Source organism: Marinobacter lipolyticus SM19, from assembly GCF_000397065.2.
In the GTDB taxonomy this organism is placed as follows: Bacteria; Pseudomonadota; Gammaproteobacteria; order Pseudomonadales; family Oleiphilaceae; genus Marinobacter; species Marinobacter lipolyticus.
This window is the reverse complement of record NZ_KE007306.1, coordinates 133319-229313: the sequence shown is the minus strand read 5'-3', so window position 1 is coordinate 229313 and position 95995 is coordinate 133319. Positions and strand designations below refer to the sequence as shown.

The window sequence follows — 95995 nt, the reverse complement described above, 5'->3', positions numbered from 1 at the left end:
GGGGGGGGGGGTTTTTTCGTTAAAAATCTTCGCCTTTATTCATTTGTATCATGACCCGTCATATTCCCTTTGCTAGACTCGGCAACCGGTCCATCGTTAACGTGTCGCTGAATGACTGAATCCACATCCAAATCTTTTATTCGCCTCGGCAAAGTCCTGTTGCTTTTGCTGATCGGTCTGCTTGTCTACGTGGTGGCATTGGTTATTTGGGTTCCCGCCGGGTGGATCTGGCATCAGGCATCGCCCCACATCAGCCTGCCTCCCCAGGTGCAGGTGCAACGCGTTTCCGGGACGGTCTGGCAGGGTGCTGCAGCTGTGGTGGTTGCGGGCTATCCGGTTCGCGCCGGTTGGGAGCTCGGCTGGCCGTCGGTGTCCTCGCTGCAATGGCCCGTATCGATCTCGATTGCCTCATCTCAATCTGAGCTGAACGGGGAAGTTACCATTGGCTGGCCGGGGTCCATGCTGCTGGATGCGCGGGGCCTTATTGCTGTGTCGGAATTCGAGGACCTGATCCGCCAGAGTGGCGGTGCGATGATCGAAGGGGACGTCATCATTGACCGCTTGCAGGTATCCTGGGAAGACAATCGTCTGGCTGATGCCCGCGGGTATGGCCGATGGGGCGGCGGGCCGGTAACCTGGCCGATGGGGAACCAGACTGGCCAAGCCAATTTTCCACCGATGGAAGCGGATCTCGATACCACTGGCAACGGCATAGCCCTGACCGTGCAGGAGCAGGGGGGGCAGGGGCCTGCCGCTGACGCCAATATACAGTGGAACGGAACCATGGAGTTGCGCGTGTACAAGCGCATGGTGGATCTGGCGGATCAGCCATGGTCGGGTTCAGCCCAGCCTGATGATGTGATATTCCGTGTCCGGCAGCCTTTGCTGCCCGGAGGGTTCTGATGGCGGCAATTTCATTTGAGCGGCAGGCACGTGTCGCCAGGTTGCTGGCCAACCTGGTTCTATTGGCTCTGGTGGTGTATCTCGGTATGACGCTGGCTCGGGTCACCTGGCTGGTCCTGTGGAACGAACAGCCGGTGGTCGCAACGGCCGGAGTTGACGGCGTGGGTCGCAATGGTCGTTCATCGTCCCTGAATGCGCCGGTGTCCAGTTATGAATTGTTCGGGAGGCCCCAGGGCGATAGTCGTGTGGCTGAAGTGATTCGTCGTTCAGCGCCGGAAACCGGCCTGAAATTACGTCTGGAAGGCGTGATGCTGGCGGAGCGCCCGGAAGATTCAGGTGCTATAGTTGCTGGAAGTAACGGAGAAACAGAACACTATCGTGTGGGGGATGCGCTTCCGGGTAACGCTGAATTGGCAGAAGTGGAAGCCGGGCGAATCCTGATCCGCCGAAATGGCCGGTATGAGTCGTTGGCCTTCGAAGAACAGAGCGGTGGTGATTCGCTGGTTGCGGAGGAACCACTGGAACCGGCAGAATCGTCCCCCGACGAGTTTATTGCCAACGCACGAGATCAGCTGGACAGCCAGGGCGCGGCGGCGTTGGCTGCCTATGGGCTGTCGCCAGCAGACGATTCCGGCGCTGGAGGCTATGTGTATGACGGTTCCAGTGCCATGCTCAATGCCGTCAACCTGCGAGCCGGCGACGTGATAACTGCCATCAACGGACAGCGCCTGGGTGATATCGAGCAGGACAAAGCGTTGTTGGAAAGCTGGCGCACGGAGTCCCAGCTGGAAATTGAAATTGAACGGGACGGTTCCACCCTGACCGTAAGCTATGCCATACCCGAGCAGTGGCGCTGATCGGGTTCATCGATAACAGGACGAAATCGCCAGATGTATAATCATAAGACGAATCTGTTTCGGGCCATCCTACTGGTCCTCCTGATGCCTCTGATGTCTCTTGCCTATGGACAGGAAGAGACTTGGCGACTGAACCTCAAAGACGCGGATATCCGGGCGTTTGTCACCCAGGTGGCAGACATCACAGGCTACAGTTTTGTGGTGGATCCCAGGGTCAAGGGCAAGGTGACGGTGTTGTCCAGTGCGCCCATGAACAAGGACGAAATCTACGACCTGTTCCTGGCGGTACTTCAGGTTCATGGCTTTACCGCCATCCCGGGGGAAGAGGTGATCAAGGTGGTCCAGCAGGTGGACGCCAAGCAGTCGGCCGAGTCCCTTGACCGCTTTACGGAAACGCCCTCCGAACAGCTGATTACCCGAGTCATTCAGATTGATAACGCCAACGCCCTGGAACTGGTGCCCATCCTGCGCCCCCTGGTCGCAAAATACGGTCACCTGGCGGGCGTGGCGGCTGCCAATGCCCTGATTGTCAGTGACCACTCCGCAAACATCCGCCGTATCGAACAGATTGTCCGGGAGCTCGATAGCCCGTCCAAGTACGAAGTGGAAGTGATCCAGTTGGAAGAAGCCTGGGTGGGTGACCTGGTCGAGCTGCTCCAGGAACTGGCGCCCGATGAATTGGGCCAGGCCGGCGGTGAGCGCGCCGCCCGTAAGTACAGTGTGACCGCTGACGAACGTAGCAACCGTCTCATCCTCCGCGGAGACGAAACCTTCCGCGACAAGATGCGGGGCCTGATTCGCAAGCTTGACCAGCCGTCCGCCAGTGGCGGCACCACGAAAGTTATACGTTTGAGGCATGCTGATGCGAAAAGCCTGAGCGAGCTGCTCAAGGGCGTTATGGGCGAGCTTGCTCAGGAGGCGTCCGGCAACGGTTCCGGGTCCTCCAAATCGGGCAGTGGTCGCAATACCAGTTTTTCCGTATTTGCCGATGAGGGGCTGAACGCCCTGGTCGTCAGGGGTGAACCTTCCATGATGCAGGAAGCGGAGCAGATTGTGGCGCAGCTGGATGTCCGCCGTGCCCAGGTCTTGATTGAGGCGGCCATTGTTGAAATCAGTGACGAGCTGGGGCAGGACCTTGGCGTTCAGGTTGCCGTGGGGGATGAGTCTGGCGAGTCGACACCGATTGCCGGCACCAATTTTGGCAACGTGGGCCGCAGCCTGGGCGATGTGCTGGGCGCAATCATTAACGAATCTATCATCGCGCCGGCCACTGGCGGTATCACCGTGGGAGCGGGCCAGCGCGACGAGGATGGTTTAAGCTGGGGGGTGCTGCTGCAGGCACTGTCTACTTCCGCGGCGGCGAACCTGTTGTCTACGCCCAGTATCATCACTCTGGACAATCAGGAATCCGAGATTATTGTCGGCCAGAATGTGCCATTCCGTACGGGCCAATCCACCGTCACCGGTGATGGCACCACGAATCCCTTCACTACCATTGAACGCCGGGATATCGGTTTGACCCTGAAAGTCACGCCGACCATCAGTGCCGACGGTCTGGTGCGTCTGGTGGTAGAGCAGACCACCGAGAATATTGCGGAAAGTGTCGAGGACGCCTCGGATATTGTGACCAGCAAGCGTGAGATCAAAACCACGGTGCTGGCGGATGATGGCGAAACCATCGTGCTCGGTGGCCTGATGAAAGATGATCTGTTGATCAACCGTAGCAAAGTGCCCCTGCTGGGTGATATCCCGCTGCTTGGCCGATTGTTTTCCTCGGAGTCTGAGCGCCGTATCAAGCGCAACCTGCTGGTGTTCCTGCGCCCGAAGATTCTGTTGGACAAGGCTGATTCGGTTGCTATGACGTCCGAGAAGTATAACGGCTTGTGGGAAGTGAACCTGGGTGTGCGAGAGAAGCTGGGTTTACCTGAAGCTGGGCAGCAGCCTGAGATTGACACCCTGTTCAACCCCGGCCCGGATCGTATCCGGTAACCGGCTCAGGCTGGCAGTGGCGGCATTGGGCAATCCAGCTGATCCGCCACCAGCCTCATCATTTCATATTCCGTCACATCCACCCTGCCATCGTGGGTCAAACAGTGGCCAGCGGCATCGATGATAGCCGGCTTAAGCAGGGGTGAGAGCTGGTTCAGGGTTGTCAGCGCCTGCTGGAGTTCTTTCAGCGATACCCTTGCTTGCAAGGTTCCCGTCTCATTTTGGCTGGCAAAGCCGGCCATGGCTTCCTGATACAGGTTTTCCGCTTCGTCCCCGATCCTGGCGCCAGCTCTGGCATGCAGGCTTATAAGGCACTTCAGGGCCGGCAGCACGGCTTTATAACTGCGGTACCGTACTGGTACCACCTGTGCAGACTCAGGCATCAGATGGCGCTTGAGGAAGCTGCTCATGGCAAGTTCAAACAGGGTGACTTTCCGGTCGGCGCCAATCAGCTGCCGCACGGCAGCATGAAGCCCGTCCCGTTCTTCCGGATCGAGCTTACGTAATGCCGGCATGGCCAGTTCCAACGCAGGGAAATGGATAGCTGCCCCCAGACTGTCGAGGGCGGGAAGGAGTTTGTCCAGTATGTCCCGTTGGGGGCTGAGAAGCGGGTGCCGGGTAATCTGCGCCAGTACGTCGTCCTGCTCGTGACGGGGCAGGGCGTGAATCAGCAGGGCGTAGCAAAGCTGCACAGCTCCAGCGCGAGTGTAGAGCAGATTGCGGAAAGTTTGGGGAATCTGAGCCAGCAGGGCGATGGCATAGTCCTCGCCGCCGCGGGTCAAGGTGCCCACGCTGCCGGAGAATCCGGCTGACTGTTTCCCGGAGCTCAGTTGCATGCCAGCGAAGCCGGAGGTGTTGGCTGTGTGGGGTGTTTTCTGGCCGTGGGACAGGTCTGTTGATGGTTCGGTATCCCTGAATCGGCTGCGCAGGCGCGCCAGCATGCCGGGCTGGATGGCCTGTATTCGGTCTTCCACCGGTGGGTGCGATGCCAGCAGAGACGACAGTTTCATGCGGGCGCTCTCACCGAAACACATGTGGTTCATATCGCTGGCGTGACTGGTGGTGTCCAGGTACCCACCTTTCAGACCGATCTTGAACAGCGCGCCGGCAATGCCTTCCGGATTACGGGTAAACTGGACCGCGGAGGCGTCCGCGAGGGTTTCCCGCTGCCGGGAAACCGCAGCCTGGATCAACCGCCCGAAGAATACCCCGATGTAACCGATCACCAGCAGGGCAAGGCCGATCAGACCAATAGCGGCCTGGCCGCGACCATCCCGGGACCTTGAGGAGTAGGTTGAGCGGTGGAACGAAGCGCGGACCAGAAAGCCACCGATTTGTCCTAACATCAGGATGCCCGCCAGTATGGCTATCAGTCTAACGTTCAGTCGCATGTCGCCGTTGAGAATGTGGCTGAACTCGTGTCCCACCACACCCTGGAGTTCATCCCGTGTGAGCTGGGTCAACGCTCCGTGGGTTACGACCATTACCGCCTCGCCCGGTGTGTAGCCGGCGACGAAGGCATTAATGCCCGTCTCATGATCCATGACGTATAACCGGGGTACGTTAACCCCGCTGGCGATGGACATCTCCTCGACAATGTTACGCAATTTGCGCTCACCGGCATCCCTGGTGTCCGGATCAATTTCGCGAGCGCCGACCATTTTGGCCACGCGTTCGCCACCACCGGCCAGATCCACCCATCGTACCAGTGAACCCAGGATGATCAGGATGACCACGGTGCCGGCCGTCATGGCGCCATGACGGCTGAGTAACCAATGCTGGAAAGCCAGTCCGGATGACTCGCTGCGGGTGACAACGTAACCCACAAGGCAGACCGCCAGGGTAATCAGAACCACGGCGACGAGGAACAGGACAACAAGCAGGGTCGTATTGCGCCGGGCACTGGCCTGGCGCTGGAAAAAACCGGGGTGAGCCATGGGCAGCGGCCTCAGAAGGCCACTTTAGGTGCCTGGCGGGCTTCGGGCGACTCGAGTTCAAGCTGGGCAGTTGGCTTGAAGGCGAACAGTCCAGCAATCACATTATTGGGGAACTGTTCCCGGAAGATGTTGTAACCCATCACACCGTCATTGTAGGCCTGGCGGGCAAACGCCACGCGATTTTCCGTACTGGACAGTTCTTCCATCAATTGCTGGACGGTTTCGTTGGCTTTTAGCTCTGGGTAGTTCTCGGAGACAGCGTAAAAGTTGGCCAGGGCTTTGGTCAGCAGGTTCTCCGCCGACCCCAAGCGCTGCATTCTGGTACTTTCGCCGGGGTCGCTGGCGGCGTCTTTCTGGGCGCTGACCGCATTGTTTCGGGCTTCCATTACGGCCGTCAGTGTATTGCTCTCGTGTGCCATGTAGGCCTTGGTGGACTCCACCAGGTTGGGGATCAGGTCATGTCGACGCTGAAGCTGGACATCAATCTGGGCGAACCCGTTTTTGAACTGGTTGCGAAGGGATACCAGCTGGTTATAGATGTACACCAGATAGAATACAGCAATCGCAATAACGATTAATCCAATGATGGTGGTTCCCATGGTAACTCCTTGAAACGGGTGGGGGCAGTTCGGACCTCAGGGTCTGGTGGTCAGACGTTATTTTCAACTATTTTCTGGTGAAAGCCAGCCACGAAGGTCTCAAAATCGTCAGGTAGCAGCGGTTTGCTGAAGAAATATCCCTGTGCGAGCTTGCAGCCGCGCTGGGTCAGGTAGTATTCCTGTTCGGCCGTTTCGACCCCTTCTGCCACAACCGACAGGTTCAGGCTCCGGCCCAGGTCAATGATGGTGTTGGCGATGCGGGTGTCGTCTTCGTTTACCAACAGATCCCGGATGAATTGTTTGTCGATTTTCAGATGCTGCACGGGCATGCGTTTGAGGTAGGTCAGTGAGGAGTAGCCGGTGCCGAAGTCGTCCACCGCGATGCTGATGCCTGCCTGGTGGAGTCGGTGCAATTTCTCAACCGCGTCTTCAAGGTTGGTCATGAAGCTGGTTTCCGTGACCTCAAGTTCCAGGCGGTTCGCTGGAACGCTGTGTCGTTCCAGCGTATCGAGGATATCGTCAACAATGGTATCCCGGCGTAATTGCACGGCTGAAAGGTTGATGGCAATGCGTAGTGGCATACCATCAGCCGCCCACTGAGCGGCTTGCCAGCATGCCTGGTCCAGAACCCACTGGCCTATCTCGACGATGCTGCCGTTAACCTCGGCAACAGGAATAAAATCATCCGGTGGTACCAATCCCCTGACCGGGTGCTCCCAGCGAATCAGGGCTTCAGCACCAATGACCCGTCGGTTTTCCAGATTAATCTGTGGTTGGTACACCAGATGAAATTCGCGGTTAGCCTGGGCTTTTGAAAGATCTTTCTCCAGCTGTTTTCGCTCACGGATCTCCTGGTCAATGCTGGCGACGTAGAACTGGAACCGACTGTTGCCACCCTGTTTCGCCAGTGCCATGGTCTGTTCGGCGCATTGCAGCAGGCGATCGGCCATGGCGGCATCATGGGGGAACATGGCAATGCCCAGGGTTGCGGACATGGTGACGGTCTGATTATCAAAGTTCATCGGTTGATTGATGCAGTCCAGAACCTGTTCGGCCGTGTCCGCAGCCTGGTATCCATCCCGCAGGCCTTTCTCGACGATCACAAACTGGTCACTGCCCAGGCGTGCGATTGTAAACCGATGGCTACCGAGCTGCTGCATCAAGCGATCCGCGATGGTCTGAAGGATAAGATCCCCGGTGCTGAATCCGCATTGTTCATTGATGGACTTGAAGTCATCAATACCGCAGACCATCAGGGACAGTGAGTTTTTCCTGGTCTTTGATTCTTCGATGTCAGCCTTCAGCAAATCCATGAATGTTTCGCGGCTCGGCAGACCAGTCAGCTGGTCGTAATGCGATAACCGGTTAACACGATCTTCCGCTTCACGATGTCGCTTCTGGGTGTCGCCAATGGAAACCAGCAGGTTATTGGTGGCGTTGACCCAAAGGCCAAGCTCATCGGTTTGATGGCCCAGGGGAAGTTCCACCAAGCGGTCATCCGGGTGTTCGGGGTTGACCTGTTTCACAGAGTGGACGATTCGTAGCAGTGGTCGTGTCAGTAACAGGTGAAAAACCACAAACAGCGCCATGCCCAGAATAACGGCCGTGGCGATACCGGAGATGAATGTGACGGCGGCGCGTTCAAGCCATGTCCGTGCTGCATGGGCGGTGTCGTATTGAATCTCCAGGTATCCGTAAACGGTATCCGGATTACTGGGGCGTGACAGTCTTTGCCGGTATGCCCTTTCCGGGTTAAATATGACATCGGTCATTGGCCGGAACAGATTCTGTTGCAGTGGCCGGTTGCCGGACCCCAGTGGCTCTCCGTCGGGGTGTGTAATGCTGGCGTAGTGAACGGCTTCCTGCTCGAAGAGGCCATCCACGACTTGTTGGGCCAGCTCTGAGTCGATACTGAAAACGGCCTGTGTAGCTGCATCGTGAACCAGGGCGATGGTTTGAATCGCGTGATCGTCGAGGGAGCGGGACACGCGGTTGACATCCAGGGCGACCTGAATGGCGCTGATAATGATGCCGCTGACCAATGCGACACCCAGAACCCATCGCAGTACGCGGTGACTCAGGTGGTGTTCTACCTCAAAGTTTTTTTGCATGAAAGCTCGTTATCATCCGTTATGCCAGGATCAACTCCAGTTTCCTGCCGGGAGGCCGGAATGACTGCGGTTTATTGTTGTTCAGTATGGTTCATTATTGTGCAGCTGCCTCCAGTATCGGCGATTCTTTCAAAGTTTTCAGGGTGCCGGTGTATCAATTTGTAAGGTTTTTGTAGAACTTAAACGAAAAACGCCCGCTGATGAGCGGGCGCTTTTCTGTGCAGAGCAGTGCCTGCATGATTTCGGAGCTGTATTACGCGAGGTTTTCGTTAACGAAATCCCAGTTTACCAGCTTCCAGAATGCTTCCAGATAGTTCGGACGGGAGTTGCGGTAATCGATGTAGTACGCGTGCTCCCAGACGTCAACTGTCAGAACCGGCTTGTCGGCACCGGTCAGCGGTGTTTCCGCATTGCTGGTGTTGACGATGGCAACGCTGCCGTCGGCTTTCTTCACCAGCCAGGTCCAGCCAGAACCGAAGTTGTTGGCCGCCTTGTCATTGAACTCTTTCTTGAAGTCTTCGAAGGAGCCAAACGCCTTATTGATGGCATCAGCAGCAGGACCTGTCGGCTCGCCACCACCATTCGGGCTCAGGCAGTGCCAGTAGAAAGTGTGGTTCCACACTTGAGCGGCGTTGTTGAACAGCGGTCCGCTGGCACTCTTGATGATGTCTTCAAGCGACTTGTTGGCGTTGTCCGTACCTTCAACCAGGCCGTTCAGCTTGGTTACGTAGGTGTTGTGGTGCTTGCCATAATGGTATTCGAGTGTTTCCTGAGAGATGTGTGGTTCGAGTGCGTTCTTTTCGTACGGTAGTGCGGGAAGTTCAAATGCCATGAGGTCGTTCTCCCTGATTCTCTCTGTTTATGTGAATGACGCTTATGTGAATATAGGGCTGCTTTGAGTTATATCAACCCTTTGGTGTTAAAGAACTTTTAAACTCGGGGCTGCCGGGCAGGAACTGTGCGCAGTTCTTGACCCGCCATACCAGTTCTTCGTAACTGTCCGCCAGAATGTTGACGTGTCCAAGCTTCCGGCCCGGACGTTCACCTTTATTATAGAGGTGAACATGAGCGTAAGGCAGTTCCAGGATACGTTCAATGTCGCCATGCTCACCGATGATGTTGATCATGCAGCTCACGCCCCGGGGCGCAACGTTGCCCAGCGGATGCCCACTGACCGCCCGGATATGGTTTTCGAACTGGCTGGTCATGGCGCCTTCGATGGTCCAGTGGCCGGAATTATGCACTCTCGGAGCCATTTCGTTGGCAACCAGGCCGTTGGCAGTTTCAAACAGTTCCAGGGTCAGTACGCCGACGTAGTCCAGTTCGTTCAGTAGTGCTTTGATATAGCGTTCGGCGTCATCCTGAATGTGTTTGTCCAGGCCCGGTGCCGGGGCGATGGAGTAGCGCAGGATGCCTTCGTGATGGGTGTTCTCGGCAATGGGGTAGAAGGCAAGCTCTCCGTCTTCACCACGCACGGCGATGATGGAGACTTCCCGCTGAAAGTCGACAAATTTTTCCACGATCAGGCGGGGATGACCGATGGCCTCCCAGGCAGCTGCGGCTTCTTCCGGGCTTGTGAGTACCGCCTGGCCTTTGCCGTCATACCCTTCGGTATTGGATTTGGCGACGACGGGGCAGCCGAGTTCTTCAGCGGCGGCTTGCAGGGATTCGGCGCTGTCTGCGATTTTCCATTCCGGCGTGGGTATGCCCAGTTGACCGAAGAGTGTTTTCTCGGCTTCGCGATTCTGGCAAACCTGGAGTGCGCGGGGGCAGGGGTGTACCGGCTTGTGGGCGGCGATTTTTTCGGCCACTTCAACGGGTAGGTGTTCAAATTCGTAGGTGACCCGGTCGACGCGGGAGAGGAAGTCATCCAGGTACTCGCCTTCGCGGTCGATGATGACTTCGCCCAGTCCGGCGCTGGGGCTGCCGGACATGTCGTAGAATACAAACGTCTTGGCCAGTGGGTAACCGGCCAGGGCCAGCATGCGTCCCAGTTGACCGGCGCCTAATACACCAATTCTCATCTGTGTTCTCCTGGCATCATTTGGCCATTTGTCTTGGTGGCGGAGCGGGGTGGGGAGGTCTTTATAAAAAAACTCCGCTTTAACTCGCTTTGCTCAGACAGGCGGTGTTTTTTTATAAAGACCTCCCCACCCCGCTCAACTAACTTTTGAGTCCGTTGGTCGGGGGTGTTGGATTAGCCGCAGGCGTAATCCGACACGATACTTCGATTCACTGCTCCTGGGGATCGGGATTATCCAGGACCGACTGTGTCTGATTCTTGCGGAATTCATCGACGGCTTTGCGTACGTCATCATTAAACGTGCCGACAATCTGCGCCGCCAGCAGGCCTGCATTGGTGGCGCCTGCCTTGCCTATTGCCAGTGTACCAACGGCAATGCCGCCCGGCATCTGGACAATCGACAACAGAGAATCCAGGCCGTTGAGGGCTTTGGACTGAACTGGAACCCCAAGTACCGGCAGTGAGGTCTGGGAAGCAACCATGCCGGGCAGGTGAGCCGCGCCGCCGGCGCCGGCGATGATGACCTTCAGGCCGCGCTCGGACGCTGTCTTGGCGTAGTCGAACAACAGATCCGGTGTGCGATGGGCCGAGACCACGCGGGTTTCATAGGCCACGCCGAGCTTGTCGAGCATGTTGGCAGCGTGTTCCATGGTGGGCCAGTCCGATTTGGAGCCCATGATGAGACCTACAAGCGGCTGCATATGCAACAGTCCTGTGTATGTTGGAAAGCCGGCCATTGTATGTTTTGACCAATTACCATGCAAACCAAGCTTTGTTTATGGGCATTCATTTTAATGAATCCGTCAGTGCGGGTATTATCAGGCCTTATTATTCGAACCGTCCATTTTCCGGGAGTTGTAATGGAACCAATCCGTCCAGATGACGATGAACTGAGAGCTGAATCCCCCTTTGGCAGTGCATCGGGAAAGTCAGAGCCTGCCAGGAAACCGAAAGCGTCCGGCAGCAGCGGGCCAAGTGGCGGCAAGGGGGGCGCGCGCGTCCCCAAGACTCGGAAGTCGAACGGGGGCGGGAACAGCGGTGGCAGTCGGGCCGGATTGTGGCTGGCGCTGGTCTTGTTGGCGGTGGTTGCCGGGGGTGGCTGGTTCAGTCAGGCGCAGCAGATTGACGCCCTGGAGAGCCAGCTGGAGGAGGCGGATTACTGGGTCCGGCAGAGCAAGCTGGCGTTGGCGCGGTTTGAGGGGGACCTTTCCGAAACCGGTGAGAACCTTGAGGAGAAGGGGCAGTCCTTTGAGCAGACCCTGGCGGATCAGGAAGAGCGTCTCGATGCTGCCGACAGTGAAATCCGCAAGCTTTGGGCCATTGCCAATGAGCGCAACAAGCAACGCCTGGATGAACACGATGAACGCCTGGACGCTGTGGCTGCTGAGGTGGAAGACGAGGTAGCTGCCCGCGAGCAGCTGGCGGCGTCTTTGGGCAGTTTGGAGTCGTCACTTTCCAGTGAGCTTGCCGCCCTGCGCAAGGAGCTTGGTCAGCAGATTGTCAGTCTCAAAGAGTCTACAGAGCAGGCTGATAAGCGGCTGACGGAGCTGAATTCTGCCCTGGAGGGTGTGGATCAGTTGGTGGATCGTCGTATACAGCGGTTTGAGCGTGAGCAAAAGCTGGGTATCGATGGCCTGGAAGGGCGCATTGGAGCCCTGGAAAACGAGATGGAAGCCAGCGCCAATGGCCGCGATGTGAGAGCTATCCGCTCGGAGCTGGGTTCCCTGAAGCGAACGGTCGATTCCATCGATTCCTCCCGCGCTCAACTGACGTCGAGGCTGGTGCGTCTGTCTGAGCAGGTGGATGAGCTGCGGAGCCAGACCTTGCGGTAGCTCTCAGTTCTGCCGTTTTGCTGTTGCTATGATCGGGGCACTCGCAAAGGACGAAGAGTGAATAACAATGAAAACCCGATTACCTATAATGCTTTTGTCAGTGCTGGTACTGGTTTCCGGCTGTACCGTGTATCAGTCCATTGGCAAAAGCGTCGGATCTTTTCTCCACCCGGTGGCCGGGCACGATTTTGTCCATATCGGGAACGATCAGTGGAATCAGGGCAATGCGCTGATCTATTTCTATCGTACCCATTCCCAGTGGGCGGCGGATGAAATCGAGGCCCCCAGCGTCTATATCGATGACACCCACTACTTCAATATCCGCAATGACAGCTTTACCTGGCTGGAAGTCAGCCCTGGCGAGCGACATATTGCGATGCGTCGACCCTTGCTGGGGCTGGAGGGGCTGAATTCCTTCAGCCTCAGCCTGATTGCCGATGCCACCCTGGAGGTGGAATCAGGGCGCATTTACTACCTTCGTTACAACGAACTGTCGGAGCCAGAGCAAGCACACCCGGACCTGGATCCGGAGCATCCATTGGCGCAGGGTGATTTGCAGCTGGTTTCCCGGGCATATGCCATGCGGGCGACGGAGCTGGTGTCCACCCGTTTCCTCAACAGTGACTTGCTGGCCCCGAATCACGCTGCAACGTCTATTGTGGAGACTACCGAGGACGTTAATTACGAACGCCGGATGGTGCTGCTGGAAGAGGAACGGGAGCTTGAAATCGAGCGCCTGAAGGAAGCGGGAAAGTATCACGCTCCGTCCTGGTTCTGGCCCTTTGGGGGTGGTCCCACGGTGCCGCTGGAAAGCGATCGCAAAATTCGCGAGCTCGAACGGGAGTATGCCGCACTGGAAGACGAGCGGCGGCAAAAAGAACGTGAGGAGTCATCCGGGGGCTGGTGGATCTTCTGATGGCTCTGGATTGACCAAGGCGACATAAAATGTGAGCAGTTTCACAATTGTAGAACCCCGGGGGCATTACTACACTTAGGTGAGTTAAATGCATGGGGTGAAGGGATATGTCATTGAAGGATTCGCTGCGGCGCGGTGTGAGCCGGGTTTCCAATGAGCTGGTACCTGCGGCTGTTCGTGCCGCAGGGGAGAAAGTCGAAGAATTCAGGCAGCGCCTGGATCATCTTAATCGCACGTTGGCAGAGCGGGCGCTACCCGGCGATCGCAAGGCGCGGGTCAGCGAGTTGTCACTGCGGAGAAAAGCCAGGGACGCGGGGCAGAAGGATCCGGCTCTCAAGGTTGTCGATGGTAAGAGCAGCCACAAGCGGGCACGGTAACTTCTGATCAAAAAACACCCGTTTTTTAATGGCTTGCCACTTTTTTTGGAAAATTCCCGGAAAATATTTGACACCGCTGAGCAAATGCTTAAAATGCGCGTCTCACTTGGTTGAGACAGCAACGCTGACTTAACAAATCGCGAGAGCGGCAAGTGAACGGTTGATGAAAGTTGGGTGGTTAGCTCAGCTGGGAGAGCATCGCCCTTACAAGGCGAGGGTCACTGGTTCGATCCCAGTACCACCCACCATCTTTCATTCAGCATCACCGGACCACCCCGTCCGGTTTCAGGTTTCACCTTTACGGACCTTAGGGCCGAAAGGCTGAAATTGATGCGGAGCGGTAGTTCAGCTGGTTAGAATACCGGCCTGTCACGCCGGGGGTCGCGGGTTCGAGTCCCGTCCGCTCCGCCATTTTTATTCCCGGGTGGTTAGCTCAGCTGGGAGAGCATCGCCCTTACAAGGCGAGGGTCACTGGTTCGATCCCAGTACCACCCACCATTTTCTCCCCCTTGAATACGCATATGAACCGGGCCTGTTGGCTAGCGGTGTTTTTGCGTGTCTATACGGTTGACTTGTTGGATTACGGCTTCGCCTAATCCAACCTACATCAAGGCCAGCGCTCCGTAGGTCGGATTAGGCCCAAAGGGCCGTAATCCGACACCAGGCATGTTGGCGTTACTTGCCAATCAACGACTGTCCACACACCCGCACAACGTTTCCGTTCACGCCGCTTGAGCCGGGGTTGCAATACCATGCGATCGCCTCAGCCACGTCCACTGGCTGGCCGCCCTGGGACAGGCTGTTCATGCGCCGGCCTGCTTCGCGGATGGTCAGGGGCATGGCCGCTGTCATTTGCGTCTCGATGAAGCCAGGCGCGATAGCGTTGATGGTGATGCCATTCTTCAGCTGTTTCGCCATGGCTTCGACATAGCCGATAACGCCGGACTTGGCGGTGGAGTAGTTGGTCTGGCCGAAGTTGCCAGCGATACCGCTGATGGAGGAGATGCATACGATGCGGCCGTTTTCACGGAGCAGTTCCCGGTGCATCAGTTCCTCGTCGATCAGCTCTTCCGCACTCAGGTTAACGGCGATAGTCATATCCCAGAAGTGTTCCGGCATATTGCCCAGGGTCTTGTCGCGGGTGATACCGGCATTGTGGATCACCAGGTCGATGCCGCCAAAGTGTTCTTCCGCAAAGTCCGCAATCAGTTTTGGTGCGCCGGCATCGGTGATGTCGCAGGCCAGGGCCTTGCCCTTGATGGCGTCAGTGACTTTCTGGAGTTCTTCCATGGCTGGCGGAATATCCAGGCCAATCACCGTTGCGCCGTCACGCGCCAGGGTTTCAGCAATGGAGGCACCGATACCGCGGGAAGCACCAGTCACCAGGGCAACTTTGCCGGACAGAGGGGCCACGGGGTTGGTAGGCGCTGTTTCAGTGCGCTTGCCGATGCGGGCTACCTGGCCAGACACATAGGCCGAGCGGGGTGACAGGAAGAAGCGGATGCTGGAATCCAGCTGCTTGTCTCCACTCGGGGCCATCCATAACAGGTTGGCGGTAGCACCTTTCTTGCCGATTTCCTTGCCAACAGCACGAACAAAGCCTTCCAGTGCCTGCTGTGCGGCTGCCTGGGCTGGTTTGCGGCAGGTGGCTGGGTCCTGGCCAATGACCAGTACGCGGGCATTGCCGCCGAGTTTCTTGATGGTCGGGTGGTAGAAATCATACAGCGCGCGCAGGTCTTCAGGAGACTTCATGCCGGTCGCATCGAATACCAGGGCTGAAAACTTCTCGCTAATTTCACCGTTGATGTCCAGGGGCTGGGCTTTGTTGCCAGCTTTGGCGGAATCCTTCAGAGTATCCTTTCCATCTGCATGTTGTACCTTGGCGGCGCTGGCTCCCAGTACGCTGCCAATGGCGCCGATGGCCTTGGCGCCGGCGGCCGCACCGACCAGGACATTGCCCTCGATGAATGGCTGGTCACTGCGCTTCCAGCGATTGAGGGGCACCGGGGACGGCAGGCCGAGGGATTGGGCGGCCGTTTTACCCACCGGCGTATTGACGATTTTGAGGTAGAGGTCAGACATACGAGCTTCCTTAGTATGTGTTCAGCGGTGGCGACGTAATCGTACGCACCGTGTTCAATGGTTTTCAGTCGTTGTACAGGTTAAGGATTCAGGCGACATTTGGATTGACTCAATGCCCTGACCGGATTGTCAGGCATGCCAATGAGCCAGACCCCGTTAGCGCTAGACTGCTTCGCAATGGATACACTCGTTGTTAATACAGGATCACATCATGGCACAGGCACAAAAAACCGCACAGAAGAAAACCACCTCGACCACCCGCAAGCCAAAGGCCAAGGCGCCGGCCGGTATTCGCCGGGTGGCGATCATCGGTGGTAACCGGGTTCCGTTTGCCCGTTCCAATACCGCCTACAGCAAAATCAGCAACCAGGAACTGCTGACTTCGGCGCTGCGGGGACTGGTGGATCGTTATGGCCTGCAGGGCCAGCGTATGGGTGAAGTGGTTGCCGGTGCGGTGATCAAGCATTCCCGTGATTTCAACCTGACTCGCGAATCCGTGCTCAGCTCCGGCCTGGCACCGGAAACCTCCGCCTACGACATTCAGCAGGCGTGTGGCACGGGGCTGGAGGCTGCCATCCTGGTGGCGAACAAGATTGCTCTTGGGCAGATCGAGTGTGGTATTGCCGGTGGCACTGATACCACCTCCGATGCTCCGATCGGCGTGGGTGAAGGTCTGCGAGAGATTCTTCTCGACCTCAACCGCGCCAAAACCAACAAGGATCGTCTGAAGATTCTGGGTCGCTTCCGCCCGGGCCATCTGGTGCCGGAAATTCCGGAGAACGGCGAGCCTCGCACTGGCATGTCCATGGGCGATCACTGCCAGGTGACGGCCCACGAGTGGAACATTCCCCGCGATGAGCAGGATCAGCTGGCCTTCGAAAGCCACCAGAAGTTGGCCAAGGCCTACGAAGAGGGGTTCTTCGATGACCTGATCACCCCGCTGGCGGGACTCGACAAGGACAACATCCTGCGCCCGGACACCTCGCTGGAGAAGCTGGCGAGCCTCAAACCATGCTTTGACCGGGAAAACGGCACCATGACCGCCGCCAACAGCACCGCGCTGACCGATGGCGCCTCCTGTGTGCTGCTGGCCAGTGAAGAGTGGGCCAAGGCCAATAACCTGGAAGTGCAGGCTTACCTGACCTTCTCTGAAGTGGCGGCCGTGGATTTCGTCGACAAGAAAGAAGGCCTACTGATGGCACCGGCTTACGCCGTGCCGCGGATGCTGGAGAAGGCCGGGCTGACGCTGCAGGATTTCGATTTCTACGAGATCCACGAGGCGTTCGCTGCACAGGTGCTGTCCACCCTGAAAGCATGGGAAGACCCCGCTTTCTGCAAGGACCGTCTGGGCCTGGACAAGCCGCTGGGTAGCATTGATCGCAGCAAGATGAACATCAAGGGCAGTAGCCTGGCAACAGGCCACCCGTTCGCGGCCACCGGTGGTCGTATTGTTGCGACCCTGGCGAAACTGCTGGAGCAAAAGGGCAGTGGCCGTGGTCTGATTTCCATCTGTGCTGCAGGTGGTCAGGGCGTTACTGCGATTCTCGAGCGATAAGCTTCGGGGCTCTTTAGAAAAAAACTGAACTTTCCCTTTGACAGGCGAGGGTGCGGCCCTTATCATGCGCACCTCGTTGATCGGGGGTTCCCCGGTAAACAACCAGTTTGATGCGGGGTGGAGCAGTCTGGTAGCTCGTCGGGCTCATAACCCGAAGGTCGTTGGTTCGAATCCAGCCCCCGCTACCATTATTGAAATAAGGCCAGCTTACGCTGGCCTTATTGCTTTCAAGCGGGGGCTTTTGAGTCGGCACTCTTTTTTGCACTTCGCGCAGAGATGCTGCCGCCGCAGGCGCTCTTTCGCGCCTGCTCCCCGCTACCATTATTGAAAAAAGGCCAGCGTAATGCTGGCCTTTTTCCGTTCAGGCGGTCGGAGGGTGGGGCGGGAGCCAGATACTGACGCACAGGCCGGGCTGACCGTCCTGGCGATCCAGCAGGTCGAGTGCGCCTCCGTGTAACTCGGCAATTCTTCGGGCAATCGCCAGCCCCAGGCCGGCTCCGGAGCCCAGCCGCTGATCCAGTCTGGAAAAGCGCCCAAGGGCCTTGTCACGACTGGCTTCGGGTATCCCTGGTCCCTGGTCACAGACCAGGATCCGGTAACCGTTTTCGAGACGCTGAAGTCGGGTATCTACGCAGGTGCCCGCCGGACTGTACTGGATGGCATTAGCCAGTACGGATCGCATCAGCGTATTGATCAACGCTGCCTGACAACGGATGGTGGCATGTCCGGTTTGATCGTCCAGCGATGGCTCGATCTGCTTTTGCAGGGCCAGCGGGGATACATCGGCGATACTCTGGGTGACGATGTCAGACAGGTTATGGTCTCCTGGATTGAAGCCTGCACCAGAGTCGACCCGGCTCAGCAACAGCATCTGTTCAACCAGGTGTACCATCCGGTCTACTGACGCAGTCAGTTCACTGAACTCGCCGGGGTATTTGTCGTCGATTATCTCCAGATTCAGACGCAGTGCGGTCAGCGGGGTGCGCAGCTCGTGGGCGGCATCGGCAGAGAACCTGCGCTCTCTTTCCAGTGCATCGTCCAGCCGTTTCAGCAAACCATTGACGGCACCGACCAGGCCGGTAACTTCCTTTGGCGCATGTTGAGTATCCAGCGGGTGTATGCTTTCCGGGTCCATATGGCGAATCGGTTGCTCGAGTTTGCGCAGGGGGCGGAAGCCCACCTGGATGGCAAAGGCTACCGCGATGACCAGCAGCGGCAGCGCGACCAGCAACGGCAGGATGTTGCTCAGAGCGAGCTCCTGACTGAGCTCCTGGCGAATTTCTTCACGTTGTGCCGTGCGTATCCAGTAACCCGTTTTGGGATCCTGAAGGGTAAAGGTACGCCATTGGAAACCGGTGGCTTCTGACCAGGCGTATCCGGGAGTCAATGCCTGGTCGTCGTTCGCGGAAAGGGTGTCCAGAACCGGTGTACCCTTGGCGGTCCAGACCTCAAAGGCCAGCTTCTTCTCGTATTTGTGACCAGTGCCGTCCGGCAGGATTTCGTCGTAGTCTCCCTCTTCCAGCGCCCCGTCCGGCAACTGCAGGGTTTCTCTGAGTATGCCGGCCAGTGCCTCGGATGACTGGGTAGTGGCCAGGTGTTGCACCAGTCCCTGAACCACGCGGGTGCTCTGAGCCAGTTCAGCATCAAACAGCTCTTCGAGTTCGTGATTACTTTCGATGTAGCTCCAGGTAGCGGCCGCAGAGGCGATAAGCATGACAATGGACGCCACCAGCAGTATCAGCGTGCGGGTCAGGGACATGATGGGGCTCCGCAGGTAGCGGCTTGCTGGCTGTCCAGCAGGTAGCCCACTCCCCGTATGGTGCGGATCATGGTTTTGCCCAGGCGTCGCCGCAGATGGTGGATATGAACCTCCAGGGCATTGCTTTCCGCGCCATGGTCCCAGCCATACAGCTGTTCTTCCAGCCGGCGTCTCGTTGCAACCTGATCCGGATGACGCATCAGGTAGTGAAGTATCTGTAACTCACTCCTGGGCAGATTGATGGTCTGCTCACCCAGGGTCAGCTGGCCTGAGTCCGGGTTCAGGGTAATACCGCCGACAGACAAACCGCCAGCGTCCAACGCTGTGCCACGGCGGGTAACCGCCCGGATTCGCGCCTTGAGTTCCGCCATCGCAAAGGGCTTGGTGAGGTAATCGTCTGCCCCGGCATCGAGCCCCCTGAGCTTGTCGTCCAGATCTGAACGGGCGGTCAGTATGATGATGGGGGTTCGCATGCCTTGCTTTCTGACACGTTCCAGGACTTCGAGGCCATCGAGGTGGGGTAGGGTGAGGTCGAGTATGGCCAGATCAAAGTGTTCTCCCGACAGCGCGTTGAGCGCCTGTTGGCCGTCATCCAGCCAGTCCACGGTGTGCTGCTCATCCCGCAACATGGCAAGCATGGTGTTTGCCAGCATGTGATCGTCTTCCACAAGCAGAATACGCATTCGGTCATTCTCGTCCGTCATCCTGATACTGCGTCATTCTGGCACAGAAACCTTAACGCCGGCTTAAGAAAAGTCCCCCTCCAGGTTAAGCCAGTCTTAAGTATTGCCCCTTAGTCTGGTTAGCAGTCAGGGAGGTAACTTATGACCGAATTATTAACCATGCCCGCGGGTCTGGATCTCGCTTCCGCCGATGTCAATCCGGTGGTTCACTGTGGCCGCCACTATCTGTGTGAGCTAGCCCCGGGAACCGATTCCGATCAATTGGCCGCTGATTTTATTCGACGGCGTTTTAACCAGGCCTATGGTGCCAGGCCGACCCTGCAGATGCCGCCTCTGCTGGCGTTGGTCTCTGAGCACGGAACGATGCTGGCTGCTGTTGGCGTGCGTTGTGCCGCCGCCGAGCGGCTGTTCTTGGAAAACTATCTGGATCAACCGGTTCAGAACTGTTTGCCGGAACGTAATAAAGGGCGGAATTCCGTAGTGGAAATCGCCCACCTTGCCGGTGTTGAGAGCGGTATCAGTCGCCCGCTATTTGCTGCGCTGGCGGTCTGGCTGCAGCGGGCGGGCTTGCAGTGGGTGGCTTGCACGGGAACCGCGCAGTTGCGAAACGGTTTCAGTCATATCGGAATCAAGGTGTCTGACCTCGGCGTTGCCGATCCCGATCGTCTGGCCGGGGCGGGGCGGGATTGGGGCACCTACTATGACAATCAACCAAGGGTTCTGGTCATCAATGTCAGCCAGGGCGTTGAGAGCCTGAAGGCTTGCGGCTTGCTCGGTCAGGTCCGTTTCATTGAGTCCGGTGGGGCGGGAATGCCGCTATCCTGCCGGGCAGCGGGGCGTAGCTATGGCAAACTTGCCTGATCTGTTTCGCGACGTGGTCGCGAATCGCCCGGAAGCAACTGCGCTGGTGTCCGGCTCCCATAGGTATACCTATCATTCTCTGTTCGCGGCAGTGGAGACCGTCGCTGACAGGTTGCGTCAGCACGGTGTCACTCGAGCCGGATTGAGTGACGATAACACGGCGGCGTGGGTTATAGCGGATCTGGCGTGCCTGGAGGCCGGTGTGGTCTGTGTGCCCGTGCCGACTTTTTTCTCCTCGCAGCAGCGGGAACACCTGATTCGTCAGGCGGGTCTGCAGGCATTGTTGTGGTCGGAAGAGACGGCAGGGCTGGAATCGCTTGGCCATGGGGTCGGTATAACCAGGCTGAGTGATACTACAGATCCTGTTGATTTTCCTGAAAACACGGCAAAAATCACCTTCACATCAGGCAGTACCGGCACCCCGAAAGGCGTGTGCCTGTCCCAGGCTCACCTGTCAGCAACGGTGCTTGCACTCAAACAGAGGCTGGAAGCAAGCTGCGGCCAATATCACCTGTGTATCCTGCCGCTGGCGACCTTGCTGGAAAACGTAGCGGGGCTTTACCTGCCGCTGCTGATGGGGTCCGTGGTACGTGTTGAGCCGCTGTCCTCACTGGGCATGGCAGGTAGCAGCGGGGTAGACGCCCAGCGCCTGGCAGCAGCGTTGAATCGCTGGCAGCCCGAGTCACTGATTTTGGTGCCGGAGTTGGCCAGACTGTTTGCCGGACTGGCTGAACATGGTGTGATTGCCACGGGCGGTTTTCGCTTCCTGGCGGTTGGCGGCGGGAAAGTCGCGCCCGATCTGCTCGACCGGGCGCGGGCACTTCGTTTGCCTCTGTTTGAGGGGTACGGTCTGTCCGAATGCGGCTCCGTGGTTGCCTTGAATACTCCCGGCGATGATCGGCCGGGGTCTGCGGGCCGTCCTCTGGACCATATTGACGTTTGTGTGGATTCACGGCGTCGCATCCTGATTCGGGGCAACACCCATCTTGGCTATCTTGGCGAAACGGCCTCGCAGGACGAGTGGCTGGACACCGGGGACCTGGGAAGCCTGTCGGTGGACGGATTCCTGACGGTAGACGGTCGTTCGAAGAATCTGTTGATTACCAGTTTTGGTCGCAATATCAGCCCCGAGTGGCTTGAAAGTGAATTGGTTGAGGCCCTGGGCTTATATCAGGCCGTGGCGGTTGGTGACGGTGACCCCCAGCCCAGCGCGCTGATTGTTGCGTCCCCCGGACAATCATCGGAACAGATAGCAGCCGCGTGTCGCGAGCTGAACCAGCGACTGCCGGATTACGCCCGGTTGTCGTCTCTGTACCGGCTGCATTCTCCATTGTCTGCCAGTCGCGGCCATTTGACGACCAATGGCAGGCTCATCAGGCATCACATCCAATCAGACTTACCCCATCTGATCGCCAACAGCGACTTGATCGAACTAACCCAGCCAGGAGGAAGTACCATGGCATTTTTTGACCGGCTTCAGGCCGAAACCGCACAAGCGCGGACCCACGTGACCAGCGCCCCTGTCATTCAGGCGGTGCAACAAGGGCGGATGTCCCTCGAAGGTTACACCTGGTTCCTGACTCAGGCATTCCACCATGTAAAACACACGGTTCCGCTGATGATGGCCTGCGGTGGCCGGCTGCCAGAGCGACTGGAAGACGTTCGCAAGGCCCTGGTGGAATACATTGAAGAGGAATACGGCCACCACGAATGGATTCTCAATGATCTGCAGGCCTGTGGAGAGGACCGTGAGGAGCGCCGTGCCAGTCAGCCGGATTTGTCCATTGAACTTATGGTGGCTTATCTCTATCACCAGATTGACCGGGGCAATCCTGCGGCCTTTTTCGGTATGGTCCAGGTACTTGAAGGTACGTCCATCGAGCTGGCAACACCGTTGGCGCGCCAGATCCAGGAACAGCTGCAGCTGCCGGATCAGGCGTTCAGTTACCTATACTCCCACGGCGAGCTGGATCAGGATCATTTCGAATTCTTCAGCGATCTGATGAACAACATCACCGACCCGGCCGATCAGCAGGCAATCATCGACTCTGCACGAGTGGTGTATCGATTGTACGGGGATATGTTGCACCGTATTCCGCTGACATCGGCGACCGCACCAAGGCAGGAGGTTTCCAATCATGCAATTGCGTAATCGTCGCTTCCTGTTGTTGGGCGGAACCGGAGGCATCGGCCAGTCGCTGCTTCAGGCCTTGCTGGCGGAGGGTGTTGTGTTGTTGGTGGCTTCACGACAGCCTGAGAGCTTGCAGCTGCCGGAAGGTGCATCCGGGGTGAAGCTGGATCTGGCGGCAGAGGATCTGGATCAGCAGCTTCAGGCTATTACCGACACCTGGTCAGATATCTACGGCGTTATCCATTGCGCCGGGCAGAACCAGTTTGCCGGACTCTCTCGTACGCCGGTGTCTGCCATTGACGGCCAACTGGCGGTCAACCTGCGCAGCCCGATGCTGGTGGCGCGCCATTTTGCCCCCCGTTTTGCGGCAGCGGGTGAGGGGGCTCTGGTGTTTGTTGGCTCGACCTTCGGCAGCATTGGCTTCCCCGGTTATACCGCCTACTGCGCGACCAAATTCGGTCTGCGGGGCTTTACCGAAGCGCTACGAAGGGAGCTGGCGGATTCATCCGTGCAGGTGGTTTACGTCGCCCCCCGCGCCACGGCCACAGCGATGAACCCTCAGGTGGTCAATCAGCTCAATCAGGCACTCGGTAACGCGGTGGATTCACCGGAGATGGTCGCCCAACGCATTGTTAAGGCCATGACCCGTGACCAGCGCCGTTGCTTCATGGGCTGGCCGGAACGTCTGTTTGTGGTGATCAACGGTGTGCTGCCGCGACTGGTGGACCGGGCGCTGTTCAAACAACTGCCGGTGATCCGGCGATTTCTTGAGTCAGGAGTATCCCAATGAGAACCTTCAGTCTGTTACTGATTTTACTGCTGGCGACGCCGGTTTGGGCGGGTAGCCTGGAGTCTGATCTTGCACGTATTCAGCAACGCTGGGCCGAGATTCAATATCAGGTGCCCGGGGATGATAAAGCCGACGCTTTCGAAGCGCTGGCGAAAGAGGCGGAAGGGTTCATGGCCGACTACCCCGATCGCGCAGAACCCCGCATCTGGCGAGCCATTGTGCTGAGCACCTGGGCCGGAGAGAAGGGCGGCCTCGGTGCGCTCAGGTTGGTCAAGGATGCCCGAAGCCAGCTTGAGGAAGCACTTGAAATTGATGATTCGGCGCTGGAGGGGTCGGCCTACACCTCGCTGGGTTCACTGTATTATCAGGTACCGGGATGGCCGCTGGCCTTTGGGGATGATGACAAGGCACGTCGTTATCTGCAGAAAGCACTATCGCTCAATCCCGATGGGATCGATCCGAACTTTTTCTTTGGTGACTACTTGCTTGAGCAGGGGGAAAAGGCCCGCGCCCGGCAATACCTGGAGCGGGCCCTGGCTGCCCCGGCCCGTGTTGGGCGGGAGCTTGCAGACCAGGGCCGCAGGGAAGAAATCCGGGAGCGGTTGGCGCGCCTGTCAAAATCCTGATGGAGGCCGCGAATCTGAGTTGATCAGAATCCCGATGGCGGGCTAAAACCCGCCAGTCCCTCTTTTTCCAGCAGTTCTGCAAATCGGATAGTGGTCAGATCCTTCCCGGGGGCGCCAATCACCTGCACATTGAACGGCAGTCCGTCCTTGCTGCGCCCTACCGGCACCGATGTGGCGGGCAGGCCGAGCAGTGTGGCAAAGGCAATCCAGCAAAACTGGTCCATATAGGCCCTGGGCTGACCTGCGACAGAGATTCGGCGCTTGAAGACCGGATGACTGTGGTCGTGGCGTATGGCAGTGGTGGGTGTGACCGGCGTGAGCAGCACATCGAATTCTTCGAACAGGCCGTCGATTTCGGCGCGCATTTTTTCCCGCGTTTCACTCACGGCAATCCACTGGTGAATCGGTTGGTTCACACCGCGTCCGTATTCACCAATAAAGGGCGTGAGTGGGCCCAGTAATTTCAGCCACCTTTCCAGTCGTGCCACCCAGAGCATTTGCCGGCGTTGGGCCGGCTTGAGAGAGGTGCTCAGCAGGCTTCCCAGAAGGTTGAAATAGGGCGGCAGGATATGTTCCAGGTTGAGTAACGGGTGCCTGGCTTCGGCGACCAGGGTGCCCCGTTTCTCCAGTTCCTGCCCCAGACTGCGGTAGCCATTGGTAAGCTCCTCCTCCACCGGGCATAACGGATCTTCCAACCAGAGACCCACGCGGGCCTGGTCCAGGGATGTGAGCGTCGAAGGCTCCATGTCTACGGACCAGCTGCGGGCTTCCAGGGGCGTGGGGCCGGCAATCACGTTCAACAGCAGAGTCAGGTCCCGGGCGGTGCGGGCCAGAGGGCCACCTTCGGCCAGATCCGGTCGGGACTGTGTACCGGGCGGTCCCGGAATATGGCCCCGGAAGGACACCAACGCTCGGGTCGGCTTGTGGCCGAACACGCCACAAAAGTGGGCCGGAGTACGGATGGAGCCCGCCAGGTCGCTGCCCACTTCCAGCGGCGTCATGCCCGCGGCCAGTGCGGCTGCAGCACCGCCGGACGAACCGCCGGGGGTGTGATCGTGGTTGTAGGGGTTGTTGGTCACACCAAACAGTTTGTTGTAGCTCTGCAGGTCCGTGGCGTAGAGGGGTACGTTCGTCTTGCCGAGGATGATGGCGCCGGCATCTTCCAGGCGCTGGACCACATCGGCGTGGTGTTGCGGGCGATGCTCCCTCAGTGCAGGGGCTCCTGCGGTGCAGGTCATACCCGCGACTTCCCAGGTGTCCTTCACGGTTAAGGGCAGGCCGTGCAGAGGGCCAAGCGGGGAACCGGAGGCGCGTTTTTCATCCGCCGCCCGGGCTTTCTTCAGAGCCTGCTGTTCGTCCAGGGTCACCACGGCATTGATGGTGTCATTGTGTTTCCGGATCTGGTCCAGAAAATGTTGTGTCACGGCTTCGCTGGAAAGCGTGCCATCACTGAGTTCCTTTATAAGCTCGTGGGCGGGCCGGTAATGCAGGGCCTGTTGTGATGATGGCATGGCATCGACTCTTGATGTTGTTAGGTAAGGGTTATGGCAACTCTTCGCGCCAGTGTTTGACTCGTACCTGGGCCTTGACCGCATCCAGAATTTCCAGGATCAGATTGATCAATGCTTCGTTTGCGGCGGACTCTGCCCGTGCGTCGGCAGGATCAGGCATGAATACGTTAATAATGTCTTCAATGAAGGCGTGGTTGGATGCCGATGCGAGGTCCTCAAGGATCTGGTGGATGACGTTGGCGACGATGTCGCCAACCGCTTCCTCCAGGGTTTCCTGGATCGTGGGCCCGACCACCGGCAGATATTTCAGTCGAGACAGCTCAAGGTTCTGCTTGAGCGCGCTGTCCACCCGGTCCTCAAGATAACTCCGCAGGGCTCCCCGGTTAGGCACATAACCTTCCTGGGCGGCCTGAGCCACACGCTGGGAAATCCAGTCCGTCAGCATGTCCTTGCGTGGATAGACGATGTCATGCTGGATGCGTTCAAACAGGGGGGAGCCTCGCTTAACCTCCTGCTGTACGCCAGACAGCACTTTGAGCACGATACGGTCCGACAGTTCTTCCATGAAGGCTTCATAGTAGAAATTGACGAACTGATAGGCGCGCATGCTGGTGACGTCAATGATCTTGTACTGGTGTAACCGGTAAATAATGGAGATCACCCGCAGAACCCGGAGGAAGCGGAAGCTTCCCACCGGGATACAGCCCACCAGGTCATACCAGTGGATAAATGGGTAGAAGTACCAGCGGTCGTAGACACTGGCCTTCACCGCGTATCCCCAGCGAACGAAGAATTCGGTGAGGAAGATGCTGACGAAGACCAGGTCGTAGAACAGGAAGTTTTCATGGATGGGGTCGTAAAGGCCATGAAACCCCGGCGTATGTTCCGCGAAGAAGCCTTCGATGGCACTGAAGGCATACACGGAATCAAATATGATCAGGGCCAGGTTGGCGATGAGCAGGCCCAGCATCAGGAAGTCGATGATGAGCCAGATCGTCTGATGACTGGACTTGAGATTTTCGCGGTTGATTTTCAGCATTCAGGTGCCTGAATTCCTGTGAATTTTCCCACAGGTTAGCCTATTTCAACTCAGCGGACGACTTCCCGAGCAGCCGGCGGGCGATGATCAGCAACTGAATTTGTTGGGTGCCCTCGAAAATATCGAGAATTTTCGAGTCGCGGGCCCATTTCTCCAGCAGCTCCGTCTCTCCATAGCCGAGGCTGCCGCACAGTTCCACGCAGCGCAGGGTGATGGCGTTGCCGACTCGTCCGGCCTTGGCCTTGGCCATCGAAGCCTCCTTTGAATTGGGCAGGCCGTTATCGGCCATCCAGGCGGCACGAAGAGTGAGCAACCGGGCGGCTTCCAGCTCTGCTTCGAGCAGGTGAAGTTCGCGGGTTACCGCTGACTGGGTCCAGGTCTGGGGCTGGTAACTGAGATCAATCCCGGCTCGTTCCACGATTTCGCGGGTGCGCTCAAGCGCGGCACGGGCCACGCCGATGGCCATGCCCGCCACCACCGGGCGGGTGTTGTCAAAGGTTTGCATAGCGCCGGCAAACCCCTTGTCGACGCTGATTTCCGGATCCCCCAGCAGGTTTTCTTTCGGTACACGACAGTTTTCGAAACGGATGGCAGCCGTATCCGAAGCCCGAATGCCCAGCTTCTTTTCCAGGCGCTCCACCGTCATACCGGGTGTGCCTTTTTCCACCACAAAGGATTTGATGGCGGCACGCCCCTTGTTGCGGTCAAGGCTGGCCCAGACCACCACGGCGTTCGCCCGTTCACCAGCCGTCACGTAGATTTTTTCGCCATTAATAATGTAGTGGTCGCCGCTTTCTGTTGCCGTGGTGCGAATGGCGGCAGAATCCGAGCCTGCCCCGGGTTCAGTGATAGCCATGGCGGCCCAGGTATCGCCCAGTCGGTTCAGTTGCTCTTCGTTTGCAACGGCGGCAATGGCAGAGTTTCCGAGGCCCTGACGGGGAATGGACAGCGCCAGGCCGACATCGCCCCAACACAGCTCGGTCAGCCCCAGCACGGTTTTCATATTGGTGCCGTTGCGGTTACCGTCGTTGCCGTTACCACCTGAACGGGCCAGTTTGCCGGCGCCGGCACCCCCATCCGGGGCGCCTTCGTTCATGCCGTCCATAATCGAGGCAAACATGTCCAGTTCCTTGGGGTAAGCGTGTTCCGCCCGGTCGTATTTACGGGAAATGGGGCGGAAGACTTCCTGGGCGACCTGCCGGGCCTGGTGAACAATCGGGGAGAATTTCTTCGGTATTTCCAGGTTCATGATGTTACTCCAGTACTGTTCGGACTCAGGCGTGGACGCCGCCGGTGTGGGTGGCGACAGAGCGCAGGTCGCGATACCAACGCTCAACCGGGTGTTCTTTCACGAAGCCATGACCGCCAAGCAGCTGGACACCGTTGGTGCCAATTTCCATGGCCTTCTCGCTGCACAAGAGCCTGGCCAGGCTGGCCTCCCGATGGAACGACTGCTCGGTCTCTGCGCGGCTGGCAGCGCGCCAGGCGAGCATGCGCATGCTGTCGGCTTCGATGGCCAGGTTGCTGATCATGAACGCCACGGACTGGCGGTTGCTGATCGGTTCACCGAATGCGACCCGTTCGTTGCAGTAGGGAATGACGTAATCCAGCACGGCTTGGGAGGTACCAATAGCGAGGCCGCAGCGTAGCAAGGCGCCGAGGTTCAGGAACGCCTGGTAATCGAAGTCGTCGTCGCCCAGCAGGGCATCAGCGGATACCTCAACATTACTCAGGGTCAGGGTGACCGGCTGCGCGGCCCGCAAGCCCATGGTGGGATCGGCGGTGTGGTCCATGCCATCGGTGCCGGACTCGACAATAAACAGTCGTGGTCGCCCGTTCAGTGTTGCGGCAACGAGGAGTAGATCACTCTGAGCTCCGAGGACGACGCCGTTCTTCCTGCCATTCAGTCGGTATCCGTTGGCGGTGGATTCGGCGATGGTGCTCAGGTTGAGGGGATCGAACAATGCCCTTGGTTCATCAATCGCAATGGTCGCGACTGGCGGGTGTTCTTCGCAAAAGGCCGGAAGATACCTGGATTGTTGTTCACCCGTTCCCCATTGGGTGATTGCCTGAGCAACGCTGAAGGGCGCCAGCAGGGCGATCGCCAGCCCCATGTCGCCCCACGCCAGTTGCTCGGCAATCAGCACGCTGGTAACCGGGGATCGGGTCTCAGCGACACCGCCAAATTCCGCGGGCACGGCGTAGAGAGTCAATCCCAGTTCTGCAGTGGCGTCGAAAACATCGGCGGGCAGGGCGCCAGCTTCATCTGCTTCCGCCGCGGCTGGTCTCAGGGTGTCCCGCGCCAGCCGGTGCAAGCTATCGACAATCATCTGTTGGTCGTCGTCCAGCGTAAGATCGAACAGTGCTGGTGCGGATTTTCCCGGCAGGCGTTTTTGCGGCAACCAGTTGGCGACCCGTTTGAATTCGCGGCCTGCCAGGGCAATGGTCCGAAAACCAACCCGGGTTCCGTGGTAGGCGGTTCTTTCGGTCGCTGTGCGCAGACCAAAACGGTCCAGCAAGGGGTTCGCCGCAAGGCGGTTCATCATGGACAGGGCGAGTCCGATGGGATCCCTGGTCATCGTCAGTCTCCTTTGGAGGCGCGCGGGAACCCGGCGCTCCTGTTACTATCAGACAGTTGTTATTGGATAGAGTCTGGTCTGATCATGGGCGTGTCGGCTTCGGTAGCCATTGGCAAAAGGCGCGTCGCTGGTGGTCGGTCTGGTCAATCCGCTAGACTCGGCATCTTCTTTACTTCATCAAAAGACGATTCATAAACGGATGTTCTCCCTTACCAGACAAGTTCGATTTCCAGGCGCCCTGTTGTGGTGTTTGTTGTGGGTTTTGCCTGGGCACGCCAGTCAGGTGGTGGTGAATGTCGAGGGCGACTATCCTGCCCTGGAGGACAATGCGGAAGTCTTTATCGGGGAGGTCGAGGGACGAAGCGCCGACAACCTGCGCCGTTATGTTGGTACTGCAAAAAAACAGGTTCAGGAGGCCCTGAAGGCCCTTGGATACTACAGTCCTCTTATTGAGTGGGAAGTTGCGGAAGGTGAGGGAGAAGACGGACTTGCTCAACTGACGATAACAGTGATCCCCGGCGAGCCGGTTCGCATTGCCTCACGGGAGGTCGTGATTGAGGGCCCGGCGGCAGAAGACGACAGTTTTCAGGGGGGCATACCAAAGTCTCCGTCGAAGGGGGACGTGCTCAATCATGGTGAATACACCACCCTGAGACAATCCATCCAGAATCGAGCTCGTGTACTGGGCTATTTTGATGGGGAGTTTGTCAGTCGCAAGCTGGAAGTGGATCCTGAGAAAAGGACCGCAGCTATCACCATTCGCTTTCGCAGCGGCGAACGTTATCGCTTGGGAGACGTCACTTTCACGGAAGGCCATGGGTTCGAGGACAGTCTGTTGGAGCAGTTTGTGACCTTTGACCCGGGGCAGCCCTATCACGCGGATGAAATCGCCAGGCTCAGTGGGCACCTGTCCAACAGTGGTTACTTTTCTGGGGTGGATGTGGATGCATCGCCTGGCAGCGCACGGGATCGGGTGATTCCTGTGACGGTTAACCTGACGACGCGTCCGCCCAGATCCGTCGCCGCCGGTGTGGGTTTTTCCACGGACGTTGGTCCGCGGTTCCGGGGCAACTGGCGCGAACACTGGATCAACCCCATGGGCCACCGGCGCGGAGTGGAAACGGAATTGTCCGGCCCGCGTCAAAACATCAGCACCTGGTATGAGCTGCCACTGGATCCACCAATGACGGACTCCATCCGTCTCGGTGCCGGGTATCAGCGTGAGGATATTGAGGATGTGGAATCCGAACGCCTCACTCTGGGCCAGCAGTGGCAGCACCAATTGGACTCGGGGTGGATGCAGGTGGCGTCCCTGAGCTGGGAAGGTGAGCGCTTCCGCATTGGTGATGACGAAAGGGGGCAGAGCAGCCTTTTGCTGCCGGGGGTAAGCTATTCGAAGTTGCATGCCAACTCACCACTGGATCCATCCAGGGGGTATCGGGTTCAATTCGATGTAAAGGGCGGTCACCGTGAAGTCTTGTCCGATGTGGATGTTCTCCATGTGAATTTTCTGGTTCGTGGTTTGTATACGCTGGCCGATAACCACCGCTTTCTCGCACGTTTCCAGGCGGGTGGCGTAGCCACCAACCGGTTCGATGACGTGCCACCATCACTGCGTTTCTTCGCCGGTGGTGACCAGAGCGTTCGTGGTTACGGCTACGAAACCCTGTCGCCGGAAGATGAGGACGGCGTGGCCGTTGGCGGGCGTTACCTGATGGTGGGCAGTGTTGAATATCAGTACGAATTCATCCAGAACTGGCGGGTGGCGGCCTTTGTGGATGAGGGTAACGCTATCGATGATGTATTTGATCCATTGGCCACGGGGGCGGGCGTGGGCATTCGCTGGGTGAGCCCGGTGGGGCCCTTGCGCCTGGATATTGCCAAGGGGTTGGATGACGAATTCGGCGGTGAATGGCGCGTACACTTTTCCATGGGGCCCGAACTGTGACGGACGAGAAGCGGAAGCGGCGCAGCTGGCGGTTCTGGCTGTTGCTGGCGCTGGGAATTCTGGTATTGCTGCCCATTGTACTGGTTGCCGTCCTGCTACTGATCTTGCGTTCCGAGACCGGCACTGCCTGGGTTATCGACCAGATTCCGGGCTTGCAGACGGAAGGGGATAAGGGCTCCCTGTTCGGCTATTGGCGGGCCGATTCCCTACGGTGGCAGGGCTATGGTGTTGGGCTCAATATCGAGGCCGTGGTGGTGGACTGGTCCCCTGGCTGCCTTCTGAGCAAGGAATTGTGCCTGGATACGCTCCACGCGGACGCCATTGACCTTCATCTGCAACCTTCCGATGAGCCAGAGGAGCCCCGAGGCGATATCAGCCTGCCCCTGGTCAATCTGCCGGTCGGTCTGAAAATCGGCGATGTGCGCCTGGGCCCGTTTACCGTCAACGACGGCAAGGTTTGGGATTCGTTGGAAATAGAGGCGGGTGGCTCCGGAACCGACTGGTTGATCGAGCGGGTGAACTATCGGCTGGATGAGATTGTCGTAAACGCCTCGGGGCGGCTGGGAACCCGTGGTGACTGGCCTCTTGACCTGGATGTAGATGTTGCGCTGCCACCTCCACATGGCGAGGATTGGCTGTTGGCCCTCAACCTGACGGGTAGCGCGAAGGATCTCAGGTTGTCCGGTCGCAGCAGTGGTTACCTGAATGCAGTCATCGAAGGGAAGGGGGCGCCACTGGACAAGCGATTGCCCGTTCGCCTGTCTCTTCAGTCGGAGTCTTTCCTGCCGCTGGATACTCTGCCATCCACCCTGACCCTGACAAACTGGCAGTTCTCTCTCAACGGCAGTCTGGAGCAGGGGTTTGTTACCCGCTCCACGATGACGTTACCGGGCACAAAAGGGGCCATAGCGACGTCGCTTAAGGGGTTGCTGACCACTGCGGGTGTTTCGGACCTGGCGTTGGACATGGCTGGCCCCGGGGGCGACTCGGAGCAGGGCACGCTCAGGGTTGAAGGGAATGTGAGCTGGGATGAGGTCCTGACGGCAAATGCCGAGATCGGGATGGAATCATTCCCCTGGTACAGCCTGATCCCGGATTTTAAGGCACCGCCAGTTACCCTGCGGAGTGTGAATGGTGAGGTGTCTTTCCGTGATAACAGTTACAACGCGCGACTGGAAGCGGCGGTATCCGGTCCTCTGGGGGATGCCGATCTGCAAACGGCCCTGGAAGGCAATCTGGAATCGGTGTCGCTGAGCGACCTGGTGGTCAGCACCGGCGCGGGATCCCTTCGTGGCGATGCCGATATTGATTTTGCCGGGCAGCTGGCGTGGGACGCCGGCCTGACACTGGATCAATTCAACCCCGGTTATTGGGTACCCATCCTTGAAGCGCGACTGAGTGGTGATATCAACAGCCAGGGCAGGCTGACCGATGAGGGGCTGCCCGACATGACCGCTGGTTGGGATATTTCCGGCACCTGGCAGCAGGAGCCGGCCCGGAGTAATGGTGAATTGCAAGTCTCTGCCGGCACCTGGGATGTCTCCACCCTGAACCTTGAGGTGGGTGAGAACCGTATTAATGGCAGCGGCCGCTGGGGGGCCGAGATTGCCGGTAACCTCGACATCCAGATACCCCAGCCAGAGATCCTGCTGCCCGGGCTGTCGGGTGAGTTGGTCGCGTCATTGGTGATGCGCGGTAACCCGAAGGATCCCCAGGGAGACTTGAGCGTGACCGCAAATGATCTGGTCTGGCAGGACGGTGTGGCGATAGCGCAGGCTGAGCTTGAAGCCAGGCTCGGCAGTGGTCTGGCGCTGGACGCCAAGGCAGAGGCAAAGGACATCCGCGCAGGAGATGAGCGCCTGGAACGTCTGGAATTGGGTTTGTCAGGTACACAGCAGGTACACCGGCTGACTATCCGCGCGATCCACGAGGAAGCCAATCTCACCCTTGCCCTGGCGGGAGGCGCGGGTAATGCGTGGGACAGCTGGCGTGGTGCTCTGGACAGCGGGGAGCTTGACCTTCCGGGTCAGTCCCAGGCCTGGACCCTGGATCAGCCCGCGGACCTCGATTACAGCAAGGACGGTACGCTGACCTTTGGAGCACATTGCTGGCGCTGGCAGGAAAGTTCCATCTGTGCCGGGGACCAGACCCTGTTGCCAAATCCACAGCTCGCCTATCGGGTGGATAACTTCCCCTCCGAAGCCCTGGCGTCGCTGATGCCGGAAACACTGCGATGGCATGCGCGGATTAACGCCGACATTAACGTGGCGATGATTGATGAAGGCCCGGATGGCAAAATTTCCCTGGATGCGGGGGCCGGGGAATTTGAGGTGCTGGTTCAGGAAGACTGGGAATCTCTGCGTCACGATAGTCTGACCGTGAGCGTTGATATGAAGCCACAAATGGCAGACGTTGCTGTTCAGCTGACGGGGCCGGAATTGGGACAATTTTCCCTGGACCTGTCAGTTGATCCGACTGCAGAGCAGCGCACGGTAAGTGGAGACTTCTCGCTCGAAGGTCTGGATATTGCCCTGGCTGGCGTCGTGGCTGGCCTGGAGGAGGTGCAGGGCGAACTGAATGGACAAGGGCAGTTGTCCGGTCCCCTGATGAAACCGGCAGTGCACGGCGACATTGCCCTGACGGGGGGCCGATTCGTCGATCCTTCCCTGCCTATACCTCTGGAAGACGTCGTGGTGGCGTTGAAACTGAATGGCTATTCCGCCGATCTGACCGGGCATTGGAAGAGTAATGATCGTAGCGAGGGGAAACTGGCTGGTGAGCTTGATTGGGAGGGCTCGCCTGCGGTGGAAGTCACTGTCACCGGCAAGCGGCTGCCGGTGACCTACGATCCCTATGCCAGGGTAGAGGTCGCACCGGATATCACTCTGGCATTCCGTAACGGGGAATTGTCGGTGACCGGGCAAGTGGATGTGCCTCGTGGTGAGATTGAGGTGCGTACTCTGCCGGAGCAGGCGGTGTCGGTTTCCGAGGACGAAGTGATCGTAGGGGTAGAGCGGGAAGAGTCGGCGTTCCGGTCATTGAACATGGATGTCACCGTTGTGGTGGGGGAGGACGAGGTCACTTTTGATGCTTTCGGGGTAACCGGGGAGCTCAAGGGGACGCTTCGGATTGGCAACGACATGGACACTCGTGGCGCCCTCCAATTGGAGAATGGTCAGTATGAAGCCTATGGGCAGGAACTGGAGCTGCGCCGGGCCCGGATTGTCTTTGTGGGGCCACTCACAGAACCGTATCTGGACATCGAGGCAATTCGCCGGGTGGACACTGTGGTTGCAGGCATTCGACTCAGCGGCCCGGTCAGTGAGCCGCAAACGGAAGTTTTCTCTGAGCCATCGATGCCCCAGAGTGATGCTTTGTCCTACGTGATACTCGGGCGTGCTCCCCAAAGCCGGGGGGATGAAGGACAGATGAGTCGCGCGGCGTTGTCACTGGGACTTACCCAGGCCAGCAAGGTCACTCAGGGATTGGGAGACGAGCTTGGTATTCGCAACCTCATCCTGGAAGCTGAAGGGACGGGAGACCAGGCGTCTGTTGTCGCCAGTGGTTATATCACCGATGAGCTGAGCCTGCGCTATGGCGTGGGGATCTTCGAGCCGATTACCACCGTAGCGTTGCGCTACGATCTGGGGCGTTACTTCTATCTGGAAGCAGCCAGTGGCCTGGCTGCTTCCCTCGACATCTTCTATACCCGGGATTTCTAGTCAAGCTCGAACGTTGCGCTGACGCTCGCCTGTAGCTCCCGGTCGCCGACGCTGGACACCACATCCACTCCGGATTTGGCTTCCGCCATCATCATCGGCATGGGGCGGTGGCCGCCATTGACGTTGATGTTAATGACGTCACCGCAGGATTGGTCCAGCTGGAGGGCAACAAACTCGCACCGGGATCTGGCATCGGCAATCGCCCTGGCCAGGGCCTCTTTTTCCAGTCCCGACTCATTGGAATGGTAAAAACTGCCGGAACCGAGGTGGTAGTCCAACCCAAGTTTCTGGGCCTGTTCCAGCAGGGGATTAAGCAGTGCCAGGTCATTAATGGTAAAACTCACGGTTTGCGAGGCCACCGCCATTTTCTGTGGTTCCTGGCCCCGTTCCTGAACCGGCAGCGTACGGGTATAAAGATTGACGTTGGCGTCACTGTAGTCGTTGAGTTGGTCCCGGTATGTGCTGATGTTGTCGCGCCACTGGGCCATCATGTCATTGACCTTGTCCGATGCGCGGGCAGGCAAATTGTGTTCGGCGCTGGCCGTGAACTGCAGGCGGGCGCTGTCAGGTGTGTACTTGACGCTGCCTTCGCCGCTCAGGCTGACTTCGCCAGCATGGGCGGCCAACGGAATCAATGTTGCGGCAAGGCCTGGTAGAAAGTGTTTTTTCATCGTGTTCAGCATGGTCAGATCTCCGTTCTGTTTACATGACTATTTTCAGTGCTATGGGTTGGTTGTCGGATCGTTGGCTTCCGTCTCTTCCAGCCGCTCAAGTTTTCGCGCTCTGGCGGCATGGACAAAGTGGCTGAAGATACGACGGTGTCCGCCGTGGTAAAGCAGGTATTCAGGATGCCATTGGACTCCCATCAACCACTGTTCTCCAGTGTTTTCGATAGCCTGTACAAACTGATCGTTGTCCAGTGCGACTACTCTCAGGTTGCGCCCAAGGCGCTTGATGGCCTGGCTGTGAATACGGTTAGCGCCAATTAGGGTGCTGTGCATGAGGCGCCCGAGTCGTGTGTTCCTCACCAGCCGCACCGTTTGCATGGGGAGCAGTAGTGGACGGTGCCGGGTATGAACCCGGAGGGGCGTGACGTTCTGACACAGTGAGCCTCCGTGGAACACGTTGATAAACTGGGCGCCCCTGCAAATGCCCAGAACCGGAATGTTCAGCTGTTCGGCCCGTGTCAGCAATTGCTGGTCAGTCTGATCGCGCCGATGGTCGTAGTGTGCGGTGACGGTTGGTTGTTGGCCGTAAAGTTCCGGGTGAACGTGGGTGCCCCCCGACAGTACCAGGCCGTCAAGAAGCGCTACGTCCACCCTGGCGCCGGGGCGGATGTAGTGGGTTCTTGCGCCATGGATACGTAGGGCAAGGCTGATCAAACGTTGTGCGGTGCCTCGTCGTGCGGGACCACTGATGCCGATGGTCAGCCCTGGCTGTTCGGGCACTTGTGGGGAAATGTCAGACATAACGCCTGTTACGTAGCCACTGCTCACAGGTATCAAACCAACTCTGGGTGAGGTTGCGAAGGCTCAGTTTGCGACTCATGCGGAACTGTTGCCTCAGCTCCGCCAGATCCTCAGCGTTGTTGGCAAGCTGTTCAAGTACTACCCAGTCGTTCCAGACCGAGGAAAAATGCCACTCGGGGTTGTCGATGTCGCAATCCGGCAGGCGGTAGTGCAGGGTGGGCCTGCTTTTGATGCGTTCATCCACCACGTATTCTGCCAACACGGATTTATTGAGGTGGGCAAACAGCGGCAAAAGGTCCAGTGCCTTGTTACGGGTGGGATTGTACTTCAGATAGTCCCGCATCAGTTGTTCGTTATCCGGCGAATAGTCATCGGCCACCAACAGGTCGATGTAAGTGCTGTGCCACGGCTCGATGTAACTGGTGAATTTGCGGCTGATGTCGATCTGGTGCCGAGACTTCAGCCAGTCATACAGCACTGCGAAAGCCTGAAGGTAGCGCACCAGGGTGTCAGCCCGCAGGTCGGGCAGTTCCGGATTGAGTTGCAGCCCGAACGCATAGTAGAGTGCTTCGCGGCTGCCGAGGGCGCCGGCCTTGCGGAGTTCATCGCAGAGGATTTCAATACGCTCGAGAGTTGAGAAAGGCAAGGGTGGGCTGATGATCTCCAGAGGGACAATCTTCTCTGCGGCGGCATCGATTACGTCCATTGCCTGGCCTCCAAGCTCCCGCATGGATTCCGGCACGGTTTCTCCCTTCAGGTCCAGGTCCTTGATAGGAGCGGAATCCAGTTCAATGATGAAAACGCCAAGTTCGGTTTCCAGCTCCGACACATAGCGGGAGGCTTCACGGGACTGCCCCGACAGCAGTTGCTCCGTCAGCTTAACCAGGGCGCTGTAACTGAGGCCCGACAGCTCTATTTCTACACCGACACGACGCTCCTTGCCGCCGCGGGTCCTGAGGATGTCTGGCAGCCTGCATGCCTTGGATTCGCTCATTCCTGTGCCTCCTCAATGGGTTGGACTTACCATATCACAGACCATCTCCGGTACATCCTGTAGCAATCTGACAAAAAATACAGGAAGTGACCTTTACACTGGATAAAACACTGTATATAGTCAAATCACTGTATATAAAAACAGGACTAACGGGGCAACCGCATGAAGCTGACAGCAAGGCAAAGCCAGGTACTGGATATCATTCGACGGTACGTGGATGAAACGGGGTACCCACCGACCCGGGCGGAAATTGCAGCGGAGCTTGGCTTCCGTTCCGCCAATGCCGCAGAGGAACACCTCAGGGCTTTGGCGCGCAAGGGTGCCATTGAAATGGTGCGGGGCGCGAGCCGGGGTATTCGTTTGCCGGAGGTTGAGGAAGATCTCGGTTTGCCGGTGATTGGTCAGGTGGCGGCGGGCAGTCCAATTCTGGCCCAGGAACATATCGAAGATCATTGCACCCTGAAGCCGGACTTTTTCTCACCATCCGCGGACTATCTGTTGCGGGTTCGCGGAATGAGTATGAAGGACATCGGTATTCTCGACGGTGACCTGCTGGCGGTCCATCGCACCCAGGATGTTCACAACGGACAGGTTGTGGTGGCCCGGGTAGGTGAGGAAGTGACGGTCAAGCGCTTCCGCAAGGATGGTAACAGGGTATACCTGATTGCGGAGAATGAGGAGTTTGCCCCGATTGAAGTGGATCTCCGGGAAGAGGAACTGTTCATTGAAGGGCTTGGCGTTGGTGTCATCCGACGTTCGGATATGCACTGATCCGGAACGGTCAACTTGAAGGCGAGGCGTATCATGGAACAACTCAGCTTTAATCAGAATCTGGCCTACTCACAGGCAGCCATGGGCTATCAGGCCCCCGCAAGGTATGCATCAGGGGGAACGCCCGTTGTTCGTACCGGTCCGGCGAGATCCAGGCAAACTGAGTCTGTACCGGCGCCGGTGATAGGTAATGTGACCGAAATTATCCTGCCGGAAGGTCAGGTTGAGAACTTTCAGCTCTTGCTACCGATGTTGACCCAGCTGAACCAGGAAAAGCGCTGGCTTGCGTGGATTGATCCGCCCCAGGCACTGGTAAGCAAGTGGCAAAAAATGCACGGCATTGTCGCTGGAGAGTTGCTGGTATTGAGATCGACCCCGGATTATCCAGCGCGGCAGTTGGCTGAGCGTGCGCTCAGTGCTGGCACCTGTCATGCGGTGGTGATGTGGACAAGGAAGCTGGGTCGCGAAGCCCTGGAGACGCTGCAGAAGGCGTCCGCTCAGGGGAACAGTCACGGGGTGGTGCTGCGCCAGCGCTGACGGTGCGCTGGCCAGGCCAGGGTGGTTTCAGTGAAGCGTATAGGAAGGTTGAACGTCTTGGGTTTCCAGTTCATCCTCTTCCCAGTCGATGTCATGGGCGACATTCCCGACCGCTTCGATACCTGCAGCAATCATCGCCTTGGCAACGGCCATGTCCCGGTCTTCCATCATGTCGCGAGCTTCCGAAGAAAACGAAATGCGTACCAATGGTGCCGCATCATCATCGACGCGACGCAGAGCGTAATCGCCATCACTCAACTGTACGATTTCAAAAAAAGATGGTGACATTCAAATAACCTTTCTGTTGATTCCTACCCTGTCGTGCCTCGCGGTTTACCACTCGCTGTGGCGGTCTTCCAGGGTATCAGCGAATTGTTTGAGCGCATCGAGCAATGTGTTGAGCGCCGGTGTCGATCGATCCGGGCCCGATTCCGCAGAGATTGCAATGATGTTCTCAGCGCTAACCGTCTTCCTGGCTGCCGGTGGCTTGCTCTGGGACGTCTCCAGTTGATCCAGAAGGTTCCACCAGCTACCTGGCAGATGCGCCAGGGCAAGCAGCTCATTCACTTCCGGCAGCTCGGTGCCCAGCAGGGCTGACAGAGCGGTTAGTGACTCGGGTTCTTCGTTTTTCTGCTGGTATAACCGCGCTATCATCACCAGCAACAACTTCCGGGCACGCAGCGCAAGCTCGATGGCGCCCTGAACGGCTGCTTCCCGCTGTAATGTCCGGTACGAGTCAGCCTCAGTATCGCTATCCGCCTGTTGCAGCAGTGTTCTGGCCATAAACAGCTTTTGTGATACCAGTGAATGCCACTGTGATGCCATGGTTACCTGCCACCGGGTGTCGGTCGAACTGAGCGATATAGATAAAAGTGCGCTTCGGATTAATTTGACAGTCTACCATTTTCAGGAATGGATTTCCTCCCCGTGTTGCTACCTATGGGTTTAACAAGAAAACACAAACATTAGGTTGAAACGGTCGTTTGAATTTGGCAAAAAGGGCCGCCCGTTGAGCGACATTTGCCCGATCTTGCCGTGTGACGGGCTGATAAACGGTGAAGAGGTTTTCTGTGATTTTCCTCAAGGTGGTAACCGATATGAAGGGAGTAAGTTAGGGATGCGTATGCAATTGGTCACAGGCGTTGCCATGATGGTGTTGTCTGTATCCGGCAATGTCGCTGCGGCGGTCAATGCGCCAGAGGCTCAGAAGCTGAACAGTGAACTTACCCCGGTTGGAGCTGAAAAACAGGCAAATGCCTCGGGAAGCATCCCCGAGTGGACCGGAGGGCTGACACAACCACCCTCGGGTTGGGAGCCAGGTCAGATCGAGGTAAACCCGTTTCCGGATGATGAGCCGCTGTTCTTCATTACCGGGGACAACCTGGATCTCTATCGGGACAAGCTGACCGACGGTCATATCCAGATGTTGGAGCGCTACGGCCCGGATTTTTTTATGCCGGTTTTCCAGACCCGTCGGACCGCGGCGTTCCCCGAGCACGTTTACGATAAATATAAGCAGAACGCTGTCTCCGCTGAGCTGCTGGATAATGGCAACGGCGTCAGAAACACTATCATGACCAGTCCGTTCCCGATTCCGAAATCGGGCCTGGAGGTAATCTGGAACCACATCCTGAGATATCGCGGCGAGGAAATTTCGTTTCGTAGCGCCTCCGCGACACCACTGGTGAGTGGGTCGTTCAATCAGGTGGTCAACGAATATGACTACTTTTTCGCCTACAGCCGTCTTGGGGCCGATCTGGACGACATTGATAACAAAATCTTCTACCTGAAGACTAATACTGTTGCGCCGTCCAGGCTGGCGGGCACCATCACACTGGTCCACGAAACCCTTGACCAGATCCGCTCACCCCGCCTGGCCTGGCGTTATGACGCTGGTTCCCGCCGGTTGCGTCGTTCCCCGAACCTGGCCTATGAAACCAATTTGCCCAACGCCTCCTCACTGCGTTCCGTTGACCAGAAGGATATGTATAACGGTGCGCCGAACCAGTACAACTGGAAGCTGAAAGGCAAGCGGGAGATATTTGTACCCTACAATGCATACAAGCTGCATGACGCTGAGGTCCGCCCCGATGACGTGATTCGACCGAGGCATATCAATCAGGACCTGACTCGTTACGAGCTGCACCGGGTATGGGTGGTCGAGGCTACCCTGCGAACGGGCATCAGTCACATATATGCGCGCCGCGTTTTCTACGTGGATGAAGACAGCTGGCAGATCCTGACGTCCGAGGAGTATGACGCGGAAGGTAATCTTTGGCGGGTTTCCGAAGCCCACAATATCAGCTATTACAGCGAGCCGGTGTTCTGGACTACTATGGAGATGACGTACGATCTCAAATCCGAACGCTATTACATCGACGGCCTCAACGACGGATTTCCGGCGTACGATTTCAATCCGGGTTTTCGTGGCAACCAGTTTACTGCCTCTGCCGCTCGTCGCGCCGCGCGCCGGTAAACCTGGACGGGGCCGTTGTGACTACAGGAGAAGGATTGATGACAGAGGCCCCGAACGGACTCCAGTCCCTTGACCAGTTGATTGAAAGTCTCGATCAGGCATTGACCGACAAGGACTGGGACAGATTGTCCGAACTTAACCTGCAGGTAAAAACAACAGTTGCTCCCGTCATGGCGCAACTGGAAGCCGGCGAGCTCTCCGTTGAGCCGGTCAGGGAGCGTCTCGAGCGTCTTCAGGCCTTTTGTGATGAGGCCAGTGCGGGGGCGACAGAAGCCCGTAAAGAAGCAGAACAGGCCCTCAAGGGTGTGAACCGTAACCGAAATGCCGCCCGTGCGTATCAAAACGTCTCAGGAAACCGCCCCAAATAGCGTCATAAAATTGACTCCTGCGCTATTACGGTCTTAAATACCGCACAAATCCTTCCAAGAGATTTACGTGGATGCCCAAAAATAACAAGGTGCTGGTGCTGAGCGAGGACGAGTCCCGCCGCCGTGACATAGTGACCATCCTGGAGTTCATTGGCGAAGAGCAGATCCTGGCGGGCGAAGAGGCGAAGACTATGCTGGCGTCAGGCGACGAAGAAACGTTGTCTTCAATCGCCATTGCCTTGGTGAATGGTGAAGGCAATGGCATCGTTGACGTTGTTTCCGAGCTATGCCAAAAAACCAGCGGTGTTCCCATACTGATGGTTGGCGACCCGGCTCTGAAGGGGGTGTCTGAGGACTGCCGGTCACGGATCATCGCGCGAATGTCCTGGCCGCTGAACTACACAAAGTTCGTGGATTCCCTGTACCGTGCCCAGATCTATCGTGATCAGTTTATCCATTCACAGGAGCGTGGCCAGCAGCGCGGCCTGCAGCTTTTCCGCAGCCTCGTCGGTACCAGCCGGAAAGTCCAGTCGGTGCGTCAGCTGATGCAACAAGTGGCCGACAAGGACGTCAGCGTGCTGATTACCGGCGAGTCCGGTACCGGGAAAGAAGTCGTCGCACGAAACCTGCACTACCATTCCGAGCGTCGGGAGAAGCCATTTGTACCGGTGAACTGCGGCGCAATCCCGGCAGAGTTGCTGGAAAGCGAACTCTTCGGCCATGAGAAAGGGGCTTTCACCGGCGCCATTACCTCACGGGTCGGACGCTTTGAAATGGCCGAAGGGGGCACCCTGTTCCTGGACGAAATTGGCGACATGCCCCTGAACATGCAGGTGAAAATCCTGCGCGTCCTGCAGGAGCGCACGTTCGAACGGGTCGGTAGCAACCGCACCCTGTCAGCCGACGTGAGGGTCATCGCCGCCACCCATAAGAATCTCGAGGACATGATCGAAACCGGAGACTTCCGGGAAGATCTGTATTACCGCCTGAACGTTTTCCCGATTGAGATGCCGTCGCTGCGAGAGCGTGTCGAAGACATCCCCCTGCTGATCAACGAACTGATCTCCCGCATGGAAAAAGAAAAGCGCGGCTCCCTACGGTTGAACTCGGCAGCGATCATGAGCCTGTGCCGACACGACTGGCCCGGTAACGTTCGCGAGTTGGCCAACCTGGTGGAGCGCCTGGCGATCATGCACCCCTATGGCGTCATTGGCGTCCAGGAGCTGCCCAAGAAGTTCCGCTACGTGGACGACTATGACGAAAACCGCCCCGTCGAGGATTCAGGCATGCCGTCCGGCGTACCGGGCCTGGTAGGTCTTGATGCTCCGGCCTTGTTGCCGGTCAACGGCATCGACCTGAAGGACTACCTGTCGAACCTCGAAAAGCAGCTGATCCAGCAGGCGTTGGACGAAGCCAGTGGCGTGGTTGCCCGTGCGGCGGAGAAGCTGCGGATTCGGCGGACGACCCTCGTCGAGAAGGTTCGCAAATATGGTCTTCGGGAGGAGGAGTCCGAGGACACCTGATTTTGTTTGGTTTGTCTTTGGGGGCCTGCTGCGGAGTGGGCCGGGGTGGTGGGGTATGTTTTTAAAAACCGCCTTACAACTCGCTGCGCTCAGACAGGCGGCGCTTTTTAAAAACATACCCCACCACCCCGGCTTGTACCCTGTGCGGGCCCGCCGCGAATAAAATCGGTTGTATGGCAGGCCCGTTTGAAGTCCGGTGAGGGGCAGGGGGGAGGTCTTTTTTGAAACCGCCGCTTGTCTGAGCGCAGCGAGTTGTAAGGCGATTTCAAAAAAGACCTCCCCCCTGGCCCTCTACTCCCAGCCAAACCACCAAAAAAGCATAAAAACACCGGCGTCAAAGCTTTGTAACCCGAAGCGATATAGTCATTTCAGGCCGACGTAAAACCGTCGTTTCCCATCTGGTGAGTTTTCTTTCCTGCTGAATTATAAACAAAAATTTAAGTTGGCATGATGCTGGCTTAGTTCCCTGAAAACAAACCATCCGTAGAGTTTGACCCGGTGGTCGGGTGAGTCAGGGGACGAGTTTATGAGTCAGCTACAGTTTGTTGTGAAGTCTTCCGCAGAACAGGCACAAGCCAATGCGGCGGCGGATGCTAACGACAAGGTTACCGCCCTGTTTCCGGAGCAGGACGACGAAGCTGTGGGATCGGCGCTGGAACTGTTTAACCAGATGTCGCGGCAAATTACCGATTCCTATCGCACACTCGAGTCCCGGGTAAATCAGTTATCCGGGGAGCTGACGGCGGAATCTCTCCAGCGCCAGCAAGAGCTGGAAGAAAAAGAAAAGCTGGCGGATCGTTTGTCCACATTATTGACCGCATTACCGGCTGGTGTGGTCGTGCTCGACAGCCAGGGGGTGGTGACCCAGACCAACCCCGCGGCGATCAGTCTGTTGGGTGAACCCCTGGATGGCGAGCGCTGGGTGGATGTAATTCGTCGCTGCTTTGCACCGCGCCGGGATGACGGCCACGAAGTGTCCCTGAAAGACGGTCGGCGGGTCAGTATTGAGATCCGGACCATGGAAAACCAGCCGGGCCAATTGATTCTGCTGACGGATCTGACGGAAACCCGTCACCTGCAGTCGCAGCTTGCCCATGCCCAGCGTTTGTCGGCCATGGGTAAAATGGTCGCCTCTCTTGCACACCAGATTCGCACGCCGCTGTCCGCCGCCATTCTCTATGGTGGCCACCTCAGCCAGGAAGACCTGGACGAGGAGATGCGACAACGTTGTGCCTCACGTCTGATGTCGCGTCTGACACACCTGGAGCAGCAGGTGCGTGACATGTTGATCTTTGCCCGAGGGGAAACCCGGCTGGCTGAGGAGTTGTCCGCGGAATCATTGATCACCGCTCTGGGTTCCGCACTGGACGGACTGAAGTTGGCTGCGGGTGTGGAAGTGCATCTGGACAGCCAGGTCGAGGATTGTCGTGTTATGTGTAATCGGGATGCCCTGGTGGGTGCCTGTACCAATCTGGTGAACAACAGTGTGGAAGCAGGGGCAACGCGTGTGACGGTTCAGCTCGCTCCTGTTGCTGGTGAACTTGTGATTCGAGTGGTGGATAACGGCCCGGGATTTGAAGCCGGGCAGGCGGGTCAGCTCATGGAGGCATTTTATACCACCAAGTCCCACGGTACCGGGCTTGGGTTGGCGGTTGTTCAGGCGGTAGTGAAAGCCCATCAGGGGCGGTTTGCCATGCAATCGCCGGAACAGGGGGGTGCAGTGGCGACACTGACCCTTCCGCTTGTTGGTCAATAAAGAAGAGTTTTCGGAGGCAACCATGGCCAAGGCCCAGATTCTGATCGTTGAAGATGACCACGACCTGCGGGAAGCGCTGGTCACCACCCTCGAGTTGGCAAAGTTTCGTGTGCGTGAAGCGGCGAACGCCGAGGAAGCTTTGACGCGTTTGGCGGAGGCTCCCGTGGATATGGTGGTCAGTGACGTCAATATGCCCGGCATGTCCGGCCATGACCTTCTGGGGGAGGTGCAGCGGCTGTACCCCGGGCTGCCAATGATGCTGATCACCGCCTACGGGCAGATCAGTCACGCGGTGTCCGCGATGCAGTCCGGTGCTATCGACTATCTGGTAAAGCCCTTCGAGCCAAAGGTGTTGGTTGATGCAGTCACCAGGGTGGTGGGCGGGGCTCGCGCGAAAACCGGTGGCGATGAGCCGGTGGCTGAGGACCCGATCAGCAAACGTATGTTCCAGCTGGCGGCAAAAGTCGCGGCCAGTGAATCCACGGTGATGATTTCCGGGGAGAGCGGTACTGGTAAAGAGGTGCTGGCCCGATATATTCACCAGCAATCGCCCCGCGCTGACCAGCCCTTTGTGGCCATCAACTGCGCAGCAATTCCTGAGAATATGCTTGAAGCCATCCTGTTCGGCCATGAAAAAGGGGCGTTTACCGGTGCGGTTGCTTCTTCGCCTGGCAAGTTCGAGCAGGCCAATGGCGGCACCATCCTCCTTGATGAGATTTCAGAAATGGACCTGGGGCTGCAATCAAAGCTTCTGCGAGTGCTGCAGGAGCGTGAGGTAGAGCGGGTTGGCGGTCGCAAGCCGATTACCCTGGATGTGCGGGTAGTGGCTACCACCAATCGCGATCTGGGTGAGTATGTTCGTGAGGGTAAGTTCCGCGAGGATCTCTACTACCGGCTGACGGTCTTTCCGATGCACTGGCAACCTCTGAGGGACCGAGCGCTTGATATCATGCCGCTGGCGACTGCCTTGCTGAAGAAGCATTGCCGCAAGATGAAGCTGACGGGCATCAGTTTCGCCAGTGACGCACAGCAGGCGCTGGTGAGCCACCCGTGGCCCGGTAATGTCCGTGAGCTGGATAATGCGATACAGCGGGCGTTGGTACTTCATCAGGGAAACGTTATCCATGCTGCGGACCTGTGCCTGGAACTGGGCATTACCGGCCGTGTCGACGGCAGCGCACCGGTTGCGGAACGGGCCCCGGCGAGAGAGCCGGAATTGCCCTCAGCATCGTTTGGAAGTGAATCTGTCGCTGATCCCGATACCCATTATTTGACGGAGGCGTCGGAAATAAGTGGTCCTGTTGCCCTGGGGGATGATCTGCGTCAGCGCGAGTTCCGTATCATTATCGACACGCTGAAAAAAGAGCGAGGTCGCCGCAATCGGGCGGCCGAGCAATTGGGTATCAGCCCTCGGACCCTTCGATACAAGCTGGCCCAGATGCGTGATGCAGGCATCGACCTGGATTCGGAACTGGCCATGGCCTGATCCGTGTTGTCTCCACTCCTTCTTCAGTGCACCTTCGGGTGCCCTTTTTTTCTGTCAAATCCCCGTCGTTCATCCTGTTTCTACTGCGAATGTTTTCCTTAATTTAATGAAAAATAAGAAATAAATGTTGTTGGCCTGTGGTTTGCTTGAAACGGAATAACAGATTCAGAGTTCAATGGGTTGTTGCCGAAGCAGCCAATCCCGGGGAGTGAGTTATGGTCGAACGTGCAGATATCAATAATGTGCTGTCGGAAATCCGTAACATGCGTTCGCAGATGATGCAGAACCAGCGTGTTGAGCAGGACAATGATGTTCGTGGCCGTATTGATAGCCCACAACGGGTTGAGCAGGGTCGTGAAACACCAAGCTTCGGGGATATGCTCAGTCGTGCGGTGGGCAGTGTGAACGAGCTGCAGCAAACGTCGGGTGAACTCAAGACAGCTTATGAAATGGGCGATCCCAACGTGGACATTACCCGCGTGATGATTGCTTCCGAGAAAGCCTCGGTTTCCTTCGAAGCATTAACCCAGGTTCGTAACCGGGTGGTGAAGGCTTACGAAGATATCATGAACATGCCGGTATAATAGCGGAGCACAGACATGGCCAGCGTACCTGCAGAAACCTCCAGCGCCAACGTACCGGCAGCCTCGGATGCGGATAAACCGGAAAATCGCAGCGACCTGCTGTTCGGATTCAATCGGCTAAACCTATTGCGGCAGATCGGCCTGATGGTGGGGCTGGCCGCCAGCGTCGCCCTGGGCGTTGCCGTGGTGCTCTGGGCTCAGGAGCCGAACTATCAGCCGGTGGTCGGTGATATGTCCGGCTACAACCCTCAGGATATAACCTCCATTCTCGATCAGAGCGGCATCAACTACCGCATGGATCCGCGTACCGGCGCCCTGCTGGTGCCCTCCGATGAGGTCTACAACGCCCGCCTGAAACTGGCTGCCGAGGGCGTGACCGATGAGCAGACCATGGGTTATGAGCTACTGGATCAGGACCGTGGTTTGGGGACCTCGCAGTTTATGGAAACCATCAGTTTCCGTCGGGGCCTGGAAGGCGAGCTCGCTCGCACGATCGCTGCTATGCGCGGTGTGCGTTCTGCCCGCGTGCACCTGGCGATTCCGGAGCGGTCCGTTTTTGTCAGAGATGCCCGCACCCCGACAGCGTCCGTTTTTCTGGATGTATTCGCCGGTCGCAAGCCGGAACAGGAGCACATCGCGGCTATTGTAAACCTGGTGGCTGGCAGCATCCCCGAGATGAGTAAGGAGAATGTCACGGTCGTCGACCAGAACGGCAACCTCCTGACCGGGCGTGAGACAGACAATAACAGTCAGCAAATCAAGGATCAGTACGACTACACAGCTCGCGTGGAAGATCGCCTGACCCGCCGCGTGGCATCCCTGGTGGGTCCCATTGTTGGAGACGGCCGTTTTCGTGCAGAAGTGACAGCAGACCTGGATTTTTCCTCGGTGGAGCAGGCAGAAGAGCTGTTCAACCCTGAGCAGCAGGCCGTGCGCAGCGAGCGGGAAATGAGTGAGCAGCGCATCAACGGCAGCACCGGTGGAGTACCTGGTGCGTTGTCAAACCAGCCTCCGGGCGAGAGTCAGGTGCCGGAGCAGGCGGGTCAGGGTGAAGCAGGGGAAGACGGCGAGCCCGCACCACAGCCGGTGAATGTGCGCCGGGAATCTACCCGAAACTATGAAATGGATCGTACCGTCAGTTATATCCGTCAGGAGCAGGGTAGGGTCAAACGGCTGACTGTGGCCCTGGCAGTGGATGACATGAAGGTAGTCGATCCACAGACCGGTGAGGTCAGTTACGAACCGTGGCCAGAGCAGGAATTGCAGCGCCTGAATATGCTGGTTCGCGATGCAGTGGGTTACTCCGCGGTACGGGGAGACAGTGTCACCGTTATGAATACCGCCTTTGCGGCGGAGGAGCAGGTGCAGTTTGAGACGCCGGGATTCTGGGAGCAGCCCTGGTTCTGGGATCTGATGAAGCAGGTTCTGGCGGGTCTGGTTATCCTGGTACTGGTTCTTGGTCTGCTGCGCCCGACACTCAAGAGTCTTTCCGGCGCAGGCAAGAGTGAGCGTGGGGGGGATGCCGATGGCGGTTATGGTGACCTTGACGGTATCGAAGGTGGGGATGAGTTACGTCGCGCCATGTCGTCTCAGGATGAACTGCTTTTGCCGGGCGCTACGGACAGTTATGATAGGCAATTGAATGCACTGAAAGGCCTGATCGCAGAAGACCCGGCGAGGGTTGCCCAGGTTATGCGCCAGTGGGTGAATGTCGATGACTGAAGAAACCAATCGTCAGGTAGAGGGTGCACAACAGGCGCCCCAGAAACCGCAGCGTAAAATTCCCCGTGTCGAGCAGGCTGCTATTCTGCTGATGTCCCTGGGTGAGGCCGATGCCGCGGAAGTGTTGAAACACATGGGGCCCAAGGAGGTTCAGCGGGTTGGTGTGGCGATGGCGCAGATGAAGGACGTCAGTAAAGATGATGTGACCTTCGTACTGAATCAGTTTGTTGATGCGGTCGGTGGCCAGACAGGCCTCGGCGTTGGCAACGACGATTACATCCGCACCATGCTGACCCAGGCATTGGGGGACGATAAGGCATCCAGTCTGATCGACCGTATCCTGATCGGTGGCAATACCACGGGTCTGGACACCCTGAAATGGATGGAGCCCCGAGCGGTTGGCGATATCATCCGATACGAACACCCTCAGATTCAGGCCATCGTAATTTCCTATCTGGACCCGGATCAGGCGGCCGAGATTCTTGGCACACTGGATGACAAGGTTCGGCTGGATGTGATGATGCGGGTGGCTTCCCTCGAAAGTATCCAGCCGCAGGCACTCCAGGAACTGAACAATATTCTCGAGAAACAGTTCTCCGGTGGTTCCGCTGCCCAGACGTCCCGCATTGGTGGTGTTAAGCGAGCAGCGGATATCATGAACTTCATGGACCGAAGCGTAGAGGGTAACCTGATGGATTCCATCAAGGACATGGATCCGGACCTTGCTTCTACCATCGAAGACCTGATGTTTGTCTTCGATAACCTCAAGGACATCGACGACCGGGGTATTCAGGCGCTACTGCGTGAAGTGTCTTCCGAGGTATTGGTAGTGGCCCTGAAAGGTGCCGATGACGCGGTGCAGGACAAAATATTCAAGAACATGTCGAAGCGGGCTGCGGAACTGCTTCAGGACGATCTGGAAGCCAAGGGCCCGGTTCGTGTCAGCGAAGTGGAAACCGCCCAGAAAGACATCATTACCATTGCCCGTCGTATGGCTGAAGCCGGTGAAATCACCCTCGGTGGTGCCGGTGAAGAAATGATGTGATGAAAGATTCCGAGAAAAGTCTCAACCGCATACCCAAAGAGCAACTCACGGCCTACGAGCGCTGGGAGTTGCCCCTGCTTGATTCGAAGGGTAATGAGGTGGCTCGGGAAGAAGAGCGGGACGTCAAACCATTGACGGCGGCCGATATCGAGGAGATCCGTCAGGCTGCGCGTGAAGATGGGCACGCAGAGGGGCGTGACTCAGGCTACCAGGCTGGTTTTAATGAAGGCCGGGAGCAGGGCCACAAGGACGGTTATGAAGCCGGCTTTGCTGAAGGCCGGAAGCAGGGCGAAGAGCGAGGCCTGGAAGAAACCCGTAAGGAAATGGAATCCCGCATGGACCGGCTTGAACACATGCTCGGAGAGCTGCTGATTCCAATTCGTCGTCACGAAGACGAACTGGAGACTGCCCTGGTCAACCTGACCACTATTCTCGCCCGTACCGTGGTTTACCGCGAATTGTCCATTGATTCCTCCCAGATCCAACAGGTGGTCCGTCAGGCTATGGCCTGTCTGCCATCCACCACCGAGAATGTGCGTATCCTGGTTCACCCGGACGATGCGGACTGGGTCAGGGAGGTGGCGGAACGCTTCGAAGCGACCAACTCGGTGGTGGAGGATGACAGCATCCTGCGCGGTGGGTGTAAGGTGGAACCCCGCCACAGCCTCGTGGACTTCACGGTAGAAAAACGTTTCCAGAAAGCGGTTCAGGACATGCTTGATAAGCAGCTTGGTAATGAAGAGGCTGGAGAGAGCGAGGAACTGGACGCCATGATGGGGGATCTGACCGATTTCCACCGGGACGTGCTGGATTCTGGCAGTGACGACGTCAACGGGAGCGAGGACGATGACCGGGAACCTGGCTGACCGTTTGAAGCGACTACAGAGAGGCATTGAGCGTGAGTCGGTCCCGGAGCTGTCTGGACGCCTGACCCGCATGGTGGGCCTGACCCTTGAGTGCGTGGGTTGTCCCATGGTGGTGGGTGATCGTTGCGTGATTCAGGGGCAGGGATCCGGCAGTGTTGAAGCCGAAGTGGTTGGTTTTGAGGATGACCGGGTCTACCTTATGCCGTTGACGGCCATCGAAGGTCTGCGTCCCGGTGCCAGGGTGGTGCCCCTGGCGGCGGCAAGCCGTGTGCCGGTTGGCCCGGAAATGCTGGGCAGAGTGGTGGGCGGCAGCGGTGAGCCCCTGGATGGCAAGGGGCCCTTGCAGGTTGAATCCAGAGTTTCTCTGACTGGTGACATCATCAATCCGCTGGACCGGGCGCCAGTACGTGAAGCGATGGATGTCGGCATCCGTGCGATCAATTCGCTGCTGACGGTGGGGCAAGGGCAACGCCTTGGTCTGTTTGCTGGCAGCGGTGTGGGTAAAAGCATGTTGCTGGGCATGATGACCCGCTTTACTGATGCAGACATCACCGTGGTTGGGCTGATTGGCGAGCGGGGACGTGAGGTCAAGGAATTCATCGAGGACATTCTGGGTGAAGAAGGTCTGGCCCGTTCCGTGGTTGTGGCCTCCCCAGCGGATGACTCACCGCTGATGCGGTTGCGGGCAGCCATGTTGACCACGCGAATTGCGGAATACTACCGTGACAAGGGCAAGCGGGTGCTGTTGCTGATGGATTCCCTGACCCGTTATGCCCAGGCGCAGCGTGAAATTGCTTTGGCGGTGGGCGAACCACCGGCCACCAAGGGTTATCCGCCATCGGTCTTTGCCAAATTGCCACAACTGGTGGAACGGACCGGCAACGGACGCCAGGGTGGCGGTTCTATTACCGCATTCTATACCGTGCTTACCGAAGGGGACGATCAACAGGATCCCATTGCCGATGCAGCCAGGGCTATTCTGGATGGTCACATTGTGCTTTCCCGCCGGCTTGCGGAGGAGGGGCATTATCCCGCTATCGACGTGGAAGCATCCATCAGCCGGGTGATGCCACAGGTAACCGATGAAGAGCACTTTTCCAGAGCACAACGTTTCAAGCAGGTTTATTCCCGCTACCAGCAGGCCAGGGATCTGATCAGTGTGGGTGCGTATGTTAAAGGGTCTGATTCCGAAACCGATTTTGCCATTACACATATTGGCAACATGACCCAGTTTCTCAAGCAGGGGCTGAATGAGAGTGCGCCGCTGCAGGAGAGCATTGAACAGTTGTTGGCGGTGGTTCCGGAACGGCGGTCCCCGGAGCGAAGAAAATCCGGCGCACCGGTACCGGCGAGAGGTGCTGAGTGATGCTCAGGTCCCAACGTCTTGCTGTGGTCCTGACTCTGGAAGAGCGTAAAGAGCAGGAAGCCCTGGAGAAGATGGGCGAGGCTCGCAAGCAGTTTGACGCCCAGCAGGCGCAGATTGATAATCTTAACCGGTACCAGCAGGAGTACCGGGACCAGATTCGTCAGAACCAGCAGGGAGTGGTGCCAGTAGCACGTCTTCAGGCATGGCAGGCCTTTATTGCTCAGCTGGATCAGGTGCTGCGACAGCAGCAAACTCAGCTGGATATCCTCGAAGGGCGCCTGGAAGAATGCCGGCGGCAGTGGCAACTGGCCTGGGAGCGCCGCCGTGGCATGGAGAAGTATATTGAGACATGCCGTCGCCAGGAGCAGCGGGAGCAAGACGTGAAAGAACAAAAACTCGCGGATGAAGCTGCCGGACGAGCCTTTGCCCGGCGCCGGGGGTAGTTCGACCGGGGGTACAGATGTTGTGGATGCAAAACTGCCTGACTGCGCTATCCTTACCTGTGTAATACCTTTTCGGAGAACTCCCTCGGAGGACCAGGAATGCCTATTCATACGCGTCGCAGCGAGGATGGTCAGACCCTGATCATAAAGATTGACGGCCGGTTTGATTTCAGTACACATCAGGCCTTCCGTGACGCCTATGAGCATGGTGACCAGGAAATAAAGGGCTACGTGGTGGATTTGTCCGATACAACGTATCTGGACAGCTCTGCTCTCGGTATGTTGTTGTTACTGCGTGATTACGCCGGAGGCGACAGGGCCACCATCAGTATTGAGAACTGTAACAGTGACGTTCGCCGAATCCTGGCCATATCCAATTTCGAGCAGCTGTTTGCGATCCGCTGACGGAGGGGCATAAACCCTTCGGGAGGTCCAGTGTGGATGATTCTCAAACTGGCAATCGCTCGCTCCTGATACTGATCGCTGACGATAGTGACAGCGATCGACTCATCCTGAAAACCCTGTTACGCCGCCTTGGTCATGATGTGCTGGATGCCGCCAATGGTGTCGAAGCGGTAGAGCTGTTCCGTCAGGCCTCCCCCCAGCTTGTTTTTCTGGATGCCATGATGCCGCAGATGGATGGCATGGAAGCGGCCAGGAAGATCAAGGCCCTGGCGGGTGAACGGCTGGTACCGCTGATTTTCCTGACCTCCCTGACCAATGCCGATGCACTGGCCCGTTGCCTGGAAGCTGGTGGCGATGACTTCCTGACCAAACCCTACAACCGGGTCATCATTGAGGCGAAAATCAACGCATTTAACCGTATGCGACTGATGCACCAGACCATCAGCGAACATCGGGATTTGATTCACGAACGCAATCGCAAGCTGACTGAAGAGCAGCATATTGCCAAGCGGGTCTTTGACAACATCGCCCATACCGGTTGTCTGGATACCGACAGCATTCGTTACCACGCCTCACCCCTGTCGATTTTCAACGGCGACATCCTGTTTGCCTCGCCGAGCCCTGCCGGTGGTATCCAGATATTGATTGGAGACTTCACCGGGCATGGGTTGCCGGCGGCTGTAGGGGCTATGCCGGTGGCGGAGATTTTTTATGGCATGACTGCCAAGGGATTCAGTGGCAGCGATGTGCTGAGGGAAATCAATCAGAAGCTCAAACGCATTCTACCTGCGGGCATGTTCTGCTGTGCGGCCATGATTCAGGCGGATTTCGCGCTCAGTCAGGTGCAGATCTGGAACGGCGGGTTGCCTGATGGCTGGCTAATCCGTCAGGATGGTAGTCGGCGGTCTCTGCCCTCGTCTCATCTGCCGCTGGGGGTTCTGGATGCTACCCGCTTTGATGCCTCGATGACGGTCATCCAGGCTCATCCGGGGGATACCCTGATGTTTATGACCGATGGCGTGCTGGAAACGACAAGTGATCAGGGTGATATGTTTGGCGACCGAGGCGTGGTCAGTACCCTGAACGCTTTGACTGACGGGGTTCATATCTTTGACGCCATTATTGATCGGGTACGGGCTTTTTCCGGTGGCCGGCTTGACCAGGATGATCTGACCCTGGTCACTCTGGATATGGCGGCAAGTGAAGCCCTTGGTGGCTTATCGGATGAGGTTCCATTATCTGCCCTTGAGGGTCCCGCTGAGTGGCACTGCGTTTATGAAGTCAGGGACAGAACCCTGGGACAATTCAGTCCATTGCCTCTGTTGCTTCATATTTGCATGGAAGTACCGGCACTGAGGCGCCGAAGTGGCGAGATCTACACCCTGTTATCGGAGCTGTATACCAATGCTCTGGAGCATGGGGTTCTCGGCTTGCCATCAGAATGGAAGAGAACCGCAGACGGCTTCGGCCGTTATTACGCTGAAAGGGAGCGACGCTTGAGTAAAGTGAGCGATCATTTTATCACGTTTCGCCTGACCCACTCGATGACCGATTCCGGAGGGCAGTTGGTCATTGTTTGCGAAGACAGTGGTCGCGGGTTCGACTACCAAAACCATCCGGGGCCAGCCGACATAGGGCGAGGCTATGCCGGCCGAGGTCTGATGCTGTTGCAGAGACTGGCTGGGTCGTTGACTTTCAGGGAGCGGGGCAATCACGTTGAAATCGTATATGATTGGCACTTTTCTGAGGCCGGAGCCCCTGAGGGGGAGGCCATCACTCAACACGGGGGGCCGTCATGAACGACAAGCCGCACCTTGATGAAGAAGCTCTGGCGGAGCTAAAGGATGTGATGGAGGATGAGTTCGACGTTTTGATTCATACCTACATCAGCGATTCCGTCGACCGATTGGCATCCATACGTAATGCGCTTGAAACGGGTGATGCCGATGCGTTAGTTAAAGCGGCGCACAGTTTCAAAGGAAGCAGTATAAATATAGGTGCACCTCGGCTCGGCGCCTTGTGCCTGGAAGTAGAGAGTGCCGGGCGGGAAATGCGCTTGGACGATGCGGGCCCGTTTTTGCAAGAGATTGATTCGGAGTTTCATCAGGTACGAAGCATGTTGGAGCGGATTCTCAAGGACTAATTCGCAGCTCTGCAAAGGATGGCATCGCTTTTGCTGTAATTCGGGTAACGAGGAAATACTGAACTCAAACCCTGATTGAGCGGCAAGAGGTTGCCATGTCCCAGATGGTTTTACCACAAACCCCAGCCCCGGGAGGGCAGCCCGATACCGGTGGCAAGAAAACGCCGGTGGGTCACGAAAAATCCGGCGATAGCCAGTTTGATTCCATTTCCCGCGCCGAGCAAAAGCGATTGGATCGCAAACAGGCGGATCAGCGCGACCAGACGCAACGCCGTCAGGAAGCTCGCAACAACCCTGAAGACCGAAAGGACGCCCGGGTGGATAACACGGGCAGGGCAGACGGTGCTCGTGGCACGCGGACGGACGACAGCGCAGCCGTGCGGACGTCTGAATCCGACAGTGAGGTATCGGTAGATACCCAGGTGCCGGAAGGGCAGCCGCTTGAAGCCGGTATGCCTGAGGAACTTGTCATCCCGACCTTTGCTGATTTGCAGGCATTACTGACTCCTGCCGCGGGTGCATCGGGCGGTGCAGCGCAGTCTGGAGCCGTTATTGGACAGGCACCTGTGATACCGGGATTGGCAGGTATCGTGGGCAAAATGCCGGGCATGCCCGGTGAAATGACGACTCCCGGGCAGCCGGGGAACACCGGCTTTCAGCTAACCGAAGCGTTGACGGCATTGACCCCGGAGTCCGGGCGCGTCCAGGACAGCACCACGTTGCTTGCCGCCGGCAGGCTGCAAACGCTGGCTGATTCCTCCGCTCAACAGCTGGTCAATGCCAGGCCGCCTGCAGAGGCTGCTGGACTCAAGGGGTATGCTACCTCTGTGGATGTGCCGGTCGGGCATGCCGAGTGGGGCGACAAGCTGGTGGGGAAACTGACCTGGCTGACTGCCAATAAATTGTCCGTTGCCGAAATCCATTTGACGCCACCAGATATGGGCCCCATGGAAGTCCGGGTCAAGGTTCAGCAGGAGCAGGCAAACATTACGATACACTCCGCCAATCCGGTGGTCCGGGATCAGTTGGAACTGCATAGCCACCGCTTGCGGGACATGCTCAACGAGCAGGGATTGTCCCTGGAACAGTTCGATGTGGCCGATTCGTCCCGGCAACAAACCGAGGAACAGGGGGGCGATGGCGAGAGTGATAATCCTGAAAGCCGCTCCGGTCACGATGTGGCTGAGGCCTCTTCCGATGAGCCTGGCGCACAGTCCGGCGACCTTGATCTGACCTGGAAAGGCGAAGTAGATATTTTTGCCTGAAGTGTTCTGCGGGGCCTTCGGGCCCCATCCTCGATTCTCCTTTGCCCATCCTTCCCCACAACGCTAAACTGCTGTTCTGAATCAGCTGGATCGGGCTTTTGGCCCGACCTTTGCTTGAATACCCCGTAAGTACCGATAAACCATCCGGATGACGGATTTTTGGCGATTGGAAGGATATGGCTGAAAACAACACCCCTGCAGCGCCGCCGGCCAAAAAGGGCAAGCTGAAGCTAATAATTTTGCTAGTGCTGGTGATCATTCTGGCGGTAGGGCTTTCTGTGGTCGGCACCCTCTGGTTCCTCGGTGGGGGGCTGCCGGGGATGAGCGACGACGGTGCGTCTGGAGATGAAGAGGCGGTCAGCGTATTCGAACCCAGTGTCTATCTGGATATCGAGAAGGCATTGGTAACAACCATCCAGGCGGATGGCGGCCGTCAGCGTTACGCTCAGGTCCATCTTTCGCTGGAAGCCAATAGCGAACAGACACTGGCGGCTGCTGAGCTGCATCGGCCATTGATTCGCAGTCAGCTGGTTTCGCTGCTTGGAAACAGCGACTTTATGGAGTTGCAGACCCCGGAAGGCAGGACCGCGTTGGCCGACCGCATGCTGCAGACTGTCAATCAGGTGCTCGAGGAAGAAGGGGAAGCGCCTCTGACACGAGTGCTGTTCAGGAATTTTGTGGTGCAATAGGGCCCCGGTAACGGGCGGCTTGTCAGGGCAGGAAAACGTATGCAGGACCTACTGTCACAGGATGAAATCGATGCCCTTCTCCACGGTGTGGATGATGGGGATATCGATACCTATGAGGAAACCGATGAAGCCGGTATAAAGTCCTATGACCTTGCCAGCCAGGACCGGATCGTCCGTGGGCGGATGCCCACCCTCGAAATGATCAACGAGCGTTTCGCCCGTTACACCCGAATCAGTCTGTTCAACCTGCTGCGCAGGAATGCCGACGTCTCGACCGGGGGCGTACAGATCATGAAGTTCGGGGAGTACATACACACTCTGTATGTGCCTACCAGTCTCAACCTGTGCAAGATCCGCCCACTGCGGGGGACTTCCCTGTTTGTTCTGGACGCCAAGCTGGTATTCAAACTGGTGGATAACTTCTTTGGCGGCGAGGGACGGCACGCCAAGATCGAAGGTCGCGAATTTACGCCAACCGAAACCCGCATAGTGCAGATGGTATTGGATCAGGTTTTCCATGACATGAAGGAAGCCTGGCATGCCGTACTGAAGGTGGATTTTGAGTACCTCAGTTCTGAGGTGAATCCCGCCATGGCAAACATCGTCAGCCCCAGCGAAGTGGTGGTTGTGAGCACATTCCACATCGAGCTGGATGGTGGTGGCGGTGAACTGCATATGGCGCTGCCATACTCCATGATAGAGCCCATTCGGGATGTACTGGATGCCGGGGTTCAGAGTGACATTGACGATGTTGATGAACGCTGGGTCAACGCCTTGCAGGAAGACATCAAGGAAGTCAACGTGCCGGTCAACTCCACGGTCTGTCGCCGACGGATATCATTGCGTGACATCGCCAAGATGAAGGCCGGTGACATCATACCGGTGGAAGTTCCCGATTTTCTGACGGTCACCGCCAATGGCATTCCGATCTACAAGGCCACCATGGGAACCCGTGACGGAAAACTGGCACTGAGAATTCACGAACGGGCAACGCTGCCCAGGGTCAAGAAACAACTGAAGGTGGGACGCAATGGCTGACGACGACAAAAAAGACGATCAGGAACTGAGCGAAGACGAAAAGCTCGCAGCTGAGTGGGAATCCGCCATGGAAGAGTCCGGTGACGACGGCGGTTCCCGCGAGGATGAATGGGCCGCGGCCATGGCTGAAGCGGAGCCGTCCGAGGAAGGCGAGGGTAGCGATGACAACGTCCGCGCCGCGCCGATGGAGGAGTTCGATGAAACCACCGGTGTGACCCACGGCAGTGGACCTGCGCCGGATATGGACGTCATTCTGGACATTCCAGTCACAATTTCGATGGAAGTGGGCAACACCCAGATTCCGATTCGTAACCTGTTGCAGTTGAATCAGGGCTCCGTTATTGAGCTGGATCGCCTGGCGGGTGAACCTCTGGATGTACTGGTTAATGGCACCCTTATCGCCCATGGTGAGGTTGTCATGGTTAACGAAAAGTTCGGCATTCGACTCACCGACGTCATCAGTCCGGGCGAGCGGATCAAGCGGTTGCAGAAGTAGTATGGCGCAGATGAGCGGACTCTTCAGCCGGCGCTGGCGCGGCTTCGGCATGGTTGTCCTGGCTGGATTGCTGCCAGTATTGGCACTGGCAGAAGAACCCCCCGTGCGGGAAGAGAGTAATCGGGCTCCGGACACTCTGATCACCATGCTGAGCCTGGGCGGAGGCCTGCTTGCGGTCATTGCGATCATATACGGCTGCGCCTGGATCATTCGTCGCATGAATGGTATGACCGGCATGAACAACCAGGCCATCAAGGTGGTTTCCGTCATGGCTTTGGGCGCCCGGGAACGTATCGCCCTGATCGACGTGGGTGGTACGCAGATACTGGTGGGCATCACCCCTTCCGCCATCCGCACCCTGCACGTGTTTGACGAGCCGGTCGTTACCCCTGGCCAGGGCTCTTCCAGTGACTTTGCCCGCCGCCTGCAGGGCATGATTGGCAAGTCCTGGAACGCTCCATCATCGAAGGAAGGCTGACCCGATGATTCCGGTTTACCTGAAGCGATGCCTTTACCTGACACCCCTGATTCTGTTGGCGGGCTGGAGTCCGGCGGTATTCGCGGACCTTCCCGGCATTCCCGCGTTTACCATGACTCCGGGCGAGGAGCAGGGTGTGCAGGAGTATTCCGTTACCCTGCAGATCCTGGCGCTGATGACCGCGCTGACGTTTCTGCCAGCCATGTTGATGATGATGACGTCGTTCACCCGCATCATCGTCGTGTTTGCCATCCTGCGTCAGGCCCTGGGGTTGCAAGCGACTCCGTCCAACCAGATTCTCTTGGGGCTGGCCCTGTTCCTCAGTATCTTCATCATGAAACCAGTACTGGAAGAGGCAAACCGGGTTGGCCTGCAACCCTATATGACCGAAGAGATTACCTCGCTGGAAGCGGTCGAACGCGCCAGCATGCCGTTCCGCCAATTCATGTTGGGCCAGACCCGGGAAAGCGACCTCGGGCTGTTTATGCGTATTGCGGACGAACAGTATGATTCGCCGGAGGATGTGTCCTTCTGGGTGCTGTTGCCCGCGTTTGTCACCAGCGAGCTGAAAACCGCCTTCCAGATTGGCTTCATACTGTTTATTCCCTTCCTGATCATCGACATGGTCGTGGCCAGCGTGCTGATGGCCATGGGCATGATGATGCTGTCACCGATCATTATCTCGCTGCCGTTCAAGATCATGCTCTTCGTCCTGGTGGACGGCTGGGCGTTGATCATGGGTACATTGGCCGCCAGTTACGGGATATAGGAGCCGCGTATGACCCCGGAAACCGTCATAGACATCGTCCGTGAAGCGTTGTGGATGATCGTGTTGTTGTCTGGCGTCATCATCGGCCCTGGCCTGGTGATCGGTCTGGTGGTCAGCACCTTCCAGGCCGCTACACAGATCAACGAACAGACCCTCAGTTTCCTGCCGCGACTGATGGTTACCCTGATCGTCATCATCGCCGCCGGCCCGTGGATGTTGACCAAACTGCTCGATCACGCGGAAGGCTTGATAACCAGCATTCCCTACCTGATTGGCTGATTGATGATACCGACCGAAATCAGCGCTGACCTGATCGGCCAGTGGGTTGGACAGCACCTTTGGCCCCTGTTTCGCATCGCGAGTTTCCTGATGGTCGTCCCCATCTTCGGCACTCAGTTGGTACCGGCCAGAGCACGCCTGGGGCTGGCCCTGCTCATCACCATCCTCATCGTGCCGTTGCTCCCGCCGGCACCCCAGGTGGAAGCATTCAGTGCCGACGCAGTGGTGATCACCCTGCAACAAATTCTCATCGGCGTGGGCATGGGATTCGCCATGACCGCTCTGTGGCAACTCTTCGTCGTCGCCGGCCAGATGATCGCCATGCAAATGGGCCTGGGCTTCGCCTCCATGGTCGACCCCGCCAACGGCGTCAACGTCCCGGTGCTATCCCAGATCTACACCATCACCATCACCCTGCTGTTCCTCGCCATGAACGGCCATCTGGTGATGTTCGAAATTTTCATCGAAAGCTTCCGGACGCTGCCTGTCGGCTTTGAAGGCCTGGGTCAGGTCGGGGTCTGGGAACTGGCACACCGCGTCAGCTGGATGTTCGTGTCCGCCATGCTGCTCGCATTACCCGCGGTCTCCGCCGTTCTGATCGTCAGTATTGCGTTCGGCGTGATGACCCGAGCGGCCCCTCAGATGAATATTTTCGCCCTGGGCTTTCCAATTGGCCTGATTTTTGGACTGTTCTCCATATGGGTGCTGCACGCCAATTTTCTGCCGCACTTCGAACAGTACACTCGAGAAACCTTTGAGTTCATGCGGAACCTGCAAGGGCAGCCCTGATGGCTGAAGAAAACGACAACAGTCAGGAAAAAACGGAAGAGGCCACCCCCCGAAGGCTGGAAAAAGCCAAGGAGGACGGCCAGACCGCCCGTTCGAAAGAGCTGGCCACCATGGCCGTGCTGATGGCCGGTGCTGGCGGCCTGCTGATGTTTGGCGCCAGCCTGGGCGCCTCCCTCGAAAACATCATGCGCGACAGCTTCGTCCTGGAACGCTCCGCCATCTTCGATACCCGCCACATGAGCATACAGCTCCTGGCCTCCGCCAAAGAAGCGGCACTTGCCCTGTCACCGATCCTGATCCTGCTCCTGGTTGCCGCCATCGCCGGCTCCATCGGTATCGGCGGCCTGTTGTTCAGCGGCAAAGCCATAGCGCCCAAGCTCAACCGCATGGACCCGATCAAGGGCCTGAAACGCATGTTCTCCCTGCGGTCGGTGATCGAACTGGTCAAGGCCATCCTGAAAGTGGGGCTGGTGCTGGCACTCGCTATCCTGATCCTCAATCTGCGGACAGACGATCTGCTGAGCATTGCCGAGGAACCTGCGATCCCGGCCATGGAGCATGTACTCTGGACCCTGGGATGGACCTTCTTCTTCCTGTCTGCCGCGACTATCATCATCGCCGCCATCGATGTGCCGTTCCAGATCTTCGATCACCAGAAGAAACTGCGCATGACAAAGCAGGAGGTGAAAGACGAGTTCAAGGACACCGAAGGTAAGCCGGAAGTGAAGGGCCGTATCCGCCAACTGCAACGTGAAATGGCCCAGCGCCGGATGATGCAGGACGTGCCGGGCGCCGATGTGGTCATCACCAACCCGACCCATTATGCCGTGGCCCTGAAGTATGACCAAAAATCCATGGCGGCGCCGATTGTGGTGGCCAAGGGCGCTGATGAGATGGCGTTCAAGATCATGGAGATTGCCCGCGAGAACAAAGTCGAGATTCTGAGAACGCCGCCGCTGACCCGGGCGGTGTATCACAACACCGAGGTCGGGGGAGAGATTCCCGATGGCCTCTACATGGCCATTGCCCAGGTGCTGGCCTACGTCTTCCAGCTGCGGCAGTTCCGCAAGGGGCGCGGTGACCGGCCCGGTATACCGGACTTTCCGATTCCGCCGGATATGCGGCGGGATGTTTGAGCTTGTTTTCGTAGCCTGATGGTTGTGGGGTAGGGTGGTTGTGGTTGCCCCCTCCCAAAAACCGCTACGAGCACATCCATGTGCGCTTCTCTCCGGCCATCCATGGCCTCCGAAATTTTTGGGAGGGGGCAACCACAACCACCCTTCACCGAAACCGTCAGGCTACAAGATCAAAAAGCCCAAACTCAGACCCGAGCACCAATAACCCGAACCATAGGATCATGCCGGCTTTCAGGGATTGGCAGCAGGCCGTAGAACTCGCTGGGGTTGTAGACGCGAACGGAAGGGAACCCGCTGGCCTGGAAGTGGTTTCGCGCCTGCTGGTCATCGTCGAAGTGGAAGCTGACCTGGCTGCGTGTCATGGTGCCCAGGAGGCCTCCGAGGGTTTTGAGGGAAGAACGTAGCAGCGGTTGCTTTGGCATCAGGTAACTTTCTGAGAGGTACACCGAACCGGGGCGGTCAGCCAGGATTTTGGCCAGGCGTTTCCAGAATTCGGTGATGACTTCCAGGGAGAAGTAGCTGGTCAGCCCCTCGGTGACGACCACTATAGGTTTGGTGTTGTTGAAGGTGCGGGCGACTACGGCTTCCAGGGTGTTCTCGCCGCTGTCGGCCAGGATATCAATGGGGGTGACCTGGTGTTGCTCGCCGAGGTGACCTGCCGCCAGGAGGCGGGCCGCTTTGCGGGCGGCCATGTCGGGCAAATCGGCTTCGACCATTTTGATGCCTGGGTGTTTCTCCCGCAATCGGATGCCTCTGGGGGACATGCCGCAGGCGATTTCCAGTACCTGGTCGACGTCGTCTTCCTGAATCGCCTGGTCGATCAAATGGTCGATGATCAGGTGCCGTTGCAGCAGGAAGGTGCGGATGTTGCCGCCGATGGCCGCCTTGCTGGCGGTTTCGAAGGGGCTCATCAGGTGATAGAGCCAACGACCCTGTTCGGTGGTCAGGACGTCATCGGACAGCCCGTTCCGGTGCCAGACGGCACCGGTGTAGAGGGCGGTAAAGCTGATGCCGGAACTGTCAGTCGGCTTTTTGCTCATAGATGGCCTTTCCCCAGGCTTCACGTGTGCCTGGCAGTATCAGGTTAAGGGCAACCGCCACCACGGCGCTCAGGGCAATGCCTTCGAACTGGCCGATGGCCATGCCGCCGATGCCGAACACCAGGGTGATGGCAACGATCACCAGGTTGCGCGACTGGGACAGGTCGACCTGGTGGCGGATCAGGGTATTCAGGCCGACCACCGCAATGGAGCCGAACAGCAGGCAGAGGATGCCGCCCATTACCGGTACCGGGATGGTTTGCAGGGCCGCGCCGAATTTGCCGACGAAGGCCAGGGTAATCGCAATGATCGCGGCCCACCACATCACTTTCGGGTTGAAATTGCGGGTCAGTACCACGGCGCCTGTGACTTCCGAGTAGGTGGTGTTGGGTGGTCCGCCCAGCAGGGATGCAGCGCTGGTGGCCAGGCCGTCACCCAGCAGGGTGCGGTGCAGGCCAGGCTTTTCCAGGTAGTTCTTGCGGGTCACGTTGCCGATGGCAAGGATGTCGCCAATGTGTTCAATGGCCGGTGCAATAGCCACCGGGATCATGAACAGGATGGCGCTCCAGCTGAAGGCCGGTGCGACAAAATTCGGAACGGCGAACCAGGGTGCCTCGCGCACGGGCGTCAGATCCACGACGCCGGCAAAAGCGGAGAGGGTATAGCCGACGATCACGCCAAACATGATAGGAATCAGGCGGAAAATGCCTTTTGCCCACACCGACATGATGACGGTCACCACCAAGGAAATCATCGCAATCCAGATGGCTGTGTCATAGGGCACCAGTTCAGCGGCGCCGTCGCCACTACGACCCGAGGCCATATGCACAGCCACCGGCGCAAGCCCCAGGCCGATCACCATGATGACTGGGCCGATCACCACGGGTGGCAGCAGCCGGGTAACGAATCCGGTACCGCGAAGCCGGACAGCACCGCTCAGAATGATATAGAGAATACCTGCAGCCATCAGGCCGCCCATGGTTTCTTCCAGGCCGAAACGGCCCTTGGCAGCTATCACCGGGGCGATAAAAGCAAACGAGGAGGCAAGAAAGATGGGAATTTGACCGCCGGTAACGATGTGGAAGATCAGCGTGCCGAGGCCGGCAGTAAACAGGGCGACGTTGGGATCGAGGCCGGTGATCAGTGGCATCAGCACCAGCGCGCCAAAGGCCACCAGCAGCATTTGCGAGCCCGCTATAGCCTGCTTCCAGATCGGGTCGTTGGTGTGATCCTGCATGTTCAGACGTCCTTCTGCTTGGTGCCGAAAATTTTATCGCCGGCATCGCCAAGTCCGGGCAGAATATAGCCTTTCTCGTTGAGGCGCTCGTCAATTGAGGCCGTATAGATAGAAACGTCCGGGTGCTTTTCCAGGACTTTCTGAACGCCTTCTGGGGCCGCTACCAGAATCAGCGCGCGAATCTCGGTGCTACCAGCCTTCTTCAGCAGATCGATGGTCGAGATTAGTGAGCCGCCAGTGGCCAGCATCGGGTCGATAATCATGGCCATACGCTGGTCCAGCTCGCCCACCAGTTTTTCCAGGTAGGTACTGGCTTCCAGAGTTTCTTCGTCACGAATCTGGCCCACCACACTGACGCGGGCACCTGGAATGAGGCTGAGGACGCCGTCCAGCATGCCCATGCCAGCGCGGAGAATTGGCACGATGGTGACTTTTTTACCCTGGATCTGTTCGATTTTGACCGGGCCGGCCCAGCCCTCGATGGTTTTCTCCTGCAGGGAGAAGTCCTGGGTGGCTTCGTAGGTCAGCAGGGCACCAACTTCCTGTGCCAGTTCACGAAAATTCTTGGTGCTGATATCCGCGCGGCGCATCAGGCCGAGCTTGTGGCGGATCAGGGGGTGTTTAACCTCGTGGATTGGCATGGTGGTCACCTATGTCTGTCATCTGTCGGCTGTGTCGGAATGGCGCAAGGATACCGTATCTGGAAGGTCGCGTCAGGCACTGGGATGTGAAATCCCGTAAGGGGTGGTACGGATCTTGCGATACCCCTGCAAACGACGCATTGGCGTCATATTTTCGACCCATTGAGCGCCTTCAGGCACAGCCACGTGGAGAGTTTCCGGGCATGGACAGAGCTTTAGTCCTGAACAACGTCAAATCCCTGACGCGGGGAAACCTTGGTATACCCATCATGCTGATGGGCTTGCTGGGCATGATGATACTGCCGATGCCGGCGTTCATGCTGGACGTTTTCTTCACATTCAACATCACCTTGTCGATTGTGATCCTGCTGGTGTGTGTCTACGCCTTGCGGCCAATGGAGTTTGCGTCCTTTCCGACGGTGCTGCTGGTGGCGACCCTGTTGCGCCTGGCGCTGAACGTTGCCTCCACGCGGATTGTGTTGCTCAACGGCCACGAGGGCGGTGATGCCGCCGGTAAGGTGATTGAGTCCTTTGGTGCGGTGTTGATCGGCGGCAATTACGCCGTCGGCCTGGTGGTGTTCGCCATTCTGATGATCATCAACTTCCTGGTGGTGACCAAAGGCGCTGGCCGGGTGTCGGAGGTCAGCGCGCGCTTTACCCTGGATGCCATGCCCGGCAAGCAGATGGCCATTGATGCCGATCTGAACGCCGGCCTGATCAATCAGGAGGAGGCCAAGCACCGTCGTTCCGAGGTTGCCCAGGAGGCGGATTTCTACGGTTCCATGGACGGTGCCAGCAAGTTCGTCAAAGGCGATGCGGTCGCCGGTCTGCTGATTCTGGCCATCAACCTGATTGGTGGTATCGCCATCGGCATGTTGCAGCATGGTCTGGATTTCGGGACCGCCACACAGAACTATGCCTTGCTGACCATTGGTGATGGTCTGGTGGCACAGATCCCGTCGCTGCTGCTGTCGACGTCTGCCGCGATTATGGTGACTCGGGTTACGTCCAGTCAGGACATGGGGGGGCAGATCCTGCAGCAGATGTTCAGTGCGCCCAAGGCGCTGTCCATCGCAGCCGCGATCCTGATTATTCTGGGGCTTATTCCCGGGATGCCGCATGTGGCATTTCTTGGTCTGGGGATCATTGCCGCAGTAGCCGCTTATCTTATCTGGAAGCGTGAACGCCAGACTATCGAAGAGGAAGGTGTGTTCCCCGTTCGTGGTGGTATGCAGCCGGCGGGGCGTGATCTGCCGCCTGGTGGAGATGGTGGCGATCATGGTCAGGCCTTGCCAGCGCCCGGCGAAACCCGGGAGTTGGGCTGGGATGACGTTGCCACCGTCGACATTGTGGGGCTGGAAGTAGGTTATCGCCTGATTCCGTTGGTAGACAAGTCCCAGGGCGGCCAGTTGCTGAGTCGTATCAAGGGGGTACGCAAGAAGCTGTCTCAGGATCTCGGATTCCTGATGCCGTCGGTACACATCCGTGACAACCTGGATCTGATGCCCAACGTCTATCGCATTACTCTGATGGGGGTGACGCTCGCCGAGGCGGAAATTCATCCCGATCGTGAACTGGCCATCGACCCGGGCCAGGTGTTCGGCAAGATCGAGGGGATTGCCGGCAAGGACCCGGCGTTTGGCCTGGACGCCAGCTGGATTGAGCCGGAAAAGAAGGACCAGGCACAGACCCTCGGCTATACAGTTGTAGATGCCAGTACGGTGGTGGCCACCCATCTCAATCAGGTGTTGCAGAAACACGCCCATGAACTGCTCGGCCACGAAGAAACCCAGAAGTGGCTGGACCAGTTGGAAAAGGTTTCTCCCAAGCTGGCTGAAGAGCTGGTACCGACCACCATTTCCATCAGCTTGCTGCTGAAGGTGCTGCAGAATCTGCTCAAGGAAGAAGTGCCTATTCGTGATATGCGCTCGATTGCGGAGTCTATCGTTAACGTCCATCCCAGGAGTCAGGACCCGAAACTGTTGACGACGGTAGCCCGTCAGGCGCTGCGCCGTATGATCGTTCAGAGTATCTGTGGCAATGAGCAGGAAATTCCGGTTATTACCCTGGATCCAGACCTGGAACAGTTATTGCTGAAGTCAGTTCAACAGAGTCAACAATCCGGCGGTCAGGAAGACATAGGGCTGGTGCTGGAACCGAACATGGTGGAGAAACTGCAGCGATCCCTGCAGGAGAGTGTCCAGCGCCAGGAAATGCTGGGCAAGCCAGCGATTCTACTGGTGTCAGGCCCATTGCGACCGGTGCTGGCGAAGTTTGCCAGCTATGGAGTTGAACGGTTGCACGTACTGTCATACCAGGAAGTTCCGGATAACAAACAGATCACCATTGTGGCGTCGGTCGGCCAGTAACGGCGGCGGATGACAAAGCGGACAGCGCAGGCACGGCGTTGCCGGTGGAGGATGAGGCATCATGAAAGTAAAACGTTTTTTTGCTCAGAGCATGGCAGAGGCATTGAAGCAGGTGCGGGAACAGATGGGCCCGGACGCCGTGATTCTCTCCAATCGCCGGGTGGATGGTGGCGTCGAAATTGTGACGGCACTGGACTACGACGAAAATATGGCGCGTCAGCGCTTGGGTGACAAAGCCCGGGAAGCCACCAATGGGTCCCGTTTGGCGGAAATGCAGGCGGAACAACATCGCCACCTGGAAGATGAGCTTGGGCGTTCCCGGGATCGTATCCGTGAAGTCCGTGAAAAGCGGGCAGGCATTGGCAACGGTTATGCCAACAATACGGCTCTCATTGAGGATTCGGCGCTGGGGCTTGAGTCCCCCGAGGTGGAATCCGGTTATGTGCCGGCACCAGCCGGTGGAACCTCGAGGGGGTATTCCGACGAGCTGGCGCAGATGCGTGCAGAGATCAGCTCGTTGCGGGATCTGATGGGAACCCGCGCTCAGGAGCCGAAGAAGCCTGCGTCCAACGCTGTCCAGCAACGGCTTTCCGAGCGCCTGCAGGAATTTGGATTAGGGTTTGAACTGGCCAGCTCCCTGTCCCGCCGACACAATGGCGGGCGCCTGGAAGATGGCTGGAAACAGTCACTGAAAATGCTGGCTACCGGTGTGAAAACGTCCCGCACCGAATGGCTGGATCAGGGCGGTGTTTTTGCTTTGGTGGGACCCACCGGGTCTGGTAAAACCACGACCATCGGCAAGCTGGCCGCGCGCCATGTGCTCCGCCATGGCGCCGACTCCCTGGCCCTGGTCACCACCGATCGCTACCGGGTAGCCGCTCATGAGCAGTTGTTCGTGTTTGGCCGCATCCTCAACGTGCCGGTCAGGGTGGTTGATGAGAGCCACTCCCTGGACGATATTCTGGACGAATTGTCCGATCGTCACCTTGTGTTGATTGATACCGCTGGTCTCACCAGCTCTGACAAGGGCTACGAGCAGCAATTGTCAGAGCTGGCCCGAAGCCATCACAAGATTCGGCCCCATCTGGTTGTATCGGCTACCAGCCAGCCACGCATCATGAAATCCGTTTGGCATTGCTATAAGATGGCTAATCTAGCGGGCTGTGTGATGACTAAAATAGATGAGGCCCTTACCCTGGGCGAGTCTTTGGGATTTGTTATGGAGTCAGGCCTGCCCGTGGCCTATTACACGGACGGCCAGAAGATTCCTGAAGATTTGCATCACGCTGAAGCCGTGCCGCTGGTTCGACTGGCGGTGGAGCGGCTGAAAGCGCTCCAGCAACAACAGGCGGTGGCAGAGGGGGCCTGAACATCATCCCCGACCGTACCGGATGACGGAGTATCCGGCGTGCAACAGGCGCCGTTGAATGACAACTGAGCCTTCGGTTAAACGTGGCGAGAGACAAAACCAAGTATGAGTAAACCACATCCGGTACAGGTGATTGCAGTTTCCGGCGGAAAGGGCGGCGTTGGCAAGAGCAACGTTTCGGTCAATCTGGGAATTGCCCTTGCCCAGAAGGGACGTCGTGTCGTGTTGCTGGATGCCGATCTTGGCCTGGCCAATATCGATGTTCTGCTGGGAATTACCGCCAACCGTAACCTGTCGGATGTGCTGGCAGGAGATTGCGACCTGAAGGACGTTCTGGTTGACGGCCCGGGGGGGATCAAGATCGTCCCGGCCTCTTCGGGCACCCAGCGTATGACCCAGCTCAGCGCCATGGAGCACGCTGGTTTGATCAATGCCTTTAGCGAACTCGGCGACCAGATCGATGTGCTCATTGTGGATACAGCGGCGGGTATTTCCGAATCGGTGGTCAGTTTCCTGAGAGCATCACAGGAGCTGCTTCTGGTGGTTTGTGATGAACCGACTTCCATTACCGACTGTTACGCCCTGATCAAGTTGATGAACCGCGATTATGGGACGAACCGTTTCCGTATTCTTGCCAACCAGGTGCGTAATGATCAGGAAGGAAAGCATCTTTTCGAAAAACTGACCCGAGTCACTGAGCGGTTTCTTGATGTAGCACTACAATATGTGGGTATCGTGCCTTACGACGAAGCCGTCAAGAAAGCGGTGCAGCGGCAGAAGGCGGTTCTGGAAGCTTACCCCAGGGCAAAAGCATCACTGGCGATCAGGGCACTGGCCGATAAAGTCGATAACTGGCCGTTACCGTCATCACCCCGCGGACACCTGGAGTTTTTTGTAGAGCGGCTCGTCGAAGTCTGAAATTGATCCTGTCACTATAAAAACCGGATGCATGACATTGGCGAAACACCTGGGAATCTATCAGAAAACTGGCGTCAAGGGCGCTTCCCGACTTGTTGAAGAGCATGCCCCGCTGGTCAAGAAGATCGCGCTGCACCTGATGGCCAGATTGCCGGCTTCGGTCCAGCTTGAGGATCTTATGCAGGCCGGCATGATCGGGCTGCTGGAGGCTGCGCAGAGGTATAGCTCTACCAAGGGCGCCACCTTCGAAACCTATGCCGGTATCCGGATCCGTGGCGCCATGGTGGATGAAATCCGCAAGGGTGACTGGGTACCCCGTTCTGTTCATCGCAATGCCCGCCGTATTTCCCAGGCCATCAAAGCTGTTGAAGATCGTTTCGGTCGTGAAGCTCAGGATCAGGAAGTCGCTGACGAGTTGGGAGTGGAGCTTGCCGAGTACCATTCCAGTCTGAGTGATGCCAACAGTGGCAGACTTTTTAGTCTTGATGAGCTCAATGAATCCGGGGATCTGCCGTTAGAAGAAGCAGAGGCCAGTGATAATCCCCTGGATGACATTACCTCCGATGCGTTCAAGCGAAGTCTGGCGCAAGCCATCGAAGAGTTACCCGAGCGGGAAAAACTGGTGCTCAGCCTGTATTACCAGGAGGAGCTTAATCTCAAGGAAATCGGCGCTGTTCTTGGAGTGAGTGAAAGCCGTGTCAGTCAGATACACAGTCAGGCCGCACTGAGACTTCGTGGGCGTCTGACTGGCTGGCACCGCGAAGCGACTGACTAGCAGGCCGGGAATCTGCCGGTTCAACGTGTACTGAGGTTGGCCATCTGTAGCTTTTGGTAACCGACGCTTTACAACTGGGGCAATCCCCACACAATAAGCGGTAAATCCGCCGGCCTGCCTGATTATTGGCAGAAAGATAAAACGTATTCCGGGTGTTACAAACTGGAGGTCCCTTTGGACAAGAACATGAAAATCCTCATTGTGGACGATTTTTCCACAATGCGACGGATCATCAAGAACCTTCTGCGTGATCTGGGATTCACCAATACCGACGAAGCCGACGACGGCAACACAGCGTTGCCCATGTTGCAGAGTGGCAAGTATGACTTCCTGGTGACTGACTGGAATATGCCAGGCATGTCCGGGTTTGATCTGCTGAAAGCCGTTCGTGCTGATGAAAACCTGAAAACCCTTCCGGTTCTCATGGTCACTGCGGAAGCAAAGCGGGATCAAATTGTGGCTGCCGCACAGGCAGGCGTGAATGGCTATGTGGTGAAGCCGTTTACCGCAGCCGTACTCAAGGAGAAGATTGAAAAAATCTTCGAGCGAATCCAGTAACCCAAGGTCGGATGGGCTCTCATGAGTGATAGCAACAACAAGAACCCGCAAGGCCTTGATCCTGAGGTGACGGAAAAACTCCGCGCACAGGCTAACGAGCTGGTTGAGCACGTCAATGCCGGTGACTATGCCCAGGCGATGACCCTGATCAATGATCTCAGCGAGGTTCGGGATCAAAGTCTGTACCGGGAAGTTGGCCGACTCACCCGCAGCCTCCACGAGGCGATCCGTAATTTCCAGATCGACCCGCGTAATGCGGAGCAGCAGGAAGCCCTGTCGAAAATGACCGATGCTTCCGACCGGCTGGAATACGTTGTACAGATGACCGGTCAGGCGGCCAACCGCACCATGGACCTGGTCGAGGAAACCATGCCCAGGGCGCATGTGATTCGGGATGAGGCTGCGGCCCTGCGAGACGAATGGCAGCGTCTTCGTCGTCGGGAAATGCAACCAGCGGAATTTCGTGATCTCTATGGTCGGATAGACCGGTTCTTTGTCACGCTGACCGAGGATGCCGACACGATTTATAACAACCTGTCTGAAATCCTGTTGGCGCAGGACTTCCAGGATCTGACCGGTCAGGTGATTCAGAAGGTCACTAATCTGGTGAAGGAAGTTGAAGAGCATCTGTTGAGCCTGGTGGTCATGGCCAGCCATGTCGATCAGCTGACAGGCACCGTGCATGAAATTGAGTCAGCGGAAGTGTCCGCCGAACAGGGTGTCGGCCCCCAGATGAACGCTGAAGAGCGTGAAGATGTCGTATCGGGTCAGGACGATGTTGATGATCTTTTGTCCAGTCTCGGTTTCTGAATGAAGAGGGTAACCCATGGCGTTTGATGCCGATGAAGAGATCCTGCAGGACTTCCTGGTTGAAGCAGGCGAGATACTCGAAAAACTGTCCGAGCAGTTGGTGGATCTTGAGCAGAATCCGGACGACAGTGATCTCCTCAACGCCATTTTCCGTGGTTTCCATACGGTAAAAGGGGGCGCGGGCTTCCTTCAGCTCGACGCTCTGGTCAACTGTTGTCACTCTGCTGAGAACGTCTTCGACACCCTTCGCAATCACAAGCGCAAGGTGGATTCGGAGTTGATGGACGTGGTGCTGGAAGCGCTGGACAACGTCAATGCGATGTTCGAGCAGGTGCGTAATCATGAAGAACTGACGCCGGCTCCTGGTCAGCTGATCAAAGCCCTTGATGCCCTGGCGGAGCCAGCTGGCAGTGTCCCGGCGGCGGTGCCAGAGCCTCAACAGCCGGAACAGATCGGCGTAGGGCATGGTGAGGATCATGGTGACATCACCGACGACGAGTTCGAGCAACTTCTGGATGCGTTGGGTAACGGCAGTGAGCAATCCGGTTCGGTTCCCGATCAGGAAGCAGACTCCGGATCGCAGGGAGAAAACAGTGTCTCCGGGGACGAGATTACCGATGACGAATTTGAAGCCCTGCTGGATCAACTTCATGGCAAGGGGCAGTTTGCGGGCGCGCCTGCGGAAGAGGACGGTGCTGAGCCAGATGCGGATACCGGCGATCAGACAGAAAAAAGTAGTGGCGACCTGATCACGGATGATGAATTTGAAAAGCTGTTGGATGACCTCCATGGCAAGGGTGGCAGCCCAACAACTGGCAGTGGCCAGGAGGCGGTGGCCAGAGAGCCGAAACCCGGGCCTGAGGCCCCGAAGCCTTCGGACAAGCCTGAACAGCCCGAGAAGGCCGAGACGAAACAGCCTGCGACAGCAGCAAAAGAGCAGGGGCCTGCTGCCGAGACTACTGTCCGGGTCGACACCAAACGCCTGGATGACATCATGAATATGGTGGGGGAACTGGTGCTGGTTCGTAACCGCCTTCAGCGACTTGGTGCGCAAAGCGACGACGAGCACATGCAAAAGGCGGTTTCCAATCTGGATGTGGTCACCACTGACTTGCAGTCGGCTGTTATGCAGACGCGGATGCAACCGATCAAGAAAGTCTTTGGCCGTTTCCCCAGGGTAGTGCGGGATCTTGCCCGCAGTCTCAAAAAAGAAGTCAGTCTGGTCATGCACGGGGAAGACACCGACCTGGATAAGAATCTGGTGGAAGCTCTTTCAGACCCGCTGGTGCATCTGGTTCGTAACTCTGTGGATCACGGTATCGAGGCGCCGGATGTCCGTGAAAAAGCCGGTAAGCCCCGCACCGGCACAGTCACCCTCAATGCGGAACAGGAGGGCGATCATATCCTGTTGTCCATTGAGGACGATGGTGCCGGTATGGATCCCGAAGTGTTGCGTCGCAAGGCGGTCGAGAAAGGGCTCTACGACCAGGACGCGGCAGACAGGCTGACAGAAAATGAGTGCTACAACCTCATCTTTGCCGCCGGATTTTCGACCAAGGATCAGATCTCGGATGTGTCTGGTCGTGGTGTGGGTATGGACGTAGTGAAGACCAAGATTGGTCAGCTGAATGGTCAGCTCAATGTGGAGTCAGAGCTGGGCAAGGGCTCGCGAATCGTGATCAAGGTACCGCTGACCCTGGCCATCATGCCGACATTGATGATCATGTTGGGGGATCAGTCATTTGCACTGCCTCTGGTCAACGTTGTGGAAATCTTCCATTTGGACCTCTCCAAAACCAATGTTGTGGACGGACGTGAATGCATCGTGGTGAGGGACAAGGTTTTCCCGTTGTTCCATATAAAACGCTGGTTGGTGAGAGGCGCCAGTGAACCCGAATCGGACAATGCCCATGTTGTGATTGTGGCAATGGGAACAAGGCAGGTGGGGTTTGTGGTGGACCAGCTCATCGGTCAGGAAGAAGTCGTTATCAAGCCTTTGGGACGTGCGCTTCAGGGGACGCCAGGTATGGCGGGCGCCACCATTACCGGCGACGGGCGAATTGCCCTGATTATTGACGTTCCCAGCCTGCTTCAACAATACGGTTGAGGCCTACGGGCAGCCTCGGTTTAGGAGAATTGGATGACAGTTTCTGTCCTGGTTGTTGATGATTCAGGGTTTTTCCGAAAGCGCCTGACGGAAATCCTGACTGCATCCGGTCAGATCAACGTTGTTGGCGTGGCCACCAACGGACGGGAAGGAGTGGAACTGGCTGAGAAGCTGCGCCCCGACGTTATCACCATGGACTACGAAATGCCGGTAATGGACGGTATTTCCGCGGTGCGGGAAATCATGAAGCGTCACCCGGTGCCTGTATTGATGTTCTCGTCACTGACTTACGAAGGCGCCCGGGTCACCCTCGATGCGCTGGAAGCCGGTGCCGTCGATTTCCTGCCCAAGAACTTTGAAGAAATTGCCCGGGATTCCAGTCAGCTGCAGAAAATTCTGGTTGGCCGGGTCCTGGATGTTGCTGGTAGCCGCCCGGGTGCCAAACCCTTGGGCGCGACACGTCCTCAGCCTGCGGCAACAGCAAAACCCGCTCCGCGCCAGGAGCGGCAATCACCGCCAGTTCGTCCCCGCCCGGATGTACAGTCGGCGTCATCGCGCCGCTCTCCGGTGGAGCCGGCTCCCGATACGGCGGCGCCCAGGCCGCCATCCCGTCGGTCACCAGCCAGGCATTACAGTGTGGTGGCAATCGGCACTTCCACAGGTGGGCCGGTTGCGCTGCAGCGGGTACTCACAGCATTACCGGCTGACTTCCCAGCGCCGATCGTATTGGTTCAGCACATGCCGGCCAGTTTTACACCTGCGTTCGCCGAGCGTCTTAACCGGTTGTGCAGCATAGACGTGCGGCAGGCGGAAGAAGGGGACGTACTCCGGCCCGGTCTGGCACTGTTGGCACCGGGGGGGCAGCAGATGATGATCGAGAACCGTAGCGGCCAGGCCCGTGTGCGAATTCTGCCGGGGGATGACCGTCTCAATTACAAGCCATGTGTGGACGTGACGTTTGGCTCACTGGCCCGCAGTTTTCCCGGCAAGACTCTGGGCATTATCCTTACGGGCATGGGGTCGGATGGCAAGGAAGGTTGCCGTCTGATGAAGCAGAGCGGGTCTGTTATCTGGTCTCAGGACGAAAAATCGTCGGTGATATATGGCATGCCGATGGCCGTGGCCAAGGCGGGCCTGCCCGATGAGGTATTGCCGCTCAACGACATTGGCCCCAGGTTGGTCGAGGGTGTGAGCTGATGGATATTCTCAGCCTGCTGGGTATCATCCTCGCGTTTGCCGCCATTCTGGGAGGGAATCTGCTGGAAGGTGGGGCCCTCAGTTCATTGTTTAATGGCCCGGCGGCCCTGATTGTTATTGGCGGCACGCTGGCGGCGACCATCCTGCAAACGTCCTGGCCGCTGCTTAAAAGAGCTTTTATTCAGGCTCGCTGGGTATTTGTGCCGCCTTATGTCAGCCTGGAAGATGGCATTGGCAAGGTCATCGACTGGAGCGTCAAGGCCCGGAAACAGGGTCTTCTCGGGCTCGAAGGGCTGGCTGAAAAGGAGCCGGAACGATTCGCCCGCAAGGGGCTCCAGTTGTTGGTTGATGGTGCCGAAACGGAAACAATCCGCAGCATCATGGAAGTGGACCTGGATTCCCGTGAACAGCGAGACCTGGAATCGGCACGGGTTTACGAAGCCATGGGCGGCTATTCACCGACCATTGGTATCATTGGGGCTGTGATGGGGCTGATTCAGGTGATGACCAATCTGGAAGACCCCCAGTCTCTCGGTAGCGGTATCGCGACAGCGTTCGTAGCCACCATCTACGGTGTGGCACTGGCAAACCTGCTGTTTTTCCCTGTTGCCAACAAGTTGCGTGGCATTGTCCGGGAGCGCACCCGTTATGAAGACATGATGATCGACGGCATCATTGCCGTCGCCGAAGGGGAGAACCCGAAATCCATTGAATTACGGCTGCGGGGCTTCCTGCAGTGATATTCAGGCGGTTATATGCGGCGTCGTAGGCAGCCTCAGGACGACCTTCATAATAAGGAACGCTGGCTGGTGTCCTATGCCGATTTCATTACCCTGCTGTTCGCTTTTTTTGTGGTGATGTATTCGGTTTCGTCAGTCAATGAAGGCAAGTACAAAGTACTGTCGGAAACCCTGACAGGCGTTTTCAATGCACCGCAACGTTCCTTCCAGCCCATCGAGGTAGGCGACCAGCCCCTGCGGTCTGGCGCCGCGCAGTCCGATGATATTATTGCGCCAGCCGTTACCGAAGCACCTCGCAATCCGGACATCAGCGAAGAAGGCAGAACCGAAGCCCTGCGGGCTATGGCTGATCAGCTGGCCCTCGAGTTCGATGAGTTGATCAACCAGGGCGTCGTTACGCTGGAGAGTAGTGAGCGCTGGCTGGAACTGAATCTTCCGGACAGTCTGTTGTTCAGCAGTGGTTCCGCAGAACCCCACTATGATGGTTTTGCTGTGGTGGAGAAGATTGCGGGCGTTCTGCGTGACCGGGATAACGCCGTCAAGGTTGAAGGTTTCACCGATAACCGTCCTATCCGGACCAACGCCTATCCTTCCAACTGGGAATTATCGGCTGCCAGGGCGGCGGCGGTGGTGCGTATGCTCACCATGGAAGGTGTGGAGCCCGAGCGCCTGGCCGCGGTAGGTTACGGGTCGCACCAGCCTGTCGCCCGCAACGATACCGAGGAAGGCCGGCGCCGCAACCGGCGAGTGGTGCTCCTGATTTCCCGTGATGCGAGTGTTCGCGGTGCGATGAGGTGACCGATGACGTTCAAGTTAAGGAGGGCGCTGCCGATATTATCTGGTGTGGTGTCGGTAATCTGGGGATAGACAAGTGGAGAGCATAACGTGCGAATCTGGGCCGTAGCCAATCAAAAAGGCGGTGTCGGAAAAACCACCTCGGTGGTGACACTGGCCGGGCTGTTGGCCGAGCGTGGCAAGCGGGTTCTCGTGGTGGATCTGGACCCTCATGGGTCGCTGACCAGTTGGTTCGGTTACGATCCCGATACTATCGCCGTGAGTGTCTTTAACCTGTTTCAGCATCAGGGCAAGGTACCAGACGGCCTGGCGGCCCAGCTGATTACAGAAACCAGCTGTAAGGGCGTTTCGTTGCTGCCCGCCAGTACGGCCCTGGCGACGTTGGAGCGCCGCATGGTTGGCGTGGAAGGCATGGGATTGATTATTTCCCGGGCGCTGGCGCAGCTCTGGGATGATTTCGATTACGTCATTCTCGACAACACCCCGTCTCTGGGCGTATTGATGGTGAATGCACTGGCGGCTGCCCAGCACCTGATTATTCCGGTGCAAACCGAGTTCCTGGCGATCAAGGGGCTTGAACGGATGCTGCATACCCTGCAAATGATCATGAAGTCCCAGAAAAACGAACTCGCCTACACCATCGTTCCGACGATGTTCGATCGGCGTACCCAGGCATCCACCAAGAGTCTTAATCTTCTGCGTAAAACCTATCCGGACACGCTGTGGCGGTTTGCCATACCGGTGGACACCAAGTTCCGGGATGCCAGTCAGGGTGGGGTGGTGCCGTCCTCGCTGGATTCCGGTACCCACGGCGTCAGGGCTTACACTCACCTGTTGAATGACTTGTTGGCACGCACCGGTGCGGATCGGGAGCGTAAGCATGGCTGACGATAAATTGACAAAGCTGGCGGATCCCGCCAGCGCGATTGCCAGTTATCTTGACGATCTTTTGCATACTGCGACTGATACCGCGCAGAAGGAAGAGGTGGCTGCTGTCGACGTGAGTTCCGAACCGCAACCGGTAACGGAGCCGATCGTTGAGCGGCAACCGACTCGCGCCCCGGACCCGGCACCGAGACCTGTTGTCAGGAAACCGACGCCGAAGGTTGAAGTAAGTCAACCCGAACCGGAACCCGAGTCAGCATCGCCGCCATCTCGCCCGGAGTGGTCCGAGCAACCGTTCGAGTGTCTGATTTTTACCGTGGCGGGCCTGCAACTGGCGGTCCCGTTGATATTGCTGGGTGCGATACACCGGATTGAGGAGGGCATCAAGCCCATTCCCGGCAGTCCGCGGTGGTACATGGGCATTCGCGTGGATCGCGATCACAACCTGCGGGTGGTGGATACCGCGGAATGGATCATGGCCGGGCGTGCGCCTGCCAATGCCCGTGACAACTACCGCTTTGTCATTCGGCTGGATAACAGTGACTGGGGGCTGGCTTGTGATGACGTTGCCCAATCCTTCACCCTGAAGCCGGATGAGGTGCGTTGGCGCACGGCTCGCAGCAAACGTCCCTGGTTGGCGGGGACCGTGGTTAACCATATGTGCGCCCTGATTGACGTGCGCACCATGGCCAATCTGTTGGTTCGGGCAGAGCGCGAGCATCACCTGGATCTGAGTTAATAAGCGGTTACTGAATGAAACCGTGCTGTGCTGGCACGGTTTGTGCCCTTAACTATAGTATTGGGCACTGATGATGATTTTTTGACGATCAGGTTGCCCGCCGGGCAGCCCAATAGGAGATTCAACGCTATGGCAGCCCCAAGCGGACAACAAAATCAGGCCCAGGACGATCAGGTACTGCAGTACGTGACCTTCCGACTGGATGATGAGACCTACGGTCTGAATGTCATGCAGATCCAGGAAGTGTTGAGATACACCGAAATTGCGCCGGTCCCGGGTGCGCCGGACTATGTTCTCGGCATCATTAACCTGCGGGGCAATGTGGTTACGGTGATCGATACCCGGCGCCGCTTCGGTCTGGCAGAGTCAGAAGTGACCGATGCAACGCGGATCGTGGTGATGGAGTCGGCGAACCAGGTGATGGGTATTCTGGTGGACTCGGTTGCCGAGGTGGTGTACCTGAAAGCCAGCGAAATTGAAACCGCACCGAACGTGGGTAACGAAGAAAGTGCCAAGTTTATCCAGGGCGTGTGCAATAAGGATGGCGAACTGATCATTCTGGTCGAGTTCGACAAGATGTTGTCTGACCACGAGTGGGCAGAAATCGCGTCACTGTAATCCCGGACACAGTTGCCGGTGCAAGTTGACATGATGGACGCCCCGGTGGTTCAACCGAGCTGAGGACGTTCATCATGTTTGCAGAATACTCTTCCCTGATCCCGTGGTTGCTGACGACGGTCGCCTTCGTTCTGGTGGCTGTGCATGCGATATTGCAAGGTCGCGAGATTCGCCAACTCAACGCTCGTCTTAAAGAACGGTGTGACATCCTCGGGCGTGAACTACATGCCACGGCCAGCGGCAGCATGGGGGTTGGTCAGCGTCTCGTGACGTGCGAGCGCCAGCTGCACGAGCTTCGTGGCACCCTGGACGAGATGCGTCAGAACGATCCCCTGCGAATTTCATACGATGAAGCCTCAAGACTGGTTGATCTCGGTGCGGATATCGACGATCTTATGAACACTTGTGGCATTTCCCGTCCTGAAGCCGAATTGGTTTCCGCATTGAGAAAACGGCAGGCCGCATAACCCTGTGATGTTATGGATGCTGTTGCATGAAGTATGTCTACCAGAGGGCCCGTGAGGCCCTCGCTGCAGTTCCCCGCCATGATTTTGTTGCCGGAGCGGATCTGGTTCATTCCATTACCGGTCATTCCATTCCCAGAGAAGAGACGGTTCGCCACATCCTGGCGGTCATGCCAGAAGTGGAGCCCGACCAGCGGGTCATGCATGTTGGGGGTGGTTCCGGGTATCTGACAGCCGTGTTTGCGAAGTTGGCCCATCAGGTCATCTACGTGGACAAGGATGTGCCAGTCGCGGACGCTGCAAGAGACCGTTTTCAGCACCTCGGTCTGCATAACATTGAGGTGATCGCATCGTCACTGGAGGGCGGATTTGAGCTGGACACCCCCTGCGACACCATCGTTTGCACCACGTTCACGGTAAACCGCGACAGTGTGGGGCAGTACCTGGTGGAGGGCGGTCACCTGATCTGTCTGGAGGGCCGTGCCGGTCCAGTGCCAAGCCTGGCCATGTTCGTGCGCGAGGCGGGTAAGCTCGAACGTGTGCGAACACTGGGTTGGGTTGACTTTAATCGTAACTCTGAGCAGGTGCTTATCGATCTCGGGATGGTGGATGAGAAGACCCTCGCATCGGCGAAGATTGAAGCTGCCGCTGAGAATCGGCGTTTGCTGGACGTGCTGAGACAAAAGCTGAACCTGGAGGAGACCGAACTGTACCGGTCTCTGGCGAAGCAGCGGGGGATGACACTGATCGATGCGGATCAGTTGCTGCCGAAACTCGAACCGGAACTGTTCCGACGCTTTTCCCGCACCTTCCTGGACCTTTCCCGACTGATCCCTGTTGCGTCTCACGACGGGGTGTTGACTCTTGTGACTGACGATCCGGATGCCCGTACTGACCAGCTCGAGCGCATGAGTCCTGACCAGGAGATCGAATGCCTGCTGGCGACGCCGACGGATTTTCGTCGTATCTGGTCGTCTCTGGATCTGACCGTCAAGGGGAGCCGGTTTGTCGCAGACCACGCCTCTACGGAAGCTGGATCGCACTTGAATGATGGCAGTGCGCGGAACGATGTTCTGGGTAAAGGGGACGACTCTATCAGCCCCTACCTGGTCTCCGTCTATGAAGCTATTTTGCTGGACGCAGTCAGCGAGAGAGCCAGTGACATCCATATCGAGCAATACGGTGATCGGGTCCGCATTCGGTTGAGGGTCGACGGCGATCTTCACGAACTGCCTCAATACCAGCTATCCCCGCGGGAGATAAAGGGCGTTATAAACGTCATCAAACTGCGCGCTGAGCTCAATATCGCCGAGCATCGTTTGCCTCAAGGGGGGCGCTCCCGTTTACAGCTCGGAAAGGTGAAGTACGATCTGCGAATCCAGACCCAGCCGTCTCTCCATGGTGAGCATGCGATCATTCGTCTGCTGCCCCAGACCGGGAGGGCGATGTCTATCGCGGACCTGGGAATATCACAGGTCATCGGCGCCCGTTATCAGCGCTTGCTGAACAATCCGGCCGGTCTGCTGCTAGTGGTCGGGCCAACGGGGTCGGGTAAGTCCACCACGCTGTATGCTGGTTTGCAGAACCTGGCCGACGATGGCCGGCGCAAAGTGATTACCGTTGAAGATCCCATTGAGTACGCCATAGATAATGTCCAGCAAACCCGGGTGCGATCAGAGATTGGTTTTGGTTTTGCGGACGCCATGCGGGCGTTTGTGAGGGAGGATCCGGACGTAATCCTGGTCGGTGAGATCCGCGACCATGAGACTGCGCTGGAGGCCATTCGGGCCTCCCAAACCGGGCATGTGGTGCTGTCGACCCTGCACTGTAACGACGCAGTGGACTCACTTCAGCGGCTCTACGATCTGGGTGTGCATCCGAATTCTATCGCGGGTGAACTGATGGCGGTGATTGCCCAGCGCCTGGCCAAGCGCATCTGTACCCATTGCCGCCAGCCCGCGGAACCGGACCCAACCATTCTGGCGGAGCTGTTTCCGGAGGGGGCGCCGGCGAACTTCCGCTGTTATGCGGGGCAGGGTTGTGACAATTGCAATGGCAGCGGTACCCATGGCCGGGTGGCCGTTGTTGAGTACATGGAGGTGGATGCGGATATCCGCAATGCTATTTCCAGCCAGCCCCCCATCGGCGAGTTACGCTGGCGGGCGCTGGATGCCGGGTTGATTACCATGCGTGACAGTGCTCTGGATCATGTTATCGAGGGTATTATCCCCTTGTCCGAAGTGCCCCGTATTTTGCCCCGTGAACGCATGGCTCCGGAAATCCGGGGCGGCAGGAGGAGCGTCTGATGGCTGAACGTCCGCAATCGACCCGCAGAGCCCAGCGGGATCCGGCCGAGGTCAGTTATGCCGATGAACTGAACCGGTTGATCGGGCAGGATCGTGGCCCCGTGCCGCCAGGCTGGCGCATGTCCCCCCGGGCTGTGGAGGCGTTTGTGCTTGGGGACGAGTCGCTGGGTATTGAGCGTAAGTTTGTGGCCGACCGGGCCATTGTCCGACGAATCGTGGTTTCATTGTGCACTGATCGTGGTTGCCTCCTGGTGGGAGAGCCGGGTACGGCCAAATCCTGGTTGTCCGAGCTGATTGCGGCGGCGGCTTCCGGTAGCTCGACCCTGACATTGCAGGGTGGCGCCGTGAACCAGGTGGGGCAGCTGTTGTACAGCTGGAATGAGGCCATCCTGCGTAGTGAAGGTCCGTGTATTAAAGCCCTGGTGCCCAGTCCATTGTTGCGGGGCATGATGGAGGGGCGGCTGGTTCGATTTGAGGAAATCGCCCGGTGTCCACAGGGGTTGCAGGATGCATTGCTGTCCGTGCTGTCGGACCGAGTGGTGGTTATTCCGGAACTGAACGGCGAAGAGGGTGTAGTGTTTGCCCGTGAGGGCTTTAACGTTCTGGCCACCTCAAACAGCGTAGACGAGGGTGTCCACGTGATGAGTGCCGCTCTGAAAAGGCGTATGGACTTTGAAGAGATCCGACCCATCCGTCGTGTTGAGGATGAAATGGAGGTGGTGCTGCGGGAAGTTCAGAAACACAATCTCAAGGCCGGCATCACGGTGGAAGTGGACAGGCGGGTCATCGAGGTTCTGGTGGCCATGTTCCATGAGCTGCGCAATGGGCAATCGGTGGACGGGCGCAGCACTGATCGCCTTGCCGGCTCAGCCCTGTCTACGGCGGAGGCGGTCTCGGTCGCCCATGCGGCCAGTCTGAATGCCTGGTACTTCGGTGGTGGCACCATAACGATGGAACACCTGATGCACCATATTGTCGGTTCTGCGCTCAAGGATCAGCCGGACGACCGACGGCGCCTGCGCCATTACTTTGAAACCGCTGTGTCTCCGCGAGAAGGGGAAAACTGGCGGGAGGCCTGGTCACTTCGATCCCTGATTCAGGAGTAAGGGGTGTCCTGACCTCTCGTGTCTGGTTTTCCGGCATCTTCGGGGGTTTTGCCTTGCAGGTTGAACGCGAAGGCGAGGATTTCCGCAATGATCTGATAGAGCGTTTCCGGAATTTCCTCGTTCAGCTCCAGTCGTGCCAGTATGCTGGCCAGTTCCGGGTTCTCGTAGAGCGGAACATTATGCTCCCGGGCAATGCGAATGATCTCTTCGGCCAGCTCATGGGTGCCGGTCGCCGCAATGGTGGGCGCTTTTTTGCCATCGTACTTCAGCGCCACCGCGGCTGGAGATGAATGTTGATCGCCCTGTTTCATGCCTTGGTATCCACCAGTCGATGTTCCAGTCGTGTGGTTGAGCCCTGGGGGCTGCCACGACGGCAGTCCAGATCGGTCACCTCAAGCCCCAGCTCGGACAGGCTCTGACGCAGCGTAGGTAGTTCCTGTTGGACCTGCCTGAGTGTGCTTTGCTTTTCCGCCCAGACTCGCGCGGATATCTGTTCTTGTCGCAGGGCCACGTCAAAGTGCACCGGGCCGGCGTCATCCAGATCCATCGCCAGAGAAAGCCGCCACTCGGCGATACTCGCGGCCCTTTTTTTGCCGGCAGGGTCGCCTTCGGGATTCTCGTGTTCGATGCGTAGCTGGGCAATCCTGGGTTCGTTCTGGGGTGTCACCCAGGGCAACTCCAGGAGTAGGGTGGAGACCGGCGCCGGGGTGTCTGCCGTGGTGCGAGTCGACAGCACCTGACTGTGAAGCTGGTTGACGGTAATCCGGTTCAGCATTCCCGCCAGCAGTCGTAGCATCTGGCCCACGGTGGGAGGTTCCGCAGAGCTCTGTGGTGCCGGGGGTGTTAATATGTTGGGAAATTGCAGGGGGGCCTGGACCAGCTCCGGGGTGGCAAGAGGGGTCAGTCGGTTGAACTGTTCCGGGCCGCTTCCCTGCTGGCTGAGCAGGGCGGTTATGATTCGCCCGAGGGCCAGTTTCAGGTCTGGTAGCGTGGGCTCCCGACTCTGGGCGAGTCGTGCTTCGGCAAACAGGCCGCTTTCAGCGATCCACTGGCGCACCTGTAGTCCCGCCTCGGTCGCACTGCCGGATGTGGCAAGGCTGGTCGTGCCCGGTAGGCGATTAACCAGCTGCTCAATCGCCTGGCGCACCGACGGTGCCAACGGTTGCGGTGTCTGGGCGGACGGTAAGGTCGTCCCTGCTGGCTCCTGCCGAGTGCCTTGGGCGAGCGCCGAGAGCATCCGTGCCAGCCCACCCTCAATGCTTTGTTGCCATGGCAGCCGCTGTGCCAACGCACGGGCAATGCCGGCTTCTTGCGTCTGCGCCAGTTTTCCCATCAGTTGCAGCTCATTACCGGCGCGCATGACCTTGACCCAGTCCCCGGTCTCCAGAGTGGTGTCCCCGATGGCGGCTTGAACGGTCAGGCTGCGCCCCCGCACGTCCAGCATTAATTGCTGTGCGGCGCCCTGTTGCCGGTTGAGTACTTCTGCGACGCGGGCTAGGGCAACTTCCCGGTTGGCAAGCTGTAACTGGTCCAGCTGCTGCCTGGCCGAAACCGCAGTGGAAGCCGGCAGTTGCGGGTCTCTGGCGGCTCCGCTTGCGGGCAATCTGGTTTGTTCGCCAGAAGGCGGCGGTGTTGGGTTACCGTTTGGTAATTTCATCGGCGCTGATTTGATTCTCGGCAAGAGTAATCATGACACGGTTTCGTTATAATACGCCGCGCTGGTAACTATTGCCTGTCTGAAATCTCTGAACTCCCGTTAATACTTTGTATCTGGCGGGGGCAGAATTGAATGTCCACAACGCCGGTCTACCCCCCGCGTTGTTCCAGATCTGGGGCCCTGATGTCTGAGCCGTTACTACAGGCTGTCAATCTGCAGTGTGAGCGCGACGACCGGATGCTGTTCCGGGATCTCTCTTTCTCCATACTGCCCGGTACTCTGACCCGTGTCGAGGGGCCCAATGGCTCCGGTAAGACAACGCTGCTCAGGATCCTGGCTGGCCTGAACGATGCCTGGTCCGGCGACCTGTTGTGGTTAGGGGAATCCCGCTCATACCAGCGTGACGAATTCGTGCGCAATATGCTGTATATCGGACATCGACCCGGGATCAAACCGCTGCTGACGCCGATGGAGAATCTGCGCGCCCTGATGGCGGGCAGGAAGGCGGTGAGCGACGACCTGCTGAGGCAGGCATTGACCGGCACAGGGCTGGCCGGATTCGAAGATGTACCCTGTCGCCGTCTGTCTGCGGGCCAACAACGTCGGGTAGCGTTGGCGCGGTTGCTGATCGCCGATGAGCCTCTGTGGATTCTTGATGAAGTGTTCACCGCGATTGACATCGATGGTGTGGCTGCGCTGGAAACCCTGCTGGTTCAGAGGGCCCGGGATGGTGGTGCTATCGTCGTGACAACACACCACGATCTGCAGCTACCATCAATGCAGCGTATTACTTTGGGAGCCGGCGATGACTTCTGATACCCGGGCCGGCTGGCGTCCTGTCACAGAATCCGTTGGCAGTGTCAGGGCCATGAAAGCGCTTTTCCTGAGGGATCTCAAGGCTGCTTTTCGGCAAAGGCAGGACCTGCTGAATCCCCTGTTGTTCTTTATCATGGTAGTGACTCTATTCCCCCTTGGTGTTAGCCCGGAAGTGTCATTTCTACAGCAGGCCGGTAGCGGTATCCTGTGGGTGGCGGCGTTGCTGTCCGTGTTGTTATCTCTGGATCACCTGTTCCGGCATGACTACGATGACGGCACCCTGGAACAATTGGTGCTTCAGCCCCAGCCCCTGTTTCTGCTGGTGCTGGCGAAAGTAGCGGCCCACTGGGTGCTGACAGGGTTACCCCTGGTTCTGCTGGCACCGATTTTGGGCATTATGGTGCATCTGGACGGGAACTCTATCGGGGTTTTGTGTCTAACGCTGCTGATTGGAACGCCCGTGCTCAGTCTGATCGGAGCCATCGGTGCGGCATTGACCCTCGGGCTGAGGTCGGCGGGAGTGCTGTTGTCTCTGTTGATTATTCCGCTGTACATTCCGGTGCTGATTTTTGGTACCGGCACTGTGGCTGCTGCGGGGGAGGGTGCCCCGGTGAGTGGTTATGTGGCGTTAATGAGCGCATTCCTGGTGTTGGCGGTAACACTGGCACCGTTTGCGTCAGCGGCAGCACTGCGAATCAGTCTGTCAAACGCGTAACAACGTAAAAGCAAAGGTAAAAGGTAACAACCTGATGTGGCAACTCTTTCATAAGCTGGGCTCTCCGAAATGGTTCTTCGGCATGGCCAACCGGCTGATGCCCTGGCTGTTGTTGGGCGGGGTAGCCCTGCTGTTTGCTGGCCTGATCTGGGGCCTGGCGTTCGCCCCTCAGGACTACCTTCAGGGCAACAGTTACCGGATCATCTTTATTCACGTGCCCTCGGCCTTCCTGGCTCAGTCCGTGTATATCATGATGGCGGTGGCTGCGGCGGTGACTCTGGTCTGGCGCATGAAGCTGGCAGATGTCTTCGTCAAATCGGTGGCGCCGGTGGGTGCCGTGTTAACGTTTTTGGCGCTGTTTACCGGTGCGGTATGGGGTAAACCCACCTGGGGCACCTGGTGGATCTGGGACGCTCGCCTGACCTCCATGCTGATATTGTTATTCCTGTATTTTGGTGTGATTGCCCTGGGCGCGGCGATTTCCGACGAGAAGTCATCGGCGCGGGCCGTCGCTGTGCTGGTTCTGGTCGGGGTGGTGAATATACCCATTATCAAGTACTCGGTGGAATGGTGGAATACGCTTCATCAGCCCGCCACTTTCAAGCTCACGGAAAAGCCCTCGATGCCCGCCGAAATGTGGGTGCCTTTATTGTTATCGGTATTGGGTCTTTACCTGATCTTTGGCTGGTTCGCATGCTTGCGCATGCAGACGGAAATTCTGATTCGTGAACGCCGCACCCGCTGGGTAAAAGAGCTGGTGCTGGCAGGAAGGAGCTGACGACATGGCATTTGATTCACTGGCCGCATTTATTGCCATGGACGGGCATGGTCCCTATGTCTGGACCTGTTACGGGGTGTTCGTCCTGCTCCTGGGCGGCCTGGTGTTCTGGTCACTTCGCCAGCGGCGCCAGGTGATCGCTGCACAGCGTAGGGAGCTGAGCCGGGCAACGGCCAGCGGGACGGCTGCAGGCCAGAATGCCCCGGCCGCCAGCTTTACCCGTGTAAAAGTTTCTCAAGACTGAATGGCAGGATAACGATGCATCCGATCCGAAAAAAACGACTGACCATAGTGCTCTTCTTGCTGGCAGGGATTGCCGTGGCTGTGGGGCTGACCACCTATGCCCTGCGCCAGAATATTAATCTGTTCTACGCCCCCAGCCAGATTGCCGCCGGTGATGCCCCGCTGGACGTGAGAATACGTGCCGGTGGGATGGTGGAAGAAGGCTCAGTGCAGCGGGACCCGGAAAGCCTGAAGGTGGAGTTCAGGGTGACCGACTTCAATTCGTCGGTGCTGGTTGAGTACACCGGCATCCTGCCGGACCTGTTTGCCGAAGGGCAGGGCGTGGTCGCCATGGGGCGGCTGAATGCGAGCGGGCGGTTTGTGGCGGATCAGGTGCTGGCCAAGCACGATGAGAACTACATGCCGCCTGAAGTGGCCGAGGCTCTTGAGCGGGCGTCCGCCGGAACACATAAAGCCGGCGACAGCAGTGGTCCTGAAACGGCCTACTGACACGACGACACATTTTTGATGTTTGGAGAGGTTTGATGTATCCGGAACTCGGACAGTTTTCACTGATACTGGCGCTGCTGCTTGCAGTGCTCCTTTCCGTGGTCCCGCTGGTGGGCTCGGTAACCGGTCGTGATACCTTACAGGCGTATGCGCGCCCGTTGTCCGCCGGACTGTTCGTGTTCATCGCCATTGCTTTCGGGATTCTTACCCATGCCTTTGTGACCGATGACTTCTCTGTGGCGTATGTCGCCAATAACAGCAACAGCATGCTGCCCTGGTATTACAAGTTCAGTGCCGTGTGGGGCGGTCATGAGGGATCACTGCTACTGTGGATCCTGATGTTGGCGGGGTGGACCCTGGCGGTCGCGATATTCAGCCGCCGGCTGCCATCGGTAATGATCGCCCAGGTGCTGTCAGTGATGGGGATCGTCAGCGTGGGTTTTCTGCTCTTCATCATTATGACCTCGAATCCGTTCGACCGGATGCTGCCAAACGTGCCGGCGGACGGAGCTGACCTCAACCCGTTATTGCAGGATTTTGGTCTGATCGTTCACCCGCCCATGCTGTACATGGGGTATGTAGGTTTCTCTGTGGCATTTGCTTTTGCTATTGCCGCACTGATCAACGGCCGTCTGGATGCGGCATGGGCGCGCTGGTCACGTCCGTGGACGACCGTAGCCTGGGCCTTCCTGTCGTTGGGTATTGCCCTGGGGAGTTGGTGGGCGTACTACGAACTTGGCTGGGGCGGTTGGTGGTTCTGGGACCCGGTTGAGAATGCCTCGCTGTTGCCCTGGTTATCCGGCACGGCGCTGATGCACTCCCTGGCAGTTACTGAGAAGCGGGGTGTGTTCAAGAGCTGGACGGTATTGCTGGCTATTGTCACCTTTTCCCTCAGCCTGCTGGGCACCTTCCTGGTGCGCTCAGGCGTGCTGACATCGGTCCACGCCTTTGCTTCCGATCCTGAACGGGGCACTTTCCTGCTGGCACTGTTGGCTATCACCATCGTTTCCAGTCTGGCCCTGTACGCCTTCCGGGCGCCAGTGGTACACGTGCGGGCCCGTTATGGCTCTCTGTCCCGTGAGATCTTCCTGCTTCTCAACAATGTGCTTCTGGTGGCCGCAACGTTGCTGGTCATGGTGGGTACGCTGTATCCATTGGTGCTGGATTATCTTGATATGGGGCGCCTGTCCATTGGTGAACCATTCTTTAATCTGACCTTCAGTCCGCTGGCGCTGGCTGCCGGTTTGTTGTTGGGCGCCGGGATCTTCTCGCGCTGGAAGAAAACCGATGGCGGCTGGCTCGGCCGCAAGCTGCTGTGGCCATTGGCCATCAGCGTTGTGGCAACAGCGGCAGTGATGGTGACCTACGGCACATTCAAGCCCTGGGCGTTTGCTGGCTGTTTTGTCGCCATCTGGGTGACGGTCGCCACGTTCTGGGATCTCTGGGACAAGTCGGCGTCCAGAAAGGGGCGGTTGCAGGGGCTGAAACGTCAGTCTCGCAGTTACTACGGCATGGTGCTTGGGCACCTCGGGTTGGCGATCACCATGGCGGGCGCAACGGTGGTATCGAATTATGGAGTTGAACGGGATGTGCGAATGACTCCCGGAGACACTGCGATGATTGGAGATTACCAGATCCAGTTCACGGATATTGGCGAGCGTCGTGGTCAGAACTTCACGGCGCAGTATGGCTCGTTTGACCTCTCTCTTGATGGTCAGTATGTGGCAACACTGCACCCTGAAAAGCGTCAGTACCAGGTTCAGCGCAACGTAATGACCGAAGCAGCCATAGATGCAGGACTGTTCCGGGATGTGTTTGTCGCGATTGGCGAACGTATCACCGATGACGCCTGGGCCATCCGCATACAGTACAAACCGCTGGTGCGCTGGTTGTGGCTGGGAGCATTGTTCATGGCTGCCGGTGGTTTCCTCGCCATTGCCGATCGCCGTTACCGTATTCGTGAGCGGGTGTCTGACAGGCAGGGCATAGAATCTGGCCGTCGTGGCGATGTAGCAGAGGCGATGTCATGAAGCGTGTGTTTCTGTTTGTTCCATTAATTCTGGTTGTTGTTCTGGGTATCGTGTTGTTTGCGGGGATCGGGAAGGACCCGACCCGGCTGGAGTCGGCGCTGATCGGTAAAACGGTTCCGGCCTTCACCCTGGATGACCTGGAGCAACCCGGAACGAAACTGGATGCCGGGGTATTCCTGGGGCAGGTTTCGTTGCTGAATGTCTGGGGTACCTGGTGCCCGGCCTGTCGGGATGAGCATGACGATCTGCTGTGGCTGGCACAGGAGCAGGGCGTCCGCATCATCGGCCTCAACTACAAGGACAATCGTGAGGAGGCCCTGGGATGGCTGGAGCGTCTTGGCAACCCATACGAACGGACCATCTATGACCCGAAAGGCACCCTGGGATTTGACCTGGGAGTATACGGAGCCCCGGAAACCTACGTCATTGATACAGACGGGGTGGTTCGTTACCGGCATGTGGGCGTGGTTAATGAGAAGGTCTGGAAAGAGGATCTGGAGCCTCTGGTCAAGCAGTATCGGGAGGATGCATCGTGACACGACTGGTTGTCCTGATACTGCTCGCGATGTCGCTGGCGTTTCAGGCGAGTGCTGATGAAGCCAATGCTCAAGGCTTTGAGTCACTAAAGGAAGAGCAGCGATACCGGGATCTCACGGCGGAGCTGCGTTGCCCGAAGTGCCAGAACCAGAACATTGCTGACTCCAACGCCCCCATAGCAAAAGACATGCGCGACCGTGTGTACCGGATGATGCAGGATGGCGCGAGTAATGATGAGATTGTCGGGGATCTGGTGGATCGCTTTGGCGAATTTGTCCGTTACAAGCCCGAGGTTGATCGCCGTACCATACTGCTGTGGGCAACGCCGGCCATAGCTGTCGGTGTTGGTTTGCTGGCAGTTGCCGGCATTGTTATCCGGTCGCGTCGCCGCAATGACCAGGCGCCAAGTCTGACCGCCGATGAGCAGGCCCGGGTTAACAGGCTGCTGGCCGATAAAGACCGGGAATAATGTCTCCTGAATTGATTCTCCAACTCCCCATGGAAAAACCACGACCTTCTTATGACTGATACTTTCTGGCTTTTCGCCGCCGCGCTCATCATTCTGGCCCTGGCATTTATCATCTGGCCGCTGTTTTCTCACCGGGCAGGACGGCAACAGCAGACCGACCTGAGGAATCAGAACCTGATGGCCTACAGATCACGGATGGCGGAGCTGGAGAGTGAGTACCAGGCCGGTATCCTCGATCAGGAAAACTACCAGCAGCTCCGGGACGAACTGGCGGGCAGCATGCTTGATGATGTGCCCGATGCCACTGAGCAGGAGGGCAAGTCAGCCACCAGGGTGCGAGGTCGCAAAAGTTCCATGGCCATTGCCATTGTGAGCTTTGCCCTGATCCCTGCCGCCGCGGTTTTCCTGTACCAGCAATGGGGCGCGATGGATGATCTGGAACAATACCTCGCGATGCAGGAAATGATCGCTTCGGACGGCGATCGTGTCCAGCAAATGAACCAACTGACAACTCAGCTACGGGAGCGCCTGGAAGCCAATCCGGACAATGCCGACGGCTGGGCTATGCTGGGGCGCAGTTATATGCGCCTGGAACGGTACAAAGACGCCGCCTGGGCCTTTGAACGGTTGGCGGAACAGGTTAAGGGGAATGATCAGGCCGAAGCCACGGCATGGGGACTGTCTGCCCAAGCCCTGTTTTTTAACAGTCAGGGCGCCCTGGACGCGGGGGTAACACGTGCCATTGAGAAAGCGCGGGCACTGAACCCTGATGAAGTGAATGCCCTCGGTCTGTTAGGTATATCCGCATTCAGCCAGCAGAACTATGAGGATGCGATTGACTACTGGGAACGTATTGTTGCGGCTGCTCCGGATCACCCTCAGCTTGGCTCCATTCGTCAAGGCATAAGCGAGGCTTATCAACGCCTGGGGCAGGAAGTGCCGGAGAGTGCGACAGCGTCAGTCTCCGGCCCCGGAGTGACCGTGCGAGTTGAATTGTCGGAGGCGTTTGCGGGCGAGGTGCCCACGGATACAACCCTGTTTGTGTTTGCCCGTAGAAGCGGTAGTCAGGGTTCGGCACCTCTGGCTGTAGCACGGCTGAGCGCCGGTGATTTGCCTGCGGACATTCGACTCGATGACCGTAATGCCATGTCACCGGACAATCGGTTGTCTGACGCCTCGGAAGTGTTACTGGTGGCGCGGCTGTCCCGGACCGGTAACGCCATGCCCCAGGCGGGCGACTGGCAGGGTGAACTGAAAGAGCCCGTTACCGTCAGTAATGATCAAAGTGTGGCGGCTACCCTGATTATTGATCACCAGCTGCGAAATTGAGGGAGGCTCCCGGCAGGACCTGTCCTGTCAGCGGCTGGCCAGTCCCTCCGGGTACAGGGGAGGCAGACGATCCTGTGCCTGCTGGTGGGTTTCCTTTCCCCGCAACGCTTTCAGGACTGCAACCAGAGGCTTGCCATCCCAGTTTCCGGCCTCATCGTGTTTGCCAAACAGCCATCTCTGTAGGGCCTCCAGCTCACGGTCCAGATGCTCGTCTGCGACGTAGCGGCAGACGTCGGCAACACTGTCAAACTTCTGATTGTGGAAATACCGGGTGGCCCATCTGGGTAACAGCTCCAGGGTTCGTGGGTCGCCTTCCTCCGCAACCTTACACAATTCCCGGAACAGCGCTTTTTCACCGTTATCCGGAGCCGCCTGTCTGGCAGGAGAGGGCGAGTTTCTTCGGCTGAACCACCAGGCTGCGACTGTCACCAGCCAGCCAAGGGCCAGTATCAGGCTCACCATGGGCCAGAACCAGGAGGAAGATGCTTGCCCAGCGCTATCACCAGTGTCGAGGTTGGCTGCTTCCATGCTCTGTTCCGATGAGGCTGCGCTTTGTCCTGAGGTTGTTGTCAGGTCTGGCGATGCACTCACTGACAGGGTTCTCGCCGGAATCACAGCGATCTTCTCTTCATCCGCGTCGGTGTCCCACCATGGAATCCGGATTTCCGGTAACACCAGGTTGCCAGGCTCTATGGGAACCAGTGCGGTGGTTTGCGTAAGGGTGGATGATATCCCGTCTCGGTCGCTGTTAGCTGAACGTTCAGGTTGCTCCGGATAGGTTCGAATACCCGGGACGGCCTGCTCCGGGAACGGTGGCAGGGCTTCTGATGGCAGTCCCTGAGCACTGAGTGACAGGGTTCGGGTCAGGTTAAGCCCGGTGGACAGGTTTAGATTGTCCGGCAGTCCTGAATCCGAAAGCTCCAGTTCGCTGGCGGGTAGCCAGGTGTCACCGGTGAAGCTGTCGGGAATGCCTTTCACCGGGATGTCGAACAGCTTCTCGCTATCGCGGAGGAATTTCAGTTGCCCCTCCGGAGTCCGGGCACGACCCTCGAAGCGAATGGCATTCAAGCTGAATTCACCCGGTTGTTGGGGGTAAATGGCGTAGCGCCTCTCGACCACCCTGAAGCGAATACCGTTGCGGTAGCGGCTGTATTCCCTTTGTTTGCCAAGGTTTTCGATGATGGCGTTGGGGTGCTCGGGTTCTGATAACTCGCCGCGAATCAGGTTGCCACTGAAGAACAGCTTGATGGTCAGAACCAACTGTTCCTGTACATAGACTTCGTCCTTGTCGGTCGACAACTCGATAAAACTGTCCCGGGATTCGGGTTGCTGATCCGGTGATGTGCCCGCCACGACGTTGATTTTGACGGGGTCGGAACTGGCATCCTGGAATTTGAGCGGGGGAATAGTCAGCTCGCCGGTCTTTTTGGGCGCTAACTGGTAGGTCCAGGTGATTTCACCCATCATGTTGTTATTTACGGTACGGATACTGTAGCGCTGGTTACGACCGATAATCTCGAAATCATCCTCCACTTTCCCTATATCCGGTGACGGTAAGGTGGAGATGTCCAGATCAAACAGGTTGCCGAGATTGATGTCGATTTCCATACTGCCCCGGACGGTCAGTGTCAGCACTTCGCCCTCATAGAGCCTGGTCCGATCTGGCTCTACCACCAGCTTGCTCTCGGCGTGCGCCGGCCACCCCAGGGAGAAGAGCAGGGTGATCAGAATAAAGGGAATTGCGAGCCGCTTTACCATGGCGTGTCGCCCTCATCGGGTTGTGTATCTCGTTGCTGGTACTGTTGGAGGAACTTGCGTCTCAGAAGACCGCCGGGGTCATCGGGGATTCGCCTCAACCATTGTTCCTGGCCTTGGGTGAGGGGCTGTTCCGAGATGTCTGCGGGTGCCTCCCCGTTTGGTGTGGCAGAGTCTTGCCCGGAAGGGTTCCCGGCCTGTTGCTGCTGTGGCTGTTGAGAGGGTTGCTCCGGGTTCTGTTCGCCACGCTGCTCGCCTTGTTGGCTCTGTTGTTCGCTGTCCCGATCTCCGGATTGCTTGCCCTGCTGACTGTTCTGGTTCTGTTGGCCGGAGCCATCACCGGGTTTCTGTTGTTGTTGGTTCTGCTGGTCACTGCTCTGTTGATCAGAGTCGCCGTTTTCCCCGGAATCGTTTTTCTGCTGTTGCTCCAGCAATTGCTGAACGATGTCGCGGTTGAAGCGGGCATCTTCCATGTCCGGTTGAGCCGCCAGGGCCTGATCGTATGCATTGATTGCCTCTTCGAGTTGTCCCGCCCTTGCCAGTGCATTGCCCCGGTTATAGTGGGCACGGGGGCTGTCACCAGTCGCAAAGGAATCGGCCGCTGCTTCATAATCACCGGCATGGTATTGGGCACTGCCGCGCCACTGTGGATCCCTCAGTCGCTGGGCAGCCGTTTCGGCATCGGCGGCAATCATCTCGGGCGCCCGCTGGTCTTCCCGCAACCAGAGTTCGGACCATTCCAGTGCCATGGCCGGTCGGGGTGTAAGGGGCAGCAGTGTAAACAGTACCAGCGCAAGCGTTCCCCGGCGCCAGCCTATGAGAACCAGGGGTAACGCTAGCCAAAGCAGCCAATAGCCGTCGTCCTGCCAGCGATCCACCGTCAGGTCGCGTTCGCTTTCCTGCCAGTCCTCAGCGTTTTCGCCAAGCAGCCCGAGGTTGTTGATGTCGGTATCGTCGATGGTCAGATGATGACTTCTCCCACCATTGCTCTGAGCCAGATGTTGCAGGGCCGAGGGGCTGGCCTTGGCCATGACAATATCACCATTGTCGCGAATGAATCCCCTTTTCGGTAGTGGGATCGGCCCACCTTCCGCGGTACCGACAACCAGGGTATTCAGTGCAAAGCGGCTGCCCCCGAGAGCCTGGGTGATGCGATCCTGATATCGATCACTGACATCATCGGTAATCAATAGCATCCGGCCCTTGCCGGGCGCTCCCTGTTCCAGCAGTTCCAGGCCCCTTGCGACCCCAAGATCAGCACGATTACCCGTCGCTGGCATAATTACCGGTTCCAGCACCCCCAGCATGCCGGTAATGGTATTGCGATCATCGGTCAGGGGGCTGACTGCATGGGCGTCGGCAGCATAGACCACCAGCCCTGTGAGGCTGCCTTCCCGTTGCCTGAGGATATCGCGAATCTTTCGCTTCGCCAGGGTCAGACGATCCGGCTCTACATCGGTCGCCAGCATGGACAGTGACAGATCCAGAATAATTACCAGGCTGTCGTTCTGTTGTTGCAACGGGGTGGGTGCCTGGCGCCATGCGGGACCAGCCAGGGCGATAGAGAGAACAAGCACGGCCAGAGTGGCTGGCAATAAGGGCGACCGGCGATGGAGCCCCGAATGGCCAAACCGACTGATGACCGGGCGCAACAGTGGCTCTGGAATGATGCGGGTCCAGCCGCTGTCGCTTTGACGCGCCTTGCGATAGAGCAGGGGTATTATCGGGATAACCAGAAGCAGTAACAGCCACAGCGGGCGGAGAAAATGGAAATCACCCATGGTGGTTCCCCTTTTCGTGGCGGGTGGAATTCAACAGCTTGAGCAGTTGCAGCAAGAGCCACAGCAGCACCGACAGAGCGGCCGGCCACACAAACAAATCGGTGACAGGTCGGTAGTGTTTGCCTTCCAGTTCGATGGGTTCCAGTTGGTCAATATTTTCGTAGATCAGTTCCAGTTCCGGCAGGCTGCGAGCGCGGAAGTATTTGCCCCCGGTCTGATCAGCCATTTGCTGCAGCAGTTGTTCATCCAGGTCCCGGGACGGGTTGACCTGGCGGGAGCCCAACAAGCCGCGCTGGATCATCGATTCGGCCCCAATGCCAATGGTGTAAATACGCACACCGGTGGCTTTGGCAATTTCCGTGGCCTTGTCTGGCGTAATTTCCCCGGCAGTATTCGCACCATCGGTTAACAGGATGACCACGCGCTGTTCCTGTGGACGGTCTCTCAGGCGTTTAACGGCCAACCCGATGGCATCACCGATTGCGGTGGCGCGGCCAGCCATGCCGATGCCGGATTCGTGCAGCAGCGTGCTCACGGTCGCCAGATCAAAAGTCAGAGGGGCCTGGATATAAGGCTCAGTACCAAAGAGTAAAAGCCCCAGACGGTCGCCTTCGCGACGTTGGATAAAGTCGTCTACGACCCGCTTCACTGCCTGCAGGCGATTAATACCACGTCCCTGGATGATCATGTCCTGTTCATCCATGCTGGGAGAAATATCCACGGCCAGCAACAGATCTCGCCCGCTGACCGGTAGCTGGAGGGGATCGCCCACGTGCTGGGGCCTGGCGGCCGCAATGATCAACAGTACCCACATGAGCACGAGCATTACCAGTTGCCACCAGGGCAGACGGTTACCGCTTCGGCTGACCCCCGGAAGATCGGACAACCAGTGACCAACGGGAAGGACCGGCGCTTCAACGGATTGTCCGCCACGTTTCCCAAGTCGTACCAGCAACGGTGCCAGTACCAGAATCAGTACCCACGGATAGGCGAGGCTCA

The 95995-nt window shown here is 57.8% G+C and carries 90 protein-coding genes and 4 tRNA genes (2 of these 94 cut by a window edge); 67 read left to right on the top strand and 27 right to left on the bottom strand.

What is annotated here, in order from left to right:
• Nucleotides 1-111: 111 nt before the first annotated feature.
• From gspN to gspD, 3 genes are read left to right on the top strand one after another with little or no spacing between them, the layout of a single operon-like run.
• Nucleotides 112-903: a type II secretion system protein N gene (gene gspN, locus MARLIPOL_RS01055; RefSeq protein WP_012136189.1), complete on the top strand. Its 792-nt coding sequence runs from the start codon at nucleotides 112-114 to the stop codon at nucleotides 901-903.
• A complete protein-coding gene (locus MARLIPOL_RS01050; RefSeq protein ID WP_012136188.1) occupies nucleotides 903-1760 on the top strand; it encodes a type II secretion system protein N in 858 nt (285 codons plus the stop codon). The genes gspN and MARLIPOL_RS01050 overlap by 1 nt, the downstream gene beginning before the upstream one ends.
• Before the next feature lie 33 nt (nucleotides 1761-1793).
• Nucleotides 1794-3749, top strand: coding sequence for a type II secretion system secretin GspD (gene gspD, locus MARLIPOL_RS01045; RefSeq protein ID WP_012136187.1), 1956 nt, complete (start codon nucleotides 1794-1796; stop codon nucleotides 3747-3749).
• Nucleotides 3750-3754: 5 nt separating this feature from the next.
• On the opposite strand, the gene MARLIPOL_RS01040 is transcribed toward gspD, so the two are convergent.
• The 6 genes from MARLIPOL_RS01040 to purE all read right to left on the bottom strand — a co-directional run bounded on the left by MARLIPOL_RS01040 (nucleotide 3755) and on the right by purE (nucleotide 11120).
• Nucleotides 3755-5686 (bottom strand): M48 family metallopeptidase, encoded by a 1932-nt coding sequence (locus MARLIPOL_RS01040; protein WP_012136186.1) that lies wholly within the window; start codon nucleotides 5684-5686, stop codon nucleotides 3755-3757.
• Between the two features lie 11 nt (nucleotides 5687-5697).
• Entirely contained in the window at nucleotides 5698-6285 is a 588-nt protein-coding gene (locus tag MARLIPOL_RS01035) for a LemA family protein (protein WP_012136185.1), read from the bottom strand.
• 50 nt (nucleotides 6286-6335) lie between these two features.
• The gene (locus tag MARLIPOL_RS01030; protein ID WP_012136184.1) at nucleotides 6336-8396 is read right to left on the bottom strand and encodes a putative bifunctional diguanylate cyclase/phosphodiesterase; all 2061 of its coding nucleotides are present in this window, start codon (nucleotides 8394-8396) and stop codon (nucleotides 6336-6338) included.
• A gap of 253 nt (nucleotides 8397-8649) precedes the next feature.
• On the bottom strand, nucleotides 8650-9228 hold the full coding sequence (gene sodB / locus MARLIPOL_RS01025; protein WP_012136183.1) for a superoxide dismutase [Fe]: 579 nt from the start codon (nucleotides 9226-9228) through the stop codon (nucleotides 8650-8652).
• Nucleotides 9229-9301: 73 nt separating this feature from the next.
• The gene (locus MARLIPOL_RS01020; RefSeq protein WP_012136182.1) at nucleotides 9302-10420 is read right to left on the bottom strand and encodes a 5-(carboxyamino)imidazole ribonucleotide synthase; all 1119 of its coding nucleotides are present in this window, start codon (nucleotides 10418-10420) and stop codon (nucleotides 9302-9304) included.
• Between the two features lie 208 nt (nucleotides 10421-10628).
• Nucleotides 10629-11120, bottom strand: a complete 492-nt coding sequence (gene purE, locus MARLIPOL_RS01015) for a 5-(carboxyamino)imidazole ribonucleotide mutase (protein ID WP_012136181.1) — start codon at nucleotides 11118-11120, stop codon at nucleotides 10629-10631.
• Nucleotides 11121-11279: 159 nt separating this feature from the next.
• Here purE and MARLIPOL_RS01010 point away from each other — a divergent pair, with 159 nt between their 5' ends.
• The 6 genes from MARLIPOL_RS01010 (at nucleotide 11280) to MARLIPOL_RS00985 (ending at nucleotide 14042) form a co-directional block, all read left to right on the top strand.
• Complete coding sequence (locus MARLIPOL_RS01010; RefSeq protein WP_012136180.1) at nucleotides 11280-12251, top strand: coiled-coil domain-containing protein; 972 nt, start codon at nucleotides 11280-11282, stop codon at nucleotides 12249-12251.
• A 67-nt stretch (nucleotides 12252-12318) separates the two neighbouring features.
• Nucleotides 12319-13167 (top strand): DUF2846 domain-containing protein, encoded by an 849-nt coding sequence (locus MARLIPOL_RS01005; RefSeq protein WP_036190249.1) that lies wholly within the window; start codon nucleotides 12319-12321, stop codon nucleotides 13165-13167.
• Nucleotides 13168-13274: 107 nt separating this feature from the next.
• Nucleotides 13275-13544: a hypothetical protein gene (locus tag MARLIPOL_RS01000; protein ID WP_012136178.1), complete on the top strand. Its 270-nt coding sequence runs from the start codon at nucleotides 13275-13277 to the stop codon at nucleotides 13542-13544.
• A 172-nt stretch (nucleotides 13545-13716) separates the two neighbouring features.
• A tRNA-Val gene (locus MARLIPOL_RS00995) sits at nucleotides 13717-13792 on the top strand.
• Between the two features lie 86 nt (nucleotides 13793-13878).
• A tRNA-Asp gene (locus MARLIPOL_RS00990) sits at nucleotides 13879-13955 on the top strand.
• Between the two features lie 11 nt (nucleotides 13956-13966).
• Nucleotides 13967-14042, top strand: a tRNA-Val gene (locus MARLIPOL_RS00985).
• Between the two features lie 177 nt (nucleotides 14043-14219).
• On the opposite strand, the gene MARLIPOL_RS00980 is transcribed toward MARLIPOL_RS00985, so the two are convergent.
• Nucleotides 14220-15626: a 3-oxoacyl-ACP reductase gene (locus MARLIPOL_RS00980; RefSeq protein WP_012136177.1), complete on the bottom strand. Its 1407-nt coding sequence runs from the start codon at nucleotides 15624-15626 to the stop codon at nucleotides 14220-14222.
• 211 nt (nucleotides 15627-15837) lie between these two features.
• On the opposite strand from MARLIPOL_RS00980, the gene MARLIPOL_RS00975 reads away from it, so the two are divergent.
• On the top strand, nucleotides 15838-17181 hold the full coding sequence (locus tag MARLIPOL_RS00975) for an acetyl-CoA C-acetyltransferase (protein WP_012136176.1): 1344 nt from the start codon (nucleotides 15838-15840) through the stop codon (nucleotides 17179-17181).
• A gap of 111 nt (nucleotides 17182-17292) precedes the next feature.
• A tRNA-Met gene (locus MARLIPOL_RS00970) sits at nucleotides 17293-17369 on the top strand.
• 173 nt (nucleotides 17370-17542) lie between these two features.
• Here MARLIPOL_RS00970 and MARLIPOL_RS00965 read toward each other — a convergent pair.
• Both MARLIPOL_RS00965 and MARLIPOL_RS00960 read right to left on the bottom strand, forming a co-directional pair.
• Complete coding sequence (locus MARLIPOL_RS00965) at nucleotides 17543-18940, bottom strand: ATP-binding protein (protein WP_012136175.1); 1398 nt, start codon at nucleotides 18938-18940, stop codon at nucleotides 17543-17545.
• Complete coding sequence (locus MARLIPOL_RS00960; protein ID WP_012136174.1) at nucleotides 18931-19623, bottom strand: response regulator transcription factor; 693 nt, start codon at nucleotides 19621-19623, stop codon at nucleotides 18931-18933. The genes MARLIPOL_RS00965 and MARLIPOL_RS00960 overlap by 10 nt, the downstream gene beginning before the upstream one ends.
• Before the next feature lie 141 nt (nucleotides 19624-19764).
• Here MARLIPOL_RS00960 and MARLIPOL_RS00955 point away from each other — a divergent pair, with 141 nt between their 5' ends.
• From MARLIPOL_RS00955 to MARLIPOL_RS00940, 4 genes are read left to right on the top strand one after another with little or no spacing between them, the layout of a single operon-like run.
• Nucleotides 19765-20484, top strand: a complete 720-nt coding sequence (locus MARLIPOL_RS00955; protein WP_012136173.1) for a thermostable hemolysin — start codon at nucleotides 19765-19767, stop codon at nucleotides 20482-20484.
• The gene (locus MARLIPOL_RS00950; RefSeq protein ID WP_012136172.1) at nucleotides 20468-22636 is read left to right on the top strand and encodes an AMP-binding protein; all 2169 of its coding nucleotides are present in this window, start codon (nucleotides 20468-20470) and stop codon (nucleotides 22634-22636) included. Before MARLIPOL_RS00955 ends, MARLIPOL_RS00950 begins: the two co-directional genes overlap by 17 nt.
• The gene (locus MARLIPOL_RS00945; protein ID WP_012136171.1) at nucleotides 22623-23405 is read left to right on the top strand and encodes an SDR family oxidoreductase; all 783 of its coding nucleotides are present in this window, start codon (nucleotides 22623-22625) and stop codon (nucleotides 23403-23405) included. The genes MARLIPOL_RS00950 and MARLIPOL_RS00945 overlap by 14 nt, the downstream gene beginning before the upstream one ends.
• Nucleotides 23402-24031 carry a tetratricopeptide repeat protein gene (locus MARLIPOL_RS00940; protein WP_012136170.1) on the top strand — a complete coding sequence of 210 codons (630 nt, stop codon included), beginning with the start codon at nucleotides 23402-23404 and terminating at the stop codon, nucleotides 24029-24031. The genes MARLIPOL_RS00945 and MARLIPOL_RS00940 overlap by 4 nt, the downstream gene beginning before the upstream one ends.
• A gap of 23 nt (nucleotides 24032-24054) precedes the next feature.
• Here MARLIPOL_RS00940 and MARLIPOL_RS00935 read toward each other — a convergent pair whose 3' ends face one another.
• The 4 genes from MARLIPOL_RS00935 to MARLIPOL_RS00920 are packed head-to-tail and all read right to left on the bottom strand — an operon-like array spanning nucleotide 24055 to nucleotide 29160.
• Entirely contained in the window at nucleotides 24055-25542 is a 1488-nt protein-coding gene (locus tag MARLIPOL_RS00935) for an amidase (RefSeq protein ID WP_012136169.1), read from the bottom strand.
• A 31-nt stretch (nucleotides 25543-25573) separates the two neighbouring features.
• Nucleotides 25574-26581 carry a hypothetical protein gene (locus MARLIPOL_RS00930; RefSeq protein ID WP_012136168.1) on the bottom strand — a complete coding sequence of 336 codons (1008 nt, stop codon included), beginning with the start codon at nucleotides 26579-26581 and terminating at the stop codon, nucleotides 25574-25576.
• Nucleotides 26582-26621: 40 nt separating this feature from the next.
• On the bottom strand, nucleotides 26622-27830 hold the full coding sequence (locus MARLIPOL_RS00925) for an acyl-CoA dehydrogenase family protein (protein WP_012136166.1): 1209 nt from the start codon (nucleotides 27828-27830) through the stop codon (nucleotides 26622-26624).
• A gap of 25 nt (nucleotides 27831-27855) precedes the next feature.
• Nucleotides 27856-29160 (bottom strand): acyl-CoA dehydrogenase family protein, encoded by a 1305-nt coding sequence (locus tag MARLIPOL_RS00920; RefSeq protein ID WP_012136165.1) that lies wholly within the window; start codon nucleotides 29158-29160, stop codon nucleotides 27856-27858.
• Between the two features lie 199 nt (nucleotides 29161-29359).
• On the opposite strand from MARLIPOL_RS00920, the gene MARLIPOL_RS00915 reads away from it, so the two are divergent.
• Nucleotides 29360-31108 carry an autotransporter assembly complex protein TamA gene (locus MARLIPOL_RS00915; RefSeq protein WP_082446005.1) on the top strand — a complete coding sequence of 583 codons (1749 nt, stop codon included), beginning with the start codon at nucleotides 29360-29362 and terminating at the stop codon, nucleotides 31106-31108.
• Nucleotides 31072-34830: a translocation/assembly module TamB domain-containing protein gene (locus MARLIPOL_RS00910; protein ID WP_186008453.1), complete on the top strand. Its 3759-nt coding sequence runs from the start codon at nucleotides 31072-31074 to the stop codon at nucleotides 34828-34830. Before MARLIPOL_RS00915 ends, MARLIPOL_RS00910 begins: the two co-directional genes overlap by 37 nt.
• Here the strand turns inward: MARLIPOL_RS00910 and MARLIPOL_RS00905 are convergent.
• From MARLIPOL_RS00905 to MARLIPOL_RS00895, 3 genes are read right to left on the bottom strand one after another with little or no spacing between them, the layout of a single operon-like run.
• The gene (locus MARLIPOL_RS00905) at nucleotides 34827-35513 is read right to left on the bottom strand and encodes an SIMPL domain-containing protein (protein WP_012136162.1); all 687 of its coding nucleotides are present in this window, start codon (nucleotides 35511-35513) and stop codon (nucleotides 34827-34829) included. The two genes, MARLIPOL_RS00910 and MARLIPOL_RS00905, sit on opposite strands and share 4 nt — an antisense overlap.
• Before the next feature lie 39 nt (nucleotides 35514-35552).
• Complete coding sequence (locus MARLIPOL_RS00900) at nucleotides 35553-36299, bottom strand: gamma-glutamyl-gamma-aminobutyrate hydrolase family protein (protein ID WP_012136161.1); 747 nt, start codon at nucleotides 36297-36299, stop codon at nucleotides 35553-35555.
• On the bottom strand, nucleotides 36292-37293 hold the full coding sequence (locus MARLIPOL_RS00895) for an amidoligase family protein (RefSeq protein ID WP_012136160.1): 1002 nt from the start codon (nucleotides 37291-37293) through the stop codon (nucleotides 36292-36294). Before MARLIPOL_RS00895 ends, MARLIPOL_RS00900 begins: the two co-directional genes overlap by 8 nt.
• 162 nt (nucleotides 37294-37455) lie before the next feature.
• Between MARLIPOL_RS00895 and lexA the strand changes: the two genes are divergently transcribed.
• The gene (gene lexA / locus MARLIPOL_RS00890) at nucleotides 37456-38064 is read left to right on the top strand and encodes a transcriptional repressor LexA (RefSeq protein WP_012136159.1); all 609 of its coding nucleotides are present in this window, start codon (nucleotides 37456-37458) and stop codon (nucleotides 38062-38064) included.
• A gap of 33 nt (nucleotides 38065-38097) precedes the next feature.
• Complete coding sequence (locus MARLIPOL_RS00885) at nucleotides 38098-38601, top strand: cell division inhibitor SulA (RefSeq protein WP_012136158.1); 504 nt, start codon at nucleotides 38098-38100, stop codon at nucleotides 38599-38601.
• A 27-nt stretch (nucleotides 38602-38628) separates the two neighbouring features.
• On the opposite strand, the gene MARLIPOL_RS00880 is transcribed toward MARLIPOL_RS00885, so the two are convergent.
• The gene (locus MARLIPOL_RS00880; protein ID WP_012136157.1) at nucleotides 38629-38889 is read right to left on the bottom strand and encodes a hypothetical protein; all 261 of its coding nucleotides are present in this window, start codon (nucleotides 38887-38889) and stop codon (nucleotides 38629-38631) included.
• Nucleotides 38890-38934: 45 nt separating this feature from the next.
• Nucleotides 38935-39426, bottom strand: a complete 492-nt coding sequence (locus MARLIPOL_RS00875) for a DUF6586 family protein (RefSeq protein WP_012136156.1) — start codon at nucleotides 39424-39426, stop codon at nucleotides 38935-38937.
• 292 nt (nucleotides 39427-39718) lie between these two features.
• Between MARLIPOL_RS00875 and MARLIPOL_RS00870 the strand changes: the two genes are divergently transcribed.
• The 23 genes from MARLIPOL_RS00870 (at nucleotide 39719) to flhB (ending at nucleotide 61723) form a co-directional block, all read left to right on the top strand.
• Entirely contained in the window at nucleotides 39719-41077 is a 1359-nt protein-coding gene (locus tag MARLIPOL_RS00870) for a DUF1329 domain-containing protein (RefSeq protein WP_012136155.1), read from the top strand.
• 38 nt (nucleotides 41078-41115) lie between these two features.
• On the top strand, nucleotides 41116-41445 hold the full coding sequence (locus tag MARLIPOL_RS00865; RefSeq protein WP_012136154.1) for a hypothetical protein: 330 nt from the start codon (nucleotides 41116-41118) through the stop codon (nucleotides 41443-41445).
• Between the two features lie 71 nt (nucleotides 41446-41516).
• Nucleotides 41517-42968 carry a sigma-54 dependent transcriptional regulator gene (locus MARLIPOL_RS00860; protein ID WP_012136153.1) on the top strand — a complete coding sequence of 484 codons (1452 nt, stop codon included), beginning with the start codon at nucleotides 41517-41519 and terminating at the stop codon, nucleotides 42966-42968.
• A gap of 526 nt (nucleotides 42969-43494) precedes the next feature.
• Nucleotides 43495-44724 (top strand): sensor histidine kinase, encoded by a 1230-nt coding sequence (locus tag MARLIPOL_RS00855; protein WP_012136152.1) that lies wholly within the window; start codon nucleotides 43495-43497, stop codon nucleotides 44722-44724.
• Between the two features lie 22 nt (nucleotides 44725-44746).
• Nucleotides 44747-46210 carry a sigma-54-dependent transcriptional regulator gene (locus tag MARLIPOL_RS00850; RefSeq protein WP_012136151.1) on the top strand — a complete coding sequence of 488 codons (1464 nt, stop codon included), beginning with the start codon at nucleotides 44747-44749 and terminating at the stop codon, nucleotides 46208-46210.
• A gap of 215 nt (nucleotides 46211-46425) precedes the next feature.
• Nucleotides 46426-46794 carry a flagellar hook-basal body complex protein FliE gene (gene fliE / locus MARLIPOL_RS00845; RefSeq protein WP_012136150.1) on the top strand — a complete coding sequence of 123 codons (369 nt, stop codon included), beginning with the start codon at nucleotides 46426-46428 and terminating at the stop codon, nucleotides 46792-46794.
• A 15-nt stretch (nucleotides 46795-46809) separates the two neighbouring features.
• On the top strand, nucleotides 46810-48516 hold the full coding sequence (fliF, locus tag MARLIPOL_RS00840) for a flagellar basal-body MS-ring/collar protein FliF (RefSeq protein WP_012136149.1): 1707 nt from the start codon (nucleotides 46810-46812) through the stop codon (nucleotides 48514-48516).
• The gene (gene fliG / locus MARLIPOL_RS00835; RefSeq protein WP_012136148.1) at nucleotides 48509-49561 is read left to right on the top strand and encodes a flagellar motor switch protein FliG; all 1053 of its coding nucleotides are present in this window, start codon (nucleotides 48509-48511) and stop codon (nucleotides 49559-49561) included. The genes fliF and fliG overlap by 8 nt, the downstream gene beginning before the upstream one ends.
• Nucleotides 49561-50427, top strand: coding sequence for a flagellar assembly protein FliH (locus tag MARLIPOL_RS00830; RefSeq protein ID WP_012136147.1), 867 nt, complete (start codon nucleotides 49561-49563; stop codon nucleotides 50425-50427). Before fliG ends, MARLIPOL_RS00830 begins: the two co-directional genes overlap by 1 nt.
• Nucleotides 50408-51793, top strand: a complete 1386-nt coding sequence (gene fliI, locus MARLIPOL_RS00825; RefSeq protein WP_012136146.1) for a flagellar protein export ATPase FliI — start codon at nucleotides 50408-50410, stop codon at nucleotides 51791-51793. The genes MARLIPOL_RS00830 and fliI overlap by 20 nt, the downstream gene beginning before the upstream one ends.
• Complete coding sequence (gene fliJ, locus MARLIPOL_RS00820; protein WP_012136145.1) at nucleotides 51793-52236, top strand: flagellar export protein FliJ; 444 nt, start codon at nucleotides 51793-51795, stop codon at nucleotides 52234-52236. The genes fliI and fliJ overlap by 1 nt, the downstream gene beginning before the upstream one ends.
• Before the next feature lie 99 nt (nucleotides 52237-52335).
• Nucleotides 52336-52641, top strand: a complete 306-nt coding sequence (locus MARLIPOL_RS00815; protein WP_012136144.1) for an STAS domain-containing protein — start codon at nucleotides 52336-52338, stop codon at nucleotides 52639-52641.
• A 32-nt stretch (nucleotides 52642-52673) separates the two neighbouring features.
• Nucleotides 52674-54440, top strand: coding sequence for an ATP-binding SpoIIE family protein phosphatase (locus tag MARLIPOL_RS00810; RefSeq protein ID WP_012136143.1), 1767 nt, complete (start codon nucleotides 52674-52676; stop codon nucleotides 54438-54440).
• Nucleotides 54437-54784, top strand: coding sequence for an Hpt domain-containing protein (locus MARLIPOL_RS00805; protein WP_012136142.1), 348 nt, complete (start codon nucleotides 54437-54439; stop codon nucleotides 54782-54784). The genes MARLIPOL_RS00810 and MARLIPOL_RS00805 overlap by 4 nt, the downstream gene beginning before the upstream one ends.
• A gap of 95 nt (nucleotides 54785-54879) precedes the next feature.
• A complete protein-coding gene (locus MARLIPOL_RS00800) occupies nucleotides 54880-56049 on the top strand; it encodes a flagellar hook-length control protein FliK (protein ID WP_012136141.1) in 1170 nt (389 codons plus the stop codon).
• A 176-nt stretch (nucleotides 56050-56225) separates the two neighbouring features.
• Nucleotides 56226-56738: a flagellar basal body-associated FliL family protein gene (locus MARLIPOL_RS00795; RefSeq protein ID WP_012136140.1), complete on the top strand. Its 513-nt coding sequence runs from the start codon at nucleotides 56226-56228 to the stop codon at nucleotides 56736-56738.
• 39 nt (nucleotides 56739-56777) lie between these two features.
• Complete coding sequence (fliM, locus tag MARLIPOL_RS00790; protein WP_012136139.1) at nucleotides 56778-57776, top strand: flagellar motor switch protein FliM; 999 nt, start codon at nucleotides 56778-56780, stop codon at nucleotides 57774-57776.
• Entirely contained in the window at nucleotides 57769-58272 is a 504-nt protein-coding gene (fliN, locus tag MARLIPOL_RS00785) for a flagellar motor switch protein FliN (protein WP_012136138.1), read from the top strand. Before fliM ends, fliN begins: the two co-directional genes overlap by 8 nt.
• Nucleotides 58273-58282: 10 nt before the next feature.
• Nucleotides 58283-58750, top strand: coding sequence for a flagellar biosynthetic protein FliO (gene fliO / locus MARLIPOL_RS00780; protein WP_407638033.1), 468 nt, complete (start codon nucleotides 58283-58285; stop codon nucleotides 58748-58750).
• 4 nt (nucleotides 58751-58754) lie between these two features.
• Nucleotides 58755-59519 carry a flagellar type III secretion system pore protein FliP gene (gene fliP, locus MARLIPOL_RS00775; RefSeq protein WP_012136136.1) on the top strand — a complete coding sequence of 255 codons (765 nt, stop codon included), beginning with the start codon at nucleotides 58755-58757 and terminating at the stop codon, nucleotides 59517-59519.
• 9 nt (nucleotides 59520-59528) lie between these two features.
• The gene (gene fliQ / locus MARLIPOL_RS00770; protein WP_012136135.1) at nucleotides 59529-59798 is read left to right on the top strand and encodes a flagellar biosynthesis protein FliQ; all 270 of its coding nucleotides are present in this window, start codon (nucleotides 59529-59531) and stop codon (nucleotides 59796-59798) included.
• 3 nt (nucleotides 59799-59801) lie between these two features.
• Nucleotides 59802-60587: a flagellar biosynthetic protein FliR gene (fliR, locus tag MARLIPOL_RS00765; RefSeq protein ID WP_012136134.1), complete on the top strand. Its 786-nt coding sequence runs from the start codon at nucleotides 59802-59804 to the stop codon at nucleotides 60585-60587.
• Nucleotides 60587-61723, top strand: coding sequence for a flagellar biosynthesis protein FlhB (gene flhB, locus MARLIPOL_RS00760; protein WP_012136133.1), 1137 nt, complete (start codon nucleotides 60587-60589; stop codon nucleotides 61721-61723). The genes fliR and flhB overlap by 1 nt, the downstream gene beginning before the upstream one ends.
• Before the next feature lie 185 nt (nucleotides 61724-61908).
• Here flhB and MARLIPOL_RS00755 read toward each other — a convergent pair whose 3' ends face one another.
• From MARLIPOL_RS00755 to upp, 3 genes are read right to left on the bottom strand one after another with little or no spacing between them, the layout of a single operon-like run.
• Nucleotides 61909-62763 carry a class I SAM-dependent methyltransferase gene (locus MARLIPOL_RS00755; RefSeq protein WP_012136132.1) on the bottom strand — a complete coding sequence of 285 codons (855 nt, stop codon included), beginning with the start codon at nucleotides 62761-62763 and terminating at the stop codon, nucleotides 61909-61911.
• Nucleotides 62744-64000 (bottom strand): uracil-xanthine permease family protein, encoded by a 1257-nt coding sequence (locus MARLIPOL_RS00750; RefSeq protein ID WP_012136131.1) that lies wholly within the window; start codon nucleotides 63998-64000, stop codon nucleotides 62744-62746. Before MARLIPOL_RS00750 ends, MARLIPOL_RS00755 begins: the two co-directional genes overlap by 20 nt.
• 2 nt (nucleotides 64001-64002) lie before the next feature.
• Nucleotides 64003-64641, bottom strand: a complete 639-nt coding sequence (gene upp / locus MARLIPOL_RS00745) for a uracil phosphoribosyltransferase (RefSeq protein ID WP_012136130.1) — start codon at nucleotides 64639-64641, stop codon at nucleotides 64003-64005.
• Between the two features lie 203 nt (nucleotides 64642-64844).
• On the opposite strand from upp, the gene flhA reads away from it, so the two are divergent.
• From flhA to MARLIPOL_RS00665, 16 genes are all read left to right on the top strand, one after another.
• The gene (gene flhA, locus MARLIPOL_RS00740) at nucleotides 64845-67010 is read left to right on the top strand and encodes a flagellar biosynthesis protein FlhA (RefSeq protein ID WP_012136129.1); all 2166 of its coding nucleotides are present in this window, start codon (nucleotides 64845-64847) and stop codon (nucleotides 67008-67010) included.
• 61 nt (nucleotides 67011-67071) lie between these two features.
• Entirely contained in the window at nucleotides 67072-68379 is a 1308-nt protein-coding gene (gene flhF, locus MARLIPOL_RS00735; RefSeq protein ID WP_012136128.1) for a flagellar biosynthesis protein FlhF, read from the top strand.
• Nucleotides 68380-68484: 105 nt separating this feature from the next.
• Entirely contained in the window at nucleotides 68485-69297 is an 813-nt protein-coding gene (locus tag MARLIPOL_RS00730; protein WP_012136127.1) for a MinD/ParA family protein, read from the top strand.
• 31 nt (nucleotides 69298-69328) lie between these two features.
• Nucleotides 69329-70072, top strand: coding sequence for an RNA polymerase sigma factor FliA (locus MARLIPOL_RS00725; protein ID WP_012136126.1), 744 nt, complete (start codon nucleotides 69329-69331; stop codon nucleotides 70070-70072).
• A 174-nt stretch (nucleotides 70073-70246) separates the two neighbouring features.
• Nucleotides 70247-70630: a chemotaxis response regulator CheY gene (gene cheY, locus MARLIPOL_RS00720; protein WP_012136125.1), complete on the top strand. Its 384-nt coding sequence runs from the start codon at nucleotides 70247-70249 to the stop codon at nucleotides 70628-70630.
• 21 nt (nucleotides 70631-70651) lie between these two features.
• Nucleotides 70652-71440 carry a protein phosphatase CheZ gene (locus MARLIPOL_RS00715; protein WP_012136124.1) on the top strand — a complete coding sequence of 263 codons (789 nt, stop codon included), beginning with the start codon at nucleotides 70652-70654 and terminating at the stop codon, nucleotides 71438-71440.
• Between the two features lie 16 nt (nucleotides 71441-71456).
• A complete protein-coding gene (locus MARLIPOL_RS00710) occupies nucleotides 71457-73547 on the top strand; it encodes a chemotaxis protein CheA (protein ID WP_012136123.1) in 2091 nt (696 codons plus the stop codon).
• A gap of 33 nt (nucleotides 73548-73580) precedes the next feature.
• Nucleotides 73581-74744 (top strand): protein-glutamate methylesterase/protein-glutamine glutaminase, encoded by a 1164-nt coding sequence (locus tag MARLIPOL_RS00705; RefSeq protein WP_012136122.1) that lies wholly within the window; start codon nucleotides 73581-73583, stop codon nucleotides 74742-74744.
• Entirely contained in the window at nucleotides 74744-75484 is a 741-nt protein-coding gene (locus MARLIPOL_RS00700) for a flagellar motor protein (protein ID WP_012136121.1), read from the top strand. The genes MARLIPOL_RS00705 and MARLIPOL_RS00700 overlap by 1 nt, the downstream gene beginning before the upstream one ends.
• 15 nt (nucleotides 75485-75499) lie before the next feature.
• Nucleotides 75500-76282, top strand: a complete 783-nt coding sequence (gene motD / locus MARLIPOL_RS00695) for a flagellar motor protein MotD (RefSeq protein WP_012136120.1) — start codon at nucleotides 75500-75502, stop codon at nucleotides 76280-76282.
• Between the two features lie 87 nt (nucleotides 76283-76369).
• Nucleotides 76370-77167 carry a ParA family protein gene (locus MARLIPOL_RS00690; RefSeq protein WP_012136119.1) on the top strand — a complete coding sequence of 266 codons (798 nt, stop codon included), beginning with the start codon at nucleotides 76370-76372 and terminating at the stop codon, nucleotides 77165-77167.
• Nucleotides 77160-77903: a chemotaxis protein CheW gene (locus tag MARLIPOL_RS00685; RefSeq protein ID WP_012136118.1), complete on the top strand. Its 744-nt coding sequence runs from the start codon at nucleotides 77160-77162 to the stop codon at nucleotides 77901-77903. Before MARLIPOL_RS00690 ends, MARLIPOL_RS00685 begins: the two co-directional genes overlap by 8 nt.
• A gap of 129 nt (nucleotides 77904-78032) precedes the next feature.
• Nucleotides 78033-78521: a chemotaxis protein CheW gene (locus MARLIPOL_RS00680; protein WP_012136117.1), complete on the top strand. Its 489-nt coding sequence runs from the start codon at nucleotides 78033-78035 to the stop codon at nucleotides 78519-78521.
• Nucleotides 78522-78595: 74 nt separating this feature from the next.
• Entirely contained in the window at nucleotides 78596-78988 is a 393-nt protein-coding gene (locus MARLIPOL_RS00675; RefSeq protein WP_012136116.1) for a DUF2802 domain-containing protein, read from the top strand.
• Between the two features lie 26 nt (nucleotides 78989-79014).
• Nucleotides 79015-81291, top strand: coding sequence for an ATPase, T2SS/T4P/T4SS family (locus tag MARLIPOL_RS00670; RefSeq protein ID WP_012136115.1), 2277 nt, complete (start codon nucleotides 79015-79017; stop codon nucleotides 81289-81291).
• Nucleotides 81291-82397 carry an ATP-binding protein gene (locus MARLIPOL_RS00665; protein ID WP_012136114.1) on the top strand — a complete coding sequence of 369 codons (1107 nt, stop codon included), beginning with the start codon at nucleotides 81291-81293 and terminating at the stop codon, nucleotides 82395-82397. The genes MARLIPOL_RS00670 and MARLIPOL_RS00665 overlap by 1 nt, the downstream gene beginning before the upstream one ends.
• On the opposite strand, the gene MARLIPOL_RS00660 is transcribed toward MARLIPOL_RS00665, so the two are convergent.
• The gene (locus MARLIPOL_RS00660) at nucleotides 82388-82708 is read right to left on the bottom strand and encodes an EscU/YscU/HrcU family type III secretion system export apparatus switch protein (RefSeq protein ID WP_012136113.1); all 321 of its coding nucleotides are present in this window, start codon (nucleotides 82706-82708) and stop codon (nucleotides 82388-82390) included. The two genes, MARLIPOL_RS00665 and MARLIPOL_RS00660, sit on opposite strands and share 10 nt — an antisense overlap.
• Nucleotides 82705-84054, bottom strand: coding sequence for a flagellar hook-length control protein FliK (gene fliK / locus MARLIPOL_RS00655; RefSeq protein ID WP_036190244.1), 1350 nt, complete (start codon nucleotides 84052-84054; stop codon nucleotides 82705-82707). The genes MARLIPOL_RS00660 and fliK overlap by 4 nt, the downstream gene beginning before the upstream one ends.
• A gap of 183 nt (nucleotides 84055-84237) precedes the next feature.
• Between fliK and ccmA the strand changes: the two genes are divergently transcribed.
• From ccmA to ccmI, 9 genes are read left to right on the top strand one after another with little or no spacing between them, the layout of a single operon-like run.
• Nucleotides 84238-84870: a cytochrome c biogenesis heme-transporting ATPase CcmA gene (gene ccmA / locus MARLIPOL_RS00650; protein ID WP_012136111.1), complete on the top strand. Its 633-nt coding sequence runs from the start codon at nucleotides 84238-84240 to the stop codon at nucleotides 84868-84870.
• Entirely contained in the window at nucleotides 84860-85585 is a 726-nt protein-coding gene (gene ccmB, locus MARLIPOL_RS00645) for a heme exporter protein CcmB (protein ID WP_012136110.1), read from the top strand. The genes ccmA and ccmB overlap by 11 nt, the downstream gene beginning before the upstream one ends.
• A 34-nt stretch (nucleotides 85586-85619) precedes the next feature.
• A complete protein-coding gene (gene ccmC / locus MARLIPOL_RS00640; RefSeq protein ID WP_012136109.1) occupies nucleotides 85620-86363 on the top strand; it encodes a heme ABC transporter permease CcmC in 744 nt (247 codons plus the stop codon).
• 4 nt (nucleotides 86364-86367) lie between these two features.
• The gene (ccmD, locus tag MARLIPOL_RS00635) at nucleotides 86368-86607 is read left to right on the top strand and encodes a heme exporter protein CcmD (RefSeq protein WP_012136108.1); all 240 of its coding nucleotides are present in this window, start codon (nucleotides 86368-86370) and stop codon (nucleotides 86605-86607) included.
• A 14-nt stretch (nucleotides 86608-86621) separates the two neighbouring features.
• Nucleotides 86622-87095 carry a cytochrome c maturation protein CcmE gene (gene ccmE / locus MARLIPOL_RS00630; protein WP_012136107.1) on the top strand — a complete coding sequence of 158 codons (474 nt, stop codon included), beginning with the start codon at nucleotides 86622-86624 and terminating at the stop codon, nucleotides 87093-87095.
• Nucleotides 87096-87130: 35 nt separating this feature from the next.
• Nucleotides 87131-89125, top strand: coding sequence for a heme lyase CcmF/NrfE family subunit (locus MARLIPOL_RS00625; protein ID WP_012136106.1), 1995 nt, complete (start codon nucleotides 87131-87133; stop codon nucleotides 89123-89125).
• Entirely contained in the window at nucleotides 89122-89661 is a 540-nt protein-coding gene (locus tag MARLIPOL_RS00620) for a DsbE family thiol:disulfide interchange protein (protein WP_012136105.1), read from the top strand. Before MARLIPOL_RS00625 ends, MARLIPOL_RS00620 begins: the two co-directional genes overlap by 4 nt.
• Nucleotides 89658-90131 (top strand): cytochrome c-type biogenesis protein, encoded by a 474-nt coding sequence (locus MARLIPOL_RS00615; protein WP_012136104.1) that lies wholly within the window; start codon nucleotides 89658-89660, stop codon nucleotides 90129-90131. The genes MARLIPOL_RS00620 and MARLIPOL_RS00615 overlap by 4 nt, the downstream gene beginning before the upstream one ends.
• A gap of 51 nt (nucleotides 90132-90182) precedes the next feature.
• The gene (ccmI, locus tag MARLIPOL_RS00610; RefSeq protein ID WP_012136103.1) at nucleotides 90183-91460 is read left to right on the top strand and encodes a c-type cytochrome biogenesis protein CcmI; all 1278 of its coding nucleotides are present in this window, start codon (nucleotides 90183-90185) and stop codon (nucleotides 91458-91460) included.
• A gap of 27 nt (nucleotides 91461-91487) precedes the next feature.
• On the opposite strand, the gene MARLIPOL_RS00605 is transcribed toward ccmI, so the two are convergent.
• Nucleotides 91488-93218, bottom strand: coding sequence for a BatD family protein (locus MARLIPOL_RS00605; protein WP_012136102.1), 1731 nt, complete (start codon nucleotides 93216-93218; stop codon nucleotides 91488-91490).
• Nucleotides 93212-94996: a VWA domain-containing protein gene (locus MARLIPOL_RS00600; RefSeq protein ID WP_012136101.1), complete on the bottom strand. Its 1785-nt coding sequence runs from the start codon at nucleotides 94994-94996 to the stop codon at nucleotides 93212-93214. The genes MARLIPOL_RS00605 and MARLIPOL_RS00600 overlap by 7 nt, the downstream gene beginning before the upstream one ends.
• Nucleotides 94989-95995: the 3' portion of a vWA domain-containing protein gene (locus tag MARLIPOL_RS00595; RefSeq protein WP_012136100.1), read on the bottom strand. It continues 4 nt past the right edge of the window; 1007 of the gene's 1011 nt are visible here — the last part of the coding sequence; the start codon falls outside the window, past its right edge; the stop codon is at nucleotides 94989-94991. The genes MARLIPOL_RS00600 and MARLIPOL_RS00595 overlap by 8 nt, the downstream gene beginning before the upstream one ends.
• A protein-coding gene (locus tag MARLIPOL_RS00590) for a DUF4381 domain-containing protein (protein ID WP_012136099.1) crosses the window boundary here: on the bottom strand, nucleotides 95993-95995 show its final stretch. Its footprint extends 468 nt past the window's final position; only the last 3 of its 471 coding nucleotides appear in the window; the start codon falls outside the window, past its right edge — the gene reads right to left on this strand; its stop codon occupies nucleotides 95993-95995. The genes MARLIPOL_RS00595 and MARLIPOL_RS00590 overlap by 7 nt, the downstream gene beginning before the upstream one ends.

What these genes read in the sequence shown, in the direction of transcription:
- gspN (WP_012136189.1), top strand. Translation starts at nt 112, where the DNA reads ATGACTGAATCCACATCCAAATCTTTTATTCGCCTCGGCAAAGTCCTG.
- MARLIPOL_RS01050 (WP_012136188.1), top strand. Translation starts at nt 903, where the DNA reads ATGGCGGCAATTTCATTTGAGCGGCAGGCACGTGTCGCCAGGTTGCTG.
- gspD (WP_012136187.1), top strand. Translation starts at nt 1,794, where the DNA reads ATGTATAATCATAAGACGAATCTGTTTCGGGCCATCCTACTGGTCCTC.
- MARLIPOL_RS01040 (WP_012136186.1), bottom strand. Translation starts at nt 5,686, where the DNA reads ATGGCTCACCCCGGTTTTTTCCAGCGCCAGGCCAGTGCCCGGCGCAAT.
- MARLIPOL_RS01035 (WP_012136185.1), bottom strand. Translation starts at nt 6,285, where the DNA reads ATGGGAACCACCATCATTGGATTAATCGTTATTGCGATTGCTGTATTC.
- MARLIPOL_RS01030 (WP_012136184.1), bottom strand. Translation starts at nt 8,396, where the DNA reads ATGCAAAAAAACTTTGAGGTAGAACACCACCTGAGTCACCGCGTACTG.
- sodB (WP_012136183.1), bottom strand. Translation starts at nt 9,228, where the DNA reads ATGGCATTTGAACTTCCCGCACTACCGTACGAAAAGAACGCACTCGAA.
- MARLIPOL_RS01020 (WP_012136182.1), bottom strand. Translation starts at nt 10,420, where the DNA reads ATGAGAATTGGTGTATTAGGCGCCGGTCAACTGGGACGCATGCTGGCC.
- purE (WP_012136181.1), bottom strand. Translation starts at nt 11,120, where the DNA reads ATGCAGCCGCTTGTAGGTCTCATCATGGGCTCCAAATCGGACTGGCCC.
- MARLIPOL_RS01010 (WP_012136180.1), top strand. Translation starts at nt 11,280, where the DNA reads ATGGAACCAATCCGTCCAGATGACGATGAACTGAGAGCTGAATCCCCC.
- MARLIPOL_RS01005 (WP_036190249.1), top strand. Translation starts at nt 12,319, where the DNA reads ATGAAAACCCGATTACCTATAATGCTTTTGTCAGTGCTGGTACTGGTT.
- MARLIPOL_RS01000 (WP_012136178.1), top strand. Translation starts at nt 13,275, where the DNA reads ATGTCATTGAAGGATTCGCTGCGGCGCGGTGTGAGCCGGGTTTCCAAT.
- MARLIPOL_RS00980 (WP_012136177.1), bottom strand. Translation starts at nt 15,626, where the DNA reads ATGTCTGACCTCTACCTCAAAATCGTCAATACGCCGGTGGGTAAAACG.
- MARLIPOL_RS00975 (WP_012136176.1), top strand. Translation starts at nt 15,838, where the DNA reads ATGGCACAGGCACAAAAAACCGCACAGAAGAAAACCACCTCGACCACC.
- MARLIPOL_RS00965 (WP_012136175.1), bottom strand. Translation starts at nt 18,940, where the DNA reads ATGTCCCTGACCCGCACGCTGATACTGCTGGTGGCGTCCATTGTCATG.
- MARLIPOL_RS00960 (WP_012136174.1), bottom strand. Translation starts at nt 19,623, where the DNA reads ATGCGTATTCTGCTTGTGGAAGACGATCACATGCTGGCAAACACCATG.
- MARLIPOL_RS00955 (WP_012136173.1), top strand. Translation starts at nt 19,765, where the DNA reads ATGACCGAATTATTAACCATGCCCGCGGGTCTGGATCTCGCTTCCGCC.
- MARLIPOL_RS00950 (WP_012136172.1), top strand. Translation starts at nt 20,468, where the DNA reads ATGGCAAACTTGCCTGATCTGTTTCGCGACGTGGTCGCGAATCGCCCG.
- MARLIPOL_RS00945 (WP_012136171.1), top strand. Translation starts at nt 22,623, where the DNA reads ATGCAATTGCGTAATCGTCGCTTCCTGTTGTTGGGCGGAACCGGAGGC.
- MARLIPOL_RS00940 (WP_012136170.1), top strand. Translation starts at nt 23,402, where the DNA reads ATGAGAACCTTCAGTCTGTTACTGATTTTACTGCTGGCGACGCCGGTT.
- MARLIPOL_RS00935 (WP_012136169.1), bottom strand. Translation starts at nt 25,542, where the DNA reads ATGCCATCATCACAACAGGCCCTGCATTACCGGCCCGCCCACGAGCTT.
- MARLIPOL_RS00930 (WP_012136168.1), bottom strand. Translation starts at nt 26,581, where the DNA reads ATGCTGAAAATCAACCGCGAAAATCTCAAGTCCAGTCATCAGACGATC.
- MARLIPOL_RS00925 (WP_012136166.1), bottom strand. Translation starts at nt 27,830, where the DNA reads ATGAACCTGGAAATACCGAAGAAATTCTCCCCGATTGTTCACCAGGCC.
- MARLIPOL_RS00920 (WP_012136165.1), bottom strand. Translation starts at nt 29,160, where the DNA reads ATGACCAGGGATCCCATCGGACTCGCCCTGTCCATGATGAACCGCCTT.
- MARLIPOL_RS00915 (WP_082446005.1), top strand. Translation starts at nt 29,360, where the DNA reads ATGTTCTCCCTTACCAGACAAGTTCGATTTCCAGGCGCCCTGTTGTGG.
- MARLIPOL_RS00910 (WP_186008453.1), top strand. Translation starts at nt 31,072, where the DNA reads ATGGCGCGTACACTTTTCCATGGGGCCCGAACTGTGACGGACGAGAAG.
- MARLIPOL_RS00905 (WP_012136162.1), bottom strand. Translation starts at nt 35,513, where the DNA reads ATGCTGAACACGATGAAAAAACACTTTCTACCAGGCCTTGCCGCAACA.
- MARLIPOL_RS00900 (WP_012136161.1), bottom strand. Translation starts at nt 36,299, where the DNA reads ATGTCTGACATTTCCCCACAAGTGCCCGAACAGCCAGGGCTGACCATC.
- MARLIPOL_RS00895 (WP_012136160.1), bottom strand. Translation starts at nt 37,293, where the DNA reads ATGAGCGAATCCAAGGCATGCAGGCTGCCAGACATCCTCAGGACCCGC.
- lexA (WP_012136159.1), top strand. Translation starts at nt 37,456, where the DNA reads ATGAAGCTGACAGCAAGGCAAAGCCAGGTACTGGATATCATTCGACGG.
- MARLIPOL_RS00885 (WP_012136158.1), top strand. Translation starts at nt 38,098, where the DNA reads ATGGAACAACTCAGCTTTAATCAGAATCTGGCCTACTCACAGGCAGCC.
- MARLIPOL_RS00880 (WP_012136157.1), bottom strand. Translation starts at nt 38,889, where the DNA reads ATGTCACCATCTTTTTTTGAAATCGTACAGTTGAGTGATGGCGATTAC.
- MARLIPOL_RS00875 (WP_012136156.1), bottom strand. Translation starts at nt 39,426, where the DNA reads ATGGCATCACAGTGGCATTCACTGGTATCACAAAAGCTGTTTATGGCC.
- MARLIPOL_RS00870 (WP_012136155.1), top strand. Translation starts at nt 39,719, where the DNA reads ATGCGTATGCAATTGGTCACAGGCGTTGCCATGATGGTGTTGTCTGTA.
- MARLIPOL_RS00865 (WP_012136154.1), top strand. Translation starts at nt 41,116, where the DNA reads ATGACAGAGGCCCCGAACGGACTCCAGTCCCTTGACCAGTTGATTGAA.
- MARLIPOL_RS00860 (WP_012136153.1), top strand. Translation starts at nt 41,517, where the DNA reads ATGCCCAAAAATAACAAGGTGCTGGTGCTGAGCGAGGACGAGTCCCGC.
- MARLIPOL_RS00855 (WP_012136152.1), top strand. Translation starts at nt 43,495, where the DNA reads ATGAGTCAGCTACAGTTTGTTGTGAAGTCTTCCGCAGAACAGGCACAA.
- MARLIPOL_RS00850 (WP_012136151.1), top strand. Translation starts at nt 44,747, where the DNA reads ATGGCCAAGGCCCAGATTCTGATCGTTGAAGATGACCACGACCTGCGG.
- fliE (WP_012136150.1), top strand. Translation starts at nt 46,426, where the DNA reads ATGGTCGAACGTGCAGATATCAATAATGTGCTGTCGGAAATCCGTAAC.
- fliF (WP_012136149.1), top strand. Translation starts at nt 46,810, where the DNA reads ATGGCCAGCGTACCTGCAGAAACCTCCAGCGCCAACGTACCGGCAGCC.
- fliG (WP_012136148.1), top strand. Translation starts at nt 48,509, where the DNA reads ATGACTGAAGAAACCAATCGTCAGGTAGAGGGTGCACAACAGGCGCCC.
- MARLIPOL_RS00830 (WP_012136147.1), top strand. Translation starts at nt 49,561, where the DNA reads ATGAAAGATTCCGAGAAAAGTCTCAACCGCATACCCAAAGAGCAACTC.
- fliI (WP_012136146.1), top strand. Translation starts at nt 50,408, where the DNA reads ATGACCGGGAACCTGGCTGACCGTTTGAAGCGACTACAGAGAGGCATT.
- fliJ (WP_012136145.1), top strand. Translation starts at nt 51,793, where the DNA reads ATGCTCAGGTCCCAACGTCTTGCTGTGGTCCTGACTCTGGAAGAGCGT.
- MARLIPOL_RS00815 (WP_012136144.1), top strand. Translation starts at nt 52,336, where the DNA reads ATGCCTATTCATACGCGTCGCAGCGAGGATGGTCAGACCCTGATCATA.
- MARLIPOL_RS00805 (WP_012136142.1), top strand. Translation starts at nt 54,437, where the DNA reads ATGAACGACAAGCCGCACCTTGATGAAGAAGCTCTGGCGGAGCTAAAG.
- MARLIPOL_RS00800 (WP_012136141.1), top strand. Translation starts at nt 54,880, where the DNA reads ATGTCCCAGATGGTTTTACCACAAACCCCAGCCCCGGGAGGGCAGCCC.
- MARLIPOL_RS00795 (WP_012136140.1), top strand. Translation starts at nt 56,226, where the DNA reads ATGGCTGAAAACAACACCCCTGCAGCGCCGCCGGCCAAAAAGGGCAAG.
- fliM (WP_012136139.1), top strand. Translation starts at nt 56,778, where the DNA reads ATGCAGGACCTACTGTCACAGGATGAAATCGATGCCCTTCTCCACGGT.
- fliN (WP_012136138.1), top strand. Translation starts at nt 57,769, where the DNA reads ATGGCTGACGACGACAAAAAAGACGATCAGGAACTGAGCGAAGACGAA.
- fliO (WP_407638033.1), top strand. Translation starts at nt 58,283, where the DNA reads ATGAGCGGACTCTTCAGCCGGCGCTGGCGCGGCTTCGGCATGGTTGTC.
- fliP (WP_012136136.1), top strand. Translation starts at nt 58,755, where the DNA reads ATGATTCCGGTTTACCTGAAGCGATGCCTTTACCTGACACCCCTGATT.
- fliQ (WP_012136135.1), top strand. Translation starts at nt 59,529, where the DNA reads ATGACCCCGGAAACCGTCATAGACATCGTCCGTGAAGCGTTGTGGATG.
- fliR (WP_012136134.1), top strand. Translation starts at nt 59,802, where the DNA reads ATGATACCGACCGAAATCAGCGCTGACCTGATCGGCCAGTGGGTTGGA.
- flhB (WP_012136133.1), top strand. Translation starts at nt 60,587, where the DNA reads ATGGCTGAAGAAAACGACAACAGTCAGGAAAAAACGGAAGAGGCCACC.
- MARLIPOL_RS00755 (WP_012136132.1), bottom strand. Translation starts at nt 62,763, where the DNA reads ATGAGCAAAAAGCCGACTGACAGTTCCGGCATCAGCTTTACCGCCCTC.
- MARLIPOL_RS00750 (WP_012136131.1), bottom strand. Translation starts at nt 64,000, where the DNA reads ATGCAGGATCACACCAACGACCCGATCTGGAAGCAGGCTATAGCGGGC.
- upp (WP_012136130.1), bottom strand. Translation starts at nt 64,641, where the DNA reads ATGCCAATCCACGAGGTTAAACACCCCCTGATCCGCCACAAGCTCGGC.
- flhA (WP_012136129.1), top strand. Translation starts at nt 64,845, where the DNA reads ATGGACAGAGCTTTAGTCCTGAACAACGTCAAATCCCTGACGCGGGGA.
- flhF (WP_012136128.1), top strand. Translation starts at nt 67,072, where the DNA reads ATGAAAGTAAAACGTTTTTTTGCTCAGAGCATGGCAGAGGCATTGAAG.
- MARLIPOL_RS00730 (WP_012136127.1), top strand. Translation starts at nt 68,485, where the DNA reads ATGAGTAAACCACATCCGGTACAGGTGATTGCAGTTTCCGGCGGAAAG.
- MARLIPOL_RS00725 (WP_012136126.1), top strand. Translation starts at nt 69,329, where the DNA reads ATGACATTGGCGAAACACCTGGGAATCTATCAGAAAACTGGCGTCAAG.
- MARLIPOL_RS00715 (WP_012136124.1), top strand. Translation starts at nt 70,652, where the DNA reads ATGAGTGATAGCAACAACAAGAACCCGCAAGGCCTTGATCCTGAGGTG.
- MARLIPOL_RS00710 (WP_012136123.1), top strand. Translation starts at nt 71,457, where the DNA reads ATGGCGTTTGATGCCGATGAAGAGATCCTGCAGGACTTCCTGGTTGAA.
- MARLIPOL_RS00705 (WP_012136122.1), top strand. Translation starts at nt 73,581, where the DNA reads ATGACAGTTTCTGTCCTGGTTGTTGATGATTCAGGGTTTTTCCGAAAG.
- MARLIPOL_RS00700 (WP_012136121.1), top strand. Translation starts at nt 74,744, where the DNA reads ATGGATATTCTCAGCCTGCTGGGTATCATCCTCGCGTTTGCCGCCATT.
- motD (WP_012136120.1), top strand. Translation starts at nt 75,500, where the DNA reads ATGCGGCGTCGTAGGCAGCCTCAGGACGACCTTCATAATAAGGAACGC.
- MARLIPOL_RS00685 (WP_012136118.1), top strand. Translation starts at nt 77,160, where the DNA reads ATGGCTGACGATAAATTGACAAAGCTGGCGGATCCCGCCAGCGCGATT.
- MARLIPOL_RS00680 (WP_012136117.1), top strand. Translation starts at nt 78,033, where the DNA reads ATGGCAGCCCCAAGCGGACAACAAAATCAGGCCCAGGACGATCAGGTA.
- MARLIPOL_RS00675 (WP_012136116.1), top strand. Translation starts at nt 78,596, where the DNA reads ATGTTTGCAGAATACTCTTCCCTGATCCCGTGGTTGCTGACGACGGTC.
- MARLIPOL_RS00670 (WP_012136115.1), top strand. Translation starts at nt 79,015, where the DNA reads ATGAAGTATGTCTACCAGAGGGCCCGTGAGGCCCTCGCTGCAGTTCCC.
- MARLIPOL_RS00665 (WP_012136114.1), top strand. Translation starts at nt 81,291, where the DNA reads ATGGCTGAACGTCCGCAATCGACCCGCAGAGCCCAGCGGGATCCGGCC.
- MARLIPOL_RS00660 (WP_012136113.1), bottom strand. Translation starts at nt 82,708, where the DNA reads ATGAAACAGGGCGATCAACATTCATCTCCAGCCGCGGTGGCGCTGAAG.
- fliK (WP_036190244.1), bottom strand. Translation starts at nt 84,054, where the DNA reads ATGAAATTACCAAACGGTAACCCAACACCGCCGCCTTCTGGCGAACAA.
- ccmA (WP_012136111.1), top strand. Translation starts at nt 84,238, where the DNA reads ATGTCTGAGCCGTTACTACAGGCTGTCAATCTGCAGTGTGAGCGCGAC.
- ccmB (WP_012136110.1), top strand. Translation starts at nt 84,860, where the DNA reads ATGACTTCTGATACCCGGGCCGGCTGGCGTCCTGTCACAGAATCCGTT.
- ccmC (WP_012136109.1), top strand. Translation starts at nt 85,620, where the DNA reads ATGTGGCAACTCTTTCATAAGCTGGGCTCTCCGAAATGGTTCTTCGGC.
- ccmD (WP_012136108.1), top strand. Translation starts at nt 86,368, where the DNA reads ATGGCATTTGATTCACTGGCCGCATTTATTGCCATGGACGGGCATGGT.
- ccmE (WP_012136107.1), top strand. Translation starts at nt 86,622, where the DNA reads ATGCATCCGATCCGAAAAAAACGACTGACCATAGTGCTCTTCTTGCTG.
- MARLIPOL_RS00625 (WP_012136106.1), top strand. Translation starts at nt 87,131, where the DNA reads ATGTATCCGGAACTCGGACAGTTTTCACTGATACTGGCGCTGCTGCTT.
- MARLIPOL_RS00620 (WP_012136105.1), top strand. Translation starts at nt 89,122, where the DNA reads ATGAAGCGTGTGTTTCTGTTTGTTCCATTAATTCTGGTTGTTGTTCTG.
- ccmI (WP_012136103.1), top strand. Translation starts at nt 90,183, where the DNA reads ATGACTGATACTTTCTGGCTTTTCGCCGCCGCGCTCATCATTCTGGCC.
- MARLIPOL_RS00605 (WP_012136102.1), bottom strand. Translation starts at nt 93,218, where the DNA reads ATGGTAAAGCGGCTCGCAATTCCCTTTATTCTGATCACCCTGCTCTTC.
- MARLIPOL_RS00600 (WP_012136101.1), bottom strand. Translation starts at nt 94,996, where the DNA reads ATGGGTGATTTCCATTTTCTCCGCCCGCTGTGGCTGTTACTGCTTCTG.